We start from the raw sequence: 112,411 nt of genomic DNA, 5'->3' as shown, positions 1-112,411 counted from the left end.
GGATTTCCAGGGACCGAAATTGTGATCTTCGGCAATCCGGTCCACGGCCATAAAGCCGATATTGTGCCGGTTGCGAGCATATTTCGATCCGGGGTTCCCCAATCCGACAAACAGTTTCATAAGCGCGCCCTTGTCTGATGCTACAAGTTGATGCCACGGTTTGCCCCCTGCTTTCCAGCCCACAGGGCAAAAGAAAACGGGGCCTGGATCAGGCCCCGCTTCAAACTCCAAACACCGGGTCTGGGTTTATTCTTCGGTTGCGTCCTGGCCGACGACTTCAACCTCATCCGCGGCCACTTCTTCGCCTTCCTCATCATCGCTGGACGACAGGCCGGTCGGGGCCGAGATGTTGGCGATCACGAAGTCACGGTCAATGGTCGGCTTGGTGCCTGCGGGCAGGTCAACTGACGAGATGGTGACAACGTCGTTGATGTTCAGACCGGTCAGATCAATGGTGATCTTCTCAGGAATGTCACCAGCGGTGCAGACCAGCTCAACCTCGGGACGGACAACCGTCAGAACGCCGCCCTTCTTGATGCCGGGCGCTTCGTCTTCGTTGACGAATTCAACGGGGATGAACAGCGCGATCTTGGTGGTCCGACGCAGACGCATCAGGTCCAGGTGGGTCGGCAGGTCTTTGACAACGTCACGCTGAACGTCGCGGCAGATGACGCGAACGTCTTCGTGGCCTTCAACCTTCAGGTTCCATAGGGTCGACTTGAAGCGGCCTGCTTTCAGGCGCTTGAACAGAACGTTAAACGGGATGTTGATGGGCAGCGGCTCTTTGTCGCCACCAAAAACAATGCCCGGAACCATGCCGTCGCGGCGTGCTTGACGAGCGGCGCCCTTGCCTGTCCCCGTCCGTTCCAGAGCTACGAGATCAGGAATCTCACCAGCCATGATATATCTCCAAATGTTAGGGCGGGCATCCTCCAAGGCTGTATGCCCGCGTGAAGCCGCGTCCTTAGCTTGATTCATTGGATTTGGAAAGGGCTTTTTCGAGCCATCGTTTTTTTTGCGAGGCTCTGCCTCGCGCTCCGGGATATTTGGGGCCAGATGAAGAGCGGATCCAGACTTCATCTGGCTGAAAATATCCCGGGGGAGGCGCCCGGAACGGGCGGGGGGGGCGGAGCCCCCTGACCCAGTGATCACTTTTGCCAACGGCCCCCGAAACCTTCGGGCACCAACAGGTTGTGCGGCCCGACGCCCCTGAGATTGCGTTCACCGCACAGCGCCATTGTTGTGTCGAGTTCCTTGTGGATCACCTCCAGCGCGGTGGTGACACCTTTTTGTCCCATCGCTCCCAGACCATAGACAAAGGCGCGGCCAATATAGGTGCCTTGCGCACCCAGGGCGACGGCTTTCAAGACGTCCTGGCCCGAGCGTATGCCGCTGTCCAGATGGACTTCAACATCATTGCCTACGGCGTCCATGATTTGGGGCAGTACCCGGATTGAACTGAGCGCGCCGTCCAGTTGGCGACCGCCGTGGTTTGAGACAACAATCGCATCCGCGCCCAGTTTGGCGGCTATCTTTGCGTCTTCGGCGTCCAAAATGCCCTTGAGGATCACCTTGCCGCCCCATTGCTCCATCAGCTTTTCGACCTTGTTCCAGTCGAGGCTGGGGTCGAACTGCTCGGCCGTCCACGCGCCAAGGGACGAAGCATCCGATATCCCTTCGACATGGCCGACGATGTTGCCGAATTCGCGGCGCTTGGCGCCCAGCATCTCAATCCCCCAGGACCATTTGGTCATGAGGTTTGCGATGGTTTTGGGCGTCAGCTTTGGTGGTGCAGACAGGCCGTTCTTGAGGTCTTTGTGCCGTTGGCCCAGGATTTGTAGATCCAGTGTAATGACCAACGCGGAACACTTGGCGTCCTTGGCTCGTTGAATGAGGCGGCTGACATAGTCCTGATCTTTCATCGTATAGAGCTGAAACCAGAACGGTTTGGTCGTGTGCTCTGCCACGTCTTCGATCGAGTTGATCGACATGGTGGACAGGGTGAAGGGCACGCCGAACTCCTCGGCGGCTTTGGCGGCCTTGATCTCTCCGTCCGCGTGTTGCATGCCTGTTAGACCGACCGGGGCCAAGGCGACCGGCATTGACACGTCCTGACCAATCATCTGCGATACGGTTGAACGCCCTGACATATCGACGGCAACCCTTTGCCGTAGGCGGATGTCATCGAAATCCGAGCTGTTGTCGCGGAAGGTCTGCTCGGTCCAGCTGCCGCTTTCAGCATAGTCATAGAACATACGCGGGACACGCCGCTCATAGATGCGTTTGAGGTCTTCTATGTTGGTGATGACGGGCATGAAGCAGGCTTTCGTAGGATTGGTTCACTTTGTTTACCAATCTTTATGCCGCGTCGCAATGTAAGGTTTGAGCAGGATTTTAGTGCGCTAACACAAAACCGCGACTGGGGCCTCCAGGCGCGGTTCATGGTCTTGATGTCGAGCAGGGCAGGGTCAGGCGGAGTGTGCGCCGTCAGATAGGGATTTTACGAAATCCAGAACCTCGGCCACCGGTTTGCCAGCCGCGATCTGGCTGACAATGGCGGATCCCACTACGGCCCCGTCAGCAACGCTTGCAATGGCCTGCGATTTCTCGGGCGTGTTGATGCCGAAGCCGACGATGACGGGCAGGTCTGTGGCGGATTTGATGCGGGCCACTTCGGGGCCGACATTGGTGGCCTGGGCCTCGGCCGCGCCGGTGATACCGGTGATTGAGACATAGTACACAAAGCCGGACGTGTTTTGCAAAACGCGCGGCAGGCGCTTGTCGTCGGTCGTAGGGGTCGCAAGGCGGATGAAGTTCAGGCCTGCAGCCTGCGCAGGCAGGCAGAGTTCATCGTCTTCTTCGGGCGGCAGGTCCACCACGATCAGCCCGTCGATGCCAGCTGCTTTGGCATCGGCCAGAAAGGTATCTACCCCACGGCTGTAGATCGGGTTGTAATATCCCATCAGAACAATCGGCGTCGTGTCATCCGTTTCGCGGAATGCACGGGCCAGGTCCAACGTGCGCTGCAAGGTCATCCCACCGTCCAGGGCACGCTGACCTGCGGCCTGGATGGTCGGACCATCCGCCATAGGATCGGTGAAAGGCAGGCCAAGCTCGATCACGTCCACACCGGCCCCCGGCAATCCTTTGACGATCTCAAGCGAGGTGTCAAAGTCGGGATCACCAGCCATGATATAGGCAACGAAAGCCTTTTTACCCTCGGCCTTGAGAGCGGCGAACTTGGCGTCGATACGGGTCATCTGCGGTCCTTGCATTCAGGTTTGAACCTGATGTGCAGAAACTTTCGCCGGAAATCAATCCCGACCGCTCAGATTAGCCTAGAACCCGTAGTGATACCGCAGGAACAGTGCGTTGACGCCGGGGTTGAAGCTTTCTGTGCTGGCGTTCGACTTGTGAGTGACAGCCAGCGAAATGGCGTTGCCGCCGTCCAAAGTATAGCCAACACCCAGAAGGCTGCGAATCTGAAAGCCACCACCCAAGTCATTGTCGCCGTTAGAGGCGTTAAAGTAGCCTGGCATCACACTCAACTCAGCGAACCAGCGATCCGAGAAGGAATAGATGCCCACCAAACCTGCGCCGATATGCGTGTCACCGTCGGTGTCGACAGTCAGGGCTGCACCCAGACCAGCGCTGAAACGCGTTGCTTCGTGAAACGGGCGATGCTGGTATTCTAGCGAAAAGACGCCCTGATCGTCGCCGTTGCCGTTAGAAAAATCCGCAAAACCCGCGCCAAAGATGACAGATTGGGCCTGTACCGAGGTTGCAGCCACGAGCAAGGCGACAGAAGTAAGTAACGCTTTCATTGGGTTCTTCGTCAATTAATTGTGTGTGAATTCCTAATTGGGGACCATGACCCGCGCGGTTCAACTCACGCAAGTACAAATACCGTAACGGTTTAGTGAAGCTGCGGTGGCCATCTGCCAGTTGCACCGCTTGGGTTGCGCATTTTCCACAACCCGCCTAGAAGACGCCGTCACATCGCTTCAGGAGGCCGCAATGGGCTTTAAAATGGGAATCGTGGGTCTGCCGAATGTGGGCAAGTCGACCTTGTTCAACGCGCTGACCAAGACTGCCGCGGCGCAAGCGGCGAATTTCCCGTTCTGCACCATCGAGCCGAATGTGGGCGACGTGGCCGTGCCGGACGAGCGCTTGGACAAGCTGGCGGCAATTGCGTTCTCGAAGCAAATCATCCCGACGCGCATGACCTTCGTGGACATCGCTGGTCTGGTGAAGGGGGCGTCAAAGGGCGAGGGGCTGGGCAATCAGTTTCTGGCCAATATCCGTGAAACCGACGCGATCGCCCATGTGTTGCGCTGTTTCGAAGATGGCGATGTGACCCATGTGGATGGCCGTGTCGACCCGGTGGCTGATGCTGACACGATCGAGACCGAACTGATGCTGGCCGATCTGGAAAGCATCGAAAAGCGCCGAGCCAATCTGGTGCGCAAGCTGAAGGGCAACGATAAAGAGGCGCAGCAACAAGACCGCCTGCTGGCCGAAGCGCAGGCTATGCTGGAAAGCGGTAAACCCGCGCGGCTGGTTGAGGTTACGGCCGAGGACGCCAAGGCGTGGAAGATGCTGCAACTGCTGACCACCAAACCGGTTCTGTATGTCTGCAACGTATCCGAAGAAGAAGCTTCCGAGGGCAATGAATATTCCGCCAAGGTCGCTGAAATGGCTGCCGCGCAGGGCAATTCTCACGTCATCATCAGCGCCAAGATCGAAGAAGAGATTAGCCTGCTGGAAGCAGACGAAGCCGAGATGTTTCTGACCGAGATGGGTTTGGAAGAACCCGGCCTCGACCGTCTGATCCGCGCCGGTTACGACCTGCTCAAGCTGGAAACCTATTTCACCGTCGGCCCGAAAGAGGCCCGAGCCTGGACCATCCGCACCGGCACCGCGGCACCGCAGGCGGCTGGCGTGATCCATGGTGATTTCGAAAAGGGCTTCATTCGGGCCGAGACCATCGCCTATGACGACTACATCGCCGCTAATGGCGAGCAAGGAGCCAAGGAGGCAGGCAAGATGCGCGCCGAGGGCAAGGGCTACATCGTCAAGGACGGCGATGTGATGCACTTTTTGTTTAACAACTGAGCCCGTCTGGCAAACGTCCGTATCAGAGCGTTTCGTTCAGGCTGCAATGGCTGATCAGCCACCCGCCGTCAGGTTGCCGGTACAAAACGTTAAGGGATGTCCCGTGACCGGTCGTCCCTTCACTAAAGTGGACAAGGCACCAGCCGATTTGACCGTCGATGCCGGCCTGAACAACCGTAACGATTTTGTCCTCGCCACCTTCCTCAACCCATTCAGAATGGGTAGCTTCTATAGCCTTTCGGCCTTTGGCTGCAGAGCCGTAGGGCGAAAATAGTTGTGCGTCATCCATAAAGAATGACGCACAACCAGTTGCATCTTTTAACCGATAGCAATCAACATACTTGTCATACAATTTCTGAAAAACTTCTACTGCGGTCATCCGAAGCCTCTCCGTGTTGCCCTTGCCGTGTATTACAGGCGAGTTTCTTGAGTAAGACAAGAATGCGTTCAAAGGTATGCTCGCCTGCAGACGGTGCTTTTCCCGCAGGTCAATACGGCTAAAGTGGTCGTCGGCCCGTTATTGGAAAACTCGAATATGATCGAAATCCGCGACCTCCAACTCCTTAGCGCCCTTGCGCGACACCAACATTTCGCCAAGGCAGCTGAGGAATGCGGGATATCGCAGCCCGCGTTCTCGATGCGCATCCGCAATCTTGAGGACCGGTTGGGTGTCTCGATCGTCCGTCGTGCCAACCGGTTTCAGGGCCTCACCGAAGAGGGCGAGATGATGGTTCGTCGGGCACGGCGGATATTGGATGATTCCAAGGCGCTGGAGCAACAAGTGCTGGCCGCGCGGGGAGAGATTACGGGCACGTTGATCCTAGGGGTCATTCCGACGGCGATCGCTTTCACCGGGCGGCTGATCAAGCGTTTGCAGCAGGCGCATCCGCGCATCCTGTCGCGGATTGAGACCATGTCGGCCAGCGCCATTCAGCACCGGCTGGATGAGGGAAGTCTGGACGCGGGCATCACCTATGGCGACAGCATTGGCACCGATCTGCGGCAAGTGCAGCCTCTGTACGAGGAAACCTATGTGCTGCTTGTGCCCTCGCATATGACCGAACAGACGGGTCCGATCCCATGGGCGCAGGTGGCCGAATTTCCGATCAGCCTGCTTGAGCCGCAGATGCAGAACCGCCGCATTCTGGATCGAATATTCGCCGAACAGGGCCTGCATCCGCATGTGGTGGCGGAAACCAGCGGCTTTACCGCCTCGATGGTCATGGCGCGCGAGGGGCTGGCAGCCACTGTTGTTCCGCGCGTTCTGGTGCGTGCTTTGGGCGATTTGCGGGGCACCAAGGTGCTGCCGCTGGTCGATCCTGTTGTCAGCAAACCGATTTGTCTGGCCACCCTGACGCGCGAGCCCGAATTACCCACGGTCGAGGCTTTGCGCACCGTCGTCGCCTCATTGCGGTGATAAGCTGTCGTTATCGTGCGATTGCGATAAGAGATTTGACGATATGCTGGTCTGATGAGACACGGGGCCTTAATCGGAGGGCATCATGGCACCATTAGACACCAAGCCATCAGGCGCACCCAAGGGCGTCTGGAAGTCAGGTAAAGGCAAGGGGCGGCACACGCCCAAAGGCCGTCAGTTCACGGATGAGGCACAGGCCGAAGTTGCGCGCCTGCTGGGCGGCCGCCCGCGCCGTCGCGATCTGCTGATCGAATTCCTGCATTTGATTCAAGACGAACACGGCCATATCAGCGCCGACCACATCGCCGCTCTGGCGGTCGAGATGCGCATCGGTCAGGCCGAGATCTATGAGACCGCCACTTTTTATGCCCATTTCGATGTGGTGAAAGAGGATGAGACGCCTCCGCCCGCGCTGACGATCCGTGTCTGTGATTCCCTGTCCTGCGAAATGGCCGGTGCCCAACAGTTGCAGAAGGCGCTGGAGGATGGTCTGGATGCGTCGGAGGTTCGCGTCGTGCGTGCGCCTTGCATGGGTCGTTGTGACACCGCGCCTGTGCTTGAGATCGGTCACAACCATATCGACCACGCGACCCCCGAAAAGGTCCAAGCCGCGATTGCTGCCGATGATACGCATGCGCATCTGCCCGACTACGAAACTTTTGCGGCTTATGAAGCAAACGGCGGCTACGCCAAGCTGAAAGAACTGCGCGACAGCGGTGATTGGGAGCAGGTGCAGGAAGACGTCCTGTCCTCGGGCCTGCGTGGTCTGGGCGGTGCGGGTTTCCCGTCGGGCAAGAAATGGGGCTTTGTTCGCATGAACGAAGGCACCCGCTATCTGGCCGTGAACGGCGACGAAGGCGAGCCCGGCACGTTCAAGGACCGCTACTATCTTGAGCGCACGCCGCACGTTTTCCTTGAGGGCATGCTGATCGCCGCATGGGCGGTCGAGGCCGAGACCTGCTTTATCTACATGCGCGACGAATACCCGGCGGTGCTGGAAATCCTGCACCGTGAGATTGCCGCGCTGGAGCAGGCCGGTATCGTTGCGCCCGGCTATATTGACCTGCGTCGGGGTGCTGGTGCGTACATCTGCGGTGAAGAATCCGCGATGATCGAATCCATCGAGGGCAAAAAGGGCCTGCCGCGCCACCGTCCTCCGTTCGTGGCCCAGGTCGGCGTGTTCAACCGCCCGACCTTGGTCCACAATGTCGAGACGCTGTATTGGGTGTCGAAAATCTGCCGCGAGGGCCCGCAGATTTTGAATTCAGTTGAAAAGAATGGCCGTAAGGGCCTGCGTAGCTACTCGGTCTCGGGCCGTGTCGCGAAGCCGGGTGTTTACTTGTTGCCCGCAGGCTCGACCATTCTTGACGTGATTGATGCCGCCGGTGGCATGGCGGACGGCCATGTATTCAAGGCGTATCAACCGGGCGGGCCGTCGTCAGGTCTTCTCCCCTCCCATATTGACGACGTCCCGCTCGACTTTGACACGTTGCAGCCGCTGGGCACGTTCATCGGGTCGGCTGCCGTGGTGGTTCTGTCCGATCAGGACACGGCCCGCGATGCGGCGCTGAACATGCTGCGGTTTTTCGAGGATGAAAGCTGTGGTCAGTGTACGCCCTGCCGTGCAGGCTGCGAAAAGGCGGTCAAGCTGATGCAGGCCGACAAGTGGGACACCGATCTGCTCGAGGATCTGTGTCAGGTGATGGGCGACGCCTCGATCTGCGGTCTGGGGCAGGCGGCTCCGAACCCGATCCGCCTTGTCATCAAACATTTCGCTGACGAAATCTGAAGGGAGACAGAGCCATGCTAGATGCAAGCCCAAACAAGACCGTCACCTTCAACCTGAACGGCGAAGATGTCACCGTGCCCGAAGGCTGGACCATCTGGGAAGCCGCCAAGGGCCAAGGGTTCACCATTCCGCACCTGTGCCACAAGCCGCAGCCCGGCTATCGCCCGGACGGCAACTGCCGCGCCTGTATGGTCGAGGTGGAAGGCGAGCGCACTCTGGTCGCCTCGTGTATCCGTCCTGCGGCGGACGGTATGGTCGTCAAGACCGACAGTGACCGCGCCGAGAAATCACGCGCGATGGTCATGGAACTGCTGGTCGCAGATCAGCCGGAAGAGGCGCATGACACCTCCAGCCACTTCTGGGATATGGCCAAGCTGAACGATGTATCGGGCAGCCGTTTCCCTGCGAAAGAGGCCGAGAAAATCCCGCTGCTGGATGACAGCCACGTTGCGATGCGCGTCAATCTGGACGCCTGCATCAACTGCAATCTCTGCGTCCGTGCCTGCCGCGAGGTTCAGGTGAATGACGTGATCGGCATGGCCGGTCGTGGCCATACTGCGCAGGTGGTGTTCGACCAGAACGACCCGATGGGCGATTCGACCTGTGTAGCCTGTGGTGAATGCGTTCAGGCTTGCCCCACCGGCGCGCTGATGCCTGCCACCGTTCTGGACGATCAGCAGAAGGGCGACAGCAAGGATTATGACAGCGAAACCGAAAGCGTCTGCCCGTTCTGTGGTGTGGGCTGTAAGGTCTCGCTGAAGGTTAAGGACGGCAAGGTCAAATACGTCGAGGGCATCAATGGCCCCGCCAACGAAGGCCGTCTGTGTGTCAAAGGCCGTTTTGGCTTTGATTACATCCACCACCCGCACCGTTTGACCAAGCCGCTGATCCGGCGCGAGGACGCGCCTGCCAAGGGGCTGAATGTCGATCCCGCGAACCTGTCGACCCATTTCCGCGAAGCGACATGGGAAGAGGCGATGGATCTGGCCGCCTCCAAACTGGTGGCCCTGCGCGACCAAGACCCGCGCAGCGTGGCCGGTTTCGGCTCGGCCAAATGCACCAACGAAGAAGCCTATCTATTCCAGAAGTTCATCCGTCAGGGGTTCAAGCATAACAATGTCGACCACTGCACCCGTCTGTGCCACGCGTCGTCCGTTGCGGCGTTGATCGAAAACGTCGGATCAGGCGCTGTGACGGCTGCGTTCAACGACATCAAGGACGCGGACGTGGCGATCATTATCGGGTCGAACCCGATTGAAAACCATCCCGTCGCGGCAACGTATTTCAAACAATTCGCCAAACGCGGCGGCAAGCTGATCGTAATGGATCCGCGCGGCGTCGGCATGCGCAAGTTTGCGGATGAAATGCTGCAATTCCGCCCCGGGGCGGATGTCTCGATGCTCAACGCGATCATGAACGTGATCGTCGAGGAAGAGCTTTACGACAGCCAGTACATCCACCGCTGGACCGAGAACTGGGAAGCGGAGAAAGAGCATCTGCGCCAGTTTACGCCCGAAGCAATGGCCCCGATCTGCGGTATCGAAGCCGATCAGCTGCGCCGCGTCGCGCGCACTTTTGCGCAGGCCAAGGCCGGTCTGATTTTCTGGGGGATGGGCGTCAGTCAGCACATCCACGGCACGGACAATTCGCGCTGCCTGATCTCGCTGGCCCTGATGACCGGCAACGTTGGAAAACCCGGCGCAGGTCTGCACCCGCTGCGCGGTCAGAACAACGTGCAAGGTGCCTCGGACGCGGGTCTGATCCCGATGTTCCTGCCCGACTATCAGACCGTGACTGACGATGGCATTCGCGCCAAGTTCAACGAGGTCTGGAACTCGGACGACTTCTCGAACGAGAAGGGTCTGACGGTGACCGAGATCATCGACCAAGCCTATCAGGGCAACATCAAGGGTATGTACATCATGGGTGAGAACCCGGCCATGTCTGACCCGGATGTGAACCACGCCCGCGATGCGCTGGCCAAGTTGGACCTGATGATCGTGCAGGATATCTTCCTGACCGAGACAGCGAACTATGCCGACATCATCCTGCCTGCCTCGGCGCTGTATGAAAAGAACGGCACCGTGTCGAACACCAACCGTCAGGTGCAGCGGGTGCGCCCCGCCGTGCCGCCTCCGGGTGAGGCGCGCGAGGACTGGGCGATCACTGTTGAACTAGCGCAGCGCATCGGGCTGAACTGGGGCTACACGGACGTGTCTCAGGTGTTTGATGAGATGAAGCTGACAATGGCATCGCTCGATAACATCACTTGGGATCGACTGAAGTCCGAGACGATCACCTATCCGTCTCTGTCGGAAACCGATCCTGGTCAGTCCATCGTGTTTGGTGATGGCTTCCCGCGAACGGACGGTAAGGCCAAGTTCACCCCGGCAAGCGTTATCCCGCCGGATGAAGCCCCGGATGACGAATACCCGATGATTGCCACTACGGGCCGTCAGCTGGAACACTGGCACACCGGGTCGATGACGCGCCGGTCCAACGTTCTGGACGCGGTTGAGCCCGAGGCGAACTGTTCGATGAACCCCCGAACGCTTAAGTTGATGGGGATCGAGCCGGGCGAGACAATCCGACTGACGACCCGTCGCGGCAGCATCGACATCATGGTGCGCGCCGACCGTGCGATTGCCGAGGATATGGTGTTCATCCCCTTCGCCTACGTCGAGGCGGCGGCCAACATCCTGACCAACTCGGCTATCGACCCATATGGCAAAATCCCCGAGTTCAAGTTCTCGGCCATCAGGGTAGAAAAGATCGAAGACGCTATCGCGGCGGAATAACCGAACAAAGGCGGCCCTTATGGCCGCCTTTAACTTTTCTTGACAGCAGGGTTCGTGCGTCCAAACATGCCGCCCTGTTGCGAGGATGATGCAGATGACAGAACCGTTAAGCGGGCATGACGGCCCCTATGATGCGCCGGTCGAGATTCGGGGCTTTGAAGTGCTGCCCGAATGGATCGACTATAACGGCCATATGAATGTGGGCTACTACGGCGTTGCGTTCGACATGGCGCTCGAGCGGTTGATGGTGGATCATCTGGGCTTGGGTGAGGTGCAGGTCAACGCGCTGGGGCAGGGACCCTATGTGCTGCAATCGCAGATGTCCTTCCTGCAAGAGGTGCTCGAGGGGCAGCCTCTGACATTTCGTATCCGCATGTTGGATGCCGATCACAAGCGCGGGCATTATTTTGCCGAAATGCTGTCAGACACAGGAGAGGTTTGCGCCACGCAAGAGGCGTTGTTCATGAATGTCAGCCACACCACCGGTCGGTCTGAGGCGTATCCAGAGTGGGCCGCCGCCCGGTTGGCCCAAATGGTGCGCGACCACGCGGTGCTTACGCCTGCGCCGCAGGTCGGTCAGCCGATTGGTATCCGCCGTCAGTAGTCGCGTTGAAAGAACATGCCGATCCCTGTCTCACCCTGTCCGTCGACAGTGCCGCGCACGGTGAAGTTATCCGTCACGTCCAGGTTCAGGTTCACCTCGGTGTCACCTTCGGTGTTCACGGTGAAATCGGTATAGAGGTTGTCGCTCAGATACGCGCCTGCGCCCAGGCGTCCAGCGCCGCCCTCGGTGGCGCCGATATCAACTGTATCAACTCCGGTGCTGTCGCGCAGGCCTTTGGTCGCGTCCCCGCCCGCCCCGCTGAGCTGCGCCAATGACGCGGCCATCTGGGCGATGACAAAGGGCGACAATTCCGAGAACCGGTTGCCGAACAGCAGGATCGCCAACGCCTCTTCTGCAGGGCGCTCGGGGTCTGAGAATACATTGACCTCGGGCGCATCCAGCGGGCCTGCGATCTCGATTGTCGCGGTGCCCTCTGATGTGCTGGTCGAGGATGCGAACTCGATATAGGGCGTCAGGTCGCCTTGCAGGGTTACGACCCCCTTGGTCAGGGCCAGACGGCGGCCAAGGATGTCCAAGTTACCTCGGATCAGCTCGATCTGACCGGATGGGACCACGGAACTGGTTGTCCCGCCAATGAACAAACGCCCACCCAGCTCTGCATTTACGCCGCGACCGCGCACGAACACCGCCTTCGGAGCCAGCAGTGAAACATCAAGCGCGATGCGCGAGTCGCTTTGGGTGGCCTCCTCGTCCACGATCAAACCAGCGCGTTCCCGCGTCAGGTAGCTGGCCGGGCTTTCCCCGACATGTTCGATATTCGGGATCGGCGCGGCACCTACGGCGCCGGACGCCGCAGCAAGATTGATATTGGTTTCACCGAAATTGATCTGGCCTGAAACGGCACTGTTGGCAGCCAGAGCGCCGGTCAGCGCGATCTGACCGTTCAGCGATGTTTCGAATAAGAGCTGATCTGTCAGCACCAGATTGTTCAGCGTCGTCGTCACATTGGCGTTGAAGGGCGGGGTCAGGTCAATCGGTCCGGACACGTTGAAACTGCCACCCGAGCGCGGGCCGCCGGTTATCGCAATGGTTGCTCGGCTTTGCGCTAATGTTACCGTTCCGTCGATCCCGGTGAAGGTCTGTCCTGCGGTTGGCAGCGCCAGCGAGGTGCCGTTGGTGGTGATTGTCCCGCTCAGCGCATCCAGCGCGGGCTTGCCCTTGAGCGCCACGTCAAACTGGGCCGTGCCGTCGATCTTGTTGGGCGAGATGAACAGGTTCGCGATGCCGATATTGACACCGCCCACGGCCTTCAAATCGGCTTCGCCCGAGGTTTCATCGAACGTACCCGACAAAGTGCTGTTAATTTGTGCCGGACCTTCGGTGTTGGAATCGATGGTCCAGACCCCGTTCTGCCGCTTTGCCGTGCCGCTTGTGGCGACTGAGCCAGGGAACTCTGGCAGGAACCGCTCGATCCGGTTGAGCTTGGCGTCAAAGTCAAAATCCGCCGAACCGTCCGCGTCTACCGACCCGATCAATGACGCGTAGGAGCTGTCGGGACCACTCAGGGTTGTCGTGCCTTCGACGCCATCCGCGGTGGGTGCGACATTGCCGGTCAATGTTAGCGGCCCTGACAGGATGTTCGTGATCCGCGCTAGGTCATCCAGCTGAACCGAATAATTCAGCCCGCCCGACTGACGCGCCACCTTGCCCGACGCATCGGCCGAGATTGCGGTGCCCTTCAGGCGAAAGGTTCTGACATCCAAGCCTTCGTCGCTGTTTTGGGCGTCCACAGACAGGGTCGTGCGGCCCTGAATTAGGCGGTCCACAAGGTCCATTCCAATCTGGATATTGTCGGCATCCACATCACCTTGCACATCAAAAGCGCGGCTCGATAGGTCGCCGCTGCCCGTCAAATTGGCGTTGACAGCACCGGTCAGTTCCCGATCCGCAATGCCCGAGAAAAGCGACAGGTCGGGCACGACCAACTGCACCGTCCCTTCACCCGAAGGCGCGTCCGTTGGGTTGTTGACCGTCGCCTGTACCTGCGCACGCAGCGCTGTGCCGTTCACGGTTGCTTTGCGAATTTCAATCTTGTCGAGCGAACGCGCGCCATCCCACAGAATCGTGGTTTGCCCGGTCAGCAACGGATCGTAATCGGCCAAGCCGGTCTGTAGATCGCGCGCGACGATGTTGAGCGTACCGTCGAATTCTTGTGTTTGCGCGGTGCCCTGGCCCGCGAACTCGGCCCGGACAGAGCCGCCCAGATCATGTTGGGCCAACCCGGAAAAGACCGACAGATCCGGGGCGTTGACTTTTGCCTGCCCGTCAATTGTCAGATTTCCATCTGGTGTCGTGACGTTGCCACTGGCCTCGACCTGCGCGGCGGAACTGTCCAGAGCGAAGGTACGCACCGTGATGCCGTCCGCCCCCCGCTGACCGTCCAGCGTGACGGTGGTGTTGCCGGTGATAATCGGGTCGATATCCTCGCGCCCAGTCGACAGGTCGGCCCCCTCAACGGTCAGTTTGCCGTCAAAGCTGCCATCAAGCGGGGATCCTTTGCCCTCGACCCGCGCCGTGATCTGACCGCCCAGTTCCATCTGCGCCAGATCGGAAAAGCGCGACAGGTCGGTTGCGTTCAACTCGGCCGAGCCATCGATGCTGAGCCCGCTGTTCAGGCCGTTGACCAGCGCATCCAGCGCCAGATCATAGTCCGAGCCGATCAGCTCGAACCCGGACAGGTTCAAGGACTGATCGCTGCCATAGTCGAACTGTCCGTCCAATATGATCCGCTGCCCCAAAGCGGCGTTCAGGGCGGGATCGTTCAGGTCAATGCCGGAAACACTGGCCTGAAGATCGCCGCTGACCGCAAAGCCCTCGTCCTGATCCAGAACGCCCTGAGCGGTAATGCGCGCGTGTTGCAGATTGGCTTGCGGTGCGTTCAGCCCGTTGGCCGTCAGGCTGAGATCCCACAGATTGCCGTTTTTCCGGTCAAACAGCGCCGAAATCTGTGCCGCTTTGATCGACGTATCCCCACCTGCGACGGGTAGGGTCACGGATTGCCCGTCGGGCGGGGTGATCCGCCCTTGCAGGGCCGCCAGTTGCAAGGCGCTGCCTTCGCCCAGTTGCAATTCCCCTTTCAGGCTCAGGGCCTGCGTCGTCAGTTCAAGGTCCGAGACCTCCAGAGCGCCGTCGGGTTTGGTTTGCCCGTCTACAAACAGGCGGGTCTCGGGGCCAAAGAACGAGTCAATCTCGGCGGTCAGAAACGGGGTCAGGTCGCCGTTGAGGTCGGTGGTGAAGGCGATACCCTGATCGGCTTCAGCCGCGCGCAGGCGTACCTGGCCCGAAACGCGTTGCTGGTTATCGCTGCTCAACCCGATATCGGCCGTAAAATCCGTCAGCGGGCCTGATCCCTTGGCCGTCAACCCAATCGGCGGGCTGTCGGGGATTTTCAGCGCTGTCGATATGAGCCCGCCCGACGCCTCGATCACCTGCAAATCCAGTGTGATCTGGCCCGAGTCGTTCTGGAACCCAGCGGTCAGCTTGATCTCATCCCCGGCGCGATCCAGCCGGGTGATGTCCAGATTTGTGTCCATCGTTCCGTCGGCCAGAGACAGATTTCCAGTGACAGACAGATCGGCCGCCACACCGATTAGAGGCTCGCCCAAGGCCAGCTCATCCACCCGAATCTCGCCGATCTCAATGGAAACCGGCAATTCAGGAAGTTGAAAGGGCTGTGTCTCAGCCGAAGCGGCGGGTTCCTGCGTTGTCGTCGCCCCCGGCGCGCGGGCGATGTCGATTTCCTGCGCCGTCAGCGCATTGACCGAGAACCGTCCCCGGATCAGGGCCAGTCGGTTCCAATCAAGCTGGGCGTCCTTGATGGTCAGCCAGACGCCTTCATCATCGGCGACAGTGATTTCCTCAATCGTGGCACGGGCGCTGAGCGCGCCTTGCAGGCCCTTGACCGTTACGTTCTGATTGTCGCCCGACAATGTGTCCTGCAAGAAGGTCTCGAGCATACTGCCGCCGCCGTCTTCCTGCGCGAATACCGGCGGTGCGATTGCGATCAGAGTGGCACTGACAATCGTATATGAAGTGCGTCGTATCAAAATGCCTGTCCGATCCCGATATAGAATTGCAGACCATTGCCCGTGTCACCCTGAACCGGCACAGCCAGATCAAGCCGCAACGGGCCAAAGCCGCCCAAATCGTACCTGACCCCCAGACCAGCCCCCGAATGGGAATTCGCCGTGCTGGTCACAAAAGCCGTCGTATCGACCGCCCCGTAGTCATAAAACCCAACCAACGAGATAGTATCAGTGATTTTACCACGAACTTCGCCCGAAAGCCCCAAAAACGACTTGCCGCCTGCGACCTCATCTCCGACGGGGATACCAAGGCTTTCAAAGGGCTGCCCGCGAACAGTGCCTGCACCGCCAGAATAGAACAGGAAGTCCGGGGTCACACCGTCCAGCGAGGGGCCGATGACTGAGCCGATTTGCACCCGACCCGCCAGAACGATGCGCCCGTCGGTTCCAAGGCTGGTATAGCTGCGCGCATCCGCGAAGAAGCGGGCACCTGTTTCCGTGCCTGACAGTCCAACAAATGGCATAGCCTGCGCATCCAGATAGAACCCGCGCGTGGCGCTGACCTTGCTGTCGCGTTCATCCCACTCGGCGCGGAACGGAAGGATGAAATACCTGAATTTGCGTCCGTCGCCGAAGGCATCGTCCGCGTTTGACAACTGAAACCCTGCCGAAGCCTCGGCATAAAGCCGGTCCGAGAAGGTCCGGCGTGCACCATATGCCAGCGAGGTGATTGACACACTGTAGTTGTCCGTATTGCGGCGGTCGATCAGGGCATTCCAGAAGGTGCTGTCATCGGGGCCAAGCCGGTCTGGCTGGTCCAGTCGCAAGCCGATCCGGCCATCCAAGTCCTCGGACCCGCCGATGTTGCGCAATGCAGCTTCAAAACGCAGACGCTCGGCGCGTTTGAACACGTTGCGGTGTGTCCAGGTGGCGGTCAGGTCGATCCCATCGCGCGAGGCTATTTCGAAACCCAGCGTCAGGCGGCGCTTGGGCAGGTCTTCGAAATAGACGTCGAAATCCAACGTGCCGTCGGGGTTCGGGTTTTCACGCTCTTCGATGGCGACCACATTGAACGTTCCGGTCCTGCGCAACCGGGTGCCGACCTTCTGGATTTCTTCGGGCGAATAGACCTGACCCGAGGGGAAACCCGCTATCTTTTCGATCGAAGAGTGTTTGACGTCAGAATCACCCAGAATGAACATCTCGCCAAATCTCAGGCGCGGGCCGGGATCGACGTCGATCTCTGCGTCCAGCCGGGCCTGTGGGTGGCGCGCGATCACCTTTTGCCCGGCGACATCGGCCTTGGCATGACCCACGTTGCGCCAGCCCTGAACACCGGCCGAGGCCGCGCGCTGGATGGCCCCGGTCGAGGCTGGTTTGCCAATCGCAAAATCCTCGGGCAAGACGGTTTCCGGTGCAATCGGTCGCAAGGTCGCCTCGCCAAAACGGTAGGAAGGGCCCGTTGCCACGGTAATCACCGCGCGGTCTATCTTGGCCGGGACGCTGAGCGAGCTGAGCTCTGCTGCTTCCTGACCATCTAGCTTGATGCTGACTTCCGGGCTGAAATATCCCTCATCATACATGATCTGGACGATAGTCCGATAATCCGACAGTGCGGCGGACAGGATTTCCAGCGGAGTATCCAACCCGCGGGATTCTGCGGTGGTAACCGAAGATGTCTCCTCGATCCGGTCCACCAACTCTTGCGGAGCGCCTGGCGCGACCAGCGAGGTTTCCAGAGCGGACAGTCCGGTCGGCATAGCGGCAGCCATGATGCCCAGTACCAAGGGTTTAGAAAAGCGCAGCCTGCTTCCCTGCATCTGTTGGCTCCAACTGCCCAAAATCGAACGCAATATTGCTGCCTTAAGAAGGGTGACAGCTCTTTCTGAACAGTTAGATCATCAGTCACGGCGTTGGGAAAGAAATTATCGAATATGTACTGGGAATTGCAGGCGGGTGTGGTGGCCAGGACCCTACGCAATGGTGCTGGAGGACCGTATTGAATGGTAGTGGCGCGTTAAATTGGTGATATTTGGCCGCATCGCGGCAGGTCGCGCAAAAGCGCCAAGTGAATTCAATGTGCGGGTGTTCTTCAGCGTCACGTTGATCTGCGACCCGGAGGGTGCTGTAGCTGGTCCGCGATTTTTAGCTTGCAGCCATTAGCTGCGCGACATCCAGCATCCGGGCGGAAAATCCCCATTCATTGTCGTACCAGCCGAATACGCGGATCTGGTGTTCTCCGATTTGACGCGTCTCGGGGCCAGCGATCACCAGAGACTCGGGGCGCGTGCGCAAATCCGATGAGACCAGAGGTTCATCCGTCCAGCCAAGAACCGGCGATTGTGCCACGACCTCTCGCAGCGCTGTTTCGAAAATTTCGGCCGACATACCGCGTTCCAGCGTCACGATCAGATCGACTGCTGACACGCTGGCCGTGGGAATCCGTACCGCCGCGCCCGAGATACGGCCCGCAAGATGGGGCAAAACCTCGTCGATCAGATGCATGGCGCTGGTGGTTGTCGGAACCATCGACAGCGCCCCCGCCCGCGACCGGGTCAGATCACCGCGGGGCGCGTCCACCATGGGCTGGCTGTTGGTATAACAGTGAATGGTGGTCATGTGCCCGGAAACGACGCCGCCGATCCCGTCCAGCACCTTGACCAGAGGCGCTAACCCGTTGGTCGTGCACGAGGCATTCGAAACGATGCGCGCAGACCCAAGCTGATCTTCGTTTGCTCCAAGAACAATCGTAACTTCGGTCGCAGGTGATGGGCCCGAGATCAAGACCTTGCCTGCACCTGCCACCAACCCTTGACCAGCCACATCCGAAGTTCGGGCAACGCCGGTGCAATCCATCAGCACATCCACGCCTGTCAGATCAACGCGCGACAGGTCGGGGCTGTGCGTCACGGGAATCCTGCACCCGTCCACGACCAAATGGGCGTCGTCCTGATCTACCTGTCCCGCATAGGGGCCAAAGGTGCTGTCATATTTGAACAGATAGGCACAGGTCTCCAGCGGTGCGATATCGTTGATCAGCACCAGGTCGATACCATTGTCCTGCGGCATGGCCAGCAGCTGCCGCAGGATCGTGCGGCCAATGCGGCCGAATCCGTTGATCGCAAGTTTCATGCGCAAGCTATGGCAGCGCGTTGCGTTGACCTCAATGCCCGTTTTGTGCCGGGTTCAGTTACAGCTAACTTGGGAAAAGAACTGGCCCGAGATGTTCTGATACATGCTGGATACGATGGGTTTGCACCCGGTGGCCTGCTGGATCGCCGCAATGGCCTGTAGCGTGCGCAGTCGCGGCGGCGGGCCAAATGGATTGAGGTTATTGTTGTCCCGCGTCGCACGATATACGATCGGACCATCCGAGACTTGCGTGATCGCCCAGGTACGGCTGAAGACCGAGACGGACTTGGTCTCTTCCTTGGCGACAACAGGGGTTGCGTTAAAAGCCGTCAAGCCGATGACAGCGGCCAGCGCCAACAGGGATCCACGCAGTACCATTGAACAATCTCCAGTGCTAAAAAACTACGCGTATTTCATCAGATTCAACTCATCCTGTGAAGCCCTGCGCCAAAGAAACCGCTCGGAAACACACTGTTTTTACAGGGTTATGGGCATGCGACGCTACTTGTCCCAGAAGGTCGGGTATCAAAAACGTCCTGAAAAGCTGGAATGTGCGGCTTGCGGGCAGGGAATGTGAGGGTGATGAGCGCGCAAATCTGGACCAGAGCCAAGCAGCGGCTTTGGAATTTGGGTCGTACCTATTGCGAAGGGTTCCGATGCCTTGGGGCGGGGACGGCTGTGTTTGACTGATGGGCGCGGCGGGGGCTTGGACGCATGGTCAGAGCCTGTATAGTGTTGATTGCAAATTCATTTCGAAAAAGAAGAGGCAGCTATGATGGCCCGGATTATTTCAGCTACGGTTTTGGCGGTGGCGTTGACCGCCGGCACGTTGAGCGATGCGAAACCATTGTCGCGGATCATCGCAGAAATGGGGCTGAGCCCTGACGATTTCAAAGTCGTCAATGCGACGGCAGACGCGATGCTTGAATCCGGCAGGCCGCAAGTAGGGGCAGAACAAAGCTGGAGCAATCCCGAAAGTGGGTCCAAAGGCACAATTCGGGTGCAAGGCGTGCGCGACAATTGCGTGCAACTGCAACACTTTATCCAGCCCGACGGCACCGATCAAACGCGTGAGGTGGGCACACAGCGTTGCCGCAGCGCGGACGGCAAGTGGATTTTGACCCCTTGAACCGCCATCAATAGCCGCGTGTGCGGTCTACCTCATGAAGCAGGGGCGATCCTGCATTCAGCCGCCGGTAATTCTCGGCCACATCAGCCAATGCGTCGCCCAAATGCCAACCCGAAACATGCGGGGTGATCGTGACACCGGAATGGGACCAGAGCGGGCTGTTCGACGGAAGCGGCTCGGTGCTTGTCACGTCCAGAACCGCGTGAGCCGGGCGGCCCACATCCAGCGCGTCAATCAGGGCCGCCTCGTCGATCAGGTCCCCGCGTCCAGCATTCAACAGCTGGCTACCCGGTTTCATAGTCCCCAGCATGTCGGCATCAAACAGGCCCTTGGTTTCAGGGGTCGAGGGCAAGATCGCGCAGACATGATCACATTGCCCCAGCAGTTCGGGTAGAGCATCATCGCCGTGAAGGCAGGTTACGCCGCCAATTTCTTTAGGCGAGCGGCTCCACCCCAAAACTTGAAAGCCGATTGCGCGCAGCATCAGGGCGCTGCGTGACCCGATATGCCCCAGCCCCAGTACGCCGACCGTGGTATCGGGCGAATAGCCGGGCTCTTTTGGCAGCCATTCGGCTCGGGTCTGGGCGGCTTCGTAAAAAGGCATGTGGCGCTGGTGGCGTAGAACATAGGCCACGAACCACTCGGCAATGCCTTGCGCGGGCGCATCCGGTTTCAACCTTGCGATGCGGACGTGGTCTGGCAGATTTGGGTTGCCCACAATCGTTTCAACCCCTGCACCAAGCTTTTGCACCAGTTTAAGGTTGGGCAATTCTTTTAGGCGCGCGTCTCGCAGCCCAGCCACAGCCACCATGGTAATCTGATCCGCATCGCCGATCGTATCGGGCGTCCGCACATCCAGATCAGGGTCCACAGCTCGAATGTCACGGGCGATATCCGCATCACCCATCCAGCCGGTTAACCCGGTTTCGATCAACAGCGCCATATTTGTCTCCACCTACTAATTTGATTGAGTTGACGTTTCGTCACCCAACTGGACATCATGTCGGCAGCTAAGTCATTCTCAGGCCGAAGGTAAAGCCCGTCTGCCGGGTGCAAGGAGGAAGCTCATGAACATGTCATTCACCCTGCGCGAGGAAAACCGCGCTCTGCTGCAACGGGTGGTCGAGATGATCCGTGACGAGGTGATGCCGCTGGAGGCAGAATATCAGGGCGAAATCGCCAAGGGCGACCGCTGGCAATATACCGAAAGACAGGCCGAGATTTTGGAAGGTCTGAAAGCCAAGGCCAAGGCGGCGGGACTGTGGAACTTCTGGCTGACGGATAGCGAGAAGGGGATTGGGCTGACCACGGTCGAATATGCCTTTTTCGCTGAAGAGATGGGCAAGACCCCGTTGGGGGCCGAGGTGTTCAACTGCTCTGCGCCTGATACCGGCAACATGGAGGTGTTCGAACGCTACGGCTCGGAAAAGATGAAAGAGCAGTGGCTGAAGCCTCTGCTGGACGGCCAGATTCGCTCGGCTTATCTGATGACGGAACCAGATGTGGCCTCGTCGGATGCCACGAATGTGTCGATGTCCTGTGTGCGGGACGGGGACGACTATGTTCTGAACGGCGAAAAGTGGTGGTCGTCAGGGGCGGGCGATCCGCGCTGCAAGGTCTATATCGTGATGGTTAAGACCGCAGGCGAGGAACAGCCCAAGCACCAGCGTCAATCGATGATCGTCGTGCCTGCCGACACGCCGGGGATCGAGGTTCTGCGCCCGATGGAAGTTTATGGCCATGACGATGCGCCCCATGGGCATATGCATATCCGGTTCACCAATGTGCGCGTTCCTGCAGAAAACATCCTGCTGGGCGAAGGGCAGGGATTCGAAATCGCGCAGGGCCGTCTGGGGCCGGGACGTATCCACCATTGCATGCGTGCCATCGGTCAGGCCGAAAGTGCGCTGGAACAGATGTGCAAAAGGTCGCTTCAACGCGAGGCATTTGGCAAGAAACTGGCGCAGCTTGGGGCCAATTTCGACATCATCGCCGAATGCCGGATGGAGATCGAGATGGCCCGCCTGCTGTGCCTTAAGGCCGCGTGGTACATGGATCAGGGCGATGCGCGGGCGGCGGCGCCTTGGATTAGCCAGATCAAGGTCGTGGCCCCTCGGGTCGCGTTGAAGGTGATTGACGAGGCGGTCCAGATGTTTGGTGCGCAAGGGATCAGTCAGGATACGCCGTTGGCCACGGCCTGGACCCACGTGCGCACGCTGCGTCTGGCCGATGGGCCGGATGCAGTGCACCGCCGTCAGGTCGCGCGGGCCGAGTTGAAGAAACACACGCAGGAAAAGGTGTGAGCATCGGTATGCAGGCAGAGCTCGACGGGAGCCAACCCGCCTATTTCCACATCAGCCCGGATGGCGCATTTGTGGGCGATGACGCGGCTCGGGGACCTTGGTCCGCCGATCATTGCCATGCAGGTCCCGTCAGCGGCCTGATCGTGCGCGCAGCCGAAACCGAGGTCGGGCCCGAGAAGATGCTGACCCGGCTGTCGGTAGACTTGTTGCGCCCGCTACCGCTGGCCGGACTGCGTGTCGCCGCCGAGACGACCCGCCACACCAAGACACTGGCGACCACGCGGGTCACGGTGCATGATCTTGACGACACGCTCTGCGCGACGGCCACTACCATGCATTTGGTGCGCCGTGATCTTGGCCCCGTTGCGAATGTGACCATGCCCCCGCCGCAGTTGGATGACGCAGTGACCGGGCCGTTTCCGATTGGAGAGACCCGCCACAACCTGCCCGGTTTCGCCAATCACTCCGATATCCTCTACCCCAAAGGCGGCAATCAGGGCCCGGGGCCCAAAACCATCTGGATGCGGACGCCGCCGCTGTTGGCGGACGAAGTGCAATCTCCTATCCAGGCGCTCTGTCCGCTGGCCGATTGCGGCAACGGTATTTCGTGGAACGCGCCGACAACCGAGATGGGCTTCATGAACACTGACCTGACGGTTCAAATCCACCGCGAACCGGTCTCGGACTGGCTGGCGTCAGAGTCGGTCTGCCATTGGCAGCCATCGGGTATCGGCATGTCGCAGTCGGTTTTGTTCGACACCCAAGGCCCCGTGGGCACGGCCCTGCAAACACTGGTTCTGTTTCCTCGGGCCTGAAGGTGGGCCGGTTTCTGCGCGTTGGCTTGAATGTGCATTGTCGCGGCGGGTACAAGGCCCTATCTTCCGATCATGCGTTTGTTGATCTCCTTGTTGACCTGTTGCCTGCCGATCCCGGCATTGGCCCACCCTCATGTTTTCATCGACACGGGGCTGGAGTTTATCGTGGATGACGCGGGCAACCTGACCCATGTGCGCGTCACTTGGGCCTATGATGAGCTGTATTCCCTGTTCGAGCTTGAAGACAGAAAGCTGGATCAAGATGGTGATGGTCTGCTGAGCGAAAGCGAGCAGGCGTTTTTGGCCGGGTTCGACGCCCAATGGCTGGAAGGCTACAACGGTGATCTGGTTCTTTGGTCCGAGGGGCGCATCGTACCTTTGTCGGGTCCGGCAGAGCCCACGGCCACCACCGAAAATGGCCGCATCGTCTCGACCCACCTGAGGGCGGTTGAGGGCGCACCAGTGGCGGCATCGGCGCTTTCAGCCAAAGCGTTCGACGAGACCTACTACACCGCCTACGAAGTGACACGCCCTGTGACGGTCACGGGAAATATATCGTGCAATATCGAAAAGATCGTGCCGGATATTGACGGCCAGCTTGCGCAGATGCGGGCGTTCCTTCTGACATTGGATGCCGATTATGATCTTGAGGAAAACGATATCCCGCTGGTGGGCGAAGACTTCGCGACTGAGATCCGCGTTTCATGTCCAAGTACCTGATTGTCCCTGTCGCCTTGGCTTTGGGCCTGCTGTTGTGGTTCTGGGGCAGCGGAGGGTTTGACAACCTCGCCGCTTGGGCCGCCGGGGAACAGCGGGAATTTCAGAACCAGATCGCCCGATCCCTGCGTGCTGCGCGGGCAGAACAGCCTCAGGCCGTAGCCACTCTGTTGACCGTATGTTTCGCCTATGGGTTTTTTCACGCCATCGGTCCCGGTCACGGCAAGGTGCTGATCGGAGGCTATGGACTGGGCCGCAACGTCGCCTTTTGGCGTTTGTCTGCGATCAGCGTGCTGTCCAGTCTGGGCCAGGCCGTCACGGCTATTGTGCTGGTTTATGCGGGTGTTCTGGTGTTCCAGATGTCGCGGGACAGTCTGGTTGGCACGACCGAGCAGGTCATGGCCCCGGTCAGCTACGGCGCCATCGCTGCAATCGGTCTGTGGCTGGTGTTCCGGGGCCTGCGTAGTTTCGCCCGCCGAAACCGGGCCGAGAAATCTCACGCGCATCATCACCACGATCATCATCACCATGATCATGAGGTCTGTTCCGATTGCGGCCACCGCCACGGCCCCACCGCTGAAGAAGTGGCGCAGATCGGCAATTGGAAAGAGGCGGCATTGCTAATCGCAGGCATCGCGGCGCGCCCCTGTACCGGCGCTTTGTTCGTGCTGATCCTGACGTGGCAGATGGGTATCGCCATGGTGGGTATTGCCGGTGCGTTCGCCATGGCACTGGGCACGGCGACAGTGACAACTCTGGTCGGTTGGACTTCGTTTGGCTTGCGTGGCGGGTTGTTGGCCTCAGCCTCTGCCACCCGTTTCGCGCAGGTGCTGGCCCCCACGATTGAACTGGTGGCAGGGTTGTTGATTGCCGTTATTGCTAGCGGGCTGCTGCTGCGTGCGATCTAGTTGAAGATGGGTTCGGGATAGCCGACCCGCGCCAGATACAGCCCCTGCGGCGGGCATACGGGCCCGCAGGCGGCGCGGTCTTGTGCCTCTAACGCGTCCCGCACATCTTCGGGTGACCAAGCACCGGCGCCCACCCGTTCCAGCGTGCCGACGAAACTGCGGACCTGATTGTGCAGGAAAGACCGCGCGCGGACGTGAAAGTGAATCTCGGGACCAGAGAAACCCTGCACCTGTTCAACCCGCAGCTCATCCAGCGTTTTCACCGGGCTGGCGGCCTGACAAATGGACGACCGGAAGGTGGTGAAATCATGCCGCCCGATCAGCATATCTGCCCCGGCCTGCATCGCCGCCACGTCCAGTTGGTGATTGATCTGCCAAACTTGCCCCGCGTCATGGGTCGCGGGCGCGCGGCGCATCAGTATACGGAACAGATACTGCCGCTCGACCGCTGAGAACCGGGCATGCCAATCGTCCTCGACCCGCGCGGCTTGCACAATCGCAACAGGGTCGGGCTTGAGGTGATAGTTCAGCGCCTCGGACAGGCGAAACGGGTCCCAATCCTTGACCAGATCGCAATGGGCGACCTGTCCCAGCGCGTGAACGCCCGCATCAGTACGACCAGCGGCGGCAATGGTATGCGCGCCGGGTTGAATGCGCGACAAGGCCTGCTCGATCGCCCCCTGAACCGAGGGTTGATCCTTTTGCCGCTGCCATCCGGCAAACGGTTCTCCAAGGTATTCGACTTTCAGCGCGTATCTGGGCATGTGCTGCTGGTAGCGCGCGGTGACGAGACGGGCAAGGGCAGGAAAGCGCTGGTATGTCGCGCACCGGCTACCTATCTTGGGAAAAACGATAAAAGCGGGACGACAATTTGGTCATTTCATCGCTGGCAGACAGTCTTGTGCGCGGATTTGAAACCGTGGGCGACAGCGTGTCCGAGGCATTGTTCGAACCGGTGATCCGTCTGGGTGTGACCGGCTTGGCACGGTCGGGCAAGACGGTGTTCATCACGTCGCTGGTCGCCAACCTGCTGGACCGGGGCCGGATGCCCGGCTTAGTGGCGCAGCAAGAGGGGCGGATCAACGCAGCCTATCTGCAACCCCAGCCCGACGACACGGTGCCGCGGTTCGATTATGAAAACCATTTGGCAGCCCTGACCGGCCCAAAGCCGCATTGGCCGGACAGCACGCGGGCGGTTTCTGAACTGCGCCTGTCCTTCAAGGCCCGGCCTGCCGGATTACTGTCCGGCCTGCAGGGTCCGCGTAAGGTTCATCTGGACATCGTGGATTACCCCGGCGAATGGCTTTTGGATCTGGCTTTGCTGGACAAGTCCTATGGGTCGTGGTCGTCTGAGACGTTGGATCGTATCACCAACCGCGCCGAGGCAGCAGGCTACCTTGCGCAGGCCAAAGCCGCCGACCCAGAGGCCGAGCATGATGAGCCGCAGGCGCAGGCCCTGGCGAAGGCGTTTTCCGATTACCTCAACACCGCGCGCGATGCCGGCTACTATGATTGCACGCCCGGGCGGTTTTTGCTGCCGGGGGATTTGGCGGGCTCTCCGGTTTTGACCTTCGCGCCGCTGCCTGTCGAAGGTAGTGGTGCAAGACGCAGCCTGCACCGCGAAATGGCCCGTCGGTTCGAGGCGTATAAATCGCAAGTGGTCAAACCCTTCTTCCGCGATCACTTTTCGCGCATTGACCGGCAAGTGGTACTGGTTGATGCGCTGGGCGCGATTCACAAAGGGCCGCAGGCAGTTGAGGATATGCGCCGCGCGATGGGCGATATCCTGTCGGCGTTCCGGCCGGGGCGGAACGCGTGGCTCAGCCGGTTGCTGCTGGGAAAGCGTGTTGAACGCATCCTGTTTGCCGCCACCAAGGCGGATCATCTGCACCACCACCAACACGCCCGTCTAACCCACATCATGGAGGCGCTGACCCGCGACGCCCGCGATCGCGCCAGCTTTGCCGGGGCGGAAACGGCGGCATTGTCGCTGGCCGCGCTCCGCGCCACGACCGAAGAAATTCGCACACATGATGGGGTGGGCTTGCCCTGCGTGCGCGGCACTTTACTGGACGGGAAGCAAGCCGCTTTCTATCCCGGCGAGTTGCCCGAAGACCCCACGCATCTGTTGGGGCCTGCGCGCAACGGCGCTGAAAGCTGGCTGGGCGAAGACTATGGGTTCATGGCCTTTGCGCCCGCGCAGTTGACCCTGCGCCCCGGTGACGGCCCTCCGCATATCCGGCTGGACCGCGCGGCCCAGTTCCTGATCGGAGATCGGCTATGACGGTAATCCTGCGACCTGCCCGAAGCACCGATGCCGGAGCCACCGGAGAAATCCTGCACGGATTCGCCCGCGAACATGACTGGATGCCCGAGCTGCATTCCTGTGCGCAAACCATCGCCTTTTGCGGCCGCATGATTGATCAGGATTGGGTCACTGTTGCGGAATCCGATGATGGCGTTGTTGGATTTCTGGCCCTGAACGGGGTCGAGGTACACTCGTTGTATCTAAGTGCCCCGGCACGCGGGCAGGGGATCGGACAGCGATTGCTGGATCACGCCAAATCCGAACGCTCACACCTGTCGCTGTTTGCCTTTCAGGCCAATCGCGGCGCGCGCCGGTTCTACGAGCGCAACGGGTTTGCCGAGGTTGCCCGCAGCGATGGTTCTGACAACGACGAAAACCTGCCCGACATCAAATATGTCTGGCATCAAGAGGAACACGCAGATGGCTAAAGGTCCGGTCCTGATTGATCTGGAGGCCGAGGCCCCCGGTGCGGACGTGGCGCAGGCACCGCCGGTTCCGGATGTCGCCGCTCCGCAGGGGCAGGCGATGCAGACCGCTGCGCGGTTGGCAGCGCGAAAACCTTCGGCCTTGTCGCGTTGGTTCTGGGGGCTGGCGGCGGCCGTGATAGGGGCTGTGGTCTCGGTCGCGGCTTGGGATTTCGTGGCGTCTCTGTTGCTGCGCGCGCCGGTTCTGGGCTGGGTCGTAACGGGCCTGATCGGCGCGTTGCTGGTGGTCGGGCTGATCATCGCCCTGCGCGAGCTGGCCGCGATTGGGCGTCTGTCGCGGGTGGACGGGATGCGCCGCGCCGCCGATGCCGCGTTGGCCGAGGGTGATCTGGGGCAGGCACGGGCAGTCACGAACCGGCTGATGGCCTTCTACAAGGGGCGCGACGACACCAAATGGGGCCGCGATCGCCTATCCGAACGCATGGGCGAGCAGTTCGATGCCTCCGGCCTGCTGACCCTGACAGAAGACGAACTTCTGGCCCCGCTGGACGAAGCCGCCAGCCGCGAGGTTGAGGCCGCCGCCCGTCAGGTGGCCACGGTGACGGCGCTGGTTCCGCTGGCGCTGGCAGATGTGGTGACGGCACTGGCGGCTTCCCTGAGGATGATCCGGCGAATTGCTGAAATCTACGGGGGCCGCGCCGGGTTTCTGGGCAGCTGGCGTTTGACTCGCGCTGTGTTCGTGCATCTGGTGGCCACGGGCGCGGTGGCTGTGGGCGATGACCTGCTGGAACCGGTTCTGGGCGGCTCGGTCCTAAGCAAACTGTCCCGCCGGTTCGGCGAAGGTCTGGTCAACGGCGCGCTCAGCGCTCGCGTCGGCGTGGCCGCGATGGAGGTCTGCCGTCCGCTGCCTTTCTCGGACCGTCACAAGCCCTCGACCCGGCGGATTATCAAAGGGGCGTTGGCGGGATTGTTTTCCAAGACTTGACCTGACGCAAAGACCTCTGCCCTGCTGGTTGCCAAACCAAAGGTGGAGCCAGCCATGACCGAGCACGGACACAGCCAGCAGGAAATTGCAGCCCGGATCAACGCGCCCCCCGGTCGGGGCGTGTTGCGCGATGTAGTTTACGGCGGCATCGACGGATCGGTGACGACTTTTGCGATCGTAGCTGGCGTCGCGGGGGCCGGGTTGTCGCCGTTCATCATCGTGGCTTTGGGGCTGGCCAATGTGCTGGCTGATGGGTTTTCCATGGCGGCAGGTAATTACTCGGGCACCAAAGCTGAGTTGGACAATATCCGCCGCATCCGAGCCATCGAAGAGCGCCACATCCATCTTTACCCGGATGGTGAGCGCGATGAAGTCCGGGAAATCCTGTCGCAGAAGGGCCTTTCGGGGCGCGTTCTAGATGAGGCAACCGATGCCATCACCGCCAATCACGACAACTGGATCAACCTGATGATCGAGGGTGAATATGGTCTGGGCAGTGTGGACCCGCACCCGATGAAGGCCGCGATGGCGACGTTTCTGGCCTTTCTGGTTGCGGGCATGATCCCGCTCTTGCCGTTTCTGGCCGGGGTCGAGCGCGCCTTTGCGCTCTCAGCTTGGATGACGATGGGGGTTTTCTTTGCCATCGGTGCGCTCAAAAGCCGCTGGTCGCTGGCCCCGTGGTGGCGGTCGGGTGGTGAGACCTTGTTGATTGGTGGCGCGGCGGCATCAATCGCTTATCTGGTCGGGTCGTTGTTTCACCCCTGACGGCGAGAATTGTCGCAGGCGGCACAGTCCCCATGGCGGATCAGCCTCAGATGACTAGGGTGAAGGCATCAACGTGGTGGCGAGGTGTGCTCTGACACTCACTGGGAAAAATATCCTTGTTCTGGGGGCTTATGGTTTTATTGGCACGGCGGTGGTCCGTGCCTTGCAAGGGCAGGGCGCGCAGGTCACGGGGCTGGTTCGAAAGGCTGCGCAAGGGGCGTTGCTACTGAACGGAATTAAACTGGTTCAGGGCGACTTGCGCCGCTTTACGCACCCGCAGGATTGGGACGCCGCACTCACTGGCATCGACTGCGTTGTGAACTGCGCTGGCGCGTTGCAGGACGGCCCCTCGGATGATCTTGCAGCGGTGCATCATCACGCCATTGCGGCGCTGGGTCAGGCCTGCGCACAACGGGGTGTTTCGGTCGTTCAGATATCAGCCATCGGGGCGACGCCCAATGCGGACACCGAGTTCATGCGCACGAAGGCCGCTGGTGATGCGGCGCTTGAAAGCAGCGGTGCAGACCTGTGGATTTTGCGCCCCGGACTGGTTATCGGGCAATCGGATTACGGTGGAACGGCCCTTCTGCGGATGCTGGCAGCGGTTCCGCTGGTGCAGCCGATTGCCTATCCAGCGACACCGGTGCAGTGCGTCGGGATGGAGGATTCGTGCCATGCCGTGGTTACCTGCTGTGCCGACGAAATACCGCAAGGCGCCTATGATCTGGTCGAGGACCAAGCCCAGTCGCTAGAGGGTGTTCTGGCCACCACGCGCCGTTGGCTGGGTTTCCCGGCGGCCCGTTTTCGGCTTGTAATGCCCCGGGTATTGACCAAGGCGGTTGCACGGTGTGCTGACGCGCTGGGCCATCTCGGGTGGCGCTCGCCCCTGCGCAGCACGGCGATGACGGTCATGGCTTCGGGTGTTGTGGGTGATCCCGCGCCTTATCGCACGGCGACAGGGCGGTCGCTCAGGTCGTTGCCCGAGATATACGGGTGCATGACCAGCGCGCGTGAACACCGGCTGACCGCGCGCATGTCCCTGTTGGCCCCGCTTGTCATAACCGTACTGAGTCTCTTCTGGGTCCTGTCCGGCATTTTCGGATTGGTCGGATTGCCCGAGGCTGCCGGTGTTCTGACCGAGGCCGGATGGGCCGATGCCGCTGCCGTCAGTTCTGTCGTGTTCTGGTCTTTCGTCGATATCGCTTTGGGACTGGCCGTTCTATATCGTCCTTGGACCGCGCGCGTGTGCCTGGCGCAAGTTGGGGTGGCAGCGTTCTATGTGCTGGCGGCAACGGTCGTGACACCAGGCCTGTGGCTGGACCCGTTGGGCCCACTCGTCAAAGTGCTGCCTGCAATGCTGCTGTCGCTGGTTGCCTGGCCTATGGTGCAAAGCCGATGATGGATCCAGACCTGATCCTGCGATGGCTGCACGTCATCGGTGCAAGCGTTCTGCTGGGTACCGGAGCCGGGATCGCGTTTTTCATGCTGATGGCGCATCGGTCCGGCGACGCGCGGTTTGTTGCGCAAACTGCCCGTGTGGTCATTCTGGCTGACCTGCTGTTCACGACGACCGCCGTAATCGTCCAACCCGTGACCGGGACCCTGCTGGCTTGGCGGCTGGGTTGGTCCCTTGCCGACGGGTGGATCATGCTGTCGCTGGTGCTTTACGTCGTAACGGGCGTGTTCTGGCTGCCCGTGGTGTGGATACAGGTCCGCCTGCGGGATCTGGCACAGACGGCTGCTGCACAGGGTGCACCGTTGCCTGATAGCTATCACCGCTTGTTCCGCATCTGGTTTCTATGCGGCATCCCGGCCTTTCTTTCGGTGCTGAGCATCCTCTGGTTGATGATCGCGCGCTCCGCGATCGAGCTGTTTTGAACCGCACTATTCGCCGCAGTGGGCGGAAGCTCTGGACCATCCGCCAAGGGCGTCTTATAAGCGCGGCCATGTATGACCGGATGGCCATCATTATTCGAATTATATCCCCGGCGCTCTGACATCCTGAGACGCCGGGCAAAGGTGTTTGAGACCTCGCACCGACCGCTTCGATCCATACGACCAGATCATCCAAAGGACGCCCCCAATGTGCGCCGACACGATCCAGACACCTGACTACAAAGACACGCTGAACCTACCCAAAACCGATTTCCCAATGCGCGCCGGATTGCCCAAGCGCGAACCCGCATGGCTGGAGCGTTGGGAGAAAATCGGCGTCTACGACCGCCTGCGCGAGAAGGAAGGTCGGACGCCCTTTACTCTGCATGATGGCCCCCCCTATGCGAACGGTCACCTGCATATCGGTCACGCGCTGAACAAGACCATCAAGGACATGATCGTGCGGAGCCATCAGATGATGGGCCATGACGCGCGTTACGTGCCCGGCTGGGACTGCCACGGCTTACCCATCGAGTGGAAGATTGAGGAACAGTACCGCAAGAAGGGCAAGAACAAGGACGAGGTGAACATCGTCGACTTCCGTCAGGAATGCCGCAAGTTCGCCGAGGGCTGGATCGACATCCAGCGGGAAGAGTTCAAGCGTCTGGGGATCACCGGCAATTGGCCTGATCCTTACATCACCATGGATTATCACGCCGAGGCGGTGATCGCCGACGAGTTCATGAAGTTCCTGATGAACGGCACGCTCTATCAGGGGTCCAAACCCGTGATGTGGTCGCCGGTCGAAAAGACCGCTCTGGCCGAGGCTGAGGTCGAGTATCACGACAAGGAAAGCTTCACCATCTGGGTGAAGTTCAAGGTCGTGAATGCAGGCGATCTGGATGATGCGTTTGTGGTGATCTGGACGACGACCCCTTGGACGATGCCGTCGAACAAGGCGGTCGTTTACGGCAAGGACATCGCGTATGGCCTTTACGAAGTCACTGGCGCGCCGGATGAATGCTGGGCCAAAGTAGGTGACAAATTCCTGCTGGCCGACAATCTGGCGGCGGATGTTCTGGGCCGTGCCCGTTTGAACGACGATCAGTGGACCCGCGTCCGCGACGTAACCACGGATGAGCTGGCAGGCGTGCAACTGACCCACCCGCTGGCCGGGGCCGAGGGCGGCAATGGCGAATGGGATGACATCCGCGATTTCCGCGCCGCTGAATTTGTGACCGATACCGAAGGCACCGGTTTCGTTCACTGTGCGCCGTCGCACGGGATGGAGGAATTCGAGCTTTATCGCGATCTGGGTATGTTGGAACAGGTCATCACCTATAACGTGATGGATGACGGCTCGTTCCGTGCCGATCTGCCGTTCTTTGGTGGCAAATACATCCTGTCCCGCAAAGGCGGTGAGGGTGATGCGAACAAGACTATCATCGACAAACTGGCTGAGGTCGGCGGGCTGCTGGCGCGTGGCAAGATCAAGCACAGCTATCCGCATTCGTGGCGCTCAAAGGCTCCGATCATCTATCGCAACACGCCGCAGTGGTTTGCCTCCGTCGACCGCAAGCTGGACGACGGCATGGGCGAGATGGGCGACACCATCCGCGAACGCGCCCTGCGCTCGATTGATGAACTGGTGAAATGGACCCCGCAGACGGGTCGTAACCGCCTGTATTCGATGATTGAGGCCCGCCCGGATTGGGTGCTGTCCCGCCAGCGTGCGTGGGGTGTGCCGCTGACCTGTTTCACCAAGAAGGGCGCTCTGCCCACCGATGCCGATTACCTGCTGCGCAACGCCGATCTGAACGCACGTATCAAAGCCGCGTTCGAGGAAAACGGCGCGGATATCTGGTACACGGACGGGTTCAAGGAACAGGTGCTGGACGGCATCGCCAACCCGGACGACTATGATCAGGTGTTCGATGTGCTGGACGTATGGTTTGACTCGGGTTCGACCCACGCCTTCGTTCTGCGCGACCGTGAGGACGGGACCGAGGACGGCATCGCCGATGTCTATATGGAGGGCACCGACCAGCACCGCGGTTGGTTCCATTCGTCCATGCTGCAGGCCTGCGGCACCAAGGGCCGTGCGCCCTATCGCAACGTGGTGACGCACGGCTTTACGCTGGACGCCAAGGGCAACAAGATGTCCAAATCGCTGGGCAACACCATCGTGCCGGAAGAGGTCATCAAGCAATATGGGGCCGATATCCTGCGCTTGTGGGTGGCTCAGACTGACTATACCGCCGACCAGCGGATCGGGCCGGAGATTCTGAAAGGCACCGCTGACAGTTATCGTCGTCTGCGGAATACCATGCGGTTTATGCTGGGATCATTGGCTGATTTCACCGAGGCTGATCGCGTCGCGCCCGAAGATATGCCGCGTCTGGAACGCTGGGTTCTGAGCCGTTTGGCCGATCTGGATGAACAGGTGCGCAAGGGCTATGCCGCGTTCGATTTCCAGGGTGTGTTCAGCGCTGTGTTCACTTTTGCCACGGTAGATCTGTCCTCGTTCTATTTCGACGTCCGCAAGGATGCGCTCTATTGCGACGGCGATAACCTGCGTCGCCGTTCGGCCCGAACTGTGCTGGATATCCTCTTCCACCGCCTGACCACATGGCTGGCCCCGGTTCTGGTCTTCACCATGGAAGAGGTCTGGCTGGAGCGGTTTGGCGGTGATGACAGCTCGGTCCATCTGGTGGATTTCCCGGACACGCCGGCCAATTGGCGCGATGCGGAACTGGAAGCAAGCATGGCCAAGGTGCGCCGCGTGCGTCGTTCGGTGACGGCTGCGCTGGAGGTTCAGCGTCAGGACAAAGTCATCGGGTCCAGCCTTGAGGCCGCGCCGATCGTCTATGTTGAGGACCAGGAAACCCGTGATCTGCTGGCTACTTTCGATGTGGACGATATGTGCATCACCTCGGGGTTGACTGTTACGGGTGATCCGGCCCCGGCCGAGGCTTTCCGCGTGCCCGAGATTGAGGGCGTTGCGGTGGTGTTCGAAAAGGCCGAGGGCGAGAAGTGTCAGCGGTGCTGGAAAATCCTGCCGGATGTCGGGCGTCATGCTCATACGGGTGTCTGCGGGCGCTGTGACGAGGCGTTGGCGTAACGTCTCTGGATTTGGAGTTCTGCGAGGCTCTGCCTCGCGCTCCGAGGTATTTTTGAACAGAAGAAGATTGGGGCGCAGCCTGTTGGGGGTTGCGCCTTTTCTCAATTCGCGGTCAGGTTCTGGCTATGCCGATGATTGCTGTCGATACGCGATTTGGACGTCTGGGGATTGAAGAGACGGGTGGTGCGATTACCCGTTTGGTCTGGGATGGACGCAATGAAGGTGAGGCGTCAGCCTTGTTGCGTGAGGCGGCAGCGCAGATGGCGGCCTATGATCAGGCGCGGTTGGAGCGGTTTGATCTGCCTTATCGTGTGGCCGGTTCTGACTTTCAGCGGCAGGTATGTGATCTGATGTATGCGATTCCACTGGGCGAGACTGTGACCTATGGGGATATTGCCAAACAGCTTGGTCGCCCGGCTCAACCTGTGGGGCAGGCCTGTGGGGCGAACCCGATCCCGGTCATTATTCCGTGCCATCGGGTGTTGGGGGCAAATGGATTGGGTGGGTTTTCCGGTGACGGCGGCGTGGAGACCAAGGTGGCCTTGTTGCGGCACGAGGGCGCGGCAGGGTTGCTGATCTGAGAGTGGAAAGCTATTGCAATCCATTCGCTTGCGTCCCAACTTGTATCACATAGAGAATTCGAAGGATGTTTTTGGCATGACCGTTCAAGCCGACCCCGCCGCGCGCAAGAAAGCCATTATTGACCGTTTGATGTCACTGGAAGAACAGGAGCTGGCGACTGCGCAGGCGCATTACGATGCGTTTCTGAAGGATTCTCAGTTGGACGACCGGGAAGGGCACGACAAGGATGATATCGCGGCTTCGCGTGAGAATGCGGATCTGGCGGCGGCTTTCGACGCGCCCTTGCAAGCGCATCATGCCAAGATCGACGTGATCGAGAACACCGATTTTGGGCTGACCGATACAGTCCAGCCCGGTGCCGTTGTAAAGTTTAACAACCGGAGTTTTGTGGTCTGCGTGTCGACAACGCGGTTCGATGTGGACGGGACGACCTATATGGGGATTTCGACCCAAAGCCCGATCTATCTGGCGATGACCGGCCTGCAGGAGGGCGACGTGTTCACCCATAACGGGACCGAGTTCGAGGTCGAGGAAATCCTTTAGGCTTTTTGCTGTGGGATCACCTGTTGGGCGATCCCTGCAAAGACTAGGTACAGGCTGGTGATCACCAGCCCCCAATGCGCCCAGCTTTCGGGATGAAAATCCACCCAGGCGGCCCATCCGGCGAAAAAGGTCCAGGCGAGGGCCATGGGGAGGGTGACGCTGCGCCAACGCTCGGTCCGGACGGGATGCACGAATTTTAACGGCAGGAACATGGCCAGAGCCAGTAGGGAGACCATGAGCAGGATGACCCAGAAATTGGGTTCGAGCGCGAAGATCACAATGACGAACATGTTCCAGCAGCCGGGAAAGCCCGAGAACGAGTTGTCCTTGGTCTTCATCCGAGTGTCCGCGAAATACATCGCGCTGGCGAAGGTGATGACGATGATCGCAAACCAGCCGGTCCAGCCATCCATCAGCCCGGATTTAAACAGGGCGAAGGCGGGAATGAATACATAAGTCAGGTAATCGATAATCAGATCCAGCAATACGCCGTCAAACTCGGGGGCGTTTTTCTTGACGTGATAGTGCCGCGCCAGTGGGCCGTCGATGCCATCGACAATAAAGGACACGACCAGCCACAGATACATCAGGCTCCATTTTTCTTCGACAGCGGCCAGCATGGCCAGCATCGCGAAAACGGCGCCGGTTGCAGTAAAGAGATGGACGGAGAGAGCTTTGAATCTGAGTGTCATGCGCGTGTCATGTACGATGCGTGTCCAAGATGCAAAGCAAAATGCCCTGTTTGGTGAAATTGCAATTGTGTCAGGCTTTCGGGTGGGTGCGGTCGTAGACTTCCATCAACCGGGCGGTGTCCACGGCGGTGTAGGTTTGCGTGGTCGACAGAGAGGCATGCCCCAGCAATTCTTGTATGGCGCGAAGATCGCCGCCCGCAGACAGCAGGTGCGTGGCAAAGCTGTGGCGCAACGCATGTGGGGTGGCCGTCGCGGGCAGGCCCAACTGCTGACGCGCCTTGGCCATGACGCCCTGAATGGCACGCGGGTTCAGCGCCCCGCCGCGGACACCACGAAACAATGGCTTGGTCTTGTCCAGCGGATGAGGGCAGAGCGCCAGATACCGGTCCAGAGCTGCTTGTGCGGCGGGCAGGACCGGGACGATGCGCTCCTTGTTGCCTTTGCCAACAATTCGCAGCGATTGTGGCAGGGGGGCGTCAGCGCCGGTCAGCGACAGCGCCTCGGAAATCCGCAACCCGCAACCATAGAGCAATGTGACCACGGCCACGTCGCGCGCAGAGACCCAATCATTGGTCGATTGCAGTTCGACCGTTTCGATCAGGGCGCGGGCAGCATCTTCGTCGACGGGGCGGGGCAGTTTCTTGGTGAATTTGGGCGCGCGGGTCGACAAGACCGCGGTCGGCTCGAACCCTTCACGTTCTGCCAGCCAGCGGTAGAAGCTTTTGACAGCCGACAACTTGCGCGCCAGCGAACGCGCGCCGACGCCCGAGCCGCGCTGATCCGCCATCCAGGCCCGCATATCGGATACGGTGATCCGAGCCAGTGCTGCCAAACCCTGACGCTCGCTATGGTGCAGGGTCATAAAGGATAGGAAATCATTCACGTCGCTGCGGTAGGCGGCCTGAGTATTGGTTGATCGGCCTGAAAGCGCGACGAGACCCTCCAGCCAGTGCTGCAACGCGTCGCGGCAGGCCGGAGAGATCAGGCTCATGACAGCCAGTTGCGCATGGACCGTTCAAAAACACCGGCAAAGAAGGTCAGCAGGTCGGTGCCAAGTTGCGGTGAAAAGTGGTTGGGGTCTTTCGCGCTCATGATGATCATGCCGGGCAGGCGGCCTTCGCCCAAGTCCAGCCGCATGCAGGCTTCGGACCGCAGATGATCGGCCTGATCGCCGAAGATGCGGTGTGTGGGGTGGATGACCTCGCGCAGCACGACTTCGCGGGCGGGGCCGCTGCGATCGAAAGTCAGGTAGTTGTCGACAAAGCCGGGCTCGACTACGGCCAGCGCTCCGCCCAGTTTTTCGATCGCGGGGTCTTCCTGCAGGACGGTGGTTTCCAGGACCAGCGTGATCCGATCCACGCGCAGAATTTCGGCGACGTCTGAGCCAAGGGTGGTCAGGAAGTCCTCGAACCCTGTGGGCTCAAGCAGGCGCAGGATGGCGCGGTGCACCTGATTGGTACCCGCAAGGTTTTCATAAGCGGCCGCGATGACCGAGCGGTGGGTGTCTTCAAGCCGATCCAGCCGCGCTTCGAGCCGCTGCATGGCGATGCCGCGCAGGTCGACGATGTTATCTCCGCGCGCCTGTTCATTGGCGGCGACGAGGGCCTGCATCAGGTCCTTGTCGTCCAGCACGGCGTCAGGCTCGGCCAGAATCGCCTCGCGGAGAGTGTCCTTGAGTTTCGTATTGCTGCTCATGTCCCGTCCGGTCTTTTTTATGTTTTGCGGCCTTATAACACGGCTGGACCGATTTGCCTTGGGAAAAGTGAGCCTTTGGTTGGATTTCCCGTCATTTGCGCGACGGGGCCTCTCCCGCCTGCAAGACCCTGATCTGCGATCAGGGCTGGCAGTTGGGCCGGGCGCGGTGCCTGGGAGCAACGCGCGGCAGTGTCAGGGATCAGAGGATTTTCTGACCGGTCTTGGCCCAGTCGGCCAGGAAGGTTTCAAGCCCCTTGTCGGTCAGCGGGTGATCGGCCAGTTTCTTGATCACGGCGGGCGGGGCAGTGATCACGTCAGCGCCGATGCGAGCGCTGTCGGTCACGTGGTTCACGGTGCGGATCGAGGCGGCCAGAATTTCGGTCTCGAATCCGTAATTGTCATAAATCTGGCGGATATCAGCGATCAGATCCATGCCGTCGAGGTTGATATCGTCCAGACGGCCGATGAAGGGCGAGATAAAGGTCGCGCCCGCCTTGGCGGCGAGCAGTGCCTGATTGGCCGAGAAGCAGAGCGTGACGTTGACCATCTGGCCTTCGTCGGACAGGGTTTTACAGGTTTTCAGCCCCGCCCATGTCAGCGGAACCTTCACGGCGATGTTCGGCGCGATCTGGGCCAGCTTACGGCCTTCGGCGATCATGTCGTCGGCCTCGGTCGCGACAACTTCGGCGGATACGGGGCCGTCGACCAGATCACAGATCTCTTTGGTGACTTCTAGAATATCGCGGCCCGATTTCAGGATCAGCGAGGGGTTGGTGGTCACACCGTCTACCATTCCCAGATCGTTCAGTTCGGCGATGGCGTCGATCTCGGCGGTGTCTACGAAGAATTTCATGCGGGCAGTCCTTTGATGGGTTGGCCTTGGTTGCGGATGGCTTTACCCCAATAACACCGATGCTGAAACCCCCGACCCGAGGAGATGCGGTGAGCGCGCAGGAGTATTTCGATCAGGGTGAGCTGGTGGCTGTGCTGACCACACAGCCCTTGGACCGGACGCTGGATTACAAAGCGCCCGAGGGCGGGTGTTTTCTGGGCGCGTTTGTCGAGGTGCCGCTGGGCCCGCGCAAGGTTCTGGGTGTGGTTTGGGGGCCGGGGCAGGGCGGTTTTGATCTGGCCAAGGCGCGATCCGTGATCCGGGTGCTCGAGGTCGCGCCGATGCGCGAAGAGATGCGGTTGTTTCTGGGCAAGGTGGCCGATTACACGTTGACACCGATGCCTGCGATGCTGCGCTTGGCGACCCGTGCGCCGGGGCTTGGCGATCCGCCGTCGATGCGGAAAATCTATCGTTTGGGTGGTGCAGAGCCCGACCGCATGACCGATGCGCGGACCCGCGTGCTTGAGGTGCTGCGCGACTACGGCGGCTTGGCGTTCACGTTAAAGGAGTTGGCCGAGCAGGCGGGGGTGACGTCCTCGGTCGTCAAGGGGTTGGTCAAGCAAGGCGCAGTGCGCGAGGAAGACAGCCCACGTGATTTGCCCTATCCCCGGCTGGATCCGGACTTGCCGGGCAAGACGCTGACCGGGGATCAGGCCGACGCTGTCGCGCGCCTGCAGGCTGGGCAACGGTCCGGCGACTATGGCACGACATTGCTGAAGGGCGTCACCGGCTCGGGCAAGACCGAGGTTTACCTAGAGGCCGTCGCCGAAGCCCTGCGCATGGGGCGGCAAGCGCTGGTTCTGCTGCCCGAGATCGCCCTGACCGCCGAATTCCTGACGCGGGTCGAGGCTCGGTTCGGCGCGCGGCCTGCCGAATGGCACTCGGGTGCAACTATGACCGAACGCCGGCGGGTCTGGCGCATGGTCGGGCAGGGGGAAGCGCAACTGGTCGTCGGCGCGCGTTCGGCGCTGTTTCTTCCGTTCCGCGATCTGGGGCTGGTGGTGGTCGATGAAGAACACGACACCTCTTACAAACAGGAAGACGGCGTGCATTACAGCGCGCGGGATATGGCGGTGCTGCGGTCCTCGGTCTGCGGGGCGCGCGTGATTCTGGCCAGTGCGACGCCCTCGCTGGAAAGCTGGGCGAATGCCGAGGCCGGAAAATATGAGCGGCTGGACCTTACCTCGCGCTTTGGGGTGGCGGTGCTGCCCGAGATGAAGCCCATCGACATGCGCGCCGAGCAGATGCAGCCGGGGACATGGATTTCGCCGTCGCTGCGGCAGGCGGTGCGGCAGCGGATCGAACGCGGGGAACAATCGCTGCTGTTCATCAACCGCCGTGGCTATGCGCCAGTGACGCTGTGCCGGGCGTGCGGGGAGCAGATCGCCTGTGATCATTGCGATGCGCGGATGGTTGAACACCGGTTTCTCAAACGACTGATGTGCCACCAGTGCGGTGAGACAAAGCCCATGCCGGATACCTGCCCGTCATGCGGGGTCGAAGGCAAGCTTGCCCCGGTCGGGCCGGGGATCGAGCGGCTGGCAGAAGAGGCGGAGGCCACTTTCCCCGAGGCTAAGATCGCGATGCTGAGTTCCGATCTGTTCGGTTCAGCCCGTGCATTGAAGGCCAAGATCGAAGAGATCGCCGAGGGCGACGCGGATATCGTCATCGGCACGCAACTGGTGGCTAAGGGGCACAACTTTCCCAAACTGACGCTGGTGGGGGTGATTGATGCCGACCTTTCTCTGCACGGGGCGGACCTGCGAGCGGCGGAACGCACGTTCCAGCTTATGCGGCAAGTTGCCGGCCGGGCCGGGCGGGCGGATAAGCCGGGGCAGGCACTGTTGCAGACGTTTCAGCCTGAACACCCGGTGATCCGCGCCATTCTGTCAGGCGATGAAGAAGGGTTCTGGAAGGCCGAGGCCGCCGGGCGTCAGGCCGCAGGCGTCCCGCCCTATGGGCGCATGGCCGGGATCGTGCTGTCCGGGCCCGAGGTCGGTCCGGTTTTCGACATCGGCAACGCGATGGCACGCAACGATGCGCCGCTACGTGCTATAGATGCCCAAGTCTTCGGACCTGCGCCCGCGCCAATAGCACGAATACGCGGGCGGCACCGTGTACGCCTGCTGGTCAAAGCCCCCAAAGGCGCGCCGATTCAGGATGCTATCGCCCGCTGGATTGCGCCCCTGCGTCTGAAGGGCGATATCCGCCTGACCGTCGATATCGACCCGCAGAGTTTTTACTGACCTCTGCACCGGTGCAGACCGCCTGTGCGTCTGCCCCCTCGCCAAACCGAAAAAATGAGCGTAGAGCGGTGTCATGCTGAAACCCATGCCGCTCTCTGATGCGCAGAGCCTTCCGTTCTGGCGCCGTCCCATAACGCTCTTGTTCATGATGGCGTTGATGATGCCCATTGCGTTTAACGCATGGAGCGCGCTGCTTAACAATTTTGTCATCGAGGTCGCGAATTTCGACGGCGCAGACATAGGCCTGCTGCATACGGTTCGTGAAATTCCCGGATTTCTGGCCGTAGGCGTGATCGCGGTGATCATCTTTATCCGCGAGCAAGTGCTGGCGATGATCTCGCTGATGATGCTGGGCGTTGCGACGGCAATCACTGCGTGGTTCCCCAGCCTTGGCGGGCTGCTGTTCGTGACGCTGTTCAGCTCGATCGGGTTTCACTATTACGAGACGGTAAACCAGTCGCTGCAACTGCAATGGTTGCCCAAGGATCGTGCGCCGCAGGTGTTGGGCTGGCTGGTCGCGATGGGCTCAGCGGCGACAGCAGTGGTGTACGGTTTGATCGTGCTGACATGGGACCGGTTCGATCTGTCCTATAACTTCGTCTTCATGGCAGCGGGCGGCGTGACGGCTCTGTTGGCGCTGTTCTGCCTGCTGGCTTACCCGCAATTCGATGCGCCGACGCCGCAGACCAAGAAACTGATCCTGCGCAAACGCTATTGGCTGTATTACGCCCTGCAATTCATGGCCGGTGCCCGGCGGCAGATCTTTGTCGTCTTCGCAGGCTTCATGATGGTCGAGAAATTTGGGTTCGAGGTGCATGAGCTAACCAGCCTCTATCTGATCAATCTGGTGATCAACATGGCCGCCGCTCCGATGCTGGGCAAAGCCGTGTCCGTGTTCGGCGAGCGCCGCACGCTGATCTTCGAATATGCCGGTCTGGCCATCGTGTTCGCGGCCTATGGCGGCATCTATTGGTTTGGCTGGGGCGTGGTGCTGGCCGCGATCCTTTACGTGATCGACCACGTGCTGTTCGCGCTGGCATTGGCGCTGAAAACCTATTTCCAGAAAATCGCCGACCCTGCCGATATCGCACCAACCGCAGCCGTGGCCTTTACGATCAACCACATCGCCGCCGTGTTCCTGCCGGCGTTGCTGGGTTTGCTGTGGGTGGTCTCGCCCGGCGCGGTGTTTACGCTAGCGGCAGCGATGGCGATGATCTCGCTGGCCTTGTCGTTGCTGATCCCGCGCCACCCCGAGCCGGGCAATGAAACCATCCTGTCAAAATACGCCCCGGCCCCTGCGGAATAAGCCAGCGCTTGACCTTGCCTGCCCGGCGGCCTAGGCGCAGAGGAAACCCAAACAGGAGGCCCCCATGCCCACATTCACTGCGCTGACCACTCTGATGGGCAAGAAAGCCGCCGAAGGCTTGGGCGAAGCAATGGAGCGTCTGGAGCCGGAACCTACCGGCGTTGGTGTGTTCGAGGTCGAGGACGGCTCGGGCCTATGGGAGGTTGGCGGCTATTTCACCGAAACCCCAGATGAAACCGCGCTGGCCGTTCTGGCCGCCGCGTTCCAAGCCAAGCCCTTTGTCGTCTCGGAGCTGCCCGAAACCGATTGGGTCGCCCATGTGCGTCGCGAACTGGCTCCGGTCGAGGCCGGGCGCTTCTTTGTTTACGGCAGTCACGACGCCGACCAACTGCCCGAAGGCCGCATTCCCCTGCTGATCGAGGCCGCGATGGCCTTTGGCACCGGGCATCACGGCACCACACTTGGTTGCCTCAAGGCGCTGGATTATCTACTGAATGAGGGGTTCGAGGCGACAAAAGTGGCCGATATCGGCTGTGGCACTGCCGTTCTTGCCATGGCTGCCGCGCGGGTCTGGGATGGCGATATCATCGCCAGCGATATTGATCAGGTGGCCGTCGATGTGGCCGAGGCGAACCTGAAAGCCAATGGCATGGTCGGTCAGGTGCAGTGCGTCGAGGCTGCCGGGTTCGATCACCCCGACCTGAAGGCCCACGCGCCCTATGACCTGATCTTTGCCAATATCCTCAAGGGGCCGCTGGTCGCGTTGTCGCCGGAAATTGGGGCGAATCTGCGGGCAGGGGGGTACGCGATCCTGTCGGGAATCCTCAATGAACAGGCCGATGATGTGGTTTCCGTTTATTCACAAAACGGGTTCAATCTGGCCCGTCGGGACGAGATTGGCGAATGGACGACGCTAATCTTAAGCAAACAGGGCTAAAATCGGGCCATTTACAGGAGTTTTATGGATTCCTGCCACTTTTTTGGCGCAATCTCTGTCTACCGTTCAAAGATGCATATCGGGGGCGGTTATTGGAGGCTGCCATGACTGGAAAACAACTGGAATTTGATCAGCGTGTTCATCGTCTGAACAAAAAACACGCGAAACTCAGCCGTGGTTATCGTGCGACGATGCGCAAAGATGGCCTGGTGGTGATGAGGCCGCAGCGCGTTCAGTCTGCGGTGCCTGCCAAAGTGCTGCTGATGTGCCTTGTGGGCTTTTTTGCATTCAAGACCTTTCTTTTAGCGAGCCTTGGGCCGTCCGCCTATGAATACCGCGTTGACAGTCTGAGCCAAGGGACGTCGGTCGAACAGGCTGGGGCCTGGATCATGCAGATTGACCCGATTTCTGCCTTTCTGGCCGCGCAGGTCTCAAGCTATCTGCCCTGATTTTTGCAAATCTGAATCAGAAACGCCGCGCATAAATCAATGCGCGGCGTTCTGCTTTGCCCCCGAGGGAGGAGATAGGGGCGTGTGAGTGGTGGTCTAAATCTTACCGGCGGCTATCCGCTACGACGTCAATATCGCCGCGGCACATGCCAATATCGTCCAGTTCACGGTCACTCAGACCGCTCAGCGCGTTGCGGGTCACGCGGGCGTCGTTCCATTCCACAACGGCGTTCACAACCGCTGCAAAAAATCCGCCGATACGGCCAGCAAGGCCGAACGAGCCAGTGGTGGCGCGGGTGGTATCCAGTACGGCCATATCCTGTTTCCTTCTGGTTAGAGTTCAGTTTCAATCCTTCGTTTGAGCGGCATTTAGGGATGTCGATCTGACACCACAAGCGACGAAATTGCATGTGTCCTATGCGTTTTCTGCAATGCTCTGAAAACGTGAAAGCCCCTTAATTTATTGGTCATTTTTGCTTAATCAAACACGTCGAATTCAGGCATTTCGCGGTCGCAAACAGGCCATTGTGTCGCCCCTCGAGCAGGTCTGTCGTTTTTGGACTTTCCGTCAATTCGCTTGGAAAATGTTCACGCTTCGTGCTAACCCGTAAGAAAGATCACAAAAACCCGAGCAGGCTGGGGCACAACATGCGGATTTTGGGCATTGATCCGGGGCTGAGAACCCTGGGATGGGGCGTCATCGAATCGCATGGCAGCCGCCTGAGCCACGTGGCCAACGGGCTATGCAAATCCGACGGTGATGATTTGGGCGAGCGGTTGTTGTCTCTGCACAACCAGATTGTCGAGGTGATCGCCGAACACACGCCCGATCAGGCCGCGATCGAACAGACTTTCGTGAACAAGGACGGTGCGGGCACGTTGAAACTGGGCCAGGCGCGTGGGGTTGCGCTTCTGACGCTCGCGCAAGCCGGGTTGCCCGTAGGGGAATATGCGCCCAACCGGGTCAAGAAAACAGTTGTGGGCGTGGGGCATGCCGAGAAAGAGCAAGTCTTGCACATGGTCAAGCTGCAACTGCCGGGGTGTCAGCCCAAGGGCGCAGATGCGGCAGATGCGCTGGCGATTGCGATCTGCCATTCCTACTATGGCGCAGCGCCGCAGGCGCGGATGAAAGAGGTGCGGGCATGATCGGAAAACTCACTGGACGCCTGGATTACCGCGCAGCAGACCACGTGCTGATCGACGTGCGCGGGGTTGGTTATATCGTCTATTGCTCGGACCGGACCATGGCGGCTCTGCCGGGCGTGGGGGAGGCGGTCTCGATCTACACGGACATGGTGGTGCGCGAAGACCTGATGCAGCTTTATGGGTTTCTGTCTTTGGTCGAGAAGGAATGGCATCGCCTGCTGTGTTCGGTGCAGGGGGTGGGGGCCAAAGTGTCTTTGGCGATCCTGTCTGCGCTGGGCCCGGATGGGGTCAGCCGTGCGATTGCCTTGGGTGATTGGGGCGCGGTCAAGGCGGCCAAAGGCGTGGGGCCGAAAACCGCGCAGCGCATCGTATTGGACCTGAAGGACAAAGCGCCGGGCGTGATGGCCATGGGCGGCACCGTGACCGAGGCGATGGACGGCCCTGTGCCTGAGCCGGTCGAACTGATTGAGCCAGCGCCTGCGCCCAAACGCGCTGCGAAACCGGCCTCGGGCAACGCGGCGGCCTCGGCTGGTGCGTTGTCGGCCCTGTCGAACCTCGGCTATGGCCCGTCCGAGGCGGCCTCGGCCGTGGCCGAAGCGGCCGCCAGCCTGCCGGACGCCGGTGAGGCTGATCTGATCCGGGCGGCGTTGAAACTGCTGGCTCCGAAAGGCTGAATGGATGACTGACGCCGATCCCACTCTGCGCCCGGACCCTTTGCCCGAGGATAACGACCGCGCCCTACGCCCTCAGGGGTTGGACGAGTTCATCGGTCAGGCCGAGGCGCGCGCGAACCTGCGCATTTTCATCCAGTCGGCTCGTCAGCGGGGCGAGGCGATGGACCATACGCTGTTTCATGGCCCTCCGGGCCTTGGCAAGACGACGCTGGCGCAGATCATGGCGCGCGAGTTGGGGGTGAATTTCCGCATGACCTCTGGCCCGGTGCTGGCCAAGGCCGGGGATTTGGCGGCAATCCTGACCAATCTGGAATTACGCGACGTGCTGTTCATCGACGAGATTCACCGCCTGAACCCGGCGGTCGAAGAGGTGCTGTACCCGGCGATGGAAGATTTTGAGCTGGATCTGGTGATCGGCGAAGGCCCCGCCGCGCGCACCGTGCGGATCGAACTTCAGCCCTTTACGCTTGTCGGTGCCACCACGCGAATGGGTCTGCTGACCACACCCTTGCGCGACCGTTTCGGCATTCCGACTCGGCTGCAATTCTACACGGTCGATGAGTTGCACGAGATCGTCACCCGCAACGCCCGCAAACTGGGGGCACCTGCGGATTACGCAGGCGCGCGCGAGATCGCGCGGCGGTCGCGCGGGACGCCTCGGATCGCGGGACGTTTGCTGCGGCGCGTGGTGGACTTTGCCATCGTTGAAGGCGACGGGCGGATCACGCGGGATCTGGCCGATGGTGCTTTGACCCGTTTGGGCGTGGACAATCTGGGGCTGGACGGGGCCGACCGGCGGTATCTGAAGCTGATCGCCGAGAACTACGCCGGTGGACCAGTGGGGATCGAAACCCTTTCAGCAGCGTTGTCGGAAAGCCGGGATTCGCTTGAGGAAGTGATTGAGCCCTATTTGTTGCAGCAGGGTTTGATCCAGCGCACACCGCGCGGGCGGATGCTGGCACAAAAGGCGTGGACGCATTTGGGTATGGCAGCGCCTCGGGGGCAAAGCGATCTGTTTGGTTGAATTATAGCGCTAGGGATTTTAAGCCTCCGGCGGCCATATTTGAAACGAGAAGAAGGGTCTCCGCGTGACACCTGATCAAATCGAAGCGCTGTTCACCCGCGAAAGCGGCGAGTTTTTGTTCGCACGTTGGGGGCGTCCGATTGTGCCCATCGTTTTCGGGGTGGAAGATGACACCTTGGCCACGGTCAAAGGGGCGTTCGAAGCGGTCGTCACGCTGGCCGGTCACAAAATGGCGGAAACGGACCCTGAACTGGGGGCCAACTGCATGGTGTTCTTCTTCCGGGACTGGAATGAGCTGTTGGAAGTGCCGGACCTCGATCGTCTTGTCCCGGACCTAGCACCTTTGGTCGAACGACTGGTTGCGGTAGATGCCAACCAATATCGTATCTTCCGGTTCGAGGAAGACGGCGCAATCCGTGCCGCGTTCGTGTTTTTGCGAATGGACAAAGAGCTGTCGAAGGTGCCTGCCGAAACCCTGGCGCTCAGCCAGGTGGTGCAAACCGTTTTGCTATGGTCCGACACGGCATTTCGCACGCAATCACCTTTGGCGGTGGCGGGTGCGGCTACGATTTTGAGACCTGATATTGCAGGGCTGATCCGCGCGGCCTACGATCCGGTATTGCCGGGTGCGGCGCAGGATGCCTCTCATGCGTTGCGCCTGTTTGCCAGATTGGAGCAACCGCAATGACCCATACCTATGCCGTCCGGGTTTTCTATGAAGACACCGATATGGGGGGTGTGGTCTATCACGCGAACTATCTGAAATTCATCGAGAGGGCGCGCTCGGACTATGTGCGCAATATCGGTAACGACCAGAATGCGATGCGCGATGCGGGTATTGTCTGGGTCGTGCGTAAGATCGAGGCCGAATATCTGGCCCCTGCGAAATTCGATGATGAGTTGACGATTGAAACCTGGATCACGTCGCTGTCTGGCGCGCGGCTGACGATGGCGCAGCGAGTGACACGGGGCGAGACCGAAGTTTTCACCGCCTCGGTCACGGCGGTCTGCATGAATGCGCAGGGCAAACCGGTGCGTCTTCCGGCAGAGATTCGCGCATTGATGTAACATTTTGCGGGACCAGGGTGGTTCTGTTGGCTTTTCATACCCAACTGCGTTAGCGTTTATCAAAACAAGGCCAAACGAACGGCCATCAGGCAAAAACTAAAGAGCAGGTTCATGGAAGCTGAAACGCTGGCGCTGGCGCAGGAGATCGACTTCTCCATGTGGGGGCTGTATGCCCGCGCGACCTTTATCGTCAAACTGGTGATGCTGATGCTGATCGGTGCGTCGATTTGGTCTTGGGGGATTATCATCCAGAAAATCATCAACTACCGAGCCGCCCGACGCGAGGCGCAGGTGTTTGATGAGGCGTTCTGGTCCGGCAACCCCTTGGATGAATTGTTTGAACAGATCGGCACGCAGCCCGATGGCAGTTCCGAAAAGATCTTCGCCGCAGGCATGATCGAATGGCGTCGTTCACACCGCACCGATGGCGGGCTGATCGCGGGGGCCACGGCGCGGATTGACCGGTCAATGGATGTGGCCATCGCCAAAGAGTCCGAGACGCTGCAAAAGGGTCTGCCGGTCTTGGCGACGGTTGGCTCGACCGCGCCCTTTATCGGGCTGTTCGGCACGGTTTGGGGCATCATGAACGCCTTTATCGAGATTGCCGAACAACAAAACACCAATCTGGCGGTTGTAGCCCCCGGTATTGCCGAGGCTTTGCTGGCGACCGGTCTGGGCCTGTTGGCCGCGATCCCGGCGGTGATTTTCTACAATAAACTCAGCGCGGATAGTGACCGGATCGTGGGCGGCTATGAGGCCTTTGCAGACGAATTCGCCACCATCCTGTCGCGTCAGTTGGACAGCTAGGATGGGCGCTGCGGTTCAGCAAAGCTCGGGCAGCAATGGACGCAGACGCGGACGTCGTCGCGGTCGTGCCCAGCCGATGGCTGAGATCAACGTCACGCCCTTTGTGGATGTTATGTTGGTGTTGCTGATCATCTTCATGGTCGCCGCACCATTGTTGACTGTCGGGGTGCCGGTGGACCTGCCCAAGACGGCGGCCAGTGCATTGCCCGGTGATAATGAGGAACCTTTGACCGTGACGCTGACCGCAGATGGTCAGGTGCAGATTCAGACGACAGATGTTCAGCGTGAAGAATTGATTGGCAGATTGCGCGCCATCGCGTCCGAGCGCAGCAGTGACCGTGTGTTCCTGCGGGCGGATGGCTCGATCCCTTATGCGCAGGTAATGCAGGTAATGGGTGCGTTGAATGCGGGTGGGTTTTCCAATGTCGGTCTCGTCACCGACACGGGCGGTCCGACGCTTGACGAAGGTGGAGAGTGAGGCGGCACGGTGGATACCGGCACCAAGATCTCGGCGATTGCCCATGTCAGTTTGATCGGATGGGCCTTGTTCGGCGGCACGTTCCGGTCCGAACCCTTGCCGATGGCCGTGCAGGATGTCTCGGTGATCTCGGCTGAGCAATTTGCGGCAATGACCGCCCAGCGGGATGCGCCCGAGGTGACAACGCCTGCGGCCTTGCAGCAGCCTGACACGCCGGTTGAAGAGGTGACGCCGCCCGAGCCGGTCGAAGAAGATCAGACGGTGCCCGAGGTGTCGGAGCCATCCGAGCCCGAGCCTGACCCGGTGCCCGAGGCGGTGGAACCGCCGCCCGAGCCGGTGGTAATCGAACAACCCCCAGCGCTTGAGCCGCCCGCGCCAGAGGTGGCCGCCTTGCCCGTGCCCCCCGGCCCCGAGGCGCAGCCGCGCCCGGCAGACAAGGTTGCGCCAGAACCCGTTGCACCGCCTCCGCCCGAGGCTGCACCCGATGACATTGAAACGCCCGCTGTGTCCTTGGAAGAAGGCGCCGAGATCCAGCAAGAGCAACAGGATCAGACCGCTCCCGAAGAGGCCACGGATGAGATCGTGACCGAGGCCGAGGAAGCCAGGGAATACGCGCCCCGCAGTTCTCCGCGGCCACAGGTTCGGCCAAACCGACCGCCCCCTCCGGCGCAGCCCGAAGTGGCGGAAGCGCCTGAAGCCGAGCCCGAGACGCCTGCACCCCAGCCTGCGGATGAAAGCGCCATCGAGGATGCGTTGGCCGAGGCGCTGGGGCAGGGCACAGAACCCTCTGGCCCGCCGCTGACCAGTGGTGAGAAAGATGCAATGCGTTTGGCAGTGTCCAAGTGCTGGAATGTAGGGTCGTTGTCGACCGACGCCTTGCAGACTGTGGTCGTTGTAGGGTTTTCGCTCACGCCGGATGGCAATGTGGTGGGCGGCAGCTTGAGTTTGATTGAAAGTTCAGGTGGTTCCGACGGCGCAGCAAGACAAGCCTATGAGGCCGCCAGACGCGCAATTCTGCGTTGCGGGGCAAAAGGATATGACCTGCCTGCTGACAAATACGCGCAATGGCAGGATATTGAGATTACATTCAATCCCGAGAGGATGCGGATCAAATGATGAGATTTCTGACCAGCCTGTTGCTCGGCCTGACGCTTCTGACAGCACCGGTTCATGCCCAGAACGGACCGCTGCGCTTGGAACTGGATCAGGGGATCATCGAACCCTTGCCCTTCGCGGTGCCCAGTTTCGTGCCCGACGGTCCCGCTGCGGCTCAGTACGCGCAAGATATCACACGGGTTGTTGCAGCGGACCTCACTGGCACCGGGCTGTTCCGCGAAATCTCGTCTGATGCATTTATCAGCCGGGTCAGCAGCTTTGAAGCTCCGCTGCAATTTGCCGATTGGAAGGCGATCAATGCCGAGGCGCTTGTGACTGGGGCGGTGAATGTTTCGGGCAATCGGCTGACGGTCCGCTTCCGGGTCTGGGACGTTTTTTCCGGGCAGGAACTTGGTAACGGCTTGCAGTTCGCAGGCACTACGGATGGCTGGCGGCGCATGGCGCATAAGGTGGCCGATCAGGTCTATAGTCGCGTGACGGGTGAGGGCGGTTATTTCGACAGCCGCGTGGCCTTCGTGTCGGAAAGTGGCCCCAAGGATCAGCGTCTGAAACGTCTGGCGATCATGGACTACGATGGTGCAAACGTGCAGTACCTGACTGACAGTGCCGCCATCGTGCTGGCCCCGCGCTTTTCGCCGACGGGTGACCGGCTGCTTTATACCAGCTATGAAACCGGCCAGCCACGCATCTATGTGTTGGATGTGGACCGCGTCCGCCGCACCGAGCTGAACACGCCCGGCGGCACGATGAGCTTTTCACCTCGTTTCTCGCCGGATGGACGCTCGATTGTCTATTCGCTGATTCAAGGGGGGAATACGGATCTTTGGAAAATGGATCTAGCCTCGGGGCAGAGCGTGCGTTTGACTAACACGCCGGCGATTGAGACCGCGCCCAGCTATTCGCCAGATGGGTCGCAAATCGTGTTCGAAAGCGACCGCTCGGGCACGCCGCAACTGTATATCATGCCCGCAAATGGGGGTGAGGCGACGCGGATCAGTTTCGGTCAGGGGCGTTATGGTACGCCGGTCTGGTCCCCGCGGGGCGATCTGGTCGCTTTCACCAAGCAAAACAAAGGTCGGTTCCATATTGGCGTGATGCGCACCGATGGCAGCGAGGAACGGTTGCTGACTTCGTCCTTTCTGGACGAGGGGCCGACATGGTCGCCCAATGGTCGGGTGATTATGTTCACCCGTGAAACCCAAGGCGCAAGCGGTCGGGCGACTTTGTATTCGGTGGATATTTCGGGCCGGAACCTGCGCCCGGTACGCACGCCGGATGGTGGCAGCGATCCGTCCTGGGGGCCTTTGCAGAATTGATCGCGGGGGCGGTCGGAAAAGTTCACAAGAAACCCGCGCTGTGATACACAGGCGGCAATAAACAGAAAACACAACGAGGCACTTGAAATGAACGTATTGGGCAAAGTGGTAGCTTTGGGCGTGCTAGGCATTCTGGCCGCCTGCACCAGCAACGATCCCTCGACATTAGGAGGCGGCCTTGGCGGCGGCGCAAATGGTGGTGGTCTGGCCGCAGGATCGCCCAGCGATCCGCGCTCACCGGCTTATTTCCAGCAGACCGTCGGCGACCGGGTTCTGTTTGCGATCGATCAGTCGACCCTTACACCGCAAGCGCAGACCGTTCTGCAGGGTCAGGCGGACTGGCTGTTGGCGAACCCCGATTTCGTGGCAACCATCGAGGGCCACGCAGATGAACAGGGCACTCGCGAATACAACCTTGCACTGGGCGCACGTCGGGCGAATGCGGCCCGCGAATTCCTGATCTCGCGCGGGGTGGCGGGCAACCGTCTGACCACGGTCAGCTTTGGCAAGGAACGCCCGATCGAGATTTGCAGTACCGAGGATTGCTATTCCAAGAACCGCCGTGCGGTTACGGTGCTGACCGGCTCAACACTGGGGTAAGATGATGAAAGTTGCAGGATGGGTTCTGGCCGCGGTTTTGGCGACCGCCGGGGTGGCACAAGCACAGGATCAGCAGACCCTAGCCGATATCCGGCAGGAGTTGACCGTGTTGCATGTGGAAATCCAGCGTCTGAAACGTGAGTTTTCGACGACGGGGTCTCCGTCACCCAACCTGTCCGGCAGTTCGGTGCTTGAACGCGTGGACGCGATTGAAGCTGAATTGCAGCGCCTGACCCGTCAAACCGAGCAGTTGAACCAGCGGGTGCAGAATATCGTCACCGACGGCACCAACCGCATCGGCGATCTGGAGTTCCGTCTGGTTGAATTGGAAGGTGGCGATCTGAGCACGCTGGGCGAAACCTCGACCCTTGGGGGGGAGACGCAGATTACAGCGGCTGCTCCGACAACACCCGCTGCGCCCACTGCGATTGATCAGGGTGAATTGGCGATAGGTGAACGCGCGGATTTCGACGCTGCCGCGCAAGCGCTGGCCGAGGGCAATTTTCAGGCCGCAGCCGACCAGTTTGCAAGCTTTGATACCTCATATCCCGGCAGCCCTCTTGCGCCCGAAGCTAACCTGAAGCGCGGGCAAGCGCTGGAAGGGTTGGGCGACACTCGCGAAGCGGCGCGTGCCTTTCTGGCCAGTTTCACCGGTGATTCCGAGGGGACTTTTGCGCCCGAGGCTTTGTTTGAGCTCGGCTCGGCCTTGGGTCGACTGGGACAAACCGATCAGGCTTGTATAACACTCAGCGAGGTTGGGGTGCGGTTCCCGGCATCCCCAGCGGCCTCTAGCGCGACACAGGAAATGGCGTCGCTGGGCTGTTCTTGACCACATTCCCCGACAAGTTGAAGGATGCGTTGCGCAGGCGACTGCCCGCGCAACTTCCTGCCCGCTTGGGGGTTGCAGTTTCAGGCGGCGGCGACTCGGTCGCCTTGCTGCACCTTCTTGCGGAGAACGCGCAGGGCGTTTCGCTGTACGTTGCAACGGTGGATCATGGATTGCGCCCTGAATCTCGCACTGAAGCCGATCGGGTTGCCGAAATGGCCCGAGACATGGGTTTGGCCCATGAAGTGTTGCGGTGGACCGGATGGGATGGCAGCGGCAACTTGCAGGATCAAGCGCGGCAGGCCCGGTACAGGTTGCTGACCGACTGGGCCCGGCGCATTGATGTACCCGCTATCGCACTTGGTCACACTGCCGACGATCAGGCCGAAACCGTCCTGCTGCGGCTTGGTCGCGCGTCCGGCGTCACAGGCCTGTCTGGGATGCCTGCTGCGCGCGAGCTGAACGGGGTTCAACTGCTCAGACCGCTTTTGGATGTCACCCGACAGGAGTTGCGCGACTACCTGAATGCACACGGGTTGAACTGGATAGAAGACCCTTCGAATCACGACCTGCGCTTTGATCGGATCAAGGCACGTGAGGCTCTGGCAGGGTTGGAAGAGATCGGCATAACCGCCCGTTCCCTCAGCCGGGTGGCTGACAACCTTGCACAAGCGCGCGAGGCGTTGGACGTGTTTACGCAGGAAACCGCGCGTCGGGTTCTGCGGGCTGAGACGGGCGACATCTGCGTTGATCGCGCGGGCTTTGTCGCGCTGCCCAGCGAAATCCAACGGCGTCTGTTGGTGGGCAGTATCCAATGGATCGCGGGTGCAGGCTATCCGCCTCGGCAGATGGCGGTCGAACAGGCGTTGTCGGCTTTGCACCAAGCAGAAACAACCACAATCGGGGGGTGTATGGTGGTTGCCAAGGGCGAGAACACGTGGATTTGCAGGGAACTAGCGGCGATTTCCGCACAACCTTCCAAGCCGGGCGATTTGTGGGATGGTCGCTGGATCCTGACCGGTCCGCAAAGATCAGACGCGCAAGTCCGCCCATTGGCAGAGGCCGGGCTGCGGCAGGTGCCCGACTGGCGCGCCCTGGGAAAACCGCGCGCGGCCCTTTTGGCTTCGCCTGCTATTTGGGCAGATGATACGCTCTTGTCAGCACCTTTGGCGGGATATTCCAACGGTTGGCGGGCGGAATTGGCGTCAGAAGTGCCCGAGTTGCACTCTTCTTTTTTATCGCATTGAACCTGCTTGAATCATCTCTATTTTATAGGGCAACCCGGCAGACCCCCATCTGCCGAAATCTTTTGGGAGATTTTCCTTGGGCAACGCTCGTAACATCGCCTTCTGGGTCGTTCTGTTTTTACTGATCCTAGCACTGTTCAATCTGTTCAGCGGACCGGGTGGAACGCTTCAGAGCAATGAAAGAACTTATTCCGATTTCGTCACAGCCGTTGAAAGCGGCGAGGTTAAGAATGTGACGCTGGATGGCGAACAGATTCGCTACACCACGCAAAGTGGTGCCAGCTATGTCACCATCAAACCCGGGGATGCCGAAGTCACCAAGCTGTTGATCGACGAGAACATCCCGGTGCGGGCGGAAAAACAGCAGCAGTCGGGCTTTCAGTCGTTTCTGATCACATTGCTGCCCTTCCTGCTGCTGATCGGTGTCTGGGTCTATTTCATGAACCGGATGCAAGGCGGCGGTAAAGGTGGCGCGATGGGTTTTGGCAAGTCCAAGGCCAAGATGCTGACCGAAAAGCATGGCCGAGTGACCTTTGACGACGTCGCCGGTATCGACGAGGCCAAGGAAGAGCTGGAGGAGATCGTCGAATTCCTGCGCAACCCGCAGAAATTCAGCCGTCTGGGCGGCAAGATCCCGAAAGGCGCTTTGCTGGTCGGCCCTCCGGGTACTGGTAAGACACTTCTGGCACGTGCGATTGCAGGTGAGGCAGGCGTGCCCTTCTTCACGATCTCAGGATCGGACTTTGTCGAGATGTTCGTGGGTGTCGGTGCATCGCGTGTGCGCGACATGTTCGAACAGGCCAAGAAAAACGCGCCCTGTATCGTGTTCATCGACGAAATCGACGCCGTGGGCCGCCATCGTGGTGCGGGCTATGGCGGTGGCAACGATGAACGCGAACAAACGCTCAACCAGTTGCTGGTCGAGATGGACGGGTTCGAGGCCAATGAAGGCGTGATCATTCTGGCGGCCACTAACCGTAAGGACGTTCTGGACCCCGCGCTGCTGCGTCCGGGCCGGTTTGACCGCAACGTGACCGTCGGCAACCCTGACATCAAAGGTCGTGAGAAGATTTTGGGCGTGCATGCGCGCAAGACGCCTCTGGGCCCCGATGTTGACCTGCGCATCATTGCGCGGGGGACGCCGGGCTTCTCGGGTGCCGATCTGGCGAACCTCGTGAATGAGGCCGCACTGATGGCCGCGCGTGTTGGTCGCCGCTTTGTCACCATGGAAGATTTCGAGAACGCCAAAGACAAGGTGATGATGGGGGCTGAGCGCCGCAGTATGGTGCTGACGCAAGACCAGAAGGAAAAGACAGCGTATCACGAGGCTGGTCACGCTGTGGTCGGTCTGGAATTGCCGCTGTGCGATCCGGTTTACAAGGCCACGATCATCCCGCGCGGTGGTGCACTGGGTATGGTGGTCTCACTGCCCGAAATGGACCGCTTGAACTATCACCGAGATGAGTGCGAACAAAAGCTGGCCATGACCATGGCCGGTAAGGCCGCCGAAGTCATCAAATACGGTGAGGATCATGTGTCGAACGGTCCCGCTGGCGATATCATGCAGGCCAGCCAATTGGCGCGCGCAATGGTGATGCGCTGGGGCATGTCGGACAAAGTCGGCAATATCGACTATGCCGAGGCGCATGAAGGCTATCAGGGCAACACTGCTGGTTTCTCGGTTTCTGCCCATACCAAAGAGCTGATCGAGGAAGAGGTGAAGCGCCTGATCCAGCAAGGCTATGAGCGTGCCCACAAGATTCTGACCGACAAAAATGAAGAATGGGAACGCTTGGCGCAAGGCCTGCTGGAATACGAGACCCTGACCGGTGACGAGATCAAGCGCGTGATGAACGGTGACTCTCCGACCGAAGGTGACGACGAAGGCGATAGCCCTGACGAGGGCAACGCGCCCAGCGTTACGGCCATTCCGAAGACCAAGGTCAAGAAAACTCCGCCCGATGGCGGGATGGAGCCAGAACCGACCGCGTAACAGCAAAAACCCGAGCTAAGGCTCGGGTTTTTCTTTTCTTTCCGACGTGCCTGCCGTCTAGTGCCCGTGAAAAGCTGTAAAGGGGATGATTATGCCGGTCATGCGCGAAACGGAATTCATGGGCGAAGTGGTCTGGTTGGGCCATGTACCGGCTGGTCAGTCCATCCGTGCCGACTCCGTACCCGCTTTGTCGCTGGGTTTTGCAGGTGTCGCCGGAGAGCGGCATGAGGGCGAAAACCGCGCTTCATGTGTGCGGATGACGAACCTTTATCCCACAGGCACAGAAATACGAAATGTGCGGCAACTCTCGGTGCTGTCTGAAGAGGAGATGCAGGCAACCGCTACCGAGATGGGGCTTGAAACGCTGGACGCGTCCTACCTGGGGGTCAGCATCCTGTTGCGCGGTATTCCTGACTTTACCCATATCCCGCCTTCGTCGCGTCTGCAGGGGCCGGATGGAGTAACGATCGCGGTGGATATGGAAAACCGCCCTTGCGTGATTCCCGGCCGCGAGGTCGAGGCCGATTTGCCCGGCCATGGTGCCGCGTTCAAGCCCGCAGCCAAGGGGCGGCGTGGGGTGACTGCATGGGTTGAAAGGCCCGGAGCGCTACATCTGGGTGACCAGCTAAAGCTGTTCGTCCCCGATCAGCGCGCTTGGGCACCTTAAGACACAGGTTTTCCGATGGGAAACGATCAAGCTTACGTTACGCGACCCCCTAAGTGACGCTACGCCGTTTCACGGCGTGATTATGTCGGAATCCATATCCATCGCTTTGGTACACAATTGTATGGATTGATCAGCACCGGGCTATTTGCGCCGGTTTGCAAGGCATTCAATCAGGGATCTTGCCCAATGAGCTACAAATCCGACATCGAAATCGCCCGCGAAGCGAATAAGAAACCGATTCAGGAAATCGGTGCCAAGATCGGCATCGAATCCGCCGATCTGCTGCCTTATGGCCACGACAAGGCAAAGGTCAGCCAGGACTTCATCAACTCGGTTCAGGACCGTGAAGACGGCAAGCTGATCCTTGTCACCGCGATCAACCCGACCCCTGCGGGTGAAGGTAAGACCACCACCACCGTGGGTCTGGGCGACGGCCTGAACCGCATCGGCAAAAATGCGATGATCTGTATCCGCGAAGCCTCGCTTGGCCCGAACTTCGGCATGAAGGGCGGCGCTGCAGGTGGCGGTTACGCGCAGGTTGTTCCGATGGAGGAAATGAACCTGCACTTCACCGGTGACTTCCACGCCATCACCTCGGCCCACTCGCTGCTGTCGGCGATGATCGACAACCACATCTATTGGGGCAACGAGTGTGACATCGACATCCGTCGCGTTGCATGGCGTCGTGTGGTCGACATGAACGACCGCGCTCTGCGTCAGATCACCGCCTCGCTGGGCGGCGTGTCGAACGGTTTCCCGCGTGAAGCTGGCTTTGACATCACCGTGGCGTCGGAAGTTATGGCGATCCTGTGCCTGGCCAACGACCTGAAAGACCTGGAAAAGCGCCTGGGCGACATCATCGTTGCTTACCGCCGCGACAAGACCCCGGTCTATTGCCGCGACATCAAAGCCGAAGGCGCAATGACCGTTCTGCTGAAAGACGCAATGCAGCCGAACCTGGTACAGACGCTGGAAAACAACCCGGCCTTCGTCCATGGCGGCCCGTTCGCAAACATCGCGCACGGCTGTAACTCGGTCATCGCGACCAAGACCGCGCTGAAAGTGGCTGACTATGTCGTCACCGAAGCAGGTTTTGGGGCCGACCTGGGTGCCGAGAAGTTCATGAACATCAAATGCCGCAAGGCGGGAATTGCCCCGTCTGCAGTGGTGCTGGTTGCCACCGTACGCGCGATGAAGATGAACGGCGGCGTTGCTAAGGCCGATCTGGGTGCCGAAAACGTGGACGCGGTTCAGTCCGGCTGCGCCAACCTGGGCCGTCACATCGAGAACGTGAAGTCCTTCGGTGTGCCTGTTGTTGTCGCCATCAACCATTTTGTCACCGACACTGATGCCGAAGTTGATGCGGTCAAGAAATATTGCGCCGATCACGGAGTCGAAGCGGTTCTGTCACGTCACTGGGAACTGGGCTCGGAAGGCTCGGCACCGCTGGCCGAAAAGGTTGTCGAAATCGTCGAAGGTGGTTCCGCGAACTTCGCGCCGATCTACCCCGATGACATGCCTCTGTTTGAGAAGGTCGAAACCATCGCCAAGCGCATCTACCGCGCTGATGAAGTTCTGGCCGACAACAAAATCCGAAACCAGCTGCGCGAGTGGGAAGAAGCGGGCTACGGCAACCTGCCGGTCTGCATGGCGAAAACCCAGTACTCGTTCTCAACGGATCCGACCCTGCGAGGTGCACCCACCGGCCACTCGGTTCCGGTGCGTGAAGTCCGCCTGTCTGCTGGTGCCGGCTTCATCGTGGTTGTCTGTGGAGAGATCATGACCATGCCTGGCCTGCCGCGAAAACCTGCTGCAGAAACCATCTGCCTTAACGACGCAGGTGAGATCGAAGGCTTGTTCTAAGCCGGTTTTTGAACCATCTCATGGTCCGGGGATATCCCCGGTCCATGAGGAGATCGCTATGCCCACTCTGACACCTCCGCAAGACTGTCATTCTATGCAGGAATTGCGGGTTCAGATCGATAAGCTGGACCGCCAACTGATCGAGATGTTGGTGACGCGCGCAGGTTACATCGACCGCGCCACGCAGCTTAAACCGGCCGAAGGGCTGCCAGCCCGTATCCCGGATCGTGTTGAAGAAGTGGTGCAGCGGGTACGCGACAGCTCGGATGCGTTGGGTATGGATCCTGATCTGGCCGAGCAGTTGTGGCGCATTTTGATTGACTGGTCGATTGCGCGTGAGGAGCGCGTTCTTGGGCCGGAATGAATGACCGGGCGCTTTGCGCCCGATCCGTTTTTGGAAAGAAGGGATCACAGGATGGTAGCCCAGGTTATCGACGGTAAGGCCTTTGCAGCGAATGTGCGTGCACAAGTGGCTGATCAGGTTGCAAAGTTGAAAGAGGAAAACGGTATCACGCCCGGTCTGGCCGTGGTTCTGGTGGGCGAGGATCCGGCCAGCCAGGTTTATGTCCGCTCAAAGGGCAAGCAGACCGTCGAGGTCGGCATGAACTCGTACGAGCACAAGCTGGACGCCGAGACCTCGGAAGAAGACCTGCTGGCACTGATCGACAAGCTAAACAACGATCCGGCCGTGCACGGCATTCTGGTGCAGCTGCCGCTGCCCAAGCACCTGAACGAAGATCTGGTGATCAACTCGATCGACCCGGCCAAGGATGTGGATGGCTTCCACATCTCGAACGTGGGTCTGTTGGGCACCGGCCAGAAGTCGATGGTGCCTTGCACGCCGCTGGGCTGTCTGATGATGCTGCGCGACCACCACGGCTCTCTGTCGGGTATGGACGCTGTTGTGATCGGTCGTTCGAACATCGTGGGTAAGCCGATGGCGCAACTGCTGTTGGGCGATAGCTGCACCGTGACCATCGCGCATAGCCGCACCAAAGACCTGTCGGACGTCGTGCGCCGCGCCGATATCGTTGTCGCCGCTGTGGGCCGCCCCGAGATGGTTCCCGGCGACTGGATCAAAGAAGGTGCGACCGTGATCGACGTGGGCATCAACCGCATTGAGCGTGACGGCAAGAACAAGCTGGTCGGAGACGTCGACTACGCCAGCGCCGCCGAGCGCGCAGGCGCGATCACGCCGGTTCCGGGTGGCGTAGGTCCGATGACCATCGCCTGCCTGCTGGCCAACACTCTGACAGCGTGCTGCCGCGCGAATAGCCTGCCCGAGCCCGAGGGGCTGACGGCCTGACCTGAATTTTTACTCAGGGCGAATAGAAAAGGCCGTGGAGTTCATCGACTCTTCGGCCTCTTTTGCGATTCATTGTGGAAATATTAAATTTGCACGGTCAGGCTTTTACGTGGAAGGAAACGGTGATAAATCAGTAATCCCAGCTGGTTACGACCTAGGTCGATGGATTGGCCGGGGCCGGGGGGATTTGCAGAGCCAATATGAAGACCATACTGAACTCAATTCTGGCCGAGTTTACTTTGCGCCGAGTGATCGCGGGTTTCGTCTTTCTGCCTTTGTTGGCTTTTGCGCTCCAACCTTTCCCTGAACTAAGCTTGCCATTCCTGTCGCGTCTGGTGTTCTGGTCCGGTGTCACGGCTTTGGCGATCGCGTCAACATGGGCTGCGCGGAGGATCAGCTGCAACTGGTTCAGAAAGTTGGAATTGTCGCGGCGTGATCTGGCGGTAATTCCGGTAATATTGGTGCTGTTCCTTCCCTGCTTATGGGTGATGGTCTGGCTGCTCTTCGCCGCGCAGGGAGCCCAGTCGCCCGGATTTTTGCCGGTTGCCTCCTATGGGGCTTTGTTCGCGACCGGGCTATTGATTACGCGCAACCCAATGCCCGAGGCACCGGGAGAGATTGCTGTTCAACCCCGTCTGACCCGACGCTTGCCCAAGGGGTTTTCCGGACAGATCTACCGATTGGCGGTGCGGGACCATTCCGTGGATGTCGTGACATCAGAGGGTACATTTACCATCCGGTCACGGCTTTCAGATGCGATTGACCAGATGGAGCCTGTCCTTGGGTATTGTACCCATCGGTCGCATTGGGTGGTTGGCAGCGCCATTGCTGGTGTCGAAAAACATGGTGGCAAGACGTTTCTGCGCCTTGAAAATGGCGACCTAGTTCCGATCAGCCGCAAGTACAAGCCCATGCTGGAACAGCAAGGGATTGTCTGAATTCGCTATCTCGGCATAGGGACCATTTGGGGGTGCGTCCCGATCAAAATGGCCATTGCGTCAACCCCCATTAGTTCGGACACAGCAGCCTGTGTGCTGCGAAGACCGCCGGTATAGGTGCCATAGGCGGGCAGGATCAGGCGGCGTTTGTCCAGCAGAAATGCGGGGCGCGAGATTGACCGTCCTCGTAGTTTTAGCCGCACCTTGGGATGGTAGTGGCCCGAGATTTCGGTCTTTCCGTCAGGGTGCGCGATATGGCGGAAGGTCAGGCCCGAAACTGAATGCTCGGCCAGATGCGCGCCGCCCAGATCGACCGGTCCGGGGTCGTGATTGCCTTCGATCCAAATCCAGCGGCGACCGGCTTGCAAGGCTGCGATCTGCAACCTTTCGGCTTCGTTCAGACCCTGCGTCGAGCCCAGGTCGTCAAAGCTGTCTCCTAAGCAAATTACCGTCACGGCCTGCGTGTGGGTGATGTCCGAGGAAAGCCGCGCCAAGGTGTCCCGGTTTTCATAGGGCGGTAAGGTCAGGCCAGATCGGCGCGCCAGACGCTCTGACTTGCCCAGATGCAGGTCAGACACGCAAAGCAGACTTTGATCGGGCCACCAAAGCGCCCCGCTGCCCAAAGCGCGCAGCGTGTGCCCGGCAAAGGTGAATGTTAGATCGTTCATGATACGTTCTTTGCGGGTTTTCTGCGGCGCTGCAAGCGGATTCGCTAGGGCTTTAACCCGGCAGCCTGCAGCAGTTGCGCGCTTTCTTCGGCTAAAAGCCGCTCCTCGGCAGCGCCCTTGACGGGGACTTTGCCGACCTCGAGAAACAGGGGCGCGGCCAGCGGTGAGACGCTATCCAACCGCAACAGGTCGATGCGGTTGCCAATCCGTGCAATCATGTCCTCGATCCGGCCAAAGTCGACCAGACCGCGCATCGCCTCTTCGCGGGTGATCTGCATCAGCAGGTGGTCGGGGTCGTATTTTAGCAACGTGTCATACAGAATGTCCGAGGAAAACGTCGCCTGCCGCCCGCTTTTGCGCTGCCCGCCGGTGTTGCGCTCGATCAGTCCCGCAATGGTCGCCGAGCTGCGGAAGGTGCGTTTCATCACGGCATTGCCCGCCAGCCACGTGTCCACTCCATCTCGCAGCGTCTCGGCCTGAAACAGGGGGCGCGGGTCGGTGACGGCGTCCAACCCCCAGATCAGGGTGGCATAGTCGGTGGCGACAAACCCAAGCGGCGCAAGGCCGGTTTCCTCCATCCGTTTGGTCAGCAACAGACCCAGCGTTTGCTGCGCATTGCGCCCGGCGAACCCGTAAACACACAGATGTTCGCGCCCGTCCGAGGGGAAGCTTTCGATCAGCAGCCTTTCACTGCTGGGAAGGCGTGAAACCTGCCGTTGCAGGGCTAGCCAGTCCGCCGTGTGCGAGGGCAGTTGTGGCCAGTCCGGTTGGGCAAACATACGCAGAATACGGTCGCTAAGCTGCGTCGAGGTGGCAAACTTCGTGCCCGAGAACACAGCGACTTTTGGCTTGCGATCCGCGCGTCGGCTGACCTCAACCGTCATGTCGCGCAGGCCTTCGTAACGCACGATCTGACCGCCGATCAGAAACGTGTCACCGGGGGTGAGCGTGGCGGCAAAGGCCTCTTCAACCTCGCCCAGCGGTTTGCCGCCGCGATTGCGTTTCAGCCGAACTTTCAGCGTGTCGGTGTCCTGAATAGTTCCCAAGTTCATACGGATGCGCTGCGCCGCGCGTGGATCGCGCAACTGCCACATGCCATCGGGGCGTCGTTGCAGCCGCTGCCAACGGTCATAAGCGCGCAGGGCGTATCCTCCGGTGGCGCAGAACTCCAGACAATCATTGAATTGCAGGCGAGACAGATCGGCGAACGGTCCGGCGGCCACCATTTCCGAATAAAGCGCATCCGCATCAAACGGGCCTGCCGCCGCCGCGATCAGGATATGCTGACACAGCACATCGCGAGGTCCTGCGCCGCGAGGTTCCCCGTCCAAATCATGGGCTCGGGCGGCTTCGAGCGCAGCGACGCATTCCACCACCTCGAACCGGTTTGCCGGCACCAGCAGAGCCTTCGAGGGTGCGTTATAGCGGTGATTGGCGCGCCCGATCCGCTGAACCAGACGTTTGACATTCTTGGGCGCACCGATCTGGATCACAAGGTCCACGTCGCCCCAGTCGATGCCCAGATCCAACGAACCGGTACACACAATCGCGCGCAAGTCTCCTCGCACCATCGCGGCCTCGACCCGTTCACGCTGTTGCCGATCCAGACTGCCGTGGTGGATGCCAATGGGCAGGGCGTCGTCATTGGCGAGCCACAGGTTATGAAAGAAAACCTCGGCCTGCGCGCGGGTATTGTGAAAGATCAGCGTTGTTTTGTGCTCTTTGATCTGTTTCAGAACCGCAGGAATGGCATAGGCGGCCCCGCCGCCGGACCACGGCGGCAGCTCCTGGGTTTCAAGCATCTGAATGTCGGGGTCTGGTCCGGGGTCGGCCTGTACGATTTGGCAGGGGTCGGGGTGCCGGGCCAGAAACCGGGCGATGGCGTCCGGGTCCTCGACCGTAGCAGATAGCCCCACACGCCGCATAGTCGGGCCGAGTGTTTGCAGCCGCGCCAGCGCCAGCATCAACTGATCTCCCCGCTTGCTTTCGGCCAGCGCGTGAATCTCATCAACGATCACACGCTGTACCCCGTGAAACATGCGTTGCGCGTCTTCGTATGAGGTCAACAGGGCCAGGCTTTCCGGCGTGGTTAGTAGGATATGCGGAGGGTCCACCCGTTGGCGTTTCTTCTGCGTGGCCGAAGTGTCACCTGTGCGGTCCTCAATACGGATGGGCAGGCCGATCTCATCCGCTGGGCCCCGCAGGTTGCGCCGGATATCCGCCGCCAGCGCCTTGAGCGGCGAGACATAGATCGTATGCAGACCCTCTGGAGCACTTTCGGACAGTTCGGCCAATGTCGGCAGAAACCCGGCCATCGTCTTGCCGCCACCCGTGGGCGCGATCAGCAACGTTGCCGGGTCCATGGCCCGGTCGAACATATCTTGTTGGTGGGGGTGGATCGACCAGCCTTTGGTCGTGAACCAGTCGGTGATCCGGGCGGGAATCGGCGTCATGGCCGTATGATGGCCCGCCCGGCGTCAGAATGGCAGGGGTTAGTGAACGATCTTTTCTTCTTTGACGAACATGTTGGCCCAGGCGCGGTCGATCAGGTCGGGGCTCATCTGATAGGGGATGCCTTCGAATTCGCAGATCGAGATCATCTGGTCGATCAGGAAGATCGGTTGATAATTGGCGTAGATATTGTTGATGGTTGGGTATTTGACCTTCAACAAATGTACCAAAGCAGCTTCATCCAGCGGCATGCCGCGTTTGCGGGCGACCATGGCGAAGATTTTCAGGAAGTTTTCCTGGTTCGGGCCGTCGATCTTGATCTTAAAGAAGATCCGGCGCAGAGCCGCTTGGTCGAAAATCTCATTCGGGTGGAAGTTGGTCGAAAAAATCACCAGCGTGTCAAATGGCACCTCAAACTTCTCGCCCGATTGCAGACCTAGGATATCCTTGCTTTCTTCCAGCGGAACAATCCAGCGGTTGATCAGTGCCTGGGGTGGCTCGGCCTGACGGCCAAGGTCGTCCACGATAAAGATGCCGCCGGTCGATTTCAGCTGCAGCGGGGCCTGATAGGTCCGTGCGGTGGGGTTGTAGACCAAGTCCAGCATGCTCAGCGACAGTTCACCACCGGTCACAACGGTCGGGCGCTCGCACTGCACGTAGCGGGTGTCGAACCGTTTGCGGCGGCGAAGGCTGTTGGGGTCGTCAGCCTCTTGTTCGATCGCCGTGTGTACGATCGGGTCATAAACGGTGATCACCTGACCGGCATATTCGATTGCGCGCGGAACATAGACACTGTCCCCCAACGCATCGCGAATCCCGTTCGAAATCGAGGATTTACCATTGCCCGGCGGTCCATACATCAGGATTGAGCGACCCGCGCTGACCGCAGGTCCAAGGTGATCCAACAGGCTGTCGGGCAGAACCAGGTGGCCCATAGCACCGGTTAGCTGATCGCGTGTCACCTGAATATTGCGGATCGACTGGCGCTTGACCTGTTCGCGGTACACGTCCAGCGGAACCGGCATCGCACCAAAGTATTCCGACTGGCTAAGCGCATCCAGCGCCCGCGCCTTACCGGCATCGGTCAACTGGTAACCCATCTCATTGCCGCTATTGGCGTTCAGCGTACCTGTCGCCTCAAGCAATTTTTGTTCGCGTGAGATATCGATCAATTCCTGTGTTACCGCACCGGGCAGGCAAATCGCTTCGGCCACTTCCGAAACGGTGTCTACGTTCTTGCGGAACATCGTTTTCAACAGAATGTCCCGCATCATCACGATCGGAAGCCGCATTTCACCCAGCCCTTTGGGGGCAGGAGGGGCCATGACCGAGGTTGTCTGCATATTCATGAGCGTCGCCCGTCCATCCAGTATTCACGCCAAAAGCCCCCACGGGGCCGCTTGGTAGAAAAACTGGCCTTGCTTTGTGGCAGTACCAAGGCATCGACAAGGCGGGTTAATGATAGTTTACGAGCCGTAAACAGTTCCCAGTATCAGATAAAGGGCGAGGCTACCGCCAAGCGCAAATCCCATGGGAAATTGCTTGCCCCTGTTCCAGCTTTCCCATTCGGGCGCGATGGCCCTTAAGGGGGTCGCCTTGGCCAACCGATGCGTGGCAAATGCCGCCAATGTAGTTGCCATCAAAATCAGAATCACCGCACGAAAATCGGCGGTCCACACAAACGGAGAAGCCGCCGCGATGAACTTGGCGTCCCCCGCGCCCATGACCCCGGCGACATTAAACAGGATGCCCAAAACCAGAAAGACGAGCGCGTGCAGAAGTTGCCAGATATAAGGTGGAAGGGAAATCGCAATTGGCCCCAGCCGCCCCTGCGTCCACTCCATTGACCAAGGAGGCAGTAGAAACAGACCGATCACCACAAAGACGCCAAACAACGCTACCACAGCGTGGTTCTTGATCAGCATCTCGCGCATGTCGGTGAAAGCAACGTAAAAACAGATCGGCAGGACGAACGGCAAAAACCAGGCCGCGGCCTCTGCTGGGATGTGCATCAATTAGGCTTCCTCGAGCGCACGGAGCGAACGAACCGCTTCCTCGTAGTGCTGCGGGTGCGTGGAAATCGCTTCCCGGAACAGGTTCTTCGCAGTGGCAACATCGCCTTGTTTGACTGCGGAAATCCCCATTGTGTTCAGCAACATAGCGCGTTCAACCTGCGTCATCGGGACAACCGGCATCGCATAGTTTCCCTGAGCCGCACGCGCCAGAACCAGATTGTTCTTGGCGGTAAAGAGGGTCCGGTCCTGACGAATTGCTTCAGCGAACAGACGCTCGGCGTCTTCGTAATCGCCGCGCGACAGTTTGGAATAGCCCCAATTGTTCATCACGCTTCCGGGACGGGTCGTCAAACCGACAGCGGTTTCATAAAAATGGTCCGCGCGGTTCCAATCTTTTTGAGAATCCGCGACAACCGCCTCGAGGCGATACCGTTTGAATGTCTCATAGGTTGGCGAAATACCGTCCAGCACCGTCTTGGCCTGATTCCAATCGCCCGACCGGACCAGCGCGTCCGCATACTCCACACGGTCCACGTTGCCGGACCCTTTCATGGTGGTGACCTTTTTCCAGGCGGCCGTCGCCTCGGTGGTGCGTTTCGCGCGAGACAGTGAAATGGCCAGACCGCGCTGCAAATCAATCCGACCGGGGTTCTTTGCGGCTGCGCCCTGGAAATAGGTCACGGCCTCGTTCGGGTCTGCGGCGGTCAGCAGAACATCGTTCAAATTGGTCTCGTCGATGACGTTTACTTCCTGAAACGTCTTTTCGACCTTTTCCTCTTCGGTTTCTTTTTCGCAGGCCGACAGGATCAGCCCACACAAAACCATCGACGGAATCAAGAATTGTTGGCGCATTTTTGCGTCCCTTACTGCTCTGGCTCTGGTTCCGGGAGCTTGCGAAGCGTGAATTGCCCGTCGCCTTGCTGCTCCAGTGTGTATTCTTGTTCTTCTGGAGTAGTATTAACAGGATTTTCCATTTTTGCGAGAGCTAAGCGCAGATTGTCCAGAATTGCGTCACTTTCGCCATTGTCCAACGCGAAGGCGCGCCGAAAGACCTGAGCGGCCTCAGGATATTCGCCTTTTTCGATCAGCAAAACGCCCAGATTGTTCCAGGCAACGGACCATTCAGGGTCCTCCTCGACCGCGCGGCGCAACAGGGTTTCAGCCGGCTTCAACTGCTTCAGACCCAGATTTGCAGTGCCCATACCGGTCAGGATTTCGGAGGTCATACCCTGATCCAGAGCGGCACGGGCAAAGGAATCCAAGGCAAGATCATATTCACCCGATACCAGCAGGCGATTGGCGACCACCAACGGATCCTCGGCCTCGCCATCTGGGTCAAAACTAGGCGGGGTGAGGTTGTCACTCTGTGTCGTTTCCGTGCAAGAGGCCACCATGGTAAAAACCATGATGGCCTGCAGCATGCGGCGCACCCTGTTTGAGACGCCCCTGTTTATGTTTTTCATCGGTTTTTTTAACCACTGCCAGTGTTTGCGAAATCCGAGATAGCTTTTGCCGAAGGACCGACCAAAATGACCAGCAACGGCGGCACCGTCAAAATCATTGTGGCAAGTGTCATTTTGGTTGGCAACTTGTTAGCGGCCTCTTCGGCCCGCATAACACGTTTGTCACGCATTTCGCTGGCATAAACCCGCAGAGCGTCTGCGATCGACGTCCCGAAAGTGGCCGACTGGATCATCACTGTCACGAACGAGTTGACGTCCTGCACCCCGCATCGCGTCCCAAAGTCACGCAGAACAGTGTCTTTGTCCTTACCAGCCTTCAGCTCGTAGGCGACGACCTCGAACTCCTGCGCGATGTCAGGGTAGGAGGCTTTCATTTCGGACGCGACCCGGACGATGGCCTGGTCCAATGATTGGCCGGCCTCAACACAAACCAGCATCAAGTCCAACGTGTCAGGGAAGCCGGCTTCAATGGCACCCTGCCGCTCGGCGACGCGTCTGGTGATCCAATAGCGGGGCAGGAAGTAGAGAGCGGCCGCAGGGATCAAAACGCGAATGATCATCTGTTGCGAGGTGAACTCCTGGTCTCCGGCAAAAACGGTTACCAATGACATACCGATTAGTAGGCCGACGATGCCCAGAGCGAATTGCGCAAAGTGGAAGAAGCGAACGGCGTCCTTGGACTGATACCCCGCCTGACGCAGTTTGAGCTGCATTGCAGAGAGTTCTTCTTCATTTTTCGGCTCCAGAAAGCTCGAAAACTTTTCAAGCTGTTCGTTGCGGCCTGCGGTGCGCAGTTTGTCGCGCTTGTCCTTCTTGCTTTTCTTCGGTGCCGCTTGCGAACGCTGCAACTTTTTCAGCGGATCTTCACGCTGATTCATCATCAACGGAATGGCGACAAGGATCATTAGTACCCCCAGCGCGCCCACGATGATCAACGGGCCGAATTCGCCGAGATGTTCGGTGATCAAGTTATTGATATGGGTCAGGAATTCCATGGGGTCCTCCTCAGACCTTAATGTTTGTGAGAATGCGCATGACGATTAGGTTCACCGTGAGCATGATGCCAACAAAGAAGCATGCCGGGATAAACCAGGGATGGTCCAGAACCTCGTCATAGTATCCAGGGTCTTTCACCAGAATGAAGACCAGGCAAAAGACGGGGAAGCCGGACAGGAACTTACCGGACCATTTCGCCTCGGCCGTGATGGCTTTTACACGACGGAACAGACGGAACCGCGATCGAATGACAAGCGCCAAACCAGCAAGAACCTCGGCCAGGTTACCCCCGGATTGTTGCTGAATGCCGACGGCAACGGACAGAAAGCGCAGATCCTGCATGTCGAGCCGCTCGGCCAGATCCTTCAGGGCCTCGCCCACGTCGCGGCCATAGGCACATTCGTCCGCAATCACGCCAAACTCGGTTGCAAGTGGATCCTGAACCTCGTTCGCCACAATCTGGATGGTGGATACGAACGGGTTACCGACCCGAAGCGAACGCACCATCAGTTCCACAGCATCTGGCAATTGTTCTTCCAGCATGGCCATGCGCTTGCCGGCCTTGTGATTCACCCACGCATACACGCCTCCAACGCCGATAGCGATTGAGAGCGCAATACGCAGGACCACATCTGTCGCGGTTCCGATGCTCAACCCCATGAAGGCAAAGCCCGACACCAGGACCATGATCATGATCAGTTGCCGCGGCGAAAACGCAATCGCCGCCTTCTGCGCCTTGTCGGCCAGAAGCGAATAGAGCGGGATGCTCTGGGATTTCATGTGCTGCTGCATTTCCTTGCGCAGCTGTTCCAGAACCTGTTCGCGCCCGACACCTTTATCGAGCATGTCCAGACGTCGATTGACGCGGCTGTTTAAGCTGATGGATTTGCCAAAGGCGACCAGATAGATCCCTTCGACCAGTGCCAATACGGCGACGAAAATGACGACGTAAATAAGGGCCTCGACCGGCAGTTGCATGATGGGAACTCCTTACATTGTCGTCGGTTCATAGATCGCCGGGGGCAGGTCAAAGCCCCACAGACGGAACCGCTCGGAATAGTGGCTACGTACACCGGTGGCGGTGAAATGACCGATGATTTTGTTCTCGGGCGTCAATCCAACACGTTGAAATCTAAAGATTTCTTGCATCGATATGACGTCACCTTCCATGCCTGTGATCTCAGTGATCGAGGTCATTCGGCGCGAGCCATCCTGCAAGCGGCTGGCTTGCACGATCAGGTTCACAGCGCTTGAGATCTGGCTGCGGACCGCCTTGATCGGCATTTCGATCCCAGCCATTGCAATCATGTTTTCCAGACGCGAAATCCCGTCCCGGGCCGAGTTGGCGTGGATCGTGGTCATCGACCCGTCGTGACCGGTGTTCATGGCCTGCAACATGTCGATCACCTCGGCGCCACGCGTCTCGCCCACGATGATGCGGTCAGGGCGCATACGCAGGGCGTTTTTCAGACAGTCGCGCGGGCTGACTTCGCCTTTGCCTTCCACGTTGGGCGGGCGGCTTTCCATCCGGCCCACATGGGTCTGTTGCAGTTGAAGTTCCGCCGTATCCTCGATGGTCAGGATACGCTCGGCGTCATCGATAAAGCTGGACAGGGCGTTCAGCGTGGTCGTTTTACCCGAACCGGTACCTCCCGAGACGATCACGTTCAGCCGGGTCGACACGGCGGCTTGCAAATAGGCCGCCATTTCTTCGGTGAACGCGCCGAAATTGACCAGGTCGTCAATGCCCAGCTTATCCTTTTTGAACTTACGAATGGACACAAGCGAGCCATCCACCGCAATTGGCGGTACCATGGCGTTGAAACGCGAACCATCGGCCAGACGGGCGTCAACATACGGGTTGGATTCATCCACACGACGACCCACGGCGGACACGATCTTGTCGATGATCCGCATCAGGTGCTTTTCATCTTTGAACGTGATGTCGCTGATTTCCAGCTTACCATGGCGTTCCACGAAAATCTGTTGCGGGCCGTTTACCAGAATATCGTTTACGGTATCGTCCTGAAGCAACGTTTCCAGCGGCCCAAGCCCGGTGACTTCGTCATATAGTTCTTTGTTCAGTTGCGAACGGTCATCGCGGTTGAGCACGATGTTCTTGTCTTCCAGAACCTCGCTGGCGATCGAGCTGATCTCGGCCCGCAGTTCGGCTTCGCCCGCATTCTCAAGGGCCGCCAGGTTCAGGTTCTCAAGCAGTTCACGATGCAACTCGATCTTGATCTCGCCCAACCGCTCCTTACGCTTGCGTTCCTTGTCACTTGCGACCGGCTCGGCGGTTTTTTTCTTGAGCGGACGCCGCGCGACCGCAGTCGCTGAAGCTGCTTTTTCCGGCGCCGGGGCAGGTGTCGCGGCTTGCGCCTTGATTGCTTCGACCGGCTGTCCGGCGGGCTGTTTCTTGTATCTTGAAAACACGTCGGATCCCCCTTTGGGATGATGTTACGCGGCCTCGGCGCTGCTGCTGCCAAGGGTGTGAAGTGACTTTGCCAGTTTTGCGATTTCCTTGCGCAATGGGTTCTTTGCTGCCGAATTGGCCAGCGGTAGACCGTGATCGCCGCTTTGCATCACCGGCTTGCCGCCGTCGGGCAGTTGCAGATCAATCGAAATACCCAGGCTTTCGCCCATACGTTTCACGCGGCTTTTACCGTTTAGATCAGTGAATTTCGGGGCCCGGTTCAGGGCAAACCGTAGCTTGTTGAAGGGCAGTTCCTCGGCCTGCAACGCGCGCTTGAGGCGCAGAGCGTTTTGGGCCGAGCGCATATCCAGCTCGATCAGGGCGAAATATACATGCGCGGCCTGAAGAACGGTTTCCGACCACTGCACCAGCGTGCTCGGCATATCGACGATCACATAGTCAAAGTGCTTGCGCGCGGTATCAATCACGCGCTGGATGTCTTCGGGAGTGATCAGATCCAGCGGAACCATGTCCGAAGGGGCCGTTAGAACCTGCATCTTGTCTTCGTAGCTTTGCAGCGCTTGCGAGAAGACATCGTCATCCATCGAATCCGTGTCTGACAGCATCTCGAACACCGTTTCGCGACGCGGCAGGTCCAGATAGGTCGACACGGTGCCAAACTGCAAATCCAGATCCAACAGGCAGACCTTCGGGGTTTCCTTGTCCGATGCGGTTGCCAATTCCCAGGCAAGGTTGACGGCCATTGTCGTCGATCCGACGCCGCCAGCCAGCCCATGCACAACGAACAAAGCACCTTCTTTCGACTCGCCCTGCGTCAGCTGAACCGCAGCTTGTTGTGCGACAACGACGGGGTCAGGCTGATTCATGCGCGCGATTGCTTCTTGCAGTTCGCCTTCGGGAAGAGGGTAGGGAACAAATTCGTCCGCGCCCTTGCGCAGCAACTGATGCAGCGATGCCGGAGTCACATCTTCGGCAATAAGGACGACTTTGATTTTCTTTTCTTTAGCGCGCGAGATGATCTCGCCCATCTGGGTCAGGTTGTCCTCGTCTTCGCCGTCGATGGCAAGAGCGACGAATTCCAGGTTGTCCGCCTCGGGCTGTCCAAAGAAAGCAAGTGCTTCCGCAAATCCCAGATCGCCCCAGCGCTCACCCAGAGCGGCTTCCATATCTTCGATGAGCAAGTCGAAATTCTGGACATCTCTGCTGATCGTGCAGGCCAGAATGGCGGTGTTGTCATCTTGCGTCGTTGCGCTTGTCATTAACCCAATCCTCATCATGAGGGCAGCCATCCCGGCGAACGCAATCGTTCGATCAGGCTGGCTGTTGCCCTGCTGCGGCCTTTTACGGCCGACTTCACCCAATTGTTGAAAATGTGGCTTGGAACTTAGGCAAGATTTAGGCGCAAAAGAACCAATTGTAGGGAATTGGGCGACGATGTCGCCCAATTCAAGTTTATTGTTTTATTGGCCGCCGTCGGAGGTGTCACCGAGGCTCGTTTCAGAGCGCAACTGGCTTTCATACGTCGCGCTTCCGACATATTCGCGGTAGATCACTTCGGCGTATTTACCGTCCAGAATCAGCGGGTTACCGTCCACAAAGCCGGAAACCTCTGTCACGGTCCGGCGGTTGCGGCGGTCTCTGTTCGGCGTGTCGATCAACGGACGCGTTTTGCCGAAGGATACAACAGCCTCAAGACGGGAGCGTGAAATGCCCTGTTGAGTCAGGAATGCCACTGCTGCGTTTGCCCGGCGTTGACCCAAGGCTTGGTTGTAAGCCTGAGAGCCGACCGCGTCGGTGTGACCGTAAACCCGGAAGCGCGCTTCAGGGAATTGTTTGATCCAAGCCGCTTGCCGCAACAGAATCCGCCGTGCCGATTCATCCAGCTGAGCGCTGTCGAAGGCAAAGTTGATCTGCGTCGGAACCTCGGCCGCGAATCTCTGACCCAGAATTTGAGCGTAGCTCAGGTCGCCGTTCAGGACACGCGTGTTGTGCAGTGTCGCATTTCCGAATGCGCCTTGGTCAATTTCGTATCCGGCCTCTCGCGTACACGCGGTGACAGAGACCGAAAGACCCAGTGCGATTATCCACTTTTGCATTGGTCCTATCCTCCTATCAATCCAGGACGTAGCCGTAAGAGCTACCGAAGTCCTGCTTGGCGACCTCGGAAGCAGCGCCGGCTCCGGCGGGTTCGGTTCGTGCGACACGGCCGTTGATGAACAGATCAAATTCGCTGGGCGGTTTGACCCGATCTGTCGGCAATGCCAGAGCTTCGCCACGTGTGGGCGACACCAGGTGTGCTGTCACAATGATGACCAACTCACTTTGCGCACGCTGGTATTCCGCGCTGCGGAACAGGGCACCCAAAACCGGCACGTCGCCGATCCATGGAACCTGGCTGTTGATGTCGGTAAAGTCATCCTGAATCAGCCCTGCGATTGCGAAGCTCTCACCATCGCGCAGTTCAACAGTTGTGCTGGTTTGGCGAACGATGAAAGTGGGAACGTTGTCACCCTGGATTGTGAAATCCGAGCTTCCGTCAATGGCTGACACAGAAGCCGCCATTTCCAGATTGATAATGCCATCATCCAGAACATAGGGGATAAAGTCCATCTCGACGCCGAATGCGCGATATTCGATCGCGATGACGCCATCGTCCTGCGGCACAGGAATCGGGACCTCACCACCGGCAAGGAAGGTGGCTTCCTGACCGGACAGGGCCGAGAGATTCGGTTCTGCCAGGCTGCGGGCTAGACCTTTGGATTCCAACGCTTCAAGCAGCAGGCGAACCTGAGTAGACCCTGCGCCAAATCCAAAGAGGATTGCGCCGGTATTCGTCTGAATGGCCGGGATGTTGTTGTTCAGCGCGTTCGTCAGAGCCAAGCTGTTGTTCAGAGTGTTAAAACCACCCGTTGCGTCAGTCCCGGCAAAGCCCAGCGATGCGGTCAGGCTTTTGGCAACCGACCGGTTCATCTCAGCAAAGCGAACTTTCAGCATCACCTGTTGAACACCACCGACCGACATCAGGTTGGACACACGTTCGGGCGCGTAGCGCTCGGCCAACTCCAATGCGCGGGCCAGTTTGCCAGAACTGGATACTGTCCCGGACAATACGATCCCGTCATTGGCAGTTCGTACTTCAATCCGCTCATTGGGAAGAATCTGACGCAGACGCTCTTTGAACTCCGATACATCCGGCGAAACCCGGACCCGAACATTCGCAAGCAAGTTACCTGCACCGTCGAACAATGTCAGAGTGGTCAGACCGGGGGCTTTACCCAATACATAGATCGTGCGATCCGAAAGCGACGAAATATCAGCGATGCCAGCGTTGGCAATGCTGAGCTCGGCAAACGGCTGCTCACTCTCAACAACAATGGCGCGGTTCATCGGGACATCCAGCGTTTCCGCTGTTCCCTTCTTTACCACGCGAAGACTTTCAGCCCAGGCGGTCTCACCGATTGAACTGATAACAAGCGTCAACCCCAGCAGGGTTGCGCTGATCCAAGAATATATTTTCATGTGACCTGCCTCTCCGATCACGCCTCGTTTTAGGTTTAGCACCTTATGCCTGTTAACCCTGCGCGAATTACGAATTTATTGCAATAATCAAGGGTTTCTGGAATTTTCCTTATGTGGACAATTCGCAACATCCAAAATGAAACAAGCCGCGCAGAGGCGCGGCCTGTCATCCTAAAGCGCTGATTTGGCGCTAGTTTGTACAGGGTGTCACGATTCCGGTATCAAAGATTTCGGCGCCGCGACGGGTCTTAATCGTGCAGACTTCTTCGACGGCTGCAGGTGCCGCAGGAGCGGTCTCTTTGATTCCCAACAACTTGCGTTGGTCAACCTCGACGGCGCTTGCGACCGTCTCATCTTGTACGCCAACCAGAGCCAATGACAAACGGCCTGTGTTCTGCGCTTGCGCTAGGGCGGCAATCTGTTCAGGTGTAGCCGCAACAGTAACAGTACGCGCGATCGTTGCGCCAGCCAGATCTGATCCGGCGGTTTGGTCGACTGCAATCAACTCGATATTTGTCTGGATCAGACGAGTGATTTCGCCGTTGTTGCCGGCAATCGCACCGCTAAGAGAGCCGGTCCAATACACGTCGACCTTGTCGCTGGGGCGTAGGAAGCCCGAAACCCCCGAGGCCACGTCGACACGGATTGCGAACGCACGCATCCCTTTGGCAAGGCGCGAGGTCAGACCTGCTGCTTCGCCCGGCTCCGTCACTTTGACGGCCATCAAAGCTTCATCTTTTTCCATTGTCCTCAGGACAAAACGGTCGCCCTTTGCCGCTTCTGGAAAAAATGCTGCCATTTCGGAAAAAGTGCCTTCGGGAATCGCATCTTCGGGCCATTTCACGACGCGCACATCTTCCTGGGCGATGCGCTCACCATATTTCAGGGCGCGTGTTGATACCAAAACGTCAACAGTCGGCACGGATTTGACATTCGCCAAAGCCTCTTCCGCCGCTCGTTTCTGTCGCTCCACTTCTGCCTGAGTCTGGGCGATATAGTCCCGCGCCAAGTAAACAGCGCCACCGGCCAAAGCCACCCCTATAATCAGGACTAGTCCAAATACTGCACGCATTCGTGTCCCCTCGTATCATTTTGTTGTCGTTTAATCGCCGATTGGATTTCGGCCATGCTCGACCTTGGGTATCGGTCAATTGTGTCGAAAAGAGGGACAATCCCGATAGTTTTTGCGTTTTTTTGTGCAGAGCTTACTCAAGCCTACACTGAACTTAAGAATCTGGGCTGTCCGAAAAATCCAGGTCTATTTCATGCACAACTACAGACGAGACCGCGGCGCCGTTTCTGGCGTCCAAGTCTTTTACTGGTTCCGCTATGTAAAGGCCGATGAAAGAAGCGAATCCAACAATCGCGGCGGTCAAAACAACCCAGTCGACCGTGACTGCTCCATTTTCGCAATCCAAAAACTGTTTAAGTCTTTTTAGCATGTGGCACCATGGCAAGGACGCTTAAAAAAAATGGGGCCAAGCCTAACTAAGCATGACCCCACCGAATTTGTTTTCAACAGGAGTGGTATTACGGAGTAGTACCAAACGAAGTGTTGATGTCGGACGGAGTGTCAACCGTGCCAAGTGCGGTACCGACGTTGCGCGAAACAGTCGCGGTGCCGTCGCCGATCTGAGTGTAAGCAACTGCGGCCAGGCCAACGATAGCTGCGGTCAGAACGACCCAGTCAACTGTTACGGCGCCGTCTTCGTCTTTGCAGAAGTTCTTGATGAACTTGATCATGTTACGTCCCTCCTAAGGATCAAAATAGTTAAGTAAACCTCGGCGTCTTCCAGAGCTTTCTCTCTCAGTCCGCTCCCGACCGTCTCGGTATGGCATTATGTTTGACGGGCAGGCGTGGCAGGAATTGGGCCAAACCCCAAATTTTTTCGCTTAAGTTTAACTTTTTGATAGCTTTCACGGTAAGTCACTGAGAATAAACAATTAAAATATTCTCTTTTGCTCGAGGATGTGAAATCTGCGATGCAAAATTGCGGCAAATGAGGCGAATCTGCCCCAATTCACGTTGTTTTTATGGCCTTAGCCGTCGATTCCGGGTTCATATCAGCCAAAAGAAATCCGTGAGGCGGGCAAAATGAATCTCCGGAATGTAATGCTGAGCGTCAGCTTGGCGGTTGCGACGATATTGGCTCCTGTTCAAGCGCTTGCGCAGACGCAAGAGCCAAGAGGTGTCTATAAACGTGTCAAAGCGCCAAAGCCGGGGACGCGCCCACGCGTGACCGTGCAGATAACACCTCAGGAACATGCGGCGGCTCCGTCCGCGCCCAGTACCGGGGCAGAGATTGAGGTGCCGGAGGTAATCGCTCGTACCCGCGTCGCACCTCCGGCCTCGCCGGGCGGGTCGGACAAACCGGTTGGGTCCTACAAAGCCTTCTGGGACAAGATATCTCCTGAATTGGCGCAGGCCCGGGCTGGCCGGTTGGAAGATGCGATGAATGCGCTGATCGCAATCAACGTGGCCTCCCCTCGACTGCAGACCCTTCAGACCATTGCACAGCAGCAAGGGATTGAGATCCTGCGGCAGACCGTGGGCACTAATGTGTCCCCAGCATTGGTTTTGGCTGTGATCTCGGTGGAATCGGCTGGCCGGTCTGACGCGGTCAGTTCAGCAGGTGCACAGGGGTTGATGCAGCTTATGCCTGCCACGGCCAGGCGCTTTGGCGTCGAGGACAGTTTTCACCCCGGCCAGAACATCTCGGGTGGTGTGAAATATCTGGACTGGCTGATGAACGAGTTCGACAACGACCCGATTCTGGTGCTGGCAGGCTACAACGCAGGCGAGGGGTCGGTGCGCAAACATGCCGGGGTGCCACCGTTTTCCGAGACTCGGGACTATGTGCCCAAGGTGCTAGCGGCGTTTCAGGTGGCCCGCGCGCTTTGTTCCACGCCACCCCAATTCATTTCCGACGGCTGCGTGTTTCAGACGCTGAATTGAAATAGGCCCGCTTTAACCAGCAGGCCTTTTCATTGGATACTCAGTTGACGATATTGGCCTCGGTGGCGGCACGAATCTCGTCCTCGGTCACGCCCTCGGCGATCTCGACGATCTTGAGGCCGCCGTCGACCACGTCCAACACACCCAGATTGGTGATGATGCGGTTCACCACTTTTTTGCCTGTTAAAGGCAGGGTGCATTTCTTCAGCAACTTTGATTTGCCGTGCTTGTTGGTGTGATCCATCACTACGATCACGCGGCCAACACCGGCCACCAGATCCATCGCACCGCCCATGCCTTTGACCAGCACGCCGGGGATCATCCAGTTGGCCAGATCGCCTTCTTCATCGACTTCCATCGCGCCCAGAACAGCGGCGGCGATCTTGCCGCCCCGGATCATGCCAAAGGACGTGGCACTGTCGAAATAGGACGTACGAGATAGCTCGGTAATCGTTTGCTTGCCCGCGTTGATCAGGTCGGGGTCTTCCTCGCCCTCGAAAGGGAAGGGGCCCATGCCCAGCATTCCGTTCTCGGATTGCAGAGTGATGTCCTTGTCGCCCACATAATTCGCCACCAGCGTCGGAATACCGATGCCGAGGTTCACATACATGCCGTCTTCCAACTCTTGCGCTGCGCGGGCGGCCATTTGATTGCGGTCCCAGGGCATTATGCGTCCTCCTTCTTGCGGGTGGTGCGCTGTTCGATGCGCTTTTCGTGGCTGCCTTGAATAATGCGATGCACATAGATGCCGGGCAGGTGGATCGCGTCGGGGTCCAGCGAGCCACGAGGCACGATTTCCTCAACCTCGGCCACGCAGACCTTGCCGCAGGTCGCAGCGGGCACGTTGAAGTTCCGGGCAGTCTTACGGAACACCAGATTGCCGGTGTCGTCGGCCTTCCACGCTTTGACGATCGCGAGGTCGGCAAAAATGCCTTCCTCCATTATGTAAGTCTCGCCGTTGAAGTCCTTGTGCTCTTTACCTTCGGCGATCACGGTGCCCACGCCGGTCTTGGTATAGAAACCGGGGATACCTGCGCCACCGGCGCGCATACGTTCGGCAAGAGTACCTTGCGGGTTGAACTCTAGCTCGAGTTCGCCGGCCAGGTACTGACGCATGAATTCGGCGTTTTCGCCAACATACGAGCTGATCATCTTCTTGACCTGCTTGGTCTGCAACAGAATGCCGATGCCGAAATCGTCGACGCCTGCGTTGTTCGACGCAAAGGTCAGGTTCTGCGTACCTGCCTCCTTGATGGCCTCAAGCAACAGTTCCGGAATACCGCAGAGGCCAAATCCGCCTGCAGCGATGAACATGTCGTCATGCAGCAGCCCGTCCAGCGCCTCGGCCGCGTTTGCATAGACTTTTTTCATGAAAAAACTCCCCCAATGACATGGTGATGGGCAGGTTGTGCCGCCACGTCACGGGGAAGTCAACGAATCCAACAGGGTGGTGGTATTTCTACCTATGAGGCCGCCTTTTTGGCTGTCTTCTTCGCTGCGGCTTTCTTCTTGGGGGCAGCTTTCTTTTTGGTGCCTTTCTTGGTAGCGCGCTCGTTGACCAGTTCGATGGCCATTTCCTGCGTCACGTCCTCGGGCTTGATATCCTTGGGGATGGTCGCGTTGACCTTTTCCCATTTGACATATGGCCCATAACGCCCGTCCAGCACCTGCATCACGCCGCCATCAGGGTGATCGCCCAATTCCTTGAGCGGTTTTGCCGCCGCCCGACGCCCACGGCCCGGATTGGCGCGCTTTTCGGCCAGCATTTCAACCGCGCGGTTCATGCCGATTTCAAAGACGTCATTGGGGTCTTTGAGGTTGGCATATACCGGCTTCGCCTCTTCCGGCATCTGGTGCATGATATAGGGCCCGAACCGTCCGAAATTCGTGCTGATCATGCCGCCCTCGGGGTGTTCGCCGATCTGGCGGGGTAAGGACAGCAGCGTCAGCGCCTTGTCCAGATCCATGTCATCCTTGCTCCAGCCACGGGGGAGGGACGCACGCGGGGGTTTCTTGTTCTCGGGCGTTGGCTCGCCGCGCTGGACGTAAGGCCCGAACCGGCCGGATTTCAGCCAAATCTCATCGCCTGCATCTTCGCCCAACAGACGTTCGTCGCCTTCGGCCCCTTCACCCGCGATGGGGCGGGTATAGGTGCATTCGGGGTAGTTGCCGCAGCCGACAAACCCGCCGGTACGCGAGGTTTTCAAGTGCAGTTGCCCCAAGCCGCATTTCGGGCAAACGCGGGGGTCGGAGCCGTCTTCGCGCGGCGGATACAGCTGGGGTGCCAGCGCTTCATCCAGCTTGTCCAGCACTTCGGAAATCCGCAGCTCGGACGTCTCCCCAATCGCGGCCGAGAAATCGCGCCAGAACTTGCCCAACAGGTCTTTGTAGTCGCGTTCGCCAGCGCTGACATCGTCCAACTCGCCTTCCAGATTGGCGGTGAACTCATAGCCCACGTACTGACGGAAGAAGTTCAGCAAAAAGATCGTGACAATCCGGCCTTTTTCTTCGGGGATCAGCCGGTTCTTATCCTTGCGCACATATTCGCGGTCCTGAATCGTGGTCACGATCGAGGCATAGGTTGATGGACGCCCGATCCCTAGCTCTTCCATGCGTTTGACCAGCGTGGCCTCAGTATAGCGTGGGGGTGGTTGGGTATGGTGTTGCAGGGCCAGAACGGCCTCATTGTCGGACAGAACTGCGGCCTTGTCCTCGGCTTTCGAGAACTGATTCTTAAGCGAGGTCTTGGCGAACCGCGCCGGATCGCCCTGCGTGATCTGCGGCAGGCGTTTATCGTCGTCATCGGAAACGTCGTCGCGGCCTTCTTCATAGACGCGCATGAAGCCGTCGAACATGACCACCTGACCGGTGGCACGCAAACCGACTTGGCCGTCATCGCTGCCGATCTCGACCGTGGTGCGTTCCAGCCGTGCCGCGGCCATCTGACAGGCAATCGTGCGCTTCCAGATCAGGTCATACAGCTTGCGCTGATCCTCATCCGTGACCTTCAGGTCGCTGGCATCGCGCGACATATCCGTGGGACGGATACACTCGTGGGCCTCCTGCGCGTTTTTGGCCTTGTTCTTGTAGATGCGCGGGCTGTCCGGCACGTATTCCTTGCCATAGCGGTCAGAGATGGCATCGCGAGTGGCGGCCACGGCCTCGGGGGCCATGTCGATACCGTCGGTCCGCATATAGGTGATGTAGCCCGCCTCATACAGTCGCTGCGCCACCTGCATCGCATGGCGCGCGCCCATGCCGAACTTGCGGCTGGCCTCCTGCTGCAGGGTCGAGGTCATGAACGGGGCCGACGGGTTGCGCGCCGCAGGCTTCGCCTCGACGGAGGTAACGCTGAGTGCGCGGCTGGTGATCGCCTGCACAGCTAGTTCTGCCTGCGTGGCGTTTTTCAGGTCGTGCTTATCCAGCTTGTTTCCAGCCAGAGTGACCAGACGCGCCTCATAAGTTTGGCCGCGCGGGGTCTCGAACAGCGCTTTGACCGACCAGTATTCGACCGGCTTGAATGCCTCTATCTCCATCTCGCGCTCGACGATCAGGCGCAGACAGACCGATTGCACGCGGCCTGCCGACTTCGCCCCGGGCAGCTTGCGCCACAGGACGGGGGACAAGTTGAACCCCACCAGATAGTCCAGCGCGCGGCGGGCCAGATAGGCTTCTACGAGAGGCATATCGACCTGACGTGGGTTCTGCATCGCCTCGGTCACTGCGTCCTTGGTGATGGCGTTGAAGGTCACGCGGCTGACGGGCGTGTCCTTCTTGATCGAGCGGCGCTTGGTCAGCGCCTCTTGCAGGTGCCAGCTGATCGCCTCGCCCTCGCGATCGGGGTCAGTGGCGAGGATGAGGGCGTTGTCTTCTTTCAAGGCGTCGGCGATGGCTTTGACATGCTTGCGGCTGTCGGTGCCGACTTCCCATTTCATCTCGAATTCATGTTCGGGATCGACCGATCCGTCCTTGGGTGGCAGGTCGCGCACATGGCCATAAGACGCCAGAACCGTGTAGTCGGGGCCAAGGTATTTGTTGATCGTTTTGGCCTTGGCAGGGGATTCTACAACAACTACAGGCATTTAGGGGAAAACCTCGCTCGACGAATTTGGCGCCTTCTATGATGGTGCAAAATGTGTAGGGCAAGAGCGAATTGTCAATGCGTTCCTTTGCTCATTGGAATTTAGAGGTGATTTCAAAGCGATACAGGCGAAAATCAGGCCTTTAAGCCGAAAGAGACAGCAACCCGCCCGGTTGACGTTGGATACGCCCTTCCAGCTCAAGATCCACAAGTGCAGGGCCGATTTCGCCAGCGGAGGCGGCGATGTCACGGATCAACTGATCCTCGGCAATTGGTGAGGGACCGAGGCGGGTCAGAATCGCCTGGTGCAACGTGGCAGGCGGGGTGGGCTTTGTGATTGTTGAGGTTTCCTGCGATCGAGTAGCTGTGAACAGGTCGTGCTGGGGCAGGGCTTCGATCACGTCTTCTGCCGAACGCACCAAAGTCGCCCCGTCGCGGATCAACAGGTTGCATCCTGCGGCGCGGGCATCAAAGGGATGGCCGGGAACGGCCAGAACTTCACGTCCCTGATCCAGTGCATCCCGCGCAGTGATCAGGCTGCCGGATTTGGCGGCGGCCTCGACCACGACAACCGCCTGCGCCAGCCCCGATATGATCCGGTTGCGGCGCGGAAAATGCCGGGCTTGCGGTGTCACGCCCATGGGCTGTTCCGATACACGCAACCCGAATTCGGCGATTTTATGAGCGAGATCAGTATTCTCGGCGGGATAGATCACATCTACGCCACCGGCCATCACAGCAACAGTACCTGTGTCCAACGCGGCCATATGCGCTGCGGTGTCGATCCCGCGTGCCAGGCCCGAGACGATGACATGTCCCTGTTTGCCAAGATCCGTCGCCAGCCCCCGCGCCATCCGCGCGCCGAGTGACGAGCAATTGCGCGCGCCAACCATCGCCACTGTAGGGTGGTGAATGATCGACACGTCGCCGATGGCCCACAGCATCGGCGGGGCATCGTTAAGATCGTTCAAAGCGTCAGGAAAATCGGCGGACCCAAGGCACAAAAGCTGCGCTTTGGCAGCTTTTGCGGCCTTGAGTTCCGCCTCAATCACGCCGGGCGGGCACGTTTCATACCCTTCAATACCGGCAGCGCGTGCCATTTCGGGCAGCGCGGCCAGCGCATTCTGCGCTGAGCCATGTTCCCGCAGCAGCCGACGAAATGTTGCCGGACCAACCTTGCGAGAGCGCAACAGACGAAGCCAGGAAAACCGATCCTCTTCCGTGGTGGGTGGGAGTGTGGGGTGATAGGAAGAAAGCTGCTCTTCGGTCATCCGTTGCTCCGCCTGATTGCAGAACTGGTTTACGACTGTAGGGGTTAACAGCTTCTGAATCCCCTCAAATTTTTCCGGTATTTTTGCGATTTGATCTCGTGACAATGTCTAGCGTTCTGAAAAATAACGAAAATATTTTTCCGCAACAATAGGGCCAACCAGATATTGCCCAAATCTATGCGCAGGATTTGAGGCGCAGTGTTAACCCTGCGCCCCAACAGATGAGCCACGATTCTAACCTAGGCCGCCGATCCGCCCACGGTCAGGCCGTCCATCAGAACGGTAGGTTGGCCAACGCCAACGGGCACCCATTGACCGTCCTTGCCGCAGGTGCCCATGCCGGGATCCAGCGCCATGTCATTGCCAACGCCACGAATACGGTTCAGCGCGGACGGGCCATCGCCAATCAACGTGGCCCCTTTCACCGGTGCGCCGATTTTGCCGTTTTCGACACGGTAAGCCTCGGTGCACGAGAAGACGAATTTGCCATTGGTGATGTCCACCTGACCACCGCCAAACCCGACCGCCCAGATACCGTCCTTGATGTCGGCGACCAAAGACGCAGGATCGGTGTCCCCGCCCAGCATGACAGTGTTGGTCATGCGGGGCATTGGTTTGTGAGCATAGCTTTGACGACGGCCATTCCCGGTAGGGGCAACCCCCATAAGACGCGCGTTCTGGCGGTCCTGCATGTAGCCGGTCAGGATGCCATCCTCGATCAAAACCGTGCGCGAACTGGGCGTGCCCTCATCATCGACCGAGATCGAGCCGCGCCGATCCGGGATCGTGCCGTCATCGACCACGGTCACGCCTTTGGATGCGATTCGCTGGCCCATGAGCCCGGCAAAGGCGGAACTGCCCTTGCGGTTGAAGTCACCTTCCAATCCATGACCGATGGCTTCGTGCAGCAGAATGCCGGGCCAGCCAGGGCCAAGCGCGACCTCCATCACACCGGCCGGGGCGGGGATGGCGTCGAGGTTGACCAGCGCGATCCTCAATGCCTCTCGCGCCTTGTCCTGCCAGTCTGCCGGGTCGATCAGCCCGTCCAACCCAACACGACCGCCCCCACCGGCCGAGCCGCTTTCGCGGCGGCCGTACTGCTCGACAATCACCGAGATGTTCAGCCGCGTCATCGGTCGCACATCGCGTACCAGCACGCCATCGGGGCGGAGAATCTCAACCTCCTGCACAGCGGCAGCGATGGTTGCGCTGACTTGTACGACCCGAGGGTCCAGATCGCGGGCAAAGGCATCGATCTCGCGCAGGGTTTCGATTTTGACCGGAAAACTGGCGGATTCTATTGGGTCCTCATCCGTATAAAGCCGCTTGTTCGTAGCGCGCGGAGCGTCCGCCAGCGTTCCTCCGCCATCCCCAACCGCCAAACGCGCGGTTTCGGCGGCTCGTTTCAAAGCGCCGATCGAAACATCGGTGGAATGCGCGTACCCAGCCACTTCGCCTTGCACCGCCCGCAGGCCGAACCCTTCGGACGCGTCATAAGACGCAGTCTTTAGCCGACCGTCATCAAAGACCAACGCTTCGGATTTGCGACGCTCGACAAACAGCTCTCCGTCCTCGGCCCCGGCGGTGGCAGATTGAAGGACCGCAAGGGCTTCGTCCTGTGGAAGAACGCTTTCAAACGGGCGAAACGGGTCGTTGGGCATCACTTGGGACCTTTCGGGTTTGATCCAGATCAAAAATAGCGTCTGTTTGACGCAAGCATTTTGCTTTATCTACCCGCAGGAATATGGTTTTTAACGCGGCTAAAGACAACGGGAGAGGTGCGACCGATTCACACCTTTTCGCCAGGGACGCAAAGATCAAACGATCAGGACAGAACATGAAGAATGCTTTGATGCTTTCGGGCTTTATGACAGCCCTCTCCAGCCTTCCGGCCATGGCTCAGGAGCTTGAGATTATTGGCAAACCGGTTGATGGTGGTATGGGCTTCCAGCCCGCCGTGACCGAGCTGGCCACCGGAATTCAGCGGCTGGACGGGATGATTCTGGTGATCATCACCGCGATCTGTCTGTTCGTGGCTGGTCTGCTGATCTATTGCATCGTGCGCTACAATGAACGCTCGAACCCTGAACCTGCGCGGTTCTCGCACTATACCCCGGTTGAGATCGCGTGGACGCTGGGCCCGATCCTAATTCTGGTCTTTATCGGTGCATTCTCGCTGCCGGTTCTGTTCAAACAGCAGGAAATTCCCGAAGGCGACGTGGTGATCAAGGTTGTCGGCAACCAATGGTACTGGACCTATGAATACGTCGACCACGACTTTGCATTCGACAGCTACCTGCTGGGCCATCCGGCCACGCTGGACGAAGGTGCACGCCCGGCGGATGCCGATGTGACCCCGTTTGTTCTGGATGATGCAATGCGCGCCAAGCTGGCAGATGCCGGTTACAGCGATGATGAGTGGCTGCTGGCCACCGACACCGCTGTTGTCGTGCCCGTGGGCAAGGTCATCGTTATGCAGGTCACCGCGTCCGACGTGATTCATTCGTGGACCATCCCGTCCTTTGGCGTGAAGCAGGACGGTGTGCCCGGTCGTCTGGCCGAGCTGTGGTTCCAGGCCGACAAGGAAGGTGTGTACTTCGGACAGTGTTCGGAACTGTGTGGCAAGGACCATGCCTATATGCCGATCACCGTCAAAGTGGTTAGCGAAGAAGCTTATGAGGAATGGCTGCAGGGTGCTCTGGAAGAGTATGCAGGTCAGCCTGACACCTATCAGGTTGCCTCGAACTAAGCCCTTTGCGGCCTAGGTTTTAACAAGTGGGCTGCGCGGGGATCGCGCAGCTTTTGCCCCCAAAGGACCGGACATGAGCGACGCAAGCATCAATGCCAGCCAAGTGACCGCCTCGGCGCACGCGGATGAGGCCAGCTTTGGCGATTATTTCGCCCTGCTGAAGCCGCGCGTGATGACACTGGTCGTGTTCACGGCCTTGGTGGGTCTGCTGGCAGCACCGGTGCCCGTGCATCCTTTTGTCGGGTTCTGTGCCATTCTTTTCATCGCCATCGGCGGCGGCGCGTCTGGCGCGCTGAACATGTGGTGGGATGCGGATATTGATCGGGTGATGAAACGCACCAAGGGTCGACCGATTCCGGCGGGTAAAGTGCAGGAAGGCGAAGCGCTGTCGTTGGGATTGGCGCTGTCGGGCCTGTCGGTGATCATGCTGGGGCTGGCGACCAACTGGTTTGCTGGTGCGTTTCTGGCGTTCACCATCTTCTTCTACGTCGTCGTCTACACGATGTGGCTGAAACGCTCGACGCCTCAGAACATTGTGATCGGTGGCGCGGCAGGGGCCTTCCCGCCGGTAATCGGGTGGGTCGCGGCCACGGGCACGATGTCGATTGAGCCTTGGCTGATGTTCACCCTGACCTTCATGTGGACCCCGCCGCATTTCTGGGCGTTGGCGCTGTTCATGCGCTCGGACTATGACGACGCAGGCGTGCCGATGCTGACCGTTACTCATGGCCGCTGCGCGACGCGCAGGCATATCCTGGTTTACACGGGCCTTCTGGCGCTGCTGGCTGTTGGAACGGCATTCTCGGGCATTGGTGGTCCGGTCTATCTGACCGTCGCTATAGTGATGAACGCCTTGTTCCTGCGCGGTGCATGGGCAATTGCGCGCCGGACCGAGGACGACTCGGAAGCAGATAATTTCAAGGTCGAGCGGTCGTTCTTCAAACTGTCCCTGCTGTACCTTTTCCTGCACTTCGGCGCGATTCTGGTCGAAGCGTTGCTGAAACCCTATGGGCTGGGAGGCTGGTCATGAGCCTGCGCAAAAGCCACGAACTGCACGAACGTCGTTTTAGTCGCAATCTGGGCGTAGGCCTGACGCTGGCGGCGTTCATCGTGATCATTTTCGGTCTGACGATCGTCAAAGTCTCGGGCACCGATTTCAACATGGCGACGCAAGAGGTACAGAACTGATGGCGCTGTCTGGTCCTCAAAAGACGGTTGTTCAAACTGTGGGCGTCGTGGTGCTGATGGGCAGCCTCGCCTGGGCTGCGGTGCCGTTTTATGACTGGTTCTGCCGCGTCACCGGGTTTGGCGGCACCACAGGTGTGGCTGAAGCCGCGCCCGAGGATATTCTCGACCGCACCATCACCGTCCGCTTCGACGCGTCAAAGGCCAAGGACATGGCGTGGGAGTTCAAACCGGTCGAACGTGAGATGGAAGTACGCATCGGTGAGAACGGGTTGGCCTTTTACGAGGCTTATAACCCGACGGACCGACCAATTGCGGGGCAGGCATCCTACAATGTCGCTCCCTATTCGGCCGGCGGCTATTTCCAGAAAATCGCCTGTTTCTGCTTTGAAGAACAGGTCCTGCAGCCCGGCGAGCGGGTTCAGATGCCGGTAAGCTTTTTCGTCGATCCTGAGATGGTCGAGGATCTGGAAGCGAAATATGTGCATACGATCACGCTGTCGTATACATTCTACGAAATTGACCTGCCCGAGGGCTATGCCGCCCTTGATGCGCAGGCTGATACAAACACGAACTAATGCCTTTAGGTGAGGGACGCTGATGGCACACGCTAAAAACCACGATTATCACATTCTGGCCCCGTCGATCTGGCCGCTGATCGGCGCCGTTGGCGGCTTTGTGATGCTGTTCGGAGCCGTCCTGTGGATGCACGGCGTCACGTCGTTCATGTTCTGGATGGGTCTGGTTGCCGTTCTATACACCATGTTCGCCTGGTGGTCCGAAGTGGTGGCCGAAAGCCGCGCGGGCGACCACACGCCGGTGGTGCGCATCGGCCTGCGCTATGGCTTCATCCTGTTCGTGATGTCCGAAGTGATGTTCTTTTTTGCCTGGTTCTGGTCGTTCTTCAAACATCGCATGTATCCGATGTACGACTATGCCGGAACCGAGTACATCCAGCCCGATATCCATGCGGTTGACCCGTTCCACTTGCCGCTGATCAATACCTTGGTCCTGTTGCTGTCGGGCTGTGCGATCACATGGGCGCACCACGCTCTGGTTCACAACAACGACCGCAAGGCGTTGGTGCAGGGTCTGGCTATTGGTATTGTGCTGGGTATTGCGTTCACCGGCTTGCAGGCGTTCGAGTATTATGAGCTGCTGGCGCATGAAGGCTGGGAATTCGGTGGCGACCAGTTCTATTCGAACTTCTTCATGGCAACCGGTTTCCACGGCGCGCATGTGATCATCGGGACGATCTTCTTGAGTGTCTGCCTGATCCGAGCACTGAAGGGCGATTTCACACCTGAAAAACACGTGGGATTTGAGGCCGCCGCTTGGTACTGGCACTTTGTGGACGTCGTCTGGCTGTTCCTTTTCTTTGCCGTCTATATCTGGGGTCAGGCTCCGCTGTTCTGATCCGCTCAGATAGGTAAATTGCAAAAGCCGCCCCGAGGGGCGGCTTTTTCTCGATCGGGGGCGCAAGATTGCGCCCCATACAATTGCGTGGTTGCAATCGGGATTACGCTGCCCTTAACAAGACGCCGGTTTCTGTAACAAGGTTTCACCTGACTATGCGCCGCATTTTGTTCCTGCTGATCTTCGGGCTTGCCGGTCTGGGCGTGCTGCTGTCGCTGGGCGTCTGGCAGGTGCAGCGTTTGGCCTGGAAAGAAGGCGTTCTGGCCGAGATCGACTCGCGCATAGCAGCAGATCCTGTGGACCTGCCGCCGAGCGTTTCCGAAGACACCGACAAATACCTGCCGGTGACAATCTCGGGCGATATGGAGCCGGGGGAGATCCACGTTCTGGTCTCGGTCAAGCAGGTCGGGGCGGGCTATCGGATCATCCAGTCGTTCAGCACCGAGGATCGGACTGTTTTGGTGGATCGCGGCTTTGTGCCCACCACGGCGAAACTGGTCGAGCGACTGACCGGGCCAATGACCGTAACCGGCAACCTGCATTGGCCGGATGAGATCGACAGCTACACACCCGAACCCGATATTGACGACAACATCTGGTTTGCCCGCGATGTGCCCAATCTGGCCGCCGCGCTTGGAGCCGAACCGATCCTGCTGATCGCGCGGTCGGAAACCGACCCCGGCATCACGCCTCTGCCGGTCGATACAGCGGGAATTCCAAACGATCACCTACAATATGCAATCACATGGTTTGGTCTGGCTCTGGTCTGGGCCGCAATGACCGGTTATTTCCTGTGGCGCAACCGCGCCCCTGCACAGAGTGAAGAGCAATGAAATATATCTCGACCCGTGGCCAAGCGCCGGAACTGACCTTTGAAGAGGCGATGCTGACCGGCCTTGCCCGCGATGGCGGCTTGTACCTGCCCGCTGAGATTCCGGTGATGAGCCATAATGAGATCGCCGCTCTGGCCGGTCTGCCCTATGAAGAGATCGCGTTCCGTGTGATGTGGCCCTATGTCAGCGGCTCGTTCACCGAGCAGGAGTTCAGGGACATCATTACCCGTGCTTACGAAGGCTTCGGCCATGACGCCCGCGCGCCCTTGAAGCAGCTGAACGAGAACCACTTCCTGCTGGAACTGTTCCATGGCCCTACGCTGGCCTTCAAGGACTTTGCCATGCAGCTGATCGGCCAGCTGTTCCAGGTTGCGCTGAAGCGGCGCAATGATCGTGTGACCATCGTGGGGGCGACCAGTGGCGATACAGGCTCGGCCGCGATTGAGGCGTTCCGGGGGCTGGACGCGGTGGATGTGTTCATTCTGTTCCCCCATGGTCGTGTCTCTGAGGTGCAGCGCCGTCAGATGACGACGCCCGCCGACAGCAACGTGCATGCGCTGGCCGTGGATGGCGATTTTGACGATTGTCAGGCCGCGCTGAAAGATATGTTCAACGATTTCGATTTCCGCGACGGGGTGAAGCTGGCCGGGGTGAACTCGATCAACTTTGCGCGGGTGCTGGCGCAGATCGTGTATTACTTCTCGGCGGCTGTCAGTGTGGGGGCACCGCATCGCAAGGTCAGCTTTACCGTGCCCACCGGCAATTTTGGCGATATCTTCGCGGGCTATCTGGCCAAACGCATGGGGCTGCCCATTGATCGTCTGGTTGTGGCGACCAACCAGAACGACATTCTTCACCGCTGCCTGTCGGGCGAGGGGTATTTCAAGGGCGACACTATCCCGTCGATCAGCCCGTCGATGGACATTCAGGTCAGCTCGAACTTTGAACGGGCGCTTTACTATGCATATGGCGAGGATGGCAGCGCCGTGGCGCAGTTGATGGATGAGTTGAAACGCGGGGGTTTCAACGTCAGTCAGGGCGCGATGGAGGCCCTGCGCGAAAGCTTCGACTCGGGACGTGTGTCCGAGGATGAAACGCTGACGACAATCAAACACACGCTGGCCCACAGTGCCGAACTGGTCTGCCCGCACACTGCCGTTGGAATTAAGGTCGCCGAAGAACAACGCGCAGTGGCGGTTCCGATGATCACTCTGGCCACCGCCCACCCGGCGAAATTCCCGGCAGCGGTCGAGAAGGCAAGCGGGGAACATCCGCCTCTTCCATCCCGCATGTCTGATCTGTATGAACGTCCGGAACGGGTGACACGGATTGCCAATGATCTGGGTGCCCTCGAGGATCATATCAAAGGGCATATCGCCGAGTGACTGTCAGACAAGACCAGCTGAAGAACGGATTTCGGATCGTCAGTGAGAACATGCCGGGGCTGCAATCTGCGGCCATCGGCATCTGGGTGACCGCGGGTGCGCGGAACGAGCGGATCGAACAGAACGGCATTGCGCATTTCCTTGAGCATATGGCGTTCAAGGGAACCGAGCGACGTTCGGCTTTGCAAATCGCCGAGGCGATCGAGGATGTGGGCGGCTATATCAACGCCTACACCTCGCGCGAGGTGACGGCCTATTATGCGCGTGTTCTGCAAGATGACGTAGCGCTGGCGATGGACGTGATCGGCGACATCGTTCTGAACCCCATCTTCGACCCGCGCGAGATCGAGGTCGAGCGCGGCGTGATCCTGCAAGAGATCGGTCAGGCTTATGACACGCCCGACGACGTGATTTTCGATTGGCTGCAAGAACAGAGCTATCACGATCAGCCCCTGGGCCGCACCATTCTGGGGCCGACCGAGCGGGTCAGCGCGTTTTCGCGCGAAGACCTGTCGGGTTTCGTGTCTGAACATTACGGCCCCGAGCAGATGATCCTGTCGGCGGCGGGTGCTGTGGATCATGATGCGCTGATGAAAATGGCCGAAGAGATGTTTGGTCATCTGCAACCGCGCAAAGGGTTGATTGCCGAGGCCGCGAAGTTCACCGGCGGCGAAGCGCGGCAGGAAAAGAATTTGGAGCAAGCGCATTTCGCGCTGGCAATCGAAAGCCCGGGCTATCGTGATGATGCGATCTATACGGCGCAGATTTATTCCACGGCTTTGGGCGGCGGCATGTCCTCGCGCCTGTTCCAAGAGGTGCGCGAAAGCCGCGGGCTTTGCTATACAATCTTCGCTCAGACCGGGGCCTATGCGGATACCGGCACGACGACGATCTACGCAGGAACCTCGGCCGATCAGGTGGGCGAGCTGGCGACGATCACCATTGACGAGATGAAGCGCGCTGCCGAGGATATGAGCCCGGAAGAAGTCGCCCGCGCCCGTGCCCAGATGAAAGCCGGGATGCTGATGGGGTTGGAGAGCCCATCGAACCGGGCCGAACGTCTGGCGCGGCTGGTGCAGATTTGGGGCCGGGTGCCCTCGCTTGAAGATACCGTGGCCAAGATTGATGCGGTCAGCCCCGAGGACGTGCGTGCCTTTGCCGAAACCATGGCGATACAGGCCCCGGCGGCGCTGGCGCTGTATGGTCCGGTCTCGGGCGCGCCCACATTGGCGGAATTGCAGGAGAGGCGCGCGGCGTGATGCTTCTGGGCCGACGCAAGCTGAAACTTGAGACAGCGCGCCTCAGCCTGCGCCCGCCGGTGCATTCCGATTTCAACGACTGGGCGGCGCTGCGGCGGGCCTCAAAAGAGTTTCTCACTCCGTGGGAGCCGATCTGGGCCAAGGACCACCTAAGCCGCAAGTCTTTTACCAACCGGGTTTATTGGGCGCAGCGCTCGGTTGCGAGCGGGACGGCGATACCGCTGTTTCTGTTCCGGCGCGAGGATGACCGGCTGGTCGGCGCGATCACGCTGGATAATATTCGGCGGGGTCCTGCGCAGGCGGGAACGCTGGGGTATTGGACCGGGCAGGCCTATGCGCGGAACGGCTATATGCGCGAGGCGATCGGGGCAGTGGTGCATCATGCCTTTACGCGCTTGGATCTGAGCCGGATCGAGGCGGCGTGTTTGCCCGAAAACAAGCCCTCGCGCGGGTTGCTGGAGCGGTCAGCCTTCAAATATGAGGGCGTGGCGCAATCCTATTTGCAGATCAATGGACGTTGGCGGACGCATGTTCTGTATGCGTGCCTGCGGTCGGACCGTCGCGGCAGGACCGACGCGGGCTAGGGGGCTCTGCCCCCGTCGCGGCAAGCCGCGCCTCCCCCGAGGTATTTTTGAACAGAAGAACAAGGGGCATGACTTGCGGCGCATCTGCGCTAGTATCGGGTTATGCGCTGGGTGGTTGCGATATTGTTGGTGATTTCGGGTGGGGCTGCGGCGCAGGAGCGGCGGCCAAGCCATTGTATTGCCATTGCGGATGCCGCACCTGGAATTGAGTATGTTCACAAAGCCGCCTGGACGGACCCGGTGCCGGAGTTTTCGGTGCGGATCAGCTATGTCGCCCATGCCTCGTTTCTGATTCAGACGCGGGGCGGGTTGAATGCGGTGACGGATTTCACAGGGTTTATTGGCAGTGCCGATCTGATCCCGGATGTGGTCACGATGAACCATGCTCATAGCACCCATTGGACGGCGCATCCCGACCCGGCGATTCCGCATGTCTTGCCCGGTTGGGGGGAGTTCGGGCAGGGGATCGAGCATCATCTGGATTTGGGTGAGATGCTGGTGCGCAATGTCTCGACCGACATTCGTTCGGTCTATGGCGGGGTTGAGGAGCGCGGAAACTCTATCTTTGTTTTCGAAATCGAGGGGCTGTGCATTGGCCATCTGGGGCATTTGCATCATGTCCCGTCGGACGAACAATTCGCAGCCTTGGGGCGGCTGGACGTGGTCATGGCCGCGGTAGATGGGGGCACGACCATGCCTCTGCCCGAGATGATTGAGGTGCTGAAGCGGTTGAAAAGCTCGGTCATTATTCCGATGCATTGGTTTTCGGGCTTTTCGCTGGACCGGTTTCTGGTCGATATCCGGGATGAGTTCCCGGTTGAGCGGGATGGTATCTCGGAATTGACTGTGTCGCTGCGCACATTGCCGGATCGGCCGACGGTGGTGGTGCTGGAGCCTCAATATCTGATCGAGCTTGAATAGGGCTTGCCGGGTCCGGCGGAGTTGGTCAAGGAATGCCTATGAGACTGAATCCTGCTAACCAAACCTTTGCTCAATCCATCCGCGACTCTCTGGGCGATGACGTTTTACGTGTTCCCGAGCTGCGATATGCAGAGGAGCCGCGCCGCAGATTTTCAGGACAGGTCGGTCTTGTCGCGGCCCCGCGACAAACGGAAGACGTCGCGGCGTTGATACGGTTGGCGTCCGCGGCGTCGGTACCGGTTGTGCCTTATGGGGGCGGAACCGGCCTGGTCGGTGGGCAGGTGATGCCTGATGGGCCTGCGCCGTTGTTGATCTCGTTGGAGCGGATGACAGCTATCCGGGCGGTTTATCCGACCGAGAATATTCTGATTGCCGAGGCCGGGGCCGTTCTGGCTGATATTCAAGCAGCTGCCCGGCAAGCAAACCGCTTGTTTCCTCTGTCTCTGGCTGCGGAAGGGTCGTGCCGGATTGGCGGCAACCTTGCGACCAATGCGGGTGGGGTCAACGTCCTGCGCTATGGCAATGCACGCGATCTGTGCCTGGGGCTTGAGGCGGTTCTGCCCAATGGGGAGATCTGGCATGGGCTTAGCCGGTTGCGGAAGGACAATACCGGTTATGACCTGCGCAATTTGCTGATCGGGTCTGAAGGAACGTTGGGGATCATCACCGCGGCGTCGCTTAAGCTGTCGCCGTGTCCTGCTGGGGTTGGAACGGCGATAGTGCAGGTCCCGTCGCCCGAAGCTGCCATTGATTTGTTGGCCCTTGCGCGGGATCAGTTGGGGGACGGTGTCAGCACGTTCGAGCTGATCCACAGGCAGGGGCTGCACTTTCTGTCCGAGGTGCTGCCGGATATACGTCAGCCGTTTGCATCCCCGCCGGAATGGTCCGTATTGATCGAGATTGGATTGTTCGGCGATACCGCGCCTCAAGAGGCACTTGAGACGCTCTATTCAGCGGCTGAGGCAAGGGGTTTGGTCCGGGATGCCGTGATCGCGCAAAGCGAAGCGCAGCGGGCTGATCTTTGGGCTGTGCGCGAGCGAATCCCCGAGGCGAACCGGCTGATCGGCTCAGTTTCGAGCCATGATATCTCCGTGCCGATCTCGGAAATCCCCGCGTTTATCCGACAGGGGGCAGAGGTTGTTGCCATGTTGGGGCCGTTTCGCATCAACAGTTTCGGTCATCTGGGGGACGGCAATCTTCACTACAACGTGTTTCCCCCGGCAGGGCGTAGTCGATCTGATTTCGATGTGCAGCGGGCCCCGATCAAGCGTGCCATCCACGATCTTGTGCACAAGTTCGGTGGATCGGTTAGCGCAGAGCATGGGATTGGACGGCTGAAGACAGATGATCTGGAACGCTATGCCGATCCGGCCAAGCTGGCTGCAATGCGGGCGATCAAGTCTGCGCTCGATCCCAAGGGGATCATGAACCCCGGGGCTGTTTTGTCGGTATAAGTGCGGCCCGGGTATCCCCGAGCCGCGCGCCGTTTTACGAGGATGGCAGGATCACTTTGTCGATAACGTGGATCACGCCATTCGTCGTTTCGATATCGGCCTGAACGACTGAGGCGTCATTTACCATCACGCCGTTGTCCAGATCGATTGTCACGTCGCCGCCTTGCACGGTCGCAGCCTTCATATCGTCGGACAGATCACCCGACATCACTTTGCCCGGTACCACGTGATAGGTCAGAACAGCGACCAGTTGATCTTTATTTTCGGGCTTGAGCAGAGTCTCAACGGTCCCCTCAGGCAGGGCTGCGAAGGCTTCGTCAGTCGGGGCGAAGACCGTAAATGGACCTTCACCTTTCAAAGTATCCACCAACTCGGCGGCCTGAACAGCAGCGACCAGAGTTTCAAAGCTGCCCGCGCCGACAGCGGTATCCACGATGTCTTTCTTGGCTCCGGCGAAAGCAGCGGTGGCGATCAGGGCGCCGGACACGCCGGCAATTGCGAATTTGCGAAACATGATAAAAGGTTCCCTTGTTGGGATGCCCTTGGTGGCATCAACAGGGGTACGCGCGCTATTCAAAACAGGATCACTGAATATGTTGATGACTTTAACTTGAAGCCGCCAAACTCTGCGCTAAGCCAGCGTAGAACGAATTTTCAACTCACAGCTTTGTGATCAGTTTGCAGTCAGAGACCTTCGAATTCGCACAGGACATGCACATCCATGTCCATCTCCTCCAGCAATTTGCGACCGCCAAGGTCGGGTAGGTCGATGATGAACGCGCAAGAGATGATCTCACCGCCCAATCTCTCGATCAGTTTGATCCCGGCGGCAGCTGTGCCCCCGGTGGCCAGCAGATCATCGACCACCAGGATTTTTTCGCCGGGCTGGATCGCGTCGTCGTGGATCTCAACGATAGCCTCACCATATTCCAGCTTGTAGTCTTGGCTGATCGTCGTGCCGGGTAGCTTGCCCTTTTTGCGGATCGGGACGAACCCGACACTCAGTTGGTGGGCAATCGCGCCGCCCAGAATGAAGCCGCGGGCCTCAAGTCCCACAACCTTGTCAATCCGCTCGCCAGCATAAGGGTGCAGCATCTGATCAATCGCCATGCGAAACCCGCGCGGGTCGGCGAACAGCGTTGTCACGTCCCGGAACATGATCCCTTCATGGGGGAAATCGACGATGGTTCGGATGTAATCCTTGACCGTTTTGTTTCTGGACATGGAAGGACCCCTTTGGCGTCAAAACACGCTGGGCTGTTTGGCCCATTGGGGTCGGTCATGCAAGGATTGATTGCGAGTGTTTATTTATGACGTTCCGCAAGAATGGTCGGAAAGCTTTTGTAGCGATACAGCGCCGAGGGCAGCCAAGCCAGGTGAGGTTTGCGCCAGTTGCGCTGGTCTTGCAAAAGAAATGCCTGAGCAGCATGAAGGTTCATTGCCATATTCCTTATTTATTGTTAGGTGCTCGATAACTACAATTTCTATGCGATGTATATACAATGCATCTCGGAAAGAATCAAGACTTTGTCAGGGATATAAAGCGTGGCCAAGAAAGACGGTAAGGGTTCTACCAAGAAAAACAGTCAGTTGGTCCTGCGTCTGGACAAGGATGAGCGGGACGCTTTTGTCGAACTGTGCAAAGAGTTGGACACTTCGGCCGCCCGCGAAATTCGGCGGTTCATACGCGGCTTCATGAAGGAAAACGCCGAAGACTAGGCTGGACGGCGCAAAACCGCAGTCGCGACACCCATTCCGATCAGGGCCAGCCCTCCGAACCGGGTCATGGCAGTGATCACGCCCGCTCGTCCGATCATCACCCGCAGCCGATCTGCCAGCAGCGCATAGGCTAGCGCGTTCAGCCAAGCGAGTCCGACGAATGTGGCGATCAGGATGATGAATTGCGGGCCCAGAGGGTCCGAGGGGCGCAGGAATTGCGGCACGAAAGCAATGAAAAAGGCAATGGATTTCGGGTTTAGCGCCGTCACGGCTGCTGCGTGACCGAACACGCTGCGGGCAGTGACGTCCCGGCTGGTCTCGACGGTGCTCAACCCACCGGATGGGGCGCTGCGCAGCAATTTGATGCCAAGCCAGATCAGATAGGCTGCCCCCACCCATTTCAGGACCGAAAACAAGGTGGCCGAGGCCAGCACCAGTGCGCCTAAGCCTAGCAAAGACGCGGTCATGGCGATCAGATCCCCGACGGCAACGCCAGTGGCCGAGGCCACGGCAACACTGCGCCCTTTGGACAGAGCATAACTTAGCACCAGCAGGACGGTCGGTCCGGGGATCAGCAACAGTGCAGTCGAGGCAGCCACAAAGGCCAGCCAGAGATCAAGGGACATGGGGGCTCCTGTCAGAATAGTACCGCCAGAAAGCCCTGCGATACCGAGAAGGTCAAGCCGCACGTGGCTGAGTCATGCGACGCATCAGGCCCTCAAGCGGTCCACGCGTGAACCAACGCGACCAAAGCTGGCCCGCCAGTGAAGACAGTATGCAAAAGCCCAGCGCATAGAAGACAATCTGAGCGGGGGAGAGAGAGCCGTCCAGCAGATCTGCTTCCTCTAGCGCGCCCATACCGATCAGGATATGCGCGACATACAGTGTCAGGCTGATCCGCCCCGGCGCTGTCAAAGCTGATGCGACGCCCAAGCGTTTGAGCTTTGGCCACAGTTTTAGCAGCAGCCCGATCACCACGCAGGCCGATCCGGTTCCGGCGAGGATATAGAATGGTCCGGGCGGAATGGATTCGGTGCCCAGGTAAGCGACCAGGTCAGGGTCCTTGACCAGTATCGAAGGAAACATTGCAAGCACGGCTGCGCCGAACCCCCACATGATCAGGCGGTGTTGGATACAGATCGTGTGGAGTTCTGACCGCCCAATTGCCATGCCAATCAGCAGGAACGCAGCCCATGGCAAAACCGGATGCCAGCCGTTGAAGACCGCGTTGCGCAGAAAACCGGGTAAGGTCCAGAGGTCGTTATACGTCAGGGTCGCCCAGTTCCATCCATTGCTGTAGTCGAAGGTCAGATTGGCCAGTACAGCCAACCCGACGATACCCAGAGCACCCAACCAAAGGCTCCGCGCCGAGGCGGTCAAAAACGCTGCGCCGACCACAAAATACAATGCGTAGAAATGCAGGATGTCGGCGTCAAACACGTTCATGTTGATCAGCCCCAATCCAAAAAGGAACAAAGCACGCCGCAGCAGCAGAGGGGCCGCGATGTGTGACAGGCTGATGCCGATCCCAGCCAGGATCACGAACAAGGCCGCTGCACGCCCCTCCAGCGCATCGACCAGAGCCGTCGCCCAGCCGCCATCTGGCGCAACCTGCGCCGCGATCCGGAAATTCACCAACACCATACCGCAGAACGCCAAAAACCGGGCTGCGTCCAGTGCCTCTAACCGTTTCATGCTTGTCCTCATATTTGCCGCCTGCGGTTCTGCTGGGTCTTTGTGGCGCAAGTGCGGCTGCACTCTGTAAACAAATCGCGAGCGGCTGCGCCTGTTTTCAACCTTGACCCTATCCAACCCGCGCACAGGGTGTATTTCCGCAACAGTCTGAAGATTGCATTAAACCGCGCGGTCGCGCCTTGAAACACAGGGCAGGGTTCCCAGTCTATGAACAGGCAGATTTCAATCGGGAGGAGGCCTATGGCACAGGTGCAAACGGATCATCCGCACAACACGGGGCATGTACTCACAAGCGCGCGGCTCAAAAGGGCGCTGATCCTGTTGGTTGCGATCTGTGCTGCTGTCTATGCCGCGATCCTTGGGTATATGTACGCCAACCAACAATCGCTGTTGTTCAAACCGGGTGAGATGCTACCTGCGCCGGCAACGGTCGGTCTGGCGGATGTAGAGGTGCTTGCACTGCCCATGGCCGATGGTACCCAGCTGGCTGTGTGGACGGCTCCTCCGGCCACCGAAGGCGCGCCTACAGTGCTGTTTTTCCATGGTCAATCCGGCAGTCTGGGGGATCGCGCGGATCGGATGCGTGAAATCCTCAACAGTGGTTTAGGCCTGTTCGCCCCCAGCTATCGCGGCTTTCCGGGTAGTGAGGGCACGCCCTCTGAACCAGCGCTGATCGGCGATGGGATCCAGATGTATGACCGCCTTGCTGCCGAAGGTCACACGGTCGTTCTGCATGGGCAAAGCCTTGGAACCGGCGTTGCCGCCGCCGTGGCCGCGCAGCGCCCTGATGCACGCCTCTTGGTGTTGGAGGCACCGTTCACCGCAACGGTCGATGTCGCCGCTGAACGCTATCCGTTCCTGCCGGTCTCAGCCCTTATGAAAGACCAATTCGCAACCCGCGACCTGATTGATCAAATCACCGTGCCAACGCTGATCTTCCACGGCACGGCGGACACGACCATCCCGGTCCATCACGGGCAAGCTCTGGCCGAAATGGCCGGAGACAACGCGCAGCTTTTCATCATTCCCGACGGTACGCATGACGACCTCTGGTCCCACGGCCTATGGGATCAAGTACAACAGGCGCTGATCAACTAGCGGTCACAGAATCCGCCCGGCCACCGCATCCAACTTGGCCAGCAGGGCCGGGTCACGTTTTTCCGGTGCGGTCAGAATGGCGTATTCCAGCGCTCGGTCACATCCATGCGGGCAGAGGGCGTGGTCTGTTCCCAAAAGCGCGGGCAACCCTTTGACCAGGGCCCTGCCTTTTTCCGCGTTGCCGGTCAGGGTGGCGATGATGGCGGTCACGTCAACCTCGCCGTGGTCAGGGTGCCAACTGTCGTAATCCGTGACCATCGCGATTGAGGCGTAGCACAGCTCGGCCTCGCGGGCGAGTTTCGCCTCGGGCATGTTGGTCATGCCGATCACGTCACAGCCCCAGTGTTCGCGGTACATCTTGGATTCCGCCAGAGATGAGAATTGCGGGCCTTCCATCGCCAGATAGGTGCCGCCCCGGTGGATGTTGATCCCGGCGGCCTTGCCTGCGGTTTCACACGCATCCGACAGGCGCGGGCAGGTGGGATGGGCTACGCTGACATGCGCCACGCAGCCGGTACCGAAAAAGCTTTTCTCGCGCGCAAAGGTCCGGTCGATGAACTGATCTACGATCACGAAGTCCCCCGGTGCCATATGATCGCGAAACGACCCGCAGGCAGAGACCGAGATCACATCGGTGACACCCAGCCGTTTCAACGCGTCGATATTGGCGCGATAGGGTACCTCGGTCGGAGAGTGCACGTGGCCGCGCCCATGGCGGGGCAGGAACGCCATTGCAACACCGTCCAATGACCCGGTCAGGATCTGGTCTGAAGGGTCTCCCCAGGGCGTCTCGACAGTGATCCATTCTGCATTTTCCAACCCGTCAATGTCGTAGATGCCTGATCCGCCGATGACGGCTATCTTGGTCTGGGTCACGTGCTTTCTCCGAGTTGTTGTGCGAGTTGAAGGATTTGTGCGCCGAGCGACGACGGCTGACAAGGGGCAATGCGGCTTATTGTGACGTCAACAGACTGCGCGCCTGCGCCTGTTGTTGGAAATCCGCCCAAGCGGCGCTGAATTCCTGCAATGGCCATGTTAGGTCCTGTGCCTGCCCATGCCTGTCGCGGAATTCGAACCGATAGGCCTCGCCCTTCAGCATGGCTTCAACGATCTCATCCGCACCGACGCCGTCAAACGTGCAGCTCAACCCGGTCAGACATCCAGGTCTGCGCGTGCGCCAAACCGCTCCGTCCTTTCCATCGATCCGAAAACCGGATGGCCGGAACAACGTGCCGGGCTCGATACCGAACTCGATCTCCACGCCATCCGGGGCAGGGGTGATAAAGATGAACTGTGCTCCAAATTTCGGGCGCGGCGAAAACACCTCGGCCCGGCGAATGTAACAGCGTTGCTTGAGCGCCCCGTATTCCTCGCGCTCATCGCAGATGGAATTCCAGACCCCGTAGGTTTCATAATGGGTCACACGCCAGTTACTGGCAGTGTCATTGCCCTGCAAATCCTGCGCCAAGGCAGCAAGAGGGGTCAGAAGAAACAAGATCAGCCATCGCATGGCGCAAAGGTGTGCCCCCGGTGTGGCAGGTTCAACTCACGACTTTGTGAGATACCGGCTATGCGCCCCGTGCATAGCAGCCTCCCGCTTGATGCGGTGGCTCAGAGAGCGGATGACAGGTAGAAGGCCCCTTTCGCGCGCAGATCAACCGACAGGACATTCCATGCCCCGAGCCATGCTGGCAAGCTTTGCCAACCGTATTGCCAAACCCGACCTGCGTTGGGTGCCGGATGAAGGGCTGACACCGTCCCGTTTGCGGATCGAGCTACTGTCTGGCCTGACCGTGGCCCTTGCGCTGGTGCCCGAAGCGGTGGCATTCGCCTTCGTCGCGGGCGTGCATCCGTTGGTTGGCCTCTATGCTGCCTTCATGGTCGGCCTGATCACGGCGCTGATCGGCGGGCGCCCGGGTATGATCTCGGGCGCGACCGGGGCCTTGGCGGTTGTGATGGCGGCGCTGGTGGCGGAGCATGGCGTGGAATACCTGTTTGCGACCGTGGTTCTGATGGGCATCCTGCAAGTGATTGCCGGGGCCATGCATTGGGGCCGGTTTATCCGCTTGGTGCCGCATCCGGTGATGTTGGGCTTTGTAAACGGGCTGGCGATCGTGATCTTTCTGGCGCAGCTTGGGCAGTTCAAGGTTCCGGGCACAATGGAGAACACCGGCCACGGCATGGGCGGAGGTGAGTGGCTTTCGGGTCTGCAGCTTTACACCATGTTGGGCCTGGTCGCGCTGACCATGGCGGTGATTTGGGTCATGCCGCGCATCACGCGTGTTGTTCCGGCCCCTCTGGCCGGGATTGTCGTTGTTGCCGCGCTGGTGATCGGCTTTGGCCTGGATGTACCGCGCGTAGGCGATCTGGCCTCGATCGAAGGCGGCCTGCCGCCTTTCCACATTCCGATGGTGCCGCTGACCTGGGAAACCATTGAAATCATCCTGCCCTACGCCGTCATTCTGGCCGCCATCGGCCTGATTGAATCGCTGCTGACCCTGAATCTTGTGGGTGAAATCACGGGCAAACGGGGCGGAGCGTCACAGGAATGCATCGCGCAAGGCGTGTCCAACGTCGCTACCGGGTTCTTCGGTGGCATGGGCGGCTGCGCGATGATCGGCCAGTCGATGATCAACGTGAAATCCGGTGGTCGAACTCGAATCGCTGGCATCGCGGCAGCCTTGTTTTTGTTGATTTTCATCCTTTTCGCGTCCCCGCTGATCGAGCAGATTCCGCTGGCCGCATTGGTCGGCGTGATGTTCATGGTGGTCATCGGTACCTTCGCTTGGAACTCGTTCAACATCATGCGCAAAGTGCCCCTGATGGATGCGTTCGTCATCGTGCTGGTGACGGTTGTTACGGTGATGGAGGACCTTGCGGTTGCAGTTGTCGTCGGCGTCATCGTCTCGGCTCTGGCCTATGCCTGGAACAACGCCAAGCGCATCCATGCGATTACGCGGGATTCTGAAACAGAGAAAGGTGCGAAAGTCTACGAAATCCAAGGCCCTCTGTTCTTTGGTTCTTCTGACGGATTTGTCGAACTTTTCGATGTCCCGAATGATCCCGAGACCGTCATAGTGGATTTCGCCGAAAGCCGTGTGGTCGATCAATCTGCCCTACAGGCGATCGAAAACATCGCTGGCAAATACGAAGCGGCCGGTAAACGCGTGATGCTGCGCCACCTGAGTCGAGATTGCCACAAGCTGCTGAACAAAGCCGGTCACCTTATGGTCGATAGCGACGATGACCCTGATTATGAAATCGCGGTCGATTATTCAGTTCGCACCGGCATTCTGGGCGGTCACTGAGGATTTAGCGAGGCTCCGCCTCGCGCTCCGGGATATTTGGGGCCAGATGAACGGAGGATCCCCTGCTTCATCTGGCTATAAATATCCCGGGGGAGTCGCCGAATAGGCGGCGGGGGCAGCGCCCCCTATACGCTCAGTCATCCGGGCGGTTGAGTGAGAATAGTTCAGTAACCACCGAATAGTCGCGGTATCCGAGCCGCGCCATCGGCTGAAACGCCGTGACGTCGAACTTGCCATCCTTCAAACAGTCATCGCGCAGGTGGACACCGGTGACTTCGCCGAAAACAACGCGGTTCGCCGCGCCGGGCAGTGTGACGATCTGGGTCAGCTTGCATTCCAGGGCGGCGGGCGCGTCCTGAACCCTAGCACATGGGATCGTCTCGCACTCCACTGCAGTCAAACCTGCGTGGCCGAATTCATCCACATGTTTTGGTAACCCGGCAGAGCTGGCGTTCATCGCATCACGATGCGCATGGGCGACAACGTTGACGCAGAAAACGCCTGTTGCTTCGATATTGGCGAGACTGTCTTTGCCGCCGTCTTGGTCGGGTTTCGTCCCGGTCGTGGCAAACATCACCTGTGGCGGTGTATACGCGACCCCGTTGAAGAAGGAGTACGGTGCCAGATTGTTGATCCCATCGCCGTCGCGGGAAGAGATCCAGCCAATCGGGCGCGGGGTTATGATGGCGTTGAAAGGGTTATGCGGCAGGCCGTGGCCGTCTTCGGGGCGATAGAACATATGAACTCCAAGCGTTTGCCCAAGGCGTAACGAAGTGCTAGGGCGAATTCCAGCAAGGAAAAGAGGGCAGGGGTGCAGCAATTCACGATCAAGCCGGAGGACCCGGACGATTGGTGGGAGGTCGAGGCTTTGTACGACCTGTGCTTTGCGCCTGGGCGCGAGGCGCTGTCCTCGTACCGGTTGCGCGATGATGTTCCGCCGGTTGAGGGCTTGTCTCTAGTGGCCCGAGATGGTGAGGGCATTTTGGCGGGGGCGATCCGGTTCTGGCCCGTTCATGTGGGGACCTTCGATGCGTTGTTGCTGGGGCCGGTGGCCGTGCACCCCACCCATCAGGGGGAGGGCTTGGGCGGTTTCCTCATACACGAGGGCTTGCAGGCAGGTCTTACCAGAGGATGGGAGCGGGTGATGCTGGTGGGCGATGCGCCTTATTACAGTCGTTTCGGCTTCGCCCGCCTGACCGGAGTTGAGATGCCGCCGCCCACCAATCCTGAACGGGTTCTGGGGGCTGAGCTAACCTTGGGCGCGTGGACGGGTGTCACTGGTCCTGTAACGCGTTGGGACCGATGAACTATTGAAAAAACGGGGCATAGTGCCGATCTTTTTAGGACAGGAGGGCACGCATGCAGAACGTTGTTCTTGTCGAAAAACTGGATGCCGAGGCAGAGTTGGACCGGCTGGCCGGGTACTACCGCTCGGCGGGTGGGCCGGGTGTTCGGTTGCTCAACAGTCTGGGCGGATCTGCGGAAACCCTGCTGGATCAACTGCCCCCGTCACTGCGAGAGGCGTTGACCGGAGCAACCGAGCAGGCGCTTTGGGTGGCCATGCATGCCGCCGAAGGGTCGCGCAGGGCGGTGCCGGATCAACGACCTTGGGTGAATACGGCTGTGACCACGGCCATGGGCGCAGCAGGCGGTGTGGGCGGAGTGTCGACCTCTTTGGTGGAATTGCCCGCAACGACCACGATGCTGTTGCGCGCCATACAGGGTGCTGCCGCACGAGAAGGGTTTGACCCATCGGAAGACGGTGTGAAATTCGATTGTGTGCAGGTTCTGTCCGCGGCGGGTCCGCTGTCCTTCGACGATGGTGCGGATTTCGGGTTTTTTTCAGCTCGGATGACGTTGACCGGACCGGCCCTTCAAAAGCTGATCGCCACCGTCGCGCCGAAACTGGCGGTGGTGCTGGGGCAAAAACTCGCCGCGCAATCCGTACCTGTTTTGGGGGCGCTTGCTGGTGGTGGGACGAACTATGTCTACACACGCTATTACCAGCGTATCGCCCGCGTGCATTTCGGTTTGCGCCGATTGGCCAGTGATGCCGATATCCCGCATGACGATCTTGTGCGAAAACTGGCCGCACGCACGTGACGCTTGGTGGAGTTCGCCAAGTATGGTAGGAGTTCTGCGACGACCCTCTAAATAAGTACAAAAAACCAAAGCTTTGGGCGTCGCAGGTGTTGAAAGGGGCGCAAGGCATGAGCAGGCTATGGCGGTATCAACTGCCGGAAGCAGACAGGATTCCGGTTCGACAACAATCCGCCGCTTTGTGTTACCGTTTGCGTGCTGGCGCCCCCGAAGTTTTGCTGATCACAACTCGTAGGTCGGGCCGCTGGATCATTCCCAAGGGCGGATTGATCAAGGGGATGTCCTCGTCCGAGGCAGCGCGGCAGGAAGCCTGGGAAGAAGCGGGCGTGCGTGGGGTCTGTTCGGCTGAGATAATCGGGCGGTACGCGCACATAAAACAACGGCGCAAAAAAGAGGCGGTCCTTTGCCTGGTGGAAGTGTTCCCGCTGATGGTAATGTCTTTATCGGAGCGCTATCCCGAATGCGATGATCGTGAGCGCGCATGGTTTTCGGTGCAGGAAGCGGCAGCGCAGGTGGATCAGCCTGAACTCGCCCAAATGTTACGGCAGGTGCCAACGCAGTCGCATTGATCTGCAGACTGGGGCTTGTCATTGTTTTGATGGTCAGTATCTATTCGGCAATCGCAATCTGGACGGATCATGATTCAATACGCCTTGAAATGCAGCCAGGGCCACGCGTTTGACAGTTGGTTCCAATCGGCCGCCGCTTACGACAAGCTTGCCGGGGCAGGCATGGTGGTCTGTGCCATCTGTGGCGACGCTTGCGTTGAAAAGGCGATCATGACCCCGCGTGTACGCCCAGCCAGAAAGGTCGAGGCGCGCAGCGAAACACCTGCCAAGGAAGAAAACCCGGTCGAGATGTCGGTTCCGCCCGCCGAGCTTGAGAAGGCGCTGTCCGAGTTGCGGCGCAAGGTCGAGGAAAACTCGGACTACGTGGGTAAGGATTTCGCGTCCGAGGCACGCAAGATGCATTTGGGTGATGCCCCAGGACGGGCTATCTATGGTGAAGCCAAACCCGAAGAGGCCAAGGCCCTGATTGAGGACGGCGTTCCTGTCGCGCCCTTACCCTTTATCCCCAGCCGCAAAAGCAACTGATTCTAAGTTTACCGAGGGGCCAGAGCCGCCGTGGGGATTTCGTATACCTCGCCGGGGTCAACGAAGATCACCATGACGTTTCCCTGCGTCTCATAGCTGAGGCGCGCGGCGGAATCGGTGGATTCTGGGATGCCGTCGGCGAAATAGATGTTGCGTACCTCGCCATTGCCCATGCCAACTGCCAGAGTTATCCGTCCATCGTCGCGATGGCGCAGCTCGGCGTTGCAGCTGCGCAGCGGTTCGCCCGCATTGGTGGCACAGGGTACGGTTCCAAGCGCGTTCTGCCCATCTGTTGCGGCAAGCGAGGCTTGCTGAGCCAAAGCGGGTGTGGACAACAAGACAAAAGCAAGGGCTAGGCGGGGCATGGGGAACCTCTTCACAAATGGAACGGGGCCAAGCTGACACCGTGGTGGGGGGATGTAAAGCACCCGTTAGACCGCAGTGGAAAAGGTTTTGAACACTTGCCCTTGCGGTCCCCCTGACATAAGACGCTCGGGATCTGAATTCCAAGGCGCGGAGACACCAGCCCCCATGCCCGTACTCGTGATGAAATTCGGCGGCACATCTGTCGCCAACCTGGACCGCATCCGCCGCGCTGCGAAACGTATCGGCGTCGAGGTGGCAAAGGGCTATGACGTCATTGTCATCGTCTCGGCCATGTCCGGTAAAACCAATGAGTTGGTAGGCTGGGTGAACGAGACCTCTCCATTGTTCGATGCGCGCGAATATGATGCGGTTGTATCCTCGGGCGAGAATGTGACCGCCGGCTTGATGGCGCTGACGCTTCAGGAAATGGATATCCCCGCCCGCAGCTGGCAGGGCTGGCAGGTGCCGCTGATGACCACCAGCGCCCACAGCCAGGCCCGGATCGAGGAAATCCCGACCGAGAACCTGAACCAGAAATTCGGCGAAGGCATGCGCGTTGCCGTCGTCGCCGGGTTCCAGGGCATCAGCCCCGAAGGCCGCATCACCACGCTGGGTCGCGGTGGATCGGACACGACGGCGGTGGCCTTTGCCGCAGCTTTTGGTGCGGAGCGCTGCGACATCTATACGGATGTGGACGGCGTCTATACCACCGACCCGCGCATCTGTGAAAAGGCGCGCAAGCTGGACAAGATTTCGTTCGAGGAAATGCTCGAATTGGCCTCGCTGGGGGCCAAGGTGCTGCAAACCCGCTCGGTCGAGCTGGCGATGCGCTACAAGGTGAAACTGCGCGTTCTCTCAAGTTTCGAAGAACAATCCGACGAGGCCGGTACGCTGGTCGTCGATGAGGAGGATATCATGGAATCCAATGTTGTGGCCGGTGTGGCCTATTCCCGCGACGAAGCTAAGATGACCGTTGTGTCCGTGGCAGACCGCCCCGGCATCGCCTCGATCATCTTTACCGCGCTCAGCGATGAGGGCGTAAATGTGGACATGATCGTGCAGAACATCTCGGACGAGGGACGCACCGACATGACGTTCTCGTGCCCGACCGATCAGGTGGCACGCGCCGAGAAAGCGCTGTTGGCGATCAAGGACGCGGGTGAGTTGAACTATGCCGAACTGGTCGCCGACGAAGACGTCTGCAAGGTTTCGGTGGTTGGCATCGGCATGCGGTCCCAATCGGGTGTTGCGGCCAAGATGTTCAAAATTCTCTCGGATGAGGGGATCAACATCAAGGTCATCACAACCTCCGAGATTAAAATTTCCGTCCTTGTGGACAGGAAATACATGGAACTTGCGGTTCAGGCACTGCATGATGCCTTTGAACTGGACAAGGCGGCCTGAGCGTTTCAGCCAAAGGTCTTGCCTGACGCACTAATTTGGGTGGGCCATGGCGGACGGTACCGAAACTGAATCCCGCAAGCTGCTTGGGCGGCTGCGTGAAGAGATGGCGAGCGAGGCCGCCGGTCAGGAACGTCTTGACCGGATCACCCACCTGATCGCCGATAGTATCCGGGCCGAAGTGTGCTCGATCTATCTGTTTCGCGATGAAGACACATTGGAGCTCTGCGCGACCGAGGGGTTGTCACCCGAGGCTGTTCATAAGACCCGAATGCGCATGGGTGAGGGGCTTGTGGGTCGTGTAGCTAAGTTCGGCAAGATCGTGAACACACCGAATGCGCCTGCCGCCAAGGGTTTCCGTTATATGCCTGAAACCGGGGAAGAGAGATTCTCGTCTTTCCTGGGTGTGCCGATCCAACGTCTGGGTGAAAAACTTGGTGTTCTGGTGGTCCAATCCCGCGACGCGCGGGAATACTCGGCGGACGAGGTTTATGCGCTGGAAGTGGTTGCCATGGTGCTGGCCGAGATGACCGAACTGGGTGCCTTTGTGGGTGAGGGTGCGGCTCTGTCGCCACGACACCAGCAATCGGTACAGCTGAGCGGCGGCCCGGCGCAGGAAGGCTCGGCCGAGGGCCATGTCTGGTTGCACGAGCCGCGCGTGGTGGTCACCAACCCCATTGCCGAAGATCCTCATCGCGAACGTGAGCGGCTGACCGAGGCCGTCGATGAATTGCGGGTCGGCGTCGACAAGATGCTCGAGATATCAAAGGATGGCGATACCGAGCAGTTGCAGGTGCTGGAAGCCTACCGGATGTTCGCGAATTCCAAGGGCTGGATGCGCCGGATGGAGGAAGACATCGCTCGCGGCTTGAGCGCCGAGGCGGCTGTCGAAAAGGAGCAATCGCAGGCCCGGGTGCGGATGGGGCAAGTAACGGATCCCTACCTGCGCGAACGTTTGGCTGATCTGGACGACCTCAGCAACCGTCTGCTGCGTATTCTCACCGGGCAAGGCAACACCAATGGCGCGGATTTGCCGCCTGACCCGATCCTGATCGCTCGGAATATCGGGCCCGGAGACTTGCTGGAATATGGCAGGTCGCTGAAAGGGATTGTGCTGGAAGAAGGCTCGGTCGGAAGCCACGCAACGATTGTGGCGCGGGCCTTGGCGATTCCGCTGGTTGTGCATGTGGGCCGAATTACGACCGAGGCGTTGAACGGGGATCACATCCTTGTCGACGGTGACAACGGTAGCGTCCATCTGCGCCCCGAAGATTCCGTCGTCACTGCCTTCCGCGACAAGATCGCCATGCAGGCGCAGGCGCAAGAGAGATATGCCTCGATCCGCGAAACGCCTTGTGTGACCCGTGATGGCGAGCGGATTAATCTGGTGATGAATGCGGGTCTGATGGCGGATTTGCCCTCGCTGGGCAATTCGGGGGCCGAGGGCGTAGGCCTGTTTCGGACCGAGTTGCAATTCCTGATCCGCAATCAGATGCCGAAACGGTCCGAGCTTGTGACGCAGTATCAGCGGGTTCTGGACGCGGCGGGCGAAAAGCGCGTGGTGTTCCGGACGCTGGACATCGGTTCGGACAAGGTTCTGCCCTACATGAAACACGTGGAAGAACCCAACCCCGCGCTGGGTTGGCGCGCAATTCGGGTGGGGCTGGACAAGCGCGGCGTGATGCGGATGCAGTTGCAGGCTTTGATGCGCGCTGCCAATGGCCGCCCGCTGACGATCATGTTCCCATTTGTGGCACAAGCTGACGAATTCCGTGATGCCAGGTGGGAGGTCAACAAGACCATTGAACGCGAAAAGCGTCTGGGTCACGTCCTGCCGGAAAAGATCGAAGTTGGAGCGATGCTGGAAACGCCCTCGCTGGCTTTTGCGCCGCAGAAGTTCTTTGATGAGGTGGATTTTGTCTCGATCGGGGGCAATGATCTGAAACAGTTCTTCTTTGCCGCTGACCGCGAGAATGAACTGGTGCGCCGCCGCTATGATACGCTGAATGTCAGCTTTCTCAGCTTCATTGAACGCATCGTCGAACGCTGCAACATCTCGAACACGCCACTGTCGTTCTGCGGCGAGGATGCCGGCCGACCGGTCGAAGCGCTTTGCCTTGCTGCGATGGGCATCCGGTCGCTGTCGATGCGGCCTGCCTCAATCGGGCCGGTGAAAAGCGTTCTGTTACGGGCTGATCTGCAATCTCTGCGCAAGATCATCGCAGATGCGCGGCACCGGGGCGAACAATCCGTGCGCCCCGCTGTCATGGAGTGGCTGCGCAATCAGGGCTGAGCGGGCAGGGGTTTTGAAACTAATTTCAAATCCGGTGTTGATTTATGCGTCGGATTTCATTAGGTCGGCGGTGAATGTTAGCGATAACATAGCTGGTAAACCCAGTGAGTTCTGAAGGAGCCTGTCGATGGTTTCACGCGTAATCCCGGTTAATTCCTTCGATCTGGTGCTGTTTGGCGCGACCGGAGATCTGGCGCAGCGCAAGATCCTGCCCGGCCTGTATCATCGCTTCGAGGTCGGCCAGATGCCGCCCGAGGCCCGGGTGATCGGCACCGCGCGCTCGGATATCGACAGCGCCGCGTTCCGAGATCAGGTCCGCGCGTCGATGAAGGAATTCGCGCCGGAGTTCAAAAAGGATGTGCTGGATCGGTTTCTGGCACAGGTCGAATATGTCTCGGTGGATGCACTGGGGAACAAAGGCTGGCCAGAGCTAGCCAAAATGCTGCGCCCGGACGTGGTGCGCGCCTTTTACTTGTCGGTCGGTCCCAGCCTGTTTTCCGGGATTGCACAACGCCTGAACGACCACGGCGTGGCAACGCCTGACAGCCGGATCGTCGTGGAAAAGCCGTTCGGGCACGATCTGGCCTCGGCCAAGGCGCTAAACGAAGGGCTGCGCGCCTGTTTCGAGGAACATCAGATTTACCGTATCGACCATTATTTGGGCAAGGAAACGGTGCAGAACCTGATGGCCTTGCGCTTTGCCAATTCCCTGTTCGAGCCGCTGTGGAACGCCACTCATGTCGACCACGTTCAGATCACCGTCGCTGAAACCGTCGGGGTCGAAGGGCGCGGGGCCTACTACGACCAATCCGGCGCGATGCGGGATATGATCCAGAACCATCTGGTACAACTTCTATGTCTGACGGCGATGGAGCCTCCGTCGAAATTCGCGCCCAACGCGGTGCGCGATGAAAAGGTGAAAGTGATCGAAGCGTTAGAACCGGTCGACGCAAGGGATATCGCCCGAGGTCAGTACCGTACCGACAAGGGTGGCGACGGCTATCTGGACCATGTAGGAGATCCGGCCAGCCGCACCGAAAGCTACATTGCGCTCAAGGCGCATATTGGCAACTGGCGCTGGGCCGGGGTGCCGTTTTATCTGCGCACGGGCAAGCGCCTGCGAGCCCGTGAATCCGAGATTGCGGTTTTCTTCCGCGACCCGCCGCATACGATTTTCCCGAATGTTGGCCCTCTGCATGGCAACGTGCTGGTGATCCGCCTTCAACCCGACGAAGGCATTACCCTGCGCACTACGATAAAAGACCCCGGCCCGGGCGGCTTCCGTCTGTCTGATGTGGCGCTGGATATGAGCTTTGCTGAGGCGCTGGGCGCAGATGCGCGGGCACAGGACGCCTATGAGCGACTGGTCATGGACGTCATTCGCGGCGACCAGACCCTGTTCATGCGCGGCGATGAGGCCGAGGCCGCCTGGGCCTGGGTCGATCCTATCATAAGCGGCTGGGAACAGCGTGGTGACCGGCCTGCCAAATACGATCAGGGCAGTTCCGGCCCAGAGGAAGCCCTGATGCTAATGCATCGGGACGGACGCCGCTGGCGTCAGATCGGAGGGTAATCATGGTTCATTCCGTCATCACCGACGTCACTCAGCGCATTATCACGCGCAGCGCCGATCTGCGGGGCCCGCATCTGGAACGGATGGAGCGGGCCAAATCCAAAGGCCCCGCTCGCGCGCACCTGTCCTGCAGTGGACAGGCCCATGCCTATGCCGGTGCGGGCGAGGATCAGCAGTCCATGGCCACCGGCACGGCAGGCAATCTGGGCATCGTCACCGCCTATAACGACATGCTTTCGGCCCACCAGCCGTTCGAACGCTACCCCGCCCTGATCCGCGATGCGATCCGCGCGGCAGGTGGAACAGCGCAGGTCGCGGGCGGCGTGCCTGCGATGTGCGATGGCGTCACGCAGGGCGAGGCGGGGATGGAGCTGTCTTTGTTCTCGCGCGATGTGATCGCGCTGGCGACCGGCGTGGCCCTCAGTCACAACACCTATGACGCTGCCGTTTTCCTAGGCGTCTGCGACAAGATCGTCCCCGGCCTGATCATTGGGGCGCAGGCGTTTGGCCATCTGCCCGCCGTCTTCCTACCCGCCGGTCCTATGACCAGCGGCCTGCCAAACGACGAAAAGGCCAAGGTCCGCCAGAAATTCGCCGCCGGAGAAGTCGGCCGCGACGAGTTGATGAAGGCCGAAATGGCCGCCTATCATGGCCCTGGCACCTGTACCTTCTACGGTACTGCCAACACCAACCAGATGCTGATGGAGTTCATGGGCCTGCACCTGCCGGGCTCTAGCTTCGTCAACCCCAACACCCCCCTGCGTGATGCGCTGACCGAGGAAGGCGCGCGCCGCGCCCTGTCGCTCAGCGCGCTGGGCAACCACTATACGCCCGTATGCCAGATCCTCGACGAACGCGCTTTTGTGAACGGGATTGTCGGCTTGATGGCTACGGGGGGCTCCACCAACCTGCTGATCCACCTGATCGCCATGGCGCGGGCAGGGGGTATCGTGTTGGATTGGGAGGATTTCTCTGACATTTCCGCCGTGGTGCCTCTGGTCGCGCGGGTCTATCCCAACGGTCTGGCCGATGTGAACCATTTCCACGCCGCAGGCGGACTGGGCTATTGCATCGGTACTTTGCTGGAGGACGGCCTGCTGCATCCAGACACGCTGACGGTCGCAGGGCAGGGGCTGCATAACTACACCAAGGAACCTAAGCTGAAAGGTGGTGACTTGGTCTGGGAAGAAGGTGCAGGGCATAGCCTGAACGACAAGATTCTCCGTCCGGCCAGCGACCCGTTCCAACCCACCGGTGGCCTGTCACGCCTGACGGGCAATCTGGGAACGGGCGTCATGAAGGTCTCGGCCGTTGCCCCCGAACATCAGGTGGTCGAGGCCCCGGTCCGCGTGTTCCACGACCAAGACGCGGTCAAAGCCGCCTTCAAGGCCGGAGAGTTCACTGACGACACCATCGTCGTCGTCCGCTTTCAGGGTCCAAAGGCAAACGGGATGCCCGAGC

The 112,411-nt window shown here is 59.4% G+C and carries 110 protein-coding genes (2 of these 110 cut by a window edge); 64 read left to right on the top strand and 46 right to left on the bottom strand.

All coding sequences use genetic code 11. The features are described from left to right. The 5 genes from pth to ACR0CA_RS04310 form a co-directional block, all read right to left on the bottom strand. Nucleotides 1-120, bottom strand: the beginning of a protein-coding gene (gene pth / locus ACR0CA_RS04330) for an aminoacyl-tRNA hydrolase (RefSeq protein WP_480897534.1). It extends 561 nt beyond the left edge of the window; the window shows 120 of its 681 coding nt (coding positions 1-120); it begins with the start codon at nt 118-120; its stop codon lies off the left edge, out of view. A gap of 126 nt (nt 121-246) precedes the next feature. Continuing rightward, on the bottom strand, nt 247-900 hold the full coding sequence (locus ACR0CA_RS04325) for a 50S ribosomal protein L25/general stress protein Ctc (RefSeq protein ID WP_480548950.1): 654 nt from the start codon (nt 898-900) through the stop codon (nt 247-249). A gap of 248 nt (nt 901-1,148) precedes the next feature. After that, nucleotides 1,149-2,315, bottom strand: coding sequence for an alpha-hydroxy acid oxidase (locus tag ACR0CA_RS04320; protein ID WP_480897533.1), 1,167 nt, complete (start codon nt 2,313-2,315; stop codon nt 1,149-1,151). 153 nt (nt 2,316-2,468) lie between these two features. Beyond that, on the bottom strand, nt 2,469-3,260 hold the full coding sequence (gene trpA, locus ACR0CA_RS04315) for a tryptophan synthase subunit alpha (RefSeq protein ID WP_170790358.1): 792 nt from the start codon (nt 3,258-3,260) through the stop codon (nt 2,469-2,471). A 78-nt stretch (nt 3,261-3,338) separates the two neighbouring features. Next, nucleotides 3,339-3,824, bottom strand: a complete 486-nt coding sequence (locus ACR0CA_RS04310; protein ID WP_480897532.1) for an acyloxyacyl hydrolase — start codon at nt 3,822-3,824, stop codon at nt 3,339-3,341. A 193-nt stretch (nt 3,825-4,017) separates the two neighbouring features. Between ACR0CA_RS04310 and ychF the strand changes: the two genes are divergently transcribed. Next, nucleotides 4,018-5,115 (top strand): redox-regulated ATPase YchF, encoded by a 1,098-nt coding sequence (ychF, locus tag ACR0CA_RS04305; protein WP_480897531.1) that lies wholly within the window; start codon nt 4,018-4,020, stop codon nt 5,113-5,115. A 22-nt stretch (nt 5,116-5,137) separates the two neighbouring features. Here the strand turns inward: ychF and ACR0CA_RS04300 are convergent, their stop codons facing one another. Then, nucleotides 5,138-5,494: a YybH family protein gene (locus tag ACR0CA_RS04300; protein WP_480897530.1), complete on the bottom strand. Its 357-nt coding sequence runs from the start codon at nt 5,492-5,494 to the stop codon at nt 5,138-5,140. A gap of 156 nt (nt 5,495-5,650) precedes the next feature. Between ACR0CA_RS04300 and ACR0CA_RS04295 the strand changes: the two genes are divergently transcribed. The 4 genes from ACR0CA_RS04295 (at nt 5,651) to ACR0CA_RS04280 (ending at nt 11,723) form a co-directional block, all read left to right on the top strand. Then, complete coding sequence (locus ACR0CA_RS04295; RefSeq protein ID WP_170782910.1) at nt 5,651-6,532, top strand: LysR family transcriptional regulator; 882 nt, start codon at nt 5,651-5,653, stop codon at nt 6,530-6,532. Between the two features lie 85 nt (nt 6,533-6,617). After that, on the top strand, nt 6,618-8,321 hold the full coding sequence (locus tag ACR0CA_RS04290) for an NAD(P)H-dependent oxidoreductase subunit E (RefSeq protein WP_480897529.1): 1,704 nt from the start codon (nt 6,618-6,620) through the stop codon (nt 8,319-8,321). Nucleotides 8,322-8,335: 14 nt separating this feature from the next. After that, nucleotides 8,336-11,119: a formate dehydrogenase subunit alpha gene (fdhF, locus tag ACR0CA_RS04285; protein WP_480897528.1), complete on the top strand. Its 2,784-nt coding sequence runs from the start codon at nt 8,336-8,338 to the stop codon at nt 11,117-11,119. A 94-nt stretch (nt 11,120-11,213) separates the two neighbouring features. Next, nucleotides 11,214-11,723 carry a thioesterase family protein gene (locus ACR0CA_RS04280; RefSeq protein WP_480897527.1) on the top strand — a complete coding sequence of 170 codons (510 nt, stop codon included), beginning with the start codon at nt 11,214-11,216 and terminating at the stop codon, nt 11,721-11,723. On the opposite strand, the gene ACR0CA_RS04275 is transcribed toward ACR0CA_RS04280, so the two are convergent. From ACR0CA_RS04275 to ACR0CA_RS04260, 4 genes are all read right to left on the bottom strand, one after another. Continuing rightward, nucleotides 11,717-15,790: a translocation/assembly module TamB domain-containing protein gene (locus ACR0CA_RS04275; protein WP_480897526.1), complete on the bottom strand. Its 4,074-nt coding sequence runs from the start codon at nt 15,788-15,790 to the stop codon at nt 11,717-11,719. The genes ACR0CA_RS04280 and ACR0CA_RS04275 overlap by 7 nt on opposite strands. Next, nucleotides 15,787-17,589, bottom strand: a complete 1,803-nt coding sequence (locus ACR0CA_RS04270; protein ID WP_480548940.1) for an autotransporter assembly complex protein TamA — start codon at nt 17,587-17,589, stop codon at nt 15,787-15,789. The genes ACR0CA_RS04275 and ACR0CA_RS04270 overlap by 4 nt, the downstream gene beginning before the upstream one ends. A gap of 325 nt (nt 17,590-17,914) precedes the next feature. Continuing rightward, nucleotides 17,915-18,901, bottom strand: coding sequence for a type I glyceraldehyde-3-phosphate dehydrogenase (locus ACR0CA_RS04265; RefSeq protein WP_480897524.1), 987 nt, complete (start codon nt 18,899-18,901; stop codon nt 17,915-17,917). A gap of 54 nt (nt 18,902-18,955) precedes the next feature. After that, entirely contained in the window at nt 18,956-19,279 is a 324-nt protein-coding gene (locus ACR0CA_RS04260; RefSeq protein WP_170769937.1) for a hypothetical protein, read from the bottom strand. 397 nt (nt 19,280-19,676) lie between these two features. Between ACR0CA_RS04260 and ACR0CA_RS04255 the strand changes: the two genes are divergently transcribed. Beyond that, on the top strand, nt 19,677-20,030 hold the full coding sequence (locus tag ACR0CA_RS04255) for a hypothetical protein (protein WP_170790503.1): 354 nt from the start codon (nt 19,677-19,679) through the stop codon (nt 20,028-20,030). Nucleotides 20,031-20,037: 7 nt separating this feature from the next. On the opposite strand, the gene ACR0CA_RS04250 is transcribed toward ACR0CA_RS04255, so the two are convergent. Continuing rightward, nucleotides 20,038-20,973 carry a 2-hydroxyacid dehydrogenase gene (locus tag ACR0CA_RS04250; protein ID WP_480897523.1) on the bottom strand — a complete coding sequence of 312 codons (936 nt, stop codon included), beginning with the start codon at nt 20,971-20,973 and terminating at the stop codon, nt 20,038-20,040. Between the two features lie 124 nt (nt 20,974-21,097). Between ACR0CA_RS04250 and ACR0CA_RS04245 the strand changes: the two genes are divergently transcribed. The 4 genes from ACR0CA_RS04245 (at nt 21,098) to ACR0CA_RS04230 (ending at nt 24,773) form a co-directional block, all read left to right on the top strand. Then, the gene (locus ACR0CA_RS04245) at nt 21,098-22,333 is read left to right on the top strand and encodes an acyl-CoA dehydrogenase family protein (protein ID WP_480897522.1); all 1,236 of its coding nucleotides are present in this window, start codon (nt 21,098-21,100) and stop codon (nt 22,331-22,333) included. Continuing rightward, nucleotides 22,330-23,148 carry a thioesterase family protein gene (locus tag ACR0CA_RS04240; RefSeq protein ID WP_480897521.1) on the top strand — a complete coding sequence of 273 codons (819 nt, stop codon included), beginning with the start codon at nt 22,330-22,332 and terminating at the stop codon, nt 23,146-23,148. The genes ACR0CA_RS04245 and ACR0CA_RS04240 overlap by 4 nt, the downstream gene beginning before the upstream one ends. A 72-nt stretch (nt 23,149-23,220) precedes the next feature. Next, a complete protein-coding gene (locus tag ACR0CA_RS04235) occupies nt 23,221-23,868 on the top strand; it encodes a DUF1007 family protein (RefSeq protein WP_170790368.1) in 648 nt (215 codons plus the stop codon). Continuing rightward, nucleotides 23,853-24,773, top strand: coding sequence for a nickel/cobalt transporter (locus ACR0CA_RS04230; protein WP_480897520.1), 921 nt, complete (start codon nt 23,853-23,855; stop codon nt 24,771-24,773). The genes ACR0CA_RS04235 and ACR0CA_RS04230 overlap by 16 nt, the downstream gene beginning before the upstream one ends. Here the strand turns inward: ACR0CA_RS04230 and truA are convergent. Beyond that, nucleotides 24,770-25,537 carry a tRNA pseudouridine(38-40) synthase TruA gene (gene truA / locus ACR0CA_RS04225; RefSeq protein WP_170790370.1) on the bottom strand — a complete coding sequence of 256 codons (768 nt, stop codon included), beginning with the start codon at nt 25,535-25,537 and terminating at the stop codon, nt 24,770-24,772. The genes ACR0CA_RS04230 and truA overlap by 4 nt on opposite strands. 107 nt (nt 25,538-25,644) lie before the next feature. Here truA and ACR0CA_RS04220 point away from each other — a divergent pair, with 107 nt between their 5' ends. From ACR0CA_RS04220 to ACR0CA_RS04180, 9 genes are all read left to right on the top strand, one after another. Continuing rightward, nucleotides 25,645-27,057 carry a YcjX family GTP-binding protein gene (locus ACR0CA_RS04220; RefSeq protein WP_480897519.1) on the top strand — a complete coding sequence of 471 codons (1,413 nt, stop codon included), beginning with the start codon at nt 25,645-25,647 and terminating at the stop codon, nt 27,055-27,057. Then, nucleotides 27,054-27,509, top strand: a complete 456-nt coding sequence (locus ACR0CA_RS04215; protein WP_480859735.1) for an N-acetyltransferase family protein — start codon at nt 27,054-27,056, stop codon at nt 27,507-27,509. Before ACR0CA_RS04220 ends, ACR0CA_RS04215 begins: the two co-directional genes overlap by 4 nt. Next, nucleotides 27,502-28,491, top strand: coding sequence for a YcjF family protein (locus ACR0CA_RS04210; protein ID WP_480859737.1), 990 nt, complete (start codon nt 27,502-27,504; stop codon nt 28,489-28,491). Before ACR0CA_RS04215 ends, ACR0CA_RS04210 begins: the two co-directional genes overlap by 8 nt. A 54-nt stretch (nt 28,492-28,545) precedes the next feature. After that, on the top strand, nt 28,546-29,256 hold the full coding sequence (locus ACR0CA_RS04205) for a VIT1/CCC1 transporter family protein (protein WP_170790373.1): 711 nt from the start codon (nt 28,546-28,548) through the stop codon (nt 29,254-29,256). Between the two features lie 73 nt (nt 29,257-29,329). Continuing rightward, the gene (locus ACR0CA_RS04200; RefSeq protein WP_480897518.1) at nt 29,330-30,655 is read left to right on the top strand and encodes an SDR family oxidoreductase; all 1,326 of its coding nucleotides are present in this window, start codon (nt 29,330-29,332) and stop codon (nt 30,653-30,655) included. Beyond that, a complete protein-coding gene (locus ACR0CA_RS04195) occupies nt 30,655-31,134 on the top strand; it encodes a DUF2269 family protein (protein WP_480897587.1) in 480 nt (159 codons plus the stop codon). Before ACR0CA_RS04200 ends, ACR0CA_RS04195 begins: the two co-directional genes overlap by 1 nt. Nucleotides 31,135-31,339: 205 nt before the next feature. Then, nucleotides 31,340-34,252: an isoleucine--tRNA ligase gene (gene ileS / locus ACR0CA_RS04190; protein WP_480897517.1), complete on the top strand. Its 2,913-nt coding sequence runs from the start codon at nt 31,340-31,342 to the stop codon at nt 34,250-34,252. A 125-nt stretch (nt 34,253-34,377) separates the two neighbouring features. After that, complete coding sequence (locus ACR0CA_RS04185; RefSeq protein ID WP_170790375.1) at nt 34,378-34,833, top strand: methylated-DNA--[protein]-cysteine S-methyltransferase; 456 nt, start codon at nt 34,378-34,380, stop codon at nt 34,831-34,833. A gap of 76 nt (nt 34,834-34,909) precedes the next feature. Then, the gene (locus tag ACR0CA_RS04180) at nt 34,910-35,377 is read left to right on the top strand and encodes a hypothetical protein (protein WP_170769948.1); all 468 of its coding nucleotides are present in this window, start codon (nt 34,910-34,912) and stop codon (nt 35,375-35,377) included. Here the strand turns inward: ACR0CA_RS04180 and ACR0CA_RS04175 are convergent. The 4 genes from ACR0CA_RS04175 to fsa form a co-directional block, all read right to left on the bottom strand. After that, entirely contained in the window at nt 35,374-36,069 is a 696-nt protein-coding gene (locus tag ACR0CA_RS04175; protein WP_170769949.1) for a CDP-alcohol phosphatidyltransferase family protein, read from the bottom strand. The two genes, ACR0CA_RS04180 and ACR0CA_RS04175, sit on opposite strands and share 4 nt — an antisense overlap. A gap of 70 nt (nt 36,070-36,139) precedes the next feature. Next, a complete protein-coding gene (locus tag ACR0CA_RS04170; RefSeq protein WP_170790376.1) occupies nt 36,140-37,060 on the bottom strand; it encodes a tyrosine recombinase XerC in 921 nt (306 codons plus the stop codon). Beyond that, entirely contained in the window at nt 37,057-37,764 is a 708-nt protein-coding gene (locus tag ACR0CA_RS04165; protein WP_170769951.1) for a DUF484 family protein, read from the bottom strand. Before ACR0CA_RS04165 ends, ACR0CA_RS04170 begins: the two co-directional genes overlap by 4 nt. A gap of 199 nt (nt 37,765-37,963) precedes the next feature. Beyond that, complete coding sequence (gene fsa, locus ACR0CA_RS04160) at nt 37,964-38,617, bottom strand: fructose-6-phosphate aldolase (protein ID WP_170354905.1); 654 nt, start codon at nt 38,615-38,617, stop codon at nt 37,964-37,966. A gap of 59 nt (nt 38,618-38,676) precedes the next feature. On the opposite strand from fsa, the gene ACR0CA_RS04155 reads away from it, so the two are divergent. The 4 genes from ACR0CA_RS04155 (at nt 38,677) to ACR0CA_RS04140 (ending at nt 43,594) form a co-directional block, all read left to right on the top strand. Then, the gene (locus ACR0CA_RS04155; protein WP_480897516.1) at nt 38,677-40,902 is read left to right on the top strand and encodes a primosomal protein N'; all 2,226 of its coding nucleotides are present in this window, start codon (nt 38,677-38,679) and stop codon (nt 40,900-40,902) included. Between the two features lie 73 nt (nt 40,903-40,975). Then, nucleotides 40,976-42,208, top strand: coding sequence for an MFS transporter (locus tag ACR0CA_RS04150; RefSeq protein WP_170769953.1), 1,233 nt, complete (start codon nt 40,976-40,978; stop codon nt 42,206-42,208). A 64-nt stretch (nt 42,209-42,272) separates the two neighbouring features. Continuing rightward, nucleotides 42,273-43,145 carry a 50S ribosomal protein L11 methyltransferase gene (locus ACR0CA_RS04145; RefSeq protein WP_480897515.1) on the top strand — a complete coding sequence of 291 codons (873 nt, stop codon included), beginning with the start codon at nt 42,273-42,275 and terminating at the stop codon, nt 43,143-43,145. After that, nucleotides 43,112-43,594 (top strand): hypothetical protein, encoded by a 483-nt coding sequence (locus tag ACR0CA_RS04140; protein ID WP_237215610.1) that lies wholly within the window; start codon nt 43,112-43,114, stop codon nt 43,592-43,594. Before ACR0CA_RS04145 ends, ACR0CA_RS04140 begins: the two co-directional genes overlap by 34 nt. A gap of 103 nt (nt 43,595-43,697) precedes the next feature. Here ACR0CA_RS04140 and ACR0CA_RS04135 read toward each other — a convergent pair whose 3' ends face one another. After that, complete coding sequence (locus ACR0CA_RS04135) at nt 43,698-43,910, bottom strand: DUF1127 domain-containing protein (protein ID WP_170769956.1); 213 nt, start codon at nt 43,908-43,910, stop codon at nt 43,698-43,700. A 332-nt stretch (nt 43,911-44,242) separates the two neighbouring features. Between ACR0CA_RS04135 and ruvC the strand changes: the two genes are divergently transcribed. The 18 genes from ruvC to ACR0CA_RS04045 all read left to right on the top strand — a co-directional run bounded on the left by ruvC (nt 44,243) and on the right by ACR0CA_RS04045 (nt 60,663). Beyond that, nucleotides 44,243-44,740, top strand: coding sequence for a crossover junction endodeoxyribonuclease RuvC (ruvC, locus tag ACR0CA_RS04130; RefSeq protein WP_170769957.1), 498 nt, complete (start codon nt 44,243-44,245; stop codon nt 44,738-44,740). Next, nucleotides 44,737-45,414, top strand: a complete 678-nt coding sequence (ruvA, locus tag ACR0CA_RS04125) for a Holliday junction branch migration protein RuvA (protein ID WP_170790379.1) — start codon at nt 44,737-44,739, stop codon at nt 45,412-45,414. Before ruvC ends, ruvA begins: the two co-directional genes overlap by 4 nt. A 4-nt stretch (nt 45,415-45,418) precedes the next feature. Further along, nucleotides 45,419-46,438, top strand: coding sequence for a Holliday junction branch migration DNA helicase RuvB (ruvB, locus tag ACR0CA_RS04120; RefSeq protein WP_480897514.1), 1,020 nt, complete (start codon nt 45,419-45,421; stop codon nt 46,436-46,438). Nucleotides 46,439-46,502: 64 nt separating this feature from the next. Continuing rightward, nucleotides 46,503-47,126, top strand: a complete 624-nt coding sequence (locus ACR0CA_RS04115) for a hypothetical protein (RefSeq protein WP_480897513.1) — start codon at nt 46,503-46,505, stop codon at nt 47,124-47,126. Beyond that, nucleotides 47,123-47,506, top strand: a complete 384-nt coding sequence (ybgC, locus tag ACR0CA_RS04110; protein ID WP_170782889.1) for a tol-pal system-associated acyl-CoA thioesterase — start codon at nt 47,123-47,125, stop codon at nt 47,504-47,506. Before ACR0CA_RS04115 ends, ybgC begins: the two co-directional genes overlap by 4 nt. A gap of 111 nt (nt 47,507-47,617) precedes the next feature. Further along, complete coding sequence (gene tolQ, locus ACR0CA_RS04105; RefSeq protein WP_170769962.1) at nt 47,618-48,313, top strand: protein TolQ; 696 nt, start codon at nt 47,618-47,620, stop codon at nt 48,311-48,313. Nucleotide 48,314: 1 nt separating this feature from the next. After that, on the top strand, nt 48,315-48,791 hold the full coding sequence (gene tolR / locus ACR0CA_RS04100; protein WP_480502793.1) for a protein TolR: 477 nt from the start codon (nt 48,315-48,317) through the stop codon (nt 48,789-48,791). 9 nt (nt 48,792-48,800) lie between these two features. Next, nucleotides 48,801-49,907 carry an energy transducer TonB gene (locus ACR0CA_RS04095; protein ID WP_480897512.1) on the top strand — a complete coding sequence of 369 codons (1,107 nt, stop codon included), beginning with the start codon at nt 48,801-48,803 and terminating at the stop codon, nt 49,905-49,907. Next, nucleotides 49,904-51,223, top strand: coding sequence for a Tol-Pal system beta propeller repeat protein TolB (gene tolB, locus ACR0CA_RS04090; RefSeq protein WP_480548902.1), 1,320 nt, complete (start codon nt 49,904-49,906; stop codon nt 51,221-51,223). Before ACR0CA_RS04095 ends, tolB begins: the two co-directional genes overlap by 4 nt. An 87-nt stretch (nt 51,224-51,310) precedes the next feature. Next, nucleotides 51,311-51,823: a peptidoglycan-associated lipoprotein Pal gene (pal, locus tag ACR0CA_RS04085; RefSeq protein WP_480897511.1), complete on the top strand. Its 513-nt coding sequence runs from the start codon at nt 51,311-51,313 to the stop codon at nt 51,821-51,823. Between the two features lie 4 nt (nt 51,824-51,827). Continuing rightward, complete coding sequence (ybgF, locus tag ACR0CA_RS04080) at nt 51,828-52,652, top strand: tol-pal system protein YbgF (protein WP_170770606.1); 825 nt, start codon at nt 51,828-51,830, stop codon at nt 52,650-52,652. Further along, entirely contained in the window at nt 52,649-53,896 is a 1,248-nt protein-coding gene (gene tilS / locus ACR0CA_RS04075; RefSeq protein WP_480897510.1) for a tRNA lysidine(34) synthetase TilS, read from the top strand. Before ybgF ends, tilS begins: the two co-directional genes overlap by 4 nt. Before the next feature lie 76 nt (nt 53,897-53,972). Further along, complete coding sequence (gene ftsH, locus ACR0CA_RS04070; RefSeq protein WP_170782882.1) at nt 53,973-55,889, top strand: ATP-dependent zinc metalloprotease FtsH; 1,917 nt, start codon at nt 53,973-53,975, stop codon at nt 55,887-55,889. A 91-nt stretch (nt 55,890-55,980) separates the two neighbouring features. Then, complete coding sequence (locus ACR0CA_RS04065; RefSeq protein WP_480897509.1) at nt 55,981-56,556, top strand: MOSC domain-containing protein; 576 nt, start codon at nt 55,981-55,983, stop codon at nt 56,554-56,556. A 186-nt stretch (nt 56,557-56,742) separates the two neighbouring features. Continuing rightward, a complete protein-coding gene (locus ACR0CA_RS04060) occupies nt 56,743-58,419 on the top strand; it encodes a formate--tetrahydrofolate ligase (RefSeq protein ID WP_480897508.1) in 1,677 nt (558 codons plus the stop codon). A 58-nt stretch (nt 58,420-58,477) separates the two neighbouring features. Continuing rightward, nucleotides 58,478-58,783 (top strand): chorismate mutase, encoded by a 306-nt coding sequence (locus ACR0CA_RS04055; protein ID WP_170769971.1) that lies wholly within the window; start codon nt 58,478-58,480, stop codon nt 58,781-58,783. 51 nt (nt 58,784-58,834) lie between these two features. Next, nucleotides 58,835-59,725, top strand: a complete 891-nt coding sequence (folD, locus tag ACR0CA_RS04050) for a bifunctional methylenetetrahydrofolate dehydrogenase/methenyltetrahydrofolate cyclohydrolase FolD (RefSeq protein ID WP_480897507.1) — start codon at nt 58,835-58,837, stop codon at nt 59,723-59,725. 200 nt (nt 59,726-59,925) lie between these two features. Beyond that, entirely contained in the window at nt 59,926-60,663 is a 738-nt protein-coding gene (locus ACR0CA_RS04045; protein WP_480897506.1) for a LytTR family DNA-binding domain-containing protein, read from the top strand. A gap of 5 nt (nt 60,664-60,668) precedes the next feature. Here the strand turns inward: ACR0CA_RS04045 and pdeM are convergent, their stop codons facing one another. From pdeM to ACR0CA_RS03970, 15 genes are all read right to left on the bottom strand, one after another. Then, entirely contained in the window at nt 60,669-61,331 is a 663-nt protein-coding gene (gene pdeM, locus ACR0CA_RS04040) for a ligase-associated DNA damage response endonuclease PdeM (RefSeq protein ID WP_480897505.1), read from the bottom strand. A gap of 44 nt (nt 61,332-61,375) precedes the next feature. Continuing rightward, nucleotides 61,376-63,784 carry a ligase-associated DNA damage response DEXH box helicase gene (locus tag ACR0CA_RS04035; RefSeq protein ID WP_480897504.1) on the bottom strand — a complete coding sequence of 803 codons (2,409 nt, stop codon included), beginning with the start codon at nt 63,782-63,784 and terminating at the stop codon, nt 61,376-61,378. Between the two features lie 39 nt (nt 63,785-63,823). Continuing rightward, nucleotides 63,824-65,131 carry an ATPase gene (locus ACR0CA_RS04030; protein WP_170769976.1) on the bottom strand — a complete coding sequence of 436 codons (1,308 nt, stop codon included), beginning with the start codon at nt 65,129-65,131 and terminating at the stop codon, nt 63,824-63,826. A 117-nt stretch (nt 65,132-65,248) separates the two neighbouring features. Then, nucleotides 65,249-65,794: a prepilin peptidase gene (locus tag ACR0CA_RS04025; RefSeq protein WP_170769977.1), complete on the bottom strand. Its 546-nt coding sequence runs from the start codon at nt 65,792-65,794 to the stop codon at nt 65,249-65,251. A 3-nt stretch (nt 65,795-65,797) separates the two neighbouring features. Then, the gene (locus ACR0CA_RS04020) at nt 65,798-66,649 is read right to left on the bottom strand and encodes a tetratricopeptide repeat protein (protein ID WP_170769978.1); all 852 of its coding nucleotides are present in this window, start codon (nt 66,647-66,649) and stop codon (nt 65,798-65,800) included. A gap of 11 nt (nt 66,650-66,660) precedes the next feature. Next, complete coding sequence (locus ACR0CA_RS04015; RefSeq protein ID WP_237218035.1) at nt 66,661-67,218, bottom strand: tetratricopeptide repeat protein; 558 nt, start codon at nt 67,216-67,218, stop codon at nt 66,661-66,663. Between the two features lie 50 nt (nt 67,219-67,268). Continuing rightward, a complete protein-coding gene (locus ACR0CA_RS04010) occupies nt 67,269-68,255 on the bottom strand; it encodes a type II secretion system F family protein (RefSeq protein WP_170769979.1) in 987 nt (328 codons plus the stop codon). Between the two features lie 10 nt (nt 68,256-68,265). Continuing rightward, a complete protein-coding gene (locus ACR0CA_RS04005; RefSeq protein ID WP_170769980.1) occupies nt 68,266-69,234 on the bottom strand; it encodes a type II secretion system F family protein in 969 nt (322 codons plus the stop codon). 12 nt (nt 69,235-69,246) lie between these two features. Next, nucleotides 69,247-70,689, bottom strand: a complete 1,443-nt coding sequence (locus ACR0CA_RS04000; protein ID WP_170769981.1) for a TadA family conjugal transfer-associated ATPase — start codon at nt 70,687-70,689, stop codon at nt 69,247-69,249. 24 nt (nt 70,690-70,713) lie between these two features. Beyond that, nucleotides 70,714-71,949 carry a CpaE/TadZ family protein gene (locus ACR0CA_RS03995; RefSeq protein WP_170769982.1) on the bottom strand — a complete coding sequence of 412 codons (1,236 nt, stop codon included), beginning with the start codon at nt 71,947-71,949 and terminating at the stop codon, nt 70,714-70,716. A gap of 201 nt (nt 71,950-72,150) precedes the next feature. Beyond that, entirely contained in the window at nt 72,151-72,786 is a 636-nt protein-coding gene (locus tag ACR0CA_RS03990; protein ID WP_480897503.1) for an OmpA family protein, read from the bottom strand. Nucleotides 72,787-72,802: 16 nt separating this feature from the next. Then, a complete protein-coding gene (locus ACR0CA_RS03985) occupies nt 72,803-74,209 on the bottom strand; it encodes a type II and III secretion system protein family protein (protein ID WP_170769984.1) in 1,407 nt (468 codons plus the stop codon). Between the two features lie 190 nt (nt 74,210-74,399). Continuing rightward, entirely contained in the window at nt 74,400-75,281 is an 882-nt protein-coding gene (gene cpaB / locus ACR0CA_RS03980; RefSeq protein WP_170782872.1) for a Flp pilus assembly protein CpaB, read from the bottom strand. Nucleotides 75,282-75,435: 154 nt separating this feature from the next. Next, nucleotides 75,436-75,651: a hypothetical protein gene (locus ACR0CA_RS03975; protein WP_480897502.1), complete on the bottom strand. Its 216-nt coding sequence runs from the start codon at nt 75,649-75,651 to the stop codon at nt 75,436-75,438. Between the two features lie 88 nt (nt 75,652-75,739). After that, nucleotides 75,740-75,952 carry a Flp family type IVb pilin gene (locus tag ACR0CA_RS03970; RefSeq protein WP_170769986.1) on the bottom strand — a complete coding sequence of 71 codons (213 nt, stop codon included), beginning with the start codon at nt 75,950-75,952 and terminating at the stop codon, nt 75,740-75,742. A gap of 352 nt (nt 75,953-76,304) precedes the next feature. Between ACR0CA_RS03970 and ACR0CA_RS03965 the strand changes: the two genes are divergently transcribed. Then, nucleotides 76,305-77,165, top strand: a complete 861-nt coding sequence (locus ACR0CA_RS03965; protein WP_480548880.1) for a lytic transglycosylase domain-containing protein — start codon at nt 76,305-76,307, stop codon at nt 77,163-77,165. 40 nt (nt 77,166-77,205) lie between these two features. On the opposite strand, the gene ACR0CA_RS03960 is transcribed toward ACR0CA_RS03965, so the two are convergent. The 5 genes from ACR0CA_RS03960 to tldD all read right to left on the bottom strand — a co-directional run bounded on the left by ACR0CA_RS03960 (nt 77,206) and on the right by tldD (nt 84,178). Further along, nucleotides 77,206-77,832 (bottom strand): CoA transferase subunit B, encoded by a 627-nt coding sequence (locus ACR0CA_RS03960; RefSeq protein ID WP_480877763.1) that lies wholly within the window; start codon nt 77,830-77,832, stop codon nt 77,206-77,208. After that, nucleotides 77,832-78,536 carry a CoA transferase subunit A gene (locus ACR0CA_RS03955; protein WP_170782869.1) on the bottom strand — a complete coding sequence of 235 codons (705 nt, stop codon included), beginning with the start codon at nt 78,534-78,536 and terminating at the stop codon, nt 77,832-77,834. The genes ACR0CA_RS03960 and ACR0CA_RS03955 overlap by 1 nt, the downstream gene beginning before the upstream one ends. A gap of 92 nt (nt 78,537-78,628) precedes the next feature. Continuing rightward, on the bottom strand, nt 78,629-81,247 hold the full coding sequence (topA, locus tag ACR0CA_RS03950) for a type I DNA topoisomerase (protein ID WP_480897501.1): 2,619 nt from the start codon (nt 81,245-81,247) through the stop codon (nt 78,629-78,631). A 142-nt stretch (nt 81,248-81,389) separates the two neighbouring features. Then, the gene (dprA, locus tag ACR0CA_RS03945; protein ID WP_480897500.1) at nt 81,390-82,517 is read right to left on the bottom strand and encodes a DNA-processing protein DprA; all 1,128 of its coding nucleotides are present in this window, start codon (nt 82,515-82,517) and stop codon (nt 81,390-81,392) included. Nucleotides 82,518-82,756: 239 nt separating this feature from the next. Next, a complete protein-coding gene (gene tldD / locus ACR0CA_RS03940; RefSeq protein WP_480897499.1) occupies nt 82,757-84,178 on the bottom strand; it encodes a metalloprotease TldD in 1,422 nt (473 codons plus the stop codon). 176 nt (nt 84,179-84,354) lie between these two features. On the opposite strand from tldD, the gene coxB reads away from it, so the two are divergent. From coxB to ACR0CA_RS03885, 11 genes are all read left to right on the top strand, one after another. Continuing rightward, nucleotides 84,355-85,266, top strand: a complete 912-nt coding sequence (gene coxB / locus ACR0CA_RS03935) for a cytochrome c oxidase subunit II (RefSeq protein WP_170790398.1) — start codon at nt 84,355-84,357, stop codon at nt 85,264-85,266. A gap of 73 nt (nt 85,267-85,339) precedes the next feature. Further along, a complete protein-coding gene (gene cyoE, locus ACR0CA_RS03930) occupies nt 85,340-86,296 on the top strand; it encodes a heme o synthase (RefSeq protein WP_480897498.1) in 957 nt (318 codons plus the stop codon). Further along, a complete protein-coding gene (locus tag ACR0CA_RS03925; protein WP_170782863.1) occupies nt 86,293-86,454 on the top strand; it encodes a hypothetical protein in 162 nt (53 codons plus the stop codon). Before cyoE ends, ACR0CA_RS03925 begins: the two co-directional genes overlap by 4 nt. Continuing rightward, nucleotides 86,454-87,029, top strand: coding sequence for a cytochrome c oxidase assembly protein (locus tag ACR0CA_RS03920; protein WP_480897497.1), 576 nt, complete (start codon nt 86,454-86,456; stop codon nt 87,027-87,029). The genes ACR0CA_RS03925 and ACR0CA_RS03920 overlap by 1 nt, the downstream gene beginning before the upstream one ends. A 22-nt stretch (nt 87,030-87,051) precedes the next feature. Continuing rightward, complete coding sequence (locus tag ACR0CA_RS03915) at nt 87,052-87,867, top strand: cytochrome c oxidase subunit 3 (RefSeq protein WP_170769997.1); 816 nt, start codon at nt 87,052-87,054, stop codon at nt 87,865-87,867. Between the two features lie 155 nt (nt 87,868-88,022). Beyond that, nucleotides 88,023-88,700: an SURF1 family protein gene (locus ACR0CA_RS03910; protein WP_480897496.1), complete on the top strand. Its 678-nt coding sequence runs from the start codon at nt 88,023-88,025 to the stop codon at nt 88,698-88,700. Next, nucleotides 88,697-90,085, top strand: a complete 1,389-nt coding sequence (gene thrC, locus ACR0CA_RS03905) for a threonine synthase (RefSeq protein ID WP_480897495.1) — start codon at nt 88,697-88,699, stop codon at nt 90,083-90,085. The genes ACR0CA_RS03910 and thrC overlap by 4 nt, the downstream gene beginning before the upstream one ends. Beyond that, nucleotides 90,082-91,344: a M16 family metallopeptidase gene (locus ACR0CA_RS03900; RefSeq protein ID WP_480877776.1), complete on the top strand. Its 1,263-nt coding sequence runs from the start codon at nt 90,082-90,084 to the stop codon at nt 91,342-91,344. Before thrC ends, ACR0CA_RS03900 begins: the two co-directional genes overlap by 4 nt. After that, on the top strand, nt 91,344-91,928 hold the full coding sequence (locus ACR0CA_RS03895) for a GNAT family N-acetyltransferase (protein ID WP_170770610.1): 585 nt from the start codon (nt 91,344-91,346) through the stop codon (nt 91,926-91,928). Before ACR0CA_RS03900 ends, ACR0CA_RS03895 begins: the two co-directional genes overlap by 1 nt. Nucleotides 91,929-92,030: 102 nt before the next feature. Next, nucleotides 92,031-92,849 (top strand): MBL fold metallo-hydrolase, encoded by an 819-nt coding sequence (locus ACR0CA_RS03890; protein WP_170790402.1) that lies wholly within the window; start codon nt 92,031-92,033, stop codon nt 92,847-92,849. Nucleotides 92,850-92,887: 38 nt separating this feature from the next. After that, entirely contained in the window at nt 92,888-94,303 is a 1,416-nt protein-coding gene (locus tag ACR0CA_RS03885) for an FAD-binding oxidoreductase (RefSeq protein ID WP_480897494.1), read from the top strand. A gap of 34 nt (nt 94,304-94,337) precedes the next feature. Here ACR0CA_RS03885 and ACR0CA_RS03880 read toward each other — a convergent pair whose 3' ends face one another. The 3 genes from ACR0CA_RS03880 to ACR0CA_RS03870 all read right to left on the bottom strand — a co-directional run bounded on the left by ACR0CA_RS03880 (nt 94,338) and on the right by ACR0CA_RS03870 (nt 95,742). Continuing rightward, nucleotides 94,338-94,817: a fasciclin domain-containing protein gene (locus ACR0CA_RS03880; RefSeq protein WP_170782854.1), complete on the bottom strand. Its 480-nt coding sequence runs from the start codon at nt 94,815-94,817 to the stop codon at nt 94,338-94,340. 170 nt (nt 94,818-94,987) lie between these two features. Then, a complete protein-coding gene (locus ACR0CA_RS03875) occupies nt 94,988-95,527 on the bottom strand; it encodes an adenine phosphoribosyltransferase (protein ID WP_170770004.1) in 540 nt (179 codons plus the stop codon). Between the two features lie 80 nt (nt 95,528-95,607). Continuing rightward, nucleotides 95,608-95,742 (bottom strand): hypothetical protein, encoded by a 135-nt coding sequence (locus tag ACR0CA_RS03870; protein ID WP_480897493.1) that lies wholly within the window; start codon nt 95,740-95,742, stop codon nt 95,608-95,610. Between the two features lie 106 nt (nt 95,743-95,848). Here ACR0CA_RS03870 and ACR0CA_RS03865 point away from each other — a divergent pair, with 106 nt between their 5' ends. After that, the gene (locus tag ACR0CA_RS03865; protein WP_170354960.1) at nt 95,849-96,022 is read left to right on the top strand and encodes a hypothetical protein; all 174 of its coding nucleotides are present in this window, start codon (nt 95,849-95,851) and stop codon (nt 96,020-96,022) included. Here the strand turns inward: ACR0CA_RS03865 and ACR0CA_RS03860 are convergent. Then, on the bottom strand, nt 96,019-96,648 hold the full coding sequence (locus ACR0CA_RS03860) for a LysE family translocator (protein WP_170770006.1): 630 nt from the start codon (nt 96,646-96,648) through the stop codon (nt 96,019-96,021). The two genes, ACR0CA_RS03865 and ACR0CA_RS03860, sit on opposite strands and share 4 nt — an antisense overlap. Nucleotides 96,649-96,700: 52 nt before the next feature. Then, the gene (locus tag ACR0CA_RS03855) at nt 96,701-97,717 is read right to left on the bottom strand and encodes a DUF418 domain-containing protein (protein ID WP_480897492.1); all 1,017 of its coding nucleotides are present in this window, start codon (nt 97,715-97,717) and stop codon (nt 96,701-96,703) included. Between the two features lie 240 nt (nt 97,718-97,957). On the opposite strand from ACR0CA_RS03855, the gene ACR0CA_RS03850 reads away from it, so the two are divergent. Next, a complete protein-coding gene (locus ACR0CA_RS03850; protein ID WP_480897491.1) occupies nt 97,958-98,815 on the top strand; it encodes an alpha/beta hydrolase in 858 nt (285 codons plus the stop codon). 3 nt (nt 98,816-98,818) lie between these two features. Here the strand turns inward: ACR0CA_RS03850 and ACR0CA_RS03845 are convergent, their stop codons facing one another. Then, nucleotides 98,819-99,691 (bottom strand): S-methyl-5'-thioadenosine phosphorylase, encoded by an 873-nt coding sequence (locus ACR0CA_RS03845; RefSeq protein WP_480897490.1) that lies wholly within the window; start codon nt 99,689-99,691, stop codon nt 98,819-98,821. A 76-nt stretch (nt 99,692-99,767) separates the two neighbouring features. Beyond that, on the bottom strand, nt 99,768-100,325 hold the full coding sequence (locus tag ACR0CA_RS03840) for a hypothetical protein (RefSeq protein ID WP_480897489.1): 558 nt from the start codon (nt 100,323-100,325) through the stop codon (nt 99,768-99,770). A 163-nt stretch (nt 100,326-100,488) separates the two neighbouring features. On the opposite strand from ACR0CA_RS03840, the gene ACR0CA_RS03835 reads away from it, so the two are divergent. Further along, a complete protein-coding gene (locus ACR0CA_RS03835; protein ID WP_480897488.1) occupies nt 100,489-102,123 on the top strand; it encodes a SulP family inorganic anion transporter in 1,635 nt (544 codons plus the stop codon). Nucleotides 102,124-102,256: 133 nt separating this feature from the next. On the opposite strand, the gene ACR0CA_RS03830 is transcribed toward ACR0CA_RS03835, so the two are convergent. Then, the gene (locus tag ACR0CA_RS03830) at nt 102,257-102,862 is read right to left on the bottom strand and encodes a flavin reductase family protein (RefSeq protein ID WP_480897487.1); all 606 of its coding nucleotides are present in this window, start codon (nt 102,860-102,862) and stop codon (nt 102,257-102,259) included. A 72-nt stretch (nt 102,863-102,934) separates the two neighbouring features. Between ACR0CA_RS03830 and ACR0CA_RS03825 the strand changes: the two genes are divergently transcribed. From ACR0CA_RS03825 to ACR0CA_RS03810, 4 genes are all read left to right on the top strand, one after another. After that, nucleotides 102,935-103,429 carry a GNAT family N-acetyltransferase gene (locus ACR0CA_RS03825; protein WP_480897486.1) on the top strand — a complete coding sequence of 165 codons (495 nt, stop codon included), beginning with the start codon at nt 102,935-102,937 and terminating at the stop codon, nt 103,427-103,429. 53 nt (nt 103,430-103,482) lie between these two features. Beyond that, complete coding sequence (locus ACR0CA_RS03820; RefSeq protein ID WP_480897485.1) at nt 103,483-104,226, top strand: EcsC family protein; 744 nt, start codon at nt 103,483-103,485, stop codon at nt 104,224-104,226. Between the two features lie 86 nt (nt 104,227-104,312). Then, entirely contained in the window at nt 104,313-104,792 is a 480-nt protein-coding gene (locus tag ACR0CA_RS03815; RefSeq protein ID WP_480897484.1) for an NUDIX hydrolase, read from the top strand. A 69-nt stretch (nt 104,793-104,861) separates the two neighbouring features. Next, nucleotides 104,862-105,317 (top strand): DUF1178 family protein, encoded by a 456-nt coding sequence (locus tag ACR0CA_RS03810; RefSeq protein WP_480897483.1) that lies wholly within the window; start codon nt 104,862-104,864, stop codon nt 105,315-105,317. A gap of 8 nt (nt 105,318-105,325) precedes the next feature. Here the strand turns inward: ACR0CA_RS03810 and ACR0CA_RS03805 are convergent, their stop codons facing one another. Then, a complete protein-coding gene (locus ACR0CA_RS03805; protein ID WP_480859792.1) occupies nt 105,326-105,682 on the bottom strand; it encodes a hypothetical protein in 357 nt (118 codons plus the stop codon). Nucleotides 105,683-105,848: 166 nt separating this feature from the next. Between ACR0CA_RS03805 and ACR0CA_RS03800 the strand changes: the two genes are divergently transcribed. The 4 genes from ACR0CA_RS03800 to edd all read left to right on the top strand — a co-directional run. Continuing rightward, a complete protein-coding gene (locus ACR0CA_RS03800; RefSeq protein ID WP_170782841.1) occupies nt 105,849-107,087 on the top strand; it encodes an aspartate kinase in 1,239 nt (412 codons plus the stop codon). 46 nt (nt 107,088-107,133) lie between these two features. Then, entirely contained in the window at nt 107,134-109,377 is a 2,244-nt protein-coding gene (gene ptsP, locus ACR0CA_RS03795) for a phosphoenolpyruvate--protein phosphotransferase (RefSeq protein ID WP_480548837.1), read from the top strand. Nucleotides 109,378-109,504: 127 nt separating this feature from the next. Beyond that, nucleotides 109,505-110,950 (top strand): glucose-6-phosphate dehydrogenase, encoded by a 1,446-nt coding sequence (gene zwf / locus ACR0CA_RS03790; RefSeq protein ID WP_480897482.1) that lies wholly within the window; start codon nt 109,505-109,507, stop codon nt 110,948-110,950. A gap of 2 nt (nt 110,951-110,952) precedes the next feature. Then, on the top strand, nt 110,953-112,411 hold the 5' portion of the coding sequence (edd, locus tag ACR0CA_RS03785; RefSeq protein WP_480548835.1) for a phosphogluconate dehydratase. Its footprint extends 347 nt past the window's final position; 1,459 of the gene's 1,806 nt are visible here — the first part of the coding sequence; the start codon lies at nt 110,953-110,955; its stop codon lies beyond the right edge, outside the window.

The organism is Ruegeria sp. F12 (genome assembly GCF_056533885.1).
This window is presented reverse-complemented; position numbering and strand designations above follow the sequence as displayed.

What these genes read in the sequence shown, in the direction of transcription:
- ACR0CA_RS04170 (WP_170790376.1), bottom strand. Translation starts at nt 37,060, where the DNA reads ATGAGCCTGATCTCTCCGGCCTGCCGCGACGCGTTGCAGCACTGGCTG.
- fsa (WP_170354905.1), bottom strand. Translation starts at nt 38,617, where the DNA reads ATGAAATTCTTCGTAGACACCGCCGAGATCGACGCCATCGCCGAACTG.
- pal (WP_480897511.1), top strand. Translation starts at nt 51,311, where the DNA reads ATGAACGTATTGGGCAAAGTGGTAGCTTTGGGCGTGCTAGGCATTCTG.
- truA (WP_170790370.1), bottom strand. Translation starts at nt 25,537, where the DNA reads ATGCCCAGATACGCGCTGAAAGTCGAATACCTTGGAGAACCGTTTGCC.
- ruvB (WP_480897514.1), top strand. Translation starts at nt 45,419, where the DNA reads ATGACTGACGCCGATCCCACTCTGCGCCCGGACCCTTTGCCCGAGGAT.
- ACR0CA_RS04185 (WP_170790375.1), top strand. Translation starts at nt 34,378, where the DNA reads ATGCCGATGATTGCTGTCGATACGCGATTTGGACGTCTGGGGATTGAA.
- ACR0CA_RS04140 (WP_237215610.1), top strand. Translation starts at nt 43,112, where the DNA reads ATGGACGACGCTAATCTTAAGCAAACAGGGCTAAAATCGGGCCATTTA.
- ptsP (WP_480548837.1), top strand. Translation starts at nt 107,134, where the DNA reads ATGGCGGACGGTACCGAAACTGAATCCCGCAAGCTGCTTGGGCGGCTG.
- ACR0CA_RS04215 (WP_480859735.1), top strand. Translation starts at nt 27,054, where the DNA reads ATGACGGTAATCCTGCGACCTGCCCGAAGCACCGATGCCGGAGCCACC.
- ACR0CA_RS04135 (WP_170769956.1), bottom strand. Translation starts at nt 43,910, where the DNA reads ATGGCCGTACTGGATACCACCCGCGCCACCACTGGCTCGTTCGGCCTT.
- ybgF (WP_170770606.1), top strand. Translation starts at nt 51,828, where the DNA reads ATGAAAGTTGCAGGATGGGTTCTGGCCGCGGTTTTGGCGACCGCCGGG.
- ACR0CA_RS04210 (WP_480859737.1), top strand. Translation starts at nt 27,502, where the DNA reads ATGGCTAAAGGTCCGGTCCTGATTGATCTGGAGGCCGAGGCCCCCGGT.
- cpaB (WP_170782872.1), bottom strand. Translation starts at nt 75,281, where the DNA reads ATGCGTGCAGTATTTGGACTAGTCCTGATTATAGGGGTGGCTTTGGCC.
- ACR0CA_RS03910 (WP_480897496.1), top strand. Translation starts at nt 88,023, where the DNA reads ATGCGCCGCATTTTGTTCCTGCTGATCTTCGGGCTTGCCGGTCTGGGC.
- ACR0CA_RS04300 (WP_480897530.1), bottom strand. Translation starts at nt 5,494, where the DNA reads ATGACCGCAGTAGAAGTTTTTCAGAAATTGTATGACAAGTATGTTGAT.
- ACR0CA_RS03960 (WP_480877763.1), bottom strand. Translation starts at nt 77,832, where the DNA reads ATGCCCTGGGACCGCAATCAAATGGCCGCCCGCGCAGCGCAAGAGTTG.
- ACR0CA_RS03835 (WP_480897488.1), top strand. Translation starts at nt 100,489, where the DNA reads ATGCCCCGAGCCATGCTGGCAAGCTTTGCCAACCGTATTGCCAAACCC.
- zwf (WP_480897482.1), top strand. Translation starts at nt 109,505, where the DNA reads ATGGTTTCACGCGTAATCCCGGTTAATTCCTTCGATCTGGTGCTGTTT.
- topA (WP_480897501.1), bottom strand. Translation starts at nt 81,247, where the DNA reads ATGCCTGTAGTTGTTGTAGAATCCCCTGCCAAGGCCAAAACGATCAAC.
- ACR0CA_RS03875 (WP_170770004.1), bottom strand. Translation starts at nt 95,527, where the DNA reads ATGTCCAGAAACAAAACGGTCAAGGATTACATCCGAACCATCGTCGAT.
- ACR0CA_RS04065 (WP_480897509.1), top strand. Translation starts at nt 55,981, where the DNA reads ATGCCGGTCATGCGCGAAACGGAATTCATGGGCGAAGTGGTCTGGTTG.
- ACR0CA_RS03990 (WP_480897503.1), bottom strand. Translation starts at nt 72,786, where the DNA reads ATGCAAAAGTGGATAATCGCACTGGGTCTTTCGGTCTCTGTCACCGCG.
- ACR0CA_RS03810 (WP_480897483.1), top strand. Translation starts at nt 104,862, where the DNA reads ATGATTCAATACGCCTTGAAATGCAGCCAGGGCCACGCGTTTGACAGT.
- ACR0CA_RS04020 (WP_170769978.1), bottom strand. Translation starts at nt 66,649, where the DNA reads ATGCGCCAACAATTCTTGATTCCGTCGATGGTTTTGTGTGGGCTGATC.
- ACR0CA_RS03970 (WP_170769986.1), bottom strand. Translation starts at nt 75,952, where the DNA reads ATGATCAAGTTCATCAAGAACTTCTGCAAAGACGAAGACGGCGCCGTA.
- ACR0CA_RS04250 (WP_480897523.1), bottom strand. Translation starts at nt 20,973, where the DNA reads ATGGCGCTGTTGATCGAAACCGGGTTAACCGGCTGGATGGGTGATGCG.
- trpA (WP_170790358.1), bottom strand. Translation starts at nt 3,260, where the DNA reads ATGACCCGTATCGACGCCAAGTTCGCCGCTCTCAAGGCCGAGGGTAAA.
- ACR0CA_RS03840 (WP_480897489.1), bottom strand. Translation starts at nt 100,325, where the DNA reads ATGCGATGGCTGATCTTGTTTCTTCTGACCCCTCTTGCTGCCTTGGCG.
- ACR0CA_RS04235 (WP_170790368.1), top strand. Translation starts at nt 23,221, where the DNA reads ATGCGTTTGTTGATCTCCTTGTTGACCTGTTGCCTGCCGATCCCGGCA.
- ACR0CA_RS03915 (WP_170769997.1), top strand. Translation starts at nt 87,052, where the DNA reads ATGGCACACGCTAAAAACCACGATTATCACATTCTGGCCCCGTCGATC.
- ACR0CA_RS03920 (WP_480897497.1), top strand. Translation starts at nt 86,454, where the DNA reads ATGGCGCTGTCTGGTCCTCAAAAGACGGTTGTTCAAACTGTGGGCGTC.
- ACR0CA_RS03895 (WP_170770610.1), top strand. Translation starts at nt 91,344, where the DNA reads ATGCTTCTGGGCCGACGCAAGCTGAAACTTGAGACAGCGCGCCTCAGC.
- ACR0CA_RS04005 (WP_170769980.1), bottom strand. Translation starts at nt 69,234, where the DNA reads ATGCAACTGCCGGTCGAGGCCCTTATTTACGTCGTCATTTTCGTCGCC.
- ACR0CA_RS04155 (WP_480897516.1), top strand. Translation starts at nt 38,677, where the DNA reads ATGCTGAAACCCCCGACCCGAGGAGATGCGGTGAGCGCGCAGGAGTAT.
- ACR0CA_RS04145 (WP_480897515.1), top strand. Translation starts at nt 42,273, where the DNA reads ATGCCCACATTCACTGCGCTGACCACTCTGATGGGCAAGAAAGCCGCC.
- ACR0CA_RS04255 (WP_170790503.1), top strand. Translation starts at nt 19,677, where the DNA reads ATGGCCCGGATTATTTCAGCTACGGTTTTGGCGGTGGCGTTGACCGCC.
- ACR0CA_RS04165 (WP_170769951.1), bottom strand. Translation starts at nt 37,764, where the DNA reads ATGAGCAGCAATACGAAACTCAAGGACACTCTCCGCGAGGCGATTCTG.
- ACR0CA_RS04055 (WP_170769971.1), top strand. Translation starts at nt 58,478, where the DNA reads ATGCCCACTCTGACACCTCCGCAAGACTGTCATTCTATGCAGGAATTG.
- ACR0CA_RS03925 (WP_170782863.1), top strand. Translation starts at nt 86,293, where the DNA reads ATGAGCCTGCGCAAAAGCCACGAACTGCACGAACGTCGTTTTAGTCGC.
- ACR0CA_RS04195 (WP_480897587.1), top strand. Translation starts at nt 30,655, where the DNA reads ATGGATCCAGACCTGATCCTGCGATGGCTGCACGTCATCGGTGCAAGC.
- ACR0CA_RS03955 (WP_170782869.1), bottom strand. Translation starts at nt 78,536, where the DNA reads ATGAAAAAAGTCTATGCAAACGCGGCCGAGGCGCTGGACGGGCTGCTG.
- ACR0CA_RS03880 (WP_170782854.1), bottom strand. Translation starts at nt 94,817, where the DNA reads ATGTTTCGCAAATTCGCAATTGCCGGCGTGTCCGGCGCCCTGATCGCC.
- ychF (WP_480897531.1), top strand. Translation starts at nt 4,018, where the DNA reads ATGGGCTTTAAAATGGGAATCGTGGGTCTGCCGAATGTGGGCAAGTCG.
- ACR0CA_RS04270 (WP_480548940.1), bottom strand. Translation starts at nt 17,589, where the DNA reads ATGCAGGGAAGCAGGCTGCGCTTTTCTAAACCCTTGGTACTGGGCATC.
- ACR0CA_RS04265 (WP_480897524.1), bottom strand. Translation starts at nt 18,901, where the DNA reads ATGAAACTTGCGATCAACGGATTCGGCCGCATTGGCCGCACGATCCTG.
- ybgC (WP_170782889.1), top strand. Translation starts at nt 47,123, where the DNA reads ATGACCCATACCTATGCCGTCCGGGTTTTCTATGAAGACACCGATATG.
- tolQ (WP_170769962.1), top strand. Translation starts at nt 47,618, where the DNA reads ATGGAAGCTGAAACGCTGGCGCTGGCGCAGGAGATCGACTTCTCCATG.
- ACR0CA_RS03855 (WP_480897492.1), bottom strand. Translation starts at nt 97,717, where the DNA reads ATGAAACGGTTAGAGGCACTGGACGCAGCCCGGTTTTTGGCGTTCTGC.
- ACR0CA_RS04310 (WP_480897532.1), bottom strand. Translation starts at nt 3,824, where the DNA reads ATGAAAGCGTTACTTACTTCTGTCGCCTTGCTCGTGGCTGCAACCTCG.
- ACR0CA_RS04150 (WP_170769953.1), top strand. Translation starts at nt 40,976, where the DNA reads ATGCTGAAACCCATGCCGCTCTCTGATGCGCAGAGCCTTCCGTTCTGG.
- ACR0CA_RS04205 (WP_170790373.1), top strand. Translation starts at nt 28,546, where the DNA reads ATGACCGAGCACGGACACAGCCAGCAGGAAATTGCAGCCCGGATCAAC.
- ACR0CA_RS04015 (WP_237218035.1), bottom strand. Translation starts at nt 67,218, where the DNA reads ATGCTGCAGGCCATCATGGTTTTTACCATGGTGGCCTCTTGCACGGAA.
- ileS (WP_480897517.1), top strand. Translation starts at nt 31,340, where the DNA reads ATGTGCGCCGACACGATCCAGACACCTGACTACAAAGACACGCTGAAC.
- ACR0CA_RS03965 (WP_480548880.1), top strand. Translation starts at nt 76,305, where the DNA reads ATGAATCTCCGGAATGTAATGCTGAGCGTCAGCTTGGCGGTTGCGACG.
- ACR0CA_RS04280 (WP_480897527.1), top strand. Translation starts at nt 11,214, where the DNA reads ATGACAGAACCGTTAAGCGGGCATGACGGCCCCTATGATGCGCCGGTC.
- ACR0CA_RS03870 (WP_480897493.1), bottom strand. Translation starts at nt 95,742, where the DNA reads ATGAACCTTCATGCTGCTCAGGCATTTCTTTTGCAAGACCAGCGCAAC.
- ACR0CA_RS04295 (WP_170782910.1), top strand. Translation starts at nt 5,651, where the DNA reads ATGATCGAAATCCGCGACCTCCAACTCCTTAGCGCCCTTGCGCGACAC.
- ACR0CA_RS03890 (WP_170790402.1), top strand. Translation starts at nt 92,031, where the DNA reads ATGCGCTGGGTGGTTGCGATATTGTTGGTGATTTCGGGTGGGGCTGCG.
- ACR0CA_RS04025 (WP_170769977.1), bottom strand. Translation starts at nt 65,794, where the DNA reads ATGCACATCCCAGCAGAGGCCGCGGCCTGGTTTTTGCCGTTCGTCCTG.
- tolB (WP_480548902.1), top strand. Translation starts at nt 49,904, where the DNA reads ATGATGAGATTTCTGACCAGCCTGTTGCTCGGCCTGACGCTTCTGACA.
- ACR0CA_RS04045 (WP_480897506.1), top strand. Translation starts at nt 59,926, where the DNA reads ATGAAGACCATACTGAACTCAATTCTGGCCGAGTTTACTTTGCGCCGA.
- ACR0CA_RS04230 (WP_480897520.1), top strand. Translation starts at nt 23,853, where the DNA reads ATGTCCAAGTACCTGATTGTCCCTGTCGCCTTGGCTTTGGGCCTGCTG.
- ACR0CA_RS03885 (WP_480897494.1), top strand. Translation starts at nt 92,888, where the DNA reads ATGAGACTGAATCCTGCTAACCAAACCTTTGCTCAATCCATCCGCGAC.
- ACR0CA_RS03805 (WP_480859792.1), bottom strand. Translation starts at nt 105,682, where the DNA reads ATGCCCCGCCTAGCCCTTGCTTTTGTCTTGTTGTCCACACCCGCTTTG.
- pdeM (WP_480897505.1), bottom strand. Translation starts at nt 61,331, where the DNA reads ATGAACGATCTAACATTCACCTTTGCCGGGCACACGCTGCGCGCTTTG.
- ACR0CA_RS04060 (WP_480897508.1), top strand. Translation starts at nt 56,743, where the DNA reads ATGAGCTACAAATCCGACATCGAAATCGCCCGCGAAGCGAATAAGAAA.
- ACR0CA_RS04320 (WP_480897533.1), bottom strand. Translation starts at nt 2,315, where the DNA reads ATGCCCGTCATCACCAACATAGAAGACCTCAAACGCATCTATGAGCGG.
- ACR0CA_RS04175 (WP_170769949.1), bottom strand. Translation starts at nt 36,069, where the DNA reads ATGACACTCAGATTCAAAGCTCTCTCCGTCCATCTCTTTACTGCAACC.
- thrC (WP_480897495.1), top strand. Translation starts at nt 88,697, where the DNA reads ATGAAATATATCTCGACCCGTGGCCAAGCGCCGGAACTGACCTTTGAA.
- ACR0CA_RS03860 (WP_170770006.1), bottom strand. Translation starts at nt 96,648, where the DNA reads ATGTCCCTTGATCTCTGGCTGGCCTTTGTGGCTGCCTCGACTGCACTG.
- coxB (WP_170790398.1), top strand. Translation starts at nt 84,355, where the DNA reads ATGAAGAATGCTTTGATGCTTTCGGGCTTTATGACAGCCCTCTCCAGC.
- ACR0CA_RS04245 (WP_480897522.1), top strand. Translation starts at nt 21,098, where the DNA reads ATGAACATGTCATTCACCCTGCGCGAGGAAAACCGCGCTCTGCTGCAA.
- fdhF (WP_480897528.1), top strand. Translation starts at nt 8,336, where the DNA reads ATGCTAGATGCAAGCCCAAACAAGACCGTCACCTTCAACCTGAACGGC.
- ACR0CA_RS04325 (WP_480548950.1), bottom strand. Translation starts at nt 900, where the DNA reads ATGGCTGGTGAGATTCCTGATCTCGTAGCTCTGGAACGGACGGGGACA.
- dprA (WP_480897500.1), bottom strand. Translation starts at nt 82,517, where the DNA reads ATGACCGAAGAGCAGCTTTCTTCCTATCACCCCACACTCCCACCCACC.
- cyoE (WP_480897498.1), top strand. Translation starts at nt 85,340, where the DNA reads ATGAGCGACGCAAGCATCAATGCCAGCCAAGTGACCGCCTCGGCGCAC.
- ACR0CA_RS03985 (WP_170769984.1), bottom strand. Translation starts at nt 74,209, where the DNA reads ATGAAAATATATTCTTGGATCAGCGCAACCCTGCTGGGGTTGACGCTT.
- ACR0CA_RS03975 (WP_480897502.1), bottom strand. Translation starts at nt 75,651, where the DNA reads ATGCTAAAAAGACTTAAACAGTTTTTGGATTGCGAAAATGGAGCAGTC.
- ACR0CA_RS03850 (WP_480897491.1), top strand. Translation starts at nt 97,958, where the DNA reads ATGGCACAGGTGCAAACGGATCATCCGCACAACACGGGGCATGTACTC.
- ACR0CA_RS04030 (WP_170769976.1), bottom strand. Translation starts at nt 65,131, where the DNA reads ATGAATATGCAGACAACCTCGGTCATGGCCCCTCCTGCCCCCAAAGGG.
- ACR0CA_RS04290 (WP_480897529.1), top strand. Translation starts at nt 6,618, where the DNA reads ATGGCACCATTAGACACCAAGCCATCAGGCGCACCCAAGGGCGTCTGG.
- ACR0CA_RS03800 (WP_170782841.1), top strand. Translation starts at nt 105,849, where the DNA reads ATGCCCGTACTCGTGATGAAATTCGGCGGCACATCTGTCGCCAACCTG.
- ACR0CA_RS04035 (WP_480897504.1), bottom strand. Translation starts at nt 63,784, where the DNA reads ATGACGCCGATTCCCGCCCGGATCACCGACTGGTTCACGACCAAAGGC.
- ruvC (WP_170769957.1), top strand. Translation starts at nt 44,243, where the DNA reads ATGCGGATTTTGGGCATTGATCCGGGGCTGAGAACCCTGGGATGGGGC.
- ACR0CA_RS04010 (WP_170769979.1), bottom strand. Translation starts at nt 68,255, where the DNA reads ATGGAATTCCTGACCCATATCAATAACTTGATCACCGAACATCTCGGC.
- ACR0CA_RS03820 (WP_480897485.1), top strand. Translation starts at nt 103,483, where the DNA reads ATGCAGAACGTTGTTCTTGTCGAAAAACTGGATGCCGAGGCAGAGTTG.
- ACR0CA_RS04180 (WP_170769948.1), top strand. Translation starts at nt 34,910, where the DNA reads ATGACCGTTCAAGCCGACCCCGCCGCGCGCAAGAAAGCCATTATTGAC.
- tldD (WP_480897499.1), bottom strand. Translation starts at nt 84,178, where the DNA reads ATGCCCAACGACCCGTTTCGCCCGTTTGAAAGCGTTCTTCCACAGGAC.
- ACR0CA_RS03995 (WP_170769982.1), bottom strand. Translation starts at nt 71,949, where the DNA reads ATGACAAGCGCAACGACGCAAGATGACAACACCGCCATTCTGGCCTGC.
- ACR0CA_RS04260 (WP_170769937.1), bottom strand. Translation starts at nt 19,279, where the DNA reads ATGGTACTGCGTGGATCCCTGTTGGCGCTGGCCGCTGTCATCGGCTTG.
- tolR (WP_480502793.1), top strand. Translation starts at nt 48,315, where the DNA reads ATGGGCGCTGCGGTTCAGCAAAGCTCGGGCAGCAATGGACGCAGACGC.
- ACR0CA_RS03830 (WP_480897487.1), bottom strand. Translation starts at nt 102,862, where the DNA reads ATGTTCTATCGCCCCGAAGACGGCCACGGCCTGCCGCATAACCCTTTC.
- ruvA (WP_170790379.1), top strand. Translation starts at nt 44,737, where the DNA reads ATGATCGGAAAACTCACTGGACGCCTGGATTACCGCGCAGCAGACCAC.
- folD (WP_480897507.1), top strand. Translation starts at nt 58,835, where the DNA reads ATGGTAGCCCAGGTTATCGACGGTAAGGCCTTTGCAGCGAATGTGCGT.